Origin of the sequence: Agarivorans sp. Toyoura001 (genome assembly GCF_005405585.1) — a bacterium.
In the GTDB taxonomy this organism is placed as follows: domain Bacteria; phylum Pseudomonadota; class Gammaproteobacteria; order Enterobacterales; family Celerinatantimonadaceae; genus Agarivorans.
Genome location: NZ_BJEQ01000002.1, coordinates 288,357 through 403,699 on the forward strand (window position 1 = coordinate 288,357; position 115,343 = coordinate 403,699).

General features: G+C 44.3%; 99 protein-coding genes and 1 other RNA gene (2 of these 100 cut by a window edge). 40 read left to right on the top strand and 60 right to left on the bottom strand.

Features of this window, described 5'->3' with window-relative positions; all coding sequences use genetic code 11:
• A protein-coding gene (locus FFR00_RS04615) for a rhomboid family intramembrane serine protease (RefSeq protein ID WP_201798693.1) crosses the window boundary here: on the top strand, window positions 1–109 show its 3' portion. The gene continues 458 nt to the left of window position 1, outside the view; only the last 109 of its 567 coding nucleotides appear in the window; its start codon lies beyond the left edge, outside the window; its stop codon occupies window positions 107–109.
• 141 nt (window positions 110–250) lie between these two features.
• Window positions 251–601, top strand: a complete 351-nt coding sequence (locus FFR00_RS04620; protein ID WP_137672194.1) for a DUF2750 domain-containing protein — start codon at window positions 251–253, stop codon at window positions 599–601.
• Window positions 602–717: 116 nt separating this feature from the next.
• Here FFR00_RS04620 and FFR00_RS21750 read toward each other — a convergent pair whose 3' ends face one another.
• Window positions 718–891, bottom strand: a complete 174-nt coding sequence (locus FFR00_RS21750) for a PA3496 family putative envelope integrity protein (protein WP_174235926.1) — start codon at window positions 889–891, stop codon at window positions 718–720.
• Between the two features lie 325 nt (window positions 892–1,216).
• Here FFR00_RS21750 and FFR00_RS04625 point away from each other — a divergent pair, with 325 nt between their 5' ends.
• Window positions 1,217–2,398, top strand: coding sequence for an MFS transporter (locus tag FFR00_RS04625; protein WP_137672195.1), 1,182 nt, complete (start codon window positions 1,217–1,219; stop codon window positions 2,396–2,398).
• A 21-nt stretch (window positions 2,399–2,419) separates the two neighbouring features.
• On the opposite strand, the gene FFR00_RS04630 is transcribed toward FFR00_RS04625, so the two are convergent.
• From FFR00_RS04630 to FFR00_RS04650, 5 genes are all read right to left on the bottom strand, one after another.
• Entirely contained in the window at window positions 2,420–3,112 is a 693-nt protein-coding gene (locus tag FFR00_RS04630; protein ID WP_137672196.1) for an SDR family NAD(P)-dependent oxidoreductase, read from the bottom strand.
• A gap of 268 nt (window positions 3,113–3,380) precedes the next feature.
• Window positions 3,381–4,430 (bottom strand): 3-oxoacyl-ACP synthase III family protein, encoded by a 1,050-nt coding sequence (locus tag FFR00_RS04635; protein WP_137672197.1) that lies wholly within the window; start codon window positions 4,428–4,430, stop codon window positions 3,381–3,383.
• A complete protein-coding gene (locus FFR00_RS04640) occupies window positions 4,421–5,140 on the bottom strand; it encodes a hypothetical protein (protein ID WP_137672198.1) in 720 nt (239 codons plus the stop codon). The genes FFR00_RS04635 and FFR00_RS04640 overlap by 10 nt, the downstream gene beginning before the upstream one ends.
• Window positions 5,140–7,284 carry an RND family transporter gene (locus FFR00_RS04645; RefSeq protein ID WP_137672199.1) on the bottom strand — a complete coding sequence of 715 codons (2,145 nt, stop codon included), beginning with the start codon at window positions 7,282–7,284 and terminating at the stop codon, window positions 5,140–5,142. Before FFR00_RS04645 ends, FFR00_RS04640 begins: the two co-directional genes overlap by 1 nt.
• Before the next feature lie 109 nt (window positions 7,285–7,393).
• Window positions 7,394–9,310, bottom strand: coding sequence for an alkaline phosphatase D family protein (locus tag FFR00_RS04650; protein WP_137672200.1), 1,917 nt, complete (start codon window positions 9,308–9,310; stop codon window positions 7,394–7,396).
• Window positions 9,311–9,766: 456 nt separating this feature from the next.
• On the opposite strand from FFR00_RS04650, the gene FFR00_RS04655 reads away from it, so the two are divergent.
• The 3 genes from FFR00_RS04655 to FFR00_RS04665 all read left to right on the top strand — a co-directional run bounded on the left by FFR00_RS04655 (window position 9,767) and on the right by FFR00_RS04665 (window position 14,661).
• The gene (locus FFR00_RS04655) at window positions 9,767–13,096 is read left to right on the top strand and encodes an alpha-amylase family glycosyl hydrolase (RefSeq protein WP_137672201.1); all 3,330 of its coding nucleotides are present in this window, start codon (window positions 9,767–9,769) and stop codon (window positions 13,094–13,096) included.
• A gap of 412 nt (window positions 13,097–13,508) precedes the next feature.
• Window positions 13,509–14,168, top strand: coding sequence for an NAD(P)H-dependent oxidoreductase (locus FFR00_RS04660; protein ID WP_137672202.1), 660 nt, complete (start codon window positions 13,509–13,511; stop codon window positions 14,166–14,168).
• A gap of 214 nt (window positions 14,169–14,382) precedes the next feature.
• The gene (locus FFR00_RS04665) at window positions 14,383–14,661 is read left to right on the top strand and encodes a peptidylprolyl isomerase (RefSeq protein ID WP_137672203.1); all 279 of its coding nucleotides are present in this window, start codon (window positions 14,383–14,385) and stop codon (window positions 14,659–14,661) included.
• Window positions 14,662–14,697: 36 nt separating this feature from the next.
• Here FFR00_RS04665 and FFR00_RS04670 read toward each other — a convergent pair whose 3' ends face one another.
• Window positions 14,698–14,916: a TIGR02450 family Trp-rich protein gene (locus tag FFR00_RS04670; RefSeq protein WP_137672204.1), complete on the bottom strand. Its 219-nt coding sequence runs from the start codon at window positions 14,914–14,916 to the stop codon at window positions 14,698–14,700.
• Between the two features lie 176 nt (window positions 14,917–15,092).
• On the opposite strand from FFR00_RS04670, the gene FFR00_RS04675 reads away from it, so the two are divergent.
• Complete coding sequence (locus FFR00_RS04675) at window positions 15,093–15,269, top strand: ATPase (RefSeq protein ID WP_235836157.1); 177 nt, start codon at window positions 15,093–15,095, stop codon at window positions 15,267–15,269.
• 43 nt (window positions 15,270–15,312) lie between these two features.
• On the opposite strand, the gene FFR00_RS04680 is transcribed toward FFR00_RS04675, so the two are convergent.
• Entirely contained in the window at window positions 15,313–15,837 is a 525-nt protein-coding gene (locus tag FFR00_RS04680) for a hypothetical protein (protein ID WP_137672205.1), read from the bottom strand.
• A 663-nt stretch (window positions 15,838–16,500) separates the two neighbouring features.
• On the opposite strand from FFR00_RS04680, the gene FFR00_RS04685 reads away from it, so the two are divergent.
• The 6 genes from FFR00_RS04685 to FFR00_RS04710 all read left to right on the top strand — a co-directional run bounded on the left by FFR00_RS04685 (window position 16,501) and on the right by FFR00_RS04710 (window position 24,266).
• Window positions 16,501–17,157 carry a methylamine utilization protein gene (locus tag FFR00_RS04685; protein WP_161985091.1) on the top strand — a complete coding sequence of 219 codons (657 nt, stop codon included), beginning with the start codon at window positions 16,501–16,503 and terminating at the stop codon, window positions 17,155–17,157.
• 15 nt (window positions 17,158–17,172) lie between these two features.
• Window positions 17,173–19,491, top strand: coding sequence for an EAL domain-containing protein (locus FFR00_RS04690; RefSeq protein WP_137672207.1), 2,319 nt, complete (start codon window positions 17,173–17,175; stop codon window positions 19,489–19,491).
• Window positions 19,481–20,731 (top strand): outer membrane beta-barrel protein, encoded by a 1,251-nt coding sequence (locus FFR00_RS04695; protein ID WP_137672208.1) that lies wholly within the window; start codon window positions 19,481–19,483, stop codon window positions 20,729–20,731. Before FFR00_RS04690 ends, FFR00_RS04695 begins: the two co-directional genes overlap by 11 nt.
• 142 nt (window positions 20,732–20,873) lie before the next feature.
• The gene (locus FFR00_RS04700; RefSeq protein ID WP_137672209.1) at window positions 20,874–21,551 is read left to right on the top strand and encodes a hypothetical protein; all 678 of its coding nucleotides are present in this window, start codon (window positions 20,874–20,876) and stop codon (window positions 21,549–21,551) included.
• Between the two features lie 229 nt (window positions 21,552–21,780).
• The gene (locus FFR00_RS04705) at window positions 21,781–22,779 is read left to right on the top strand and encodes a zinc-binding alcohol dehydrogenase family protein (protein ID WP_137672210.1); all 999 of its coding nucleotides are present in this window, start codon (window positions 21,781–21,783) and stop codon (window positions 22,777–22,779) included.
• Window positions 22,780–22,946: 167 nt separating this feature from the next.
• Window positions 22,947–24,266 carry a ferric reductase-like transmembrane domain-containing protein gene (locus FFR00_RS04710; RefSeq protein WP_137672211.1) on the top strand — a complete coding sequence of 440 codons (1,320 nt, stop codon included), beginning with the start codon at window positions 22,947–22,949 and terminating at the stop codon, window positions 24,264–24,266.
• A gap of 153 nt (window positions 24,267–24,419) precedes the next feature.
• Here FFR00_RS04710 and FFR00_RS04715 read toward each other — a convergent pair whose 3' ends face one another.
• Window positions 24,420–25,340, bottom strand: coding sequence for a permease (locus FFR00_RS04715; RefSeq protein WP_137672212.1), 921 nt, complete (start codon window positions 25,338–25,340; stop codon window positions 24,420–24,422).
• A 105-nt stretch (window positions 25,341–25,445) separates the two neighbouring features.
• Here FFR00_RS04715 and FFR00_RS04720 point away from each other — a divergent pair, with 105 nt between their 5' ends.
• Window positions 25,446–25,748 carry a helix-turn-helix transcriptional regulator gene (locus FFR00_RS04720; RefSeq protein ID WP_137672213.1) on the top strand — a complete coding sequence of 101 codons (303 nt, stop codon included), beginning with the start codon at window positions 25,446–25,448 and terminating at the stop codon, window positions 25,746–25,748.
• Window positions 25,749–26,144: 396 nt separating this feature from the next.
• On the top strand, window positions 26,145–27,647 hold the full coding sequence (locus FFR00_RS04725) for a lytic polysaccharide monooxygenase (RefSeq protein WP_137672214.1): 1,503 nt from the start codon (window positions 26,145–26,147) through the stop codon (window positions 27,645–27,647).
• 289 nt (window positions 27,648–27,936) lie between these two features.
• On the opposite strand, the gene FFR00_RS04730 is transcribed toward FFR00_RS04725, so the two are convergent.
• Window positions 27,937–28,527 carry a sugar O-acetyltransferase gene (locus FFR00_RS04730; RefSeq protein ID WP_137672215.1) on the bottom strand — a complete coding sequence of 197 codons (591 nt, stop codon included), beginning with the start codon at window positions 28,525–28,527 and terminating at the stop codon, window positions 27,937–27,939.
• Between the two features lie 106 nt (window positions 28,528–28,633).
• Window positions 28,634–29,320 carry a haloacid dehalogenase type II gene (locus tag FFR00_RS04735; RefSeq protein ID WP_137672216.1) on the bottom strand — a complete coding sequence of 229 codons (687 nt, stop codon included), beginning with the start codon at window positions 29,318–29,320 and terminating at the stop codon, window positions 28,634–28,636.
• Window positions 29,321–29,477: 157 nt separating this feature from the next.
• Here FFR00_RS04735 and FFR00_RS04740 point away from each other — a divergent pair, with 157 nt between their 5' ends.
• The 4 genes from FFR00_RS04740 (at window position 29,478) to FFR00_RS04755 (ending at window position 33,739) form a co-directional block, all read left to right on the top strand.
• On the top strand, window positions 29,478–30,071 hold the full coding sequence (locus FFR00_RS04740; protein ID WP_137672217.1) for a TetR/AcrR family transcriptional regulator: 594 nt from the start codon (window positions 29,478–29,480) through the stop codon (window positions 30,069–30,071).
• Window positions 30,072–30,128: 57 nt separating this feature from the next.
• Window positions 30,129–30,647 carry a disulfide bond formation protein DsbB gene (gene dsbB, locus FFR00_RS04745; protein ID WP_137672218.1) on the top strand — a complete coding sequence of 173 codons (519 nt, stop codon included), beginning with the start codon at window positions 30,129–30,131 and terminating at the stop codon, window positions 30,645–30,647.
• A gap of 530 nt (window positions 30,648–31,177) precedes the next feature.
• Window positions 31,178–32,908, top strand: a complete 1,731-nt coding sequence (locus FFR00_RS04750) for a metallophosphoesterase family protein (protein ID WP_137672219.1) — start codon at window positions 31,178–31,180, stop codon at window positions 32,906–32,908.
• 39 nt (window positions 32,909–32,947) lie between these two features.
• Window positions 32,948–33,739, top strand: coding sequence for a PKD domain-containing protein (locus tag FFR00_RS04755; RefSeq protein WP_137672220.1), 792 nt, complete (start codon window positions 32,948–32,950; stop codon window positions 33,737–33,739).
• Between the two features lie 88 nt (window positions 33,740–33,827).
• Here FFR00_RS04755 and FFR00_RS22010 read toward each other — a convergent pair whose 3' ends face one another.
• The 6 genes from FFR00_RS22010 to FFR00_RS04785 form a co-directional block, all read right to left on the bottom strand.
• A complete protein-coding gene (locus tag FFR00_RS22010; protein ID WP_137672221.1) occupies window positions 33,828–34,487 on the bottom strand; it encodes a CAP domain-containing protein in 660 nt (219 codons plus the stop codon).
• A gap of 502 nt (window positions 34,488–34,989) precedes the next feature.
• Window positions 34,990–35,559 carry a CAP domain-containing protein gene (locus FFR00_RS04765; protein ID WP_137672222.1) on the bottom strand — a complete coding sequence of 190 codons (570 nt, stop codon included), beginning with the start codon at window positions 35,557–35,559 and terminating at the stop codon, window positions 34,990–34,992.
• 290 nt (window positions 35,560–35,849) lie between these two features.
• The gene (locus FFR00_RS04770; RefSeq protein ID WP_137672223.1) at window positions 35,850–36,299 is read right to left on the bottom strand and encodes an NUDIX pyrophosphatase; all 450 of its coding nucleotides are present in this window, start codon (window positions 36,297–36,299) and stop codon (window positions 35,850–35,852) included.
• Window positions 36,300–36,334: 35 nt separating this feature from the next.
• Window positions 36,335–36,940: a GyrI-like domain-containing protein gene (locus FFR00_RS04775; protein WP_137672224.1), complete on the bottom strand. Its 606-nt coding sequence runs from the start codon at window positions 36,938–36,940 to the stop codon at window positions 36,335–36,337.
• Between the two features lie 103 nt (window positions 36,941–37,043).
• Window positions 37,044–37,760, bottom strand: a complete 717-nt coding sequence (locus FFR00_RS04780; protein ID WP_137672225.1) for a hypothetical protein — start codon at window positions 37,758–37,760, stop codon at window positions 37,044–37,046.
• A gap of 181 nt (window positions 37,761–37,941) precedes the next feature.
• The gene (locus FFR00_RS04785) at window positions 37,942–38,355 is read right to left on the bottom strand and encodes a PaaI family thioesterase (RefSeq protein ID WP_201798694.1); all 414 of its coding nucleotides are present in this window, start codon (window positions 38,353–38,355) and stop codon (window positions 37,942–37,944) included.
• 121 nt (window positions 38,356–38,476) lie between these two features.
• Here FFR00_RS04785 and FFR00_RS04790 point away from each other — a divergent pair, with 121 nt between their 5' ends.
• From FFR00_RS04790 to nadN, 6 genes are all read left to right on the top strand, one after another.
• Complete coding sequence (locus tag FFR00_RS04790; protein ID WP_137672226.1) at window positions 38,477–38,764, top strand: DUF134 domain-containing protein; 288 nt, start codon at window positions 38,477–38,479, stop codon at window positions 38,762–38,764.
• A 13-nt stretch (window positions 38,765–38,777) separates the two neighbouring features.
• Window positions 38,778–39,233: a NifB/NifX family molybdenum-iron cluster-binding protein gene (locus tag FFR00_RS04795; protein WP_137672227.1), complete on the top strand. Its 456-nt coding sequence runs from the start codon at window positions 38,778–38,780 to the stop codon at window positions 39,231–39,233.
• Between the two features lie 329 nt (window positions 39,234–39,562).
• Window positions 39,563–40,876 carry a hypothetical protein gene (locus FFR00_RS04800; protein WP_137672228.1) on the top strand — a complete coding sequence of 438 codons (1,314 nt, stop codon included), beginning with the start codon at window positions 39,563–39,565 and terminating at the stop codon, window positions 40,874–40,876.
• Between the two features lie 10 nt (window positions 40,877–40,886).
• Entirely contained in the window at window positions 40,887–41,396 is a 510-nt protein-coding gene (locus FFR00_RS04805; protein ID WP_137672229.1) for a hypothetical protein, read from the top strand.
• A gap of 109 nt (window positions 41,397–41,505) precedes the next feature.
• Window positions 41,506–41,793 carry an immunity protein Tsi6 family protein gene (locus FFR00_RS04810; RefSeq protein ID WP_137672230.1) on the top strand — a complete coding sequence of 96 codons (288 nt, stop codon included), beginning with the start codon at window positions 41,506–41,508 and terminating at the stop codon, window positions 41,791–41,793.
• Between the two features lie 436 nt (window positions 41,794–42,229).
• A complete protein-coding gene (gene nadN, locus FFR00_RS04815; protein ID WP_137672231.1) occupies window positions 42,230–44,077 on the top strand; it encodes an NAD nucleotidase in 1,848 nt (615 codons plus the stop codon).
• An 81-nt stretch (window positions 44,078–44,158) separates the two neighbouring features.
• On the opposite strand, the gene FFR00_RS04820 is transcribed toward nadN, so the two are convergent.
• Together FFR00_RS04820 and FFR00_RS04825 are read right to left on the bottom strand one after the other, a co-directional pair.
• A complete protein-coding gene (locus FFR00_RS04820; protein WP_137672232.1) occupies window positions 44,159–45,259 on the bottom strand; it encodes a DUF3179 domain-containing (seleno)protein in 1,101 nt (366 codons plus the stop codon).
• A gap of 409 nt (window positions 45,260–45,668) precedes the next feature.
• Window positions 45,669–46,544 carry a LysR family transcriptional regulator gene (locus FFR00_RS04825; protein ID WP_137672233.1) on the bottom strand — a complete coding sequence of 292 codons (876 nt, stop codon included), beginning with the start codon at window positions 46,542–46,544 and terminating at the stop codon, window positions 45,669–45,671.
• Between the two features lie 83 nt (window positions 46,545–46,627).
• Here FFR00_RS04825 and FFR00_RS04830 point away from each other — a divergent pair, with 83 nt between their 5' ends.
• The 4 genes from FFR00_RS04830 (at window position 46,628) to yghU (ending at window position 50,401) form a co-directional block, all read left to right on the top strand.
• Window positions 46,628–47,542 carry an NAD-dependent epimerase/dehydratase family protein gene (locus FFR00_RS04830; RefSeq protein ID WP_137672234.1) on the top strand — a complete coding sequence of 305 codons (915 nt, stop codon included), beginning with the start codon at window positions 46,628–46,630 and terminating at the stop codon, window positions 47,540–47,542.
• Between the two features lie 180 nt (window positions 47,543–47,722).
• Window positions 47,723–48,277, top strand: a complete 555-nt coding sequence (locus FFR00_RS04835; protein WP_137672235.1) for a sugar O-acetyltransferase — start codon at window positions 47,723–47,725, stop codon at window positions 48,275–48,277.
• A 328-nt stretch (window positions 48,278–48,605) separates the two neighbouring features.
• Entirely contained in the window at window positions 48,606–49,211 is a 606-nt protein-coding gene (locus FFR00_RS04840; RefSeq protein ID WP_137672236.1) for a hypothetical protein, read from the top strand.
• Between the two features lie 332 nt (window positions 49,212–49,543).
• Window positions 49,544–50,401 (top strand): glutathione-dependent disulfide-bond oxidoreductase, encoded by an 858-nt coding sequence (yghU, locus tag FFR00_RS04845; protein ID WP_137672237.1) that lies wholly within the window; start codon window positions 49,544–49,546, stop codon window positions 50,399–50,401.
• A 54-nt stretch (window positions 50,402–50,455) separates the two neighbouring features.
• On the opposite strand, the gene FFR00_RS04850 is transcribed toward yghU, so the two are convergent.
• The 6 genes from FFR00_RS04850 to FFR00_RS04875 all read right to left on the bottom strand — a co-directional run bounded on the left by FFR00_RS04850 (window position 50,456) and on the right by FFR00_RS04875 (window position 59,392).
• The gene (locus FFR00_RS04850) at window positions 50,456–52,501 is read right to left on the bottom strand and encodes a fibronectin type III domain-containing protein (RefSeq protein ID WP_137672238.1); all 2,046 of its coding nucleotides are present in this window, start codon (window positions 52,499–52,501) and stop codon (window positions 50,456–50,458) included.
• Window positions 52,502–52,568: 67 nt separating this feature from the next.
• A complete protein-coding gene (locus FFR00_RS04855; protein ID WP_137672239.1) occupies window positions 52,569–54,425 on the bottom strand; it encodes a zinc-dependent metalloprotease family protein in 1,857 nt (618 codons plus the stop codon).
• Window positions 54,426–54,476: 51 nt separating this feature from the next.
• Window positions 54,477–55,202: a hypothetical protein gene (locus tag FFR00_RS04860; RefSeq protein WP_137672240.1), complete on the bottom strand. Its 726-nt coding sequence runs from the start codon at window positions 55,200–55,202 to the stop codon at window positions 54,477–54,479.
• A 451-nt stretch (window positions 55,203–55,653) separates the two neighbouring features.
• Window positions 55,654–56,673 carry a hypothetical protein gene (locus FFR00_RS04865; protein ID WP_137672241.1) on the bottom strand — a complete coding sequence of 340 codons (1,020 nt, stop codon included), beginning with the start codon at window positions 56,671–56,673 and terminating at the stop codon, window positions 55,654–55,656.
• Between the two features lie 191 nt (window positions 56,674–56,864).
• The gene (locus FFR00_RS04870) at window positions 56,865–58,073 is read right to left on the bottom strand and encodes a family 43 glycosylhydrolase (protein WP_137672242.1); all 1,209 of its coding nucleotides are present in this window, start codon (window positions 58,071–58,073) and stop codon (window positions 56,865–56,867) included.
• A gap of 743 nt (window positions 58,074–58,816) precedes the next feature.
• Entirely contained in the window at window positions 58,817–59,392 is a 576-nt protein-coding gene (locus FFR00_RS04875; protein WP_161985092.1) for a PEP-CTERM sorting domain-containing protein, read from the bottom strand.
• Between the two features lie 509 nt (window positions 59,393–59,901).
• Here FFR00_RS04875 and norV point away from each other — a divergent pair.
• Genes norV through FFR00_RS04895 form a run of 4 tightly spaced genes read left to right on the top strand, consistent with a single transcriptional unit; the run spans window position 59,902 to window position 63,127 of the window.
• Entirely contained in the window at window positions 59,902–61,383 is a 1,482-nt protein-coding gene (gene norV / locus FFR00_RS04880; protein WP_137672244.1) for an anaerobic nitric oxide reductase flavorubredoxin, read from the top strand.
• Window positions 61,384–61,394: 11 nt separating this feature from the next.
• Window positions 61,395–62,543: an NADH:flavorubredoxin reductase NorW gene (gene norW / locus FFR00_RS04885; protein WP_235836158.1), complete on the top strand. Its 1,149-nt coding sequence runs from the start codon at window positions 61,395–61,397 to the stop codon at window positions 62,541–62,543.
• A gap of 34 nt (window positions 62,544–62,577) precedes the next feature.
• Window positions 62,578–62,760, top strand: a complete 183-nt coding sequence (locus tag FFR00_RS04890) for a hypothetical protein (protein ID WP_137672245.1) — start codon at window positions 62,578–62,580, stop codon at window positions 62,758–62,760.
• 31 nt (window positions 62,761–62,791) lie between these two features.
• On the top strand, window positions 62,792–63,127 hold the full coding sequence (locus tag FFR00_RS04895; RefSeq protein WP_137672246.1) for a DUF1971 domain-containing protein: 336 nt from the start codon (window positions 62,792–62,794) through the stop codon (window positions 63,125–63,127).
• 111 nt (window positions 63,128–63,238) lie between these two features.
• On the opposite strand, the gene FFR00_RS04900 is transcribed toward FFR00_RS04895, so the two are convergent.
• The 12 genes from FFR00_RS04900 to FFR00_RS04955 all read right to left on the bottom strand — a co-directional run bounded on the left by FFR00_RS04900 (window position 63,239) and on the right by FFR00_RS04955 (window position 78,261).
• Window positions 63,239–64,315 (bottom strand): glycerol dehydrogenase, encoded by a 1,077-nt coding sequence (locus FFR00_RS04900; protein WP_137672247.1) that lies wholly within the window; start codon window positions 64,313–64,315, stop codon window positions 63,239–63,241.
• Window positions 64,316–64,325: 10 nt separating this feature from the next.
• Complete coding sequence (locus FFR00_RS04905) at window positions 64,326–65,960, bottom strand: dihydroxyacetone kinase subunit DhaK (protein WP_137672248.1); 1,635 nt, start codon at window positions 65,958–65,960, stop codon at window positions 64,326–64,328.
• A gap of 598 nt (window positions 65,961–66,558) precedes the next feature.
• Window positions 66,559–68,304 carry a flotillin family protein gene (locus FFR00_RS04910; RefSeq protein WP_137672249.1) on the bottom strand — a complete coding sequence of 582 codons (1,746 nt, stop codon included), beginning with the start codon at window positions 68,302–68,304 and terminating at the stop codon, window positions 66,559–66,561.
• Window positions 68,305–68,343: 39 nt separating this feature from the next.
• Complete coding sequence (locus FFR00_RS04915; RefSeq protein ID WP_137672250.1) at window positions 68,344–69,000, bottom strand: OB-fold-containig protein; 657 nt, start codon at window positions 68,998–69,000, stop codon at window positions 68,344–68,346.
• Window positions 69,001–69,143: 143 nt separating this feature from the next.
• Window positions 69,144–69,725 carry a hypothetical protein gene (locus FFR00_RS04920; protein WP_137672251.1) on the bottom strand — a complete coding sequence of 194 codons (582 nt, stop codon included), beginning with the start codon at window positions 69,723–69,725 and terminating at the stop codon, window positions 69,144–69,146.
• Between the two features lie 85 nt (window positions 69,726–69,810).
• Window positions 69,811–71,007 carry a choline ABC transporter ATP-binding protein gene (gene choV, locus FFR00_RS04925; protein WP_137672252.1) on the bottom strand — a complete coding sequence of 399 codons (1,197 nt, stop codon included), beginning with the start codon at window positions 71,005–71,007 and terminating at the stop codon, window positions 69,811–69,813.
• 2 nt (window positions 71,008–71,009) lie between these two features.
• Window positions 71,010–71,858 (bottom strand): choline ABC transporter permease subunit, encoded by an 849-nt coding sequence (gene choW / locus FFR00_RS04930; RefSeq protein ID WP_137672253.1) that lies wholly within the window; start codon window positions 71,856–71,858, stop codon window positions 71,010–71,012.
• A 92-nt stretch (window positions 71,859–71,950) separates the two neighbouring features.
• A complete protein-coding gene (locus FFR00_RS04935; RefSeq protein WP_137672254.1) occupies window positions 71,951–72,898 on the bottom strand; it encodes a choline ABC transporter substrate-binding protein in 948 nt (315 codons plus the stop codon).
• Between the two features lie 132 nt (window positions 72,899–73,030).
• Window positions 73,031–74,725: a choline dehydrogenase gene (gene betA, locus FFR00_RS04940; RefSeq protein ID WP_137672255.1), complete on the bottom strand. Its 1,695-nt coding sequence runs from the start codon at window positions 74,723–74,725 to the stop codon at window positions 73,031–73,033.
• 69 nt (window positions 74,726–74,794) lie between these two features.
• Window positions 74,795–76,249, bottom strand: a complete 1,455-nt coding sequence (gene betB / locus FFR00_RS04945) for a betaine-aldehyde dehydrogenase (RefSeq protein WP_201798700.1) — start codon at window positions 76,247–76,249, stop codon at window positions 74,795–74,797.
• Window positions 76,250–76,296: 47 nt separating this feature from the next.
• Window positions 76,297–76,890 carry a transcriptional regulator BetI gene (gene betI / locus FFR00_RS04950; RefSeq protein ID WP_137672257.1) on the bottom strand — a complete coding sequence of 198 codons (594 nt, stop codon included), beginning with the start codon at window positions 76,888–76,890 and terminating at the stop codon, window positions 76,297–76,299.
• 450 nt (window positions 76,891–77,340) lie between these two features.
• Window positions 77,341–78,261, bottom strand: a complete 921-nt coding sequence (locus tag FFR00_RS04955) for a LysR family transcriptional regulator (protein WP_137672258.1) — start codon at window positions 78,259–78,261, stop codon at window positions 77,341–77,343.
• 249 nt (window positions 78,262–78,510) lie between these two features.
• Here FFR00_RS04955 and FFR00_RS04960 point away from each other — a divergent pair, with 249 nt between their 5' ends.
• The gene (locus FFR00_RS04960) at window positions 78,511–78,801 is read left to right on the top strand and encodes a putative quinol monooxygenase (RefSeq protein ID WP_137672259.1); all 291 of its coding nucleotides are present in this window, start codon (window positions 78,511–78,513) and stop codon (window positions 78,799–78,801) included.
• Window positions 78,802–78,874: 73 nt separating this feature from the next.
• Complete coding sequence (locus tag FFR00_RS04965) at window positions 78,875–79,957, top strand: L-dopachrome tautomerase-related protein (RefSeq protein ID WP_137672260.1); 1,083 nt, start codon at window positions 78,875–78,877, stop codon at window positions 79,955–79,957.
• 119 nt (window positions 79,958–80,076) lie between these two features.
• On the opposite strand, the gene FFR00_RS04970 is transcribed toward FFR00_RS04965, so the two are convergent.
• From FFR00_RS04970 to FFR00_RS04985, 4 genes are all read right to left on the bottom strand, one after another.
• Window positions 80,077–80,511, bottom strand: coding sequence for a hypothetical protein (locus FFR00_RS04970; RefSeq protein WP_137672261.1), 435 nt, complete (start codon window positions 80,509–80,511; stop codon window positions 80,077–80,079).
• A 215-nt stretch (window positions 80,512–80,726) separates the two neighbouring features.
• A complete protein-coding gene (locus tag FFR00_RS04975; RefSeq protein WP_137672262.1) occupies window positions 80,727–81,212 on the bottom strand; it encodes a hypothetical protein in 486 nt (161 codons plus the stop codon).
• 64 nt (window positions 81,213–81,276) lie between these two features.
• Complete coding sequence (locus tag FFR00_RS04980) at window positions 81,277–81,744, bottom strand: hypothetical protein (RefSeq protein ID WP_137672263.1); 468 nt, start codon at window positions 81,742–81,744, stop codon at window positions 81,277–81,279.
• Window positions 81,734–82,660 (bottom strand): hypothetical protein, encoded by a 927-nt coding sequence (locus tag FFR00_RS04985; RefSeq protein WP_137672264.1) that lies wholly within the window; start codon window positions 82,658–82,660, stop codon window positions 81,734–81,736. The genes FFR00_RS04980 and FFR00_RS04985 overlap by 11 nt, the downstream gene beginning before the upstream one ends.
• 239 nt (window positions 82,661–82,899) lie before the next feature.
• Between FFR00_RS04985 and dgt the strand changes: the two genes are divergently transcribed.
• Complete coding sequence (gene dgt / locus FFR00_RS04990) at window positions 82,900–84,411, top strand: dGTPase (RefSeq protein ID WP_137672265.1); 1,512 nt, start codon at window positions 82,900–82,902, stop codon at window positions 84,409–84,411.
• A 265-nt stretch (window positions 84,412–84,676) separates the two neighbouring features.
• On the opposite strand, the gene FFR00_RS05000 is transcribed toward dgt, so the two are convergent.
• From FFR00_RS05000 to gcvT, 6 genes are all read right to left on the bottom strand, one after another.
• On the bottom strand, window positions 84,677–86,494 hold the full coding sequence (locus FFR00_RS05000) for a DUF4365 domain-containing protein (protein WP_137672267.1): 1,818 nt from the start codon (window positions 86,492–86,494) through the stop codon (window positions 84,677–84,679).
• Between the two features lie 299 nt (window positions 86,495–86,793).
• Window positions 86,794–87,195 (bottom strand): hypothetical protein, encoded by a 402-nt coding sequence (locus FFR00_RS05005; protein ID WP_137672268.1) that lies wholly within the window; start codon window positions 87,193–87,195, stop codon window positions 86,794–86,796.
• Window positions 87,192–88,100: a hypothetical protein gene (locus FFR00_RS05010; protein ID WP_137672269.1), complete on the bottom strand. Its 909-nt coding sequence runs from the start codon at window positions 88,098–88,100 to the stop codon at window positions 87,192–87,194. The genes FFR00_RS05005 and FFR00_RS05010 overlap by 4 nt, the downstream gene beginning before the upstream one ends.
• 182 nt (window positions 88,101–88,282) lie before the next feature.
• Window positions 88,283–91,168: an aminomethyl-transferring glycine dehydrogenase gene (gcvP, locus tag FFR00_RS05015; RefSeq protein ID WP_137672270.1), complete on the bottom strand. Its 2,886-nt coding sequence runs from the start codon at window positions 91,166–91,168 to the stop codon at window positions 88,283–88,285.
• Window positions 91,169–91,279: 111 nt separating this feature from the next.
• Window positions 91,280–91,672 (bottom strand): glycine cleavage system protein GcvH, encoded by a 393-nt coding sequence (gene gcvH / locus FFR00_RS05020; protein ID WP_016403167.1) that lies wholly within the window; start codon window positions 91,670–91,672, stop codon window positions 91,280–91,282.
• A 78-nt stretch (window positions 91,673–91,750) separates the two neighbouring features.
• Window positions 91,751–92,842, bottom strand: coding sequence for a glycine cleavage system aminomethyltransferase GcvT (gcvT, locus tag FFR00_RS05025; RefSeq protein WP_137672271.1), 1,092 nt, complete (start codon window positions 92,840–92,842; stop codon window positions 91,751–91,753).
• 768 nt (window positions 92,843–93,610) lie between these two features.
• Here gcvT and FFR00_RS05030 point away from each other — a divergent pair.
• Together FFR00_RS05030 and FFR00_RS05035 are read left to right on the top strand one after the other, a co-directional pair.
• Window positions 93,611–94,342: a hypothetical protein gene (locus FFR00_RS05030; protein ID WP_137672272.1), complete on the top strand. Its 732-nt coding sequence runs from the start codon at window positions 93,611–93,613 to the stop codon at window positions 94,340–94,342.
• Window positions 94,339–94,836, top strand: a complete 498-nt coding sequence (locus FFR00_RS05035) for a GNAT family N-acetyltransferase (RefSeq protein ID WP_137672273.1) — start codon at window positions 94,339–94,341, stop codon at window positions 94,834–94,836. Before FFR00_RS05030 ends, FFR00_RS05035 begins: the two co-directional genes overlap by 4 nt.
• A 53-nt stretch (window positions 94,837–94,889) precedes the next feature.
• Here the strand turns inward: FFR00_RS05035 and FFR00_RS05040 are convergent, their stop codons facing one another.
• The 5 genes from FFR00_RS05040 to FFR00_RS05060 form a co-directional block, all read right to left on the bottom strand.
• Window positions 94,890–96,101 (bottom strand): FAD-dependent monooxygenase, encoded by a 1,212-nt coding sequence (locus FFR00_RS05040; RefSeq protein WP_137672274.1) that lies wholly within the window; start codon window positions 96,099–96,101, stop codon window positions 94,890–94,892.
• Between the two features lie 19 nt (window positions 96,102–96,120).
• Complete coding sequence (gene ubiH / locus FFR00_RS05045; RefSeq protein ID WP_137672275.1) at window positions 96,121–97,326, bottom strand: 2-octaprenyl-6-methoxyphenyl hydroxylase; 1,206 nt, start codon at window positions 97,324–97,326, stop codon at window positions 96,121–96,123.
• 4 nt (window positions 97,327–97,330) lie between these two features.
• Window positions 97,331–98,623, bottom strand: a complete 1,293-nt coding sequence (gene pepP / locus FFR00_RS05050) for a Xaa-Pro aminopeptidase (protein ID WP_137672276.1) — start codon at window positions 98,621–98,623, stop codon at window positions 97,331–97,333.
• Between the two features lie 22 nt (window positions 98,624–98,645).
• Window positions 98,646–99,212, bottom strand: coding sequence for a UPF0149 family protein (locus FFR00_RS05055; protein ID WP_137672277.1), 567 nt, complete (start codon window positions 99,210–99,212; stop codon window positions 98,646–98,648).
• A 91-nt stretch (window positions 99,213–99,303) separates the two neighbouring features.
• Complete coding sequence (locus tag FFR00_RS05060) at window positions 99,304–99,909, bottom strand: hypothetical protein (protein WP_137672278.1); 606 nt, start codon at window positions 99,907–99,909, stop codon at window positions 99,304–99,306.
• A gap of 270 nt (window positions 99,910–100,179) precedes the next feature.
• On the opposite strand from FFR00_RS05060, the gene zapA reads away from it, so the two are divergent.
• Both zapA and ssrS read left to right on the top strand, forming a co-directional pair.
• Window positions 100,180–100,494 carry a cell division protein ZapA gene (gene zapA / locus FFR00_RS05065; RefSeq protein WP_137672279.1) on the top strand — a complete coding sequence of 105 codons (315 nt, stop codon included), beginning with the start codon at window positions 100,180–100,182 and terminating at the stop codon, window positions 100,492–100,494.
• Between the two features lie 47 nt (window positions 100,495–100,541).
• Window positions 100,542–100,722, top strand: a non-coding RNA gene (gene ssrS / locus FFR00_RS05070) — 6S RNA.
• A 533-nt stretch (window positions 100,723–101,255) separates the two neighbouring features.
• Here ssrS and FFR00_RS05075 read toward each other — a convergent pair.
• From FFR00_RS05075 to FFR00_RS05110, 8 genes are all read right to left on the bottom strand, one after another.
• A complete protein-coding gene (locus FFR00_RS05075) occupies window positions 101,256–104,462 on the bottom strand; it encodes an FG-GAP-like repeat-containing protein (protein WP_137672280.1) in 3,207 nt (1,068 codons plus the stop codon).
• A gap of 371 nt (window positions 104,463–104,833) precedes the next feature.
• Window positions 104,834–105,229: a hypothetical protein gene (locus FFR00_RS05080; protein ID WP_201798695.1), complete on the bottom strand. Its 396-nt coding sequence runs from the start codon at window positions 105,227–105,229 to the stop codon at window positions 104,834–104,836.
• A gap of 234 nt (window positions 105,230–105,463) precedes the next feature.
• Window positions 105,464–106,942: a methyl-accepting chemotaxis protein gene (locus FFR00_RS05085; protein ID WP_137672281.1), complete on the bottom strand. Its 1,479-nt coding sequence runs from the start codon at window positions 106,940–106,942 to the stop codon at window positions 105,464–105,466.
• Window positions 106,943–106,960: 18 nt separating this feature from the next.
• Window positions 106,961–107,812: a transporter substrate-binding domain-containing protein gene (locus FFR00_RS05090; RefSeq protein ID WP_137672282.1), complete on the bottom strand. Its 852-nt coding sequence runs from the start codon at window positions 107,810–107,812 to the stop codon at window positions 106,961–106,963.
• 34 nt (window positions 107,813–107,846) lie between these two features.
• Window positions 107,847–108,248, bottom strand: coding sequence for a hypothetical protein (locus FFR00_RS05095; RefSeq protein WP_137672283.1), 402 nt, complete (start codon window positions 108,246–108,248; stop codon window positions 107,847–107,849).
• Between the two features lie 64 nt (window positions 108,249–108,312).
• Window positions 108,313–111,300, bottom strand: a complete 2,988-nt coding sequence (locus FFR00_RS05100) for a GlyGly-CTERM sorting domain-containing protein (RefSeq protein WP_137672284.1) — start codon at window positions 111,298–111,300, stop codon at window positions 108,313–108,315.
• A gap of 74 nt (window positions 111,301–111,374) precedes the next feature.
• Window positions 111,375–114,230: a beta-agarase gene (locus FFR00_RS05105; protein ID WP_137672285.1), complete on the bottom strand. Its 2,856-nt coding sequence runs from the start codon at window positions 114,228–114,230 to the stop codon at window positions 111,375–111,377.
• Between the two features lie 80 nt (window positions 114,231–114,310).
• Window positions 114,311–115,343, bottom strand: partial view of a carbohydrate porin gene (locus FFR00_RS05110; protein ID WP_161985093.1) — the 3' portion only. The gene runs 380 nt beyond the window's last position; only the last 1,033 of its 1,413 coding nucleotides appear in the window; its start codon lies beyond the right edge, outside the window; the stop codon is at window positions 114,311–114,313.

Consider the following 115,343-nt stretch of genomic DNA (forward strand, 5'->3'; position numbering starts at 1 on the left):
GGGCTTATTTCATTTAAAAGCTAATGTAAGTTGGTCGTCACATGCTTTTGGTACAGTTGCAGGCATTGTTATGGCGTGGGGTTTAGTTAAGTTTAAAAAGCTAAAATAGAAGCATTTTAAGGGCTAAACTTCGCTGTAAAATCCACCAAGCAATAAGCCATGCCGGTTCATTTACCGCTTTTGGGTTATATTACTTGCGTATAGGCTCAACTTGCGCAACTATCCCGAGCTAACAACTACGGAGCAAATCATGTCTACATCAGAAACCAACCTTTCAGCCTTTAGTAAAGCGGTTATCGCAGCCGGTGAGCTGTGGGTATTGAGCGCCGATGAGGAATTTGTTGTGGTTGACTCAATTGAGTTTGAAGCCACCGATGTCATGCCGTTATTCTCTAAACAAGCGAACGCTCAGGCTTTATGCATAGAAGACTGGGCTGATTACCAGCCAGTAGCAGTAAAACTTGAAGATTTTTTTGAAGAGTGGCTACCCAGCTTAGACGAAGACAAAGTGCTAGTGGCAATCGATTTAGATGAGAATCTAGTCGGTGAAGAAATCGAAGCCTTTAGTTTAGCCAAGCAACTGGCCGAAGACGACGCTTAAAAGAGCAGTCGTAGAACAAAAAAAAGCCACTGAACTCAGTGGCTTTTTGATTTACGCAGTGTCATTACTAAGGTGACTTACATGGAACTTGTTTGCTCGCTCTTCTAAGCGCTGCTTTAAGAAAAACTCGCCAATTCAGAAAGGCAGTTGTCTAACTGTTTTCTTTCGTTGTATTCATCAATTCTACGCCGCGTACGAGCCCCATTTTTAACTTTTTTATGCTGTTTAACGTGATGGGCTTTATCTTCGTCATCCCATTCATCAATATCGTCAAACCTTGAGAATTTCATACTCTATACCTACTCGACTCAATAATATTACAGACATTTCTTTGCCAGTAACTAAGCTAAAACAGCACTCGACCAGCCCGTTAAATTTGCTATAAATCAGCCATTAGGTCAATCAAAAAAGCAGGCTTTCAAAAAACACACGAAACCAACAATAAACATTTAAAATCAATAATTTAAAGAAAATAAAGCGGCGAATAGATATGTCAAAATATGTTTATCGTTTCGACAAATATACTTTGTTTTACCCTTTCAAAATTTGTTGGCATTATCGCGCGGCTTTAATCAAAGCACATTCTTTTAGTCGCACCTTAATTGTTGGTAAGCCATGCACAATATTGATGTTACACCTTCGCCTACAAACGGAATATTTGCCCCCTTATTAGGTTTGGCTTTGTTTGCTGTAGCCTCTGGTTACTTTATGAGCCTATTACCCCTCGCATTAGCGAGTTTGTCTCTACCTCTAGGCTTAAGCGCATGGTTAGCGAGCGCTTATTACACTGGCCTGCTTGGAGGAGCGTTAACCGCCCAAAAAGTCATTTCTAAAATGGGCCACCGACGCGCCTTAGCATTGTGCCTTGCCGTCATATTCAGCTGCGTGCTGTTAATGTGGCAATTGCCTTATACCATTAGCTGGTTAGCCTTACGGTTTATCGCAGGCGCTGCAACGGCAGATGTATTTATTATTGTTGAATCTTGGTTGTTATTGGTTAACGATGACAAACAGCGCGCAAGCCGCTTGGGAATATACATGGCAACCTTGTATGCGGGAAATGCTTTCGGGCAACTGCTAATAGAGCCTTTTGGTATCAGTGGTTCTGTACCATTTTTAACTGTAATGGTGTTATTAAGCTTGGCTATTTTGGCGCCTCTGCTTAGCCGCAGCAATGCACCAACTCAAACCCAGCATCAAACATTGTCATTTAAGGCGTTTTCGACATTAAGTAAACCCGCCATTATTGGTTGTATTGTTTCCGGCTTAATTCTTGGTCCTATATACGGCTTAATGCCAAGCTATTTAAGTAGCTTAAGTGTTTGGGGTAATAACGTAGGTAAGTTAATGGCTTGTTTGGTGCTTGGCGGCATGTTAATTCAGCCCTTAAGCAGTTACCTTTCTGCGCGATTTAGCAAAACATTGCTGCAAGCTATGATGGCCAGCATTGGTGTGCTAGCCGCAATAGCGGTGGTGTTAGCAAAAAGCTGGCTGGGCTTGTCAGTCGCATTGTTTATATTGGGCGCGAGCACGTTTTCGCTCTATCCAATTGCAATCAGCCAAGCCTGTGTAAATGCCCAGTCAGACAACATTGTGGCCATTACCGAGTTCATGCTTATCAGCTATAGCATAGGCTCCATAGTTGGCCCCTTAATCGCTGATTTTAGCGCAGTATGGGGCCGCCAACTGCCGCTTTACTTAGCGGCTATTTTAGCCAGTACCAGCCTGTACATGTTATTGGTGGCAGTTAAAGAAAAAGATGGCAGAGGCCACTTACCGCCAACCTTTGGCATATAGTGGCCTAGCAAGCATCAAGCGTTATGCGCGATAGTCTTGAGCACAATACAGCAGGCCACTGCCTGCTTCATCGCTCAGTAATACTGGCACTAAAGCACCAGGTATTACTGAGTCAGGATGATCTGGGGCATGCTCGCCACCCAAATCTGTTTGTAACCAGCCAGGATCCATCAAGTTCATCAACACGCTAGTGTTCGCTAAACTCGGTAACATGTCTCGCACATAGCGATCTAAAGCCGCTTTAGAACAGCTATAGGCCATCAACTGCGGCTGGTCGGCAATACCAGAAGTAACATTGACGATCCGTGCTTGTTTTTGTTGTTTCATTTGCGGCAAGAAGGCGTCACACAAGGTGGCGGGGGCAATACAGTTCACTTGAAAGCTTAAGGCGTAATCATTGGCAGGCACTATGCTGTCCTCTCGCCAAGGCGTCATTATTGCTGCGTTGTTGTACAGAACCACCAGCGAGTTATCGGTAATAAGGTTAACCTGTTCAATTAGCTGCGCAATAGCGGCATTATCGCTAAGCTCGGCAGCCACTGCCACAGCGTGGCCCTGCGCTGCGGTAATTTGCTCAACCACTTGCTGCGACGCATCTAAACTCCGGCTATGCACAATCACTTTAGCACCTTGGCTGGCTAAGGCCTTTGCAATTCGCAAGCCCACACCACGACTCGCTCCCGTTACCAGTGCCCATTTACCTTGTATTTGCATCGACTTGCCTCTTCAATTCAATAATTGCAGCCATTAAGCTACAAACAGCTATGGCATATAGTAAACCGAACCAGTCAAAAATAATCGCCAGCTCATCGCCAATTCATGGAAGATTGAAGTAGTTCAAATGCTGATGAAACCCGGTGAAACTGTCCGCTCAGCCTGAGCGTAATTGTGCTTTGTAGCCCTGCTGTTTCACACATGTTCCAAGCAGTAAAGATGACTCGCCTCGCGACTGTATTAGTGCCGCCTTATTGGTGCTGCTTGGCTAGTGCTGGTAGACAAAACCGCCATATAAGTACTTGGTAGCCTCAGCCCCCAGCACCAATACCTGATCGCCACGCTCTAAGGGTTTGCTTTGTAAAAGCTTGGCAAAACTTAACCAAATGGCTGCCGACCCTAAGTTACCTAACTGCTTGGCATCATTAATAATTTGCGACTGTGGGTAGTTAAGTGCCTTACTCAGTAGCTTGTCGATATGGCCATTTGCTTGGTGGGGTAAAATATAGCGAAAGTCACTCAGTTGATAACCGCGATCTAACACGGCCTGTAACCCCAGCTCAAACAGCTGCGCCCCAGTTTCTCGCACACCGTGAATATTGTGATGAAAGCGCGCCATTTGCGCTTCTCCCACGCTATCGGCTCCCGAGTCTAAATAAAACCCTGGCGCTTTTTGGTGGCCAATTTGCCCTAGGTAAATGTCTTTGATTAAACGCTCTGGCTTAGTGGCTGGCGCAACAATTACGCCGCCGCTGCCGTCGCCCATTTGCACAAAATTAACCAGCTGTTGCTGGTCAACAAACTCTGGCGACAAATCAAAATACACCGAGCCGGTTTCACTCCCCACAATAGCGACAGGTTGTTGGTCGGCGGCACACAAAGCACTGGCCATTTGTAAGCCGTTGGCAAACCCTGTACAGGCTTGGCGTAACTCTAAATAGGCGCCATGATAAGCCAATTCATCGGCTAACCACGCAGCATTAGGCGGCACTTGAGTATGTGGCGTACAGGTATGGCTCAGTAAATAATTTAGCTGGTTCACCGACAAACTCGCATCGTTTAAGCACTGCTCAAGTACTTGTTTTGCCATGCTAATACCATTTGGTGAAGCTTGACTGCGAGGCTGGGCAAAACTGCGGCTTAAATAACGCCCTTCAATACCTAAGCGCTTTGCAATTATTTTTGCCTTTCTGGCCATCCGCCACCCACAATGCTCGGCCAAGTGATCGAGTAATTGTTGATTACTCACCGGATGATTAGGCAAAACATAATTTGCCGCCAGTAAATTCAAATTGTTGGATGCAAACTTTACCGCCATTTTAACTCCAGTCTCTGTTGTAACTGATCAAGGTCTACACCAATAATCTCGAACTGCTGAGCTTGGCTACTCAACAAGGTCATGAGTTTTTGCAAGACCAACAAGCGCTCTTCGGCCATGTCTTGCACACTGGCACCAAGGTCTTGAGCAAAGTGTTTACTCACGTAAACATGTTTTGCTTCATCTTTTTTAATCAAACCACACAGCTGCGAAAATGGATGGTTTTTACCGATAGTTCCTCGCTCAATCATTTGCATCAGCTGAGTAACACAGGCATCTAAACTGGCAATACGAATAAACTGTTGTTGCAAACTTAAGCTACGCCCCAAGCCACTATAAAATCGCTGAGCCGAGCGGCGTACTTTGTGTTGTTGTGCCAACTCAGGCAGTTGACTAAATACCCATTGCAGCGCTTCGTCGTGCCAGGCTTCATCGGCTTCAACTTCGTTCAACGCCTTAATAGATAATGCGTTGCTGTGTTGTTCCAAGTTTTTAGCTTGTTGCTGAAACACCAGTTGAGCAGATTGCTCTCCACACAGTAGTAAGGGCATCAACAAGGCTAAGGCCTCGCTGTGTTTATCGCTAAACGATAATCTATCGGGTGAATATTGCTGCGCCCAACGAGCAATAGCATGCTCTGGGCTAAGCACCGCAGCTTGAGTGGCAAAACAACGCCCCATGGCATGGCGTTCATCAGGAAGAAAGCTCATCAATGACCTCCAACCTGTTCAATCGCGGTATTTACTTTAGCGTTAACTTTGCTCTTAAGCGGCAAACATAAGGGCAGCAACACTAAATCAAACAGTAAAGCGATAGCCAAGCTTAAACCCGACAACAAACTCATTTGTTGAATCGGTAAAAAGTCTGACAAGCCACCTAAAGAGAAACCCACAAGTAAAGCGCCAGAGGTAAGCAATAACGCCGGGCTAATACTCTCCATTCGCTGCTGCAAATCGGAAACACTATTAGCAGGGTGCACCTTAAGCAATATATGTAAGCTGTCATCAACAATAATGCCTAACATCATGCCCATCACCACTGCGCTACCTAAACTAAGGTGTTGTCCACTCCACTGCCACAGCGCAAACACCCAAAGTAACGGTAAGCCATTGGCTAACAATGCCAGCAGCATTAAATAAACACTGCGGCGTAATACCAGAACCACCAATGCCACCAACAACAACGCCACAGCAAACGACAGCAACATAGCCTGGCCATTTACCCGGTTGAACTTGGCGAAAATAAGCTGGCTACTGTAAGCAGCAGATAACTGTATTTGCTGGCTGGCTGCCCACTCAGCAACCCGTTGCTCAAAAGCGATCAGTTGCCGGTTACTCAACGGAGCTAACCATACATTCAACAGCGCTTTTTGCTGACTAAGACCATCACTCTGCGGCATGGCCATTAACTTAGCTAAGGCGCTAGGATCCTGCGCGATCCAATCTAGCCAGTCTTGAGCACTATTCACTTGGCGAACTTCGTCTTGTTTAGCCAAATAACTCAGTATTCGACTTAGGTCATCAGCTACTGTTAATGGTTCAGAAGCCTCATCATCGAGAATTTGATAACGTAGGCTGTGCATGCCCAAAAACTGCTGTTGAAGCTGATCACGACTCTGAGAAAATGCATTATCGTCGGAGAAGTAACCCAGAGAGTCATCATCAAAAGCAAGGTTTTTAACACTCAGTAAGGCAACCGAGCTAAGCAGCGTAACCCCAAGCAATAGCACCTTTCTGTGTGCTAATAAGCGCGTATAAAAAGAGCTGTCGTTAGCTTTAGCGGCTTGTTTAATTAAATTCTCAGCACCAATTTTATTCACCCATAAAGGCAAAATAGAATAGCAAGCTAAGGCATTTATCATCACTGCAAAAGCCACTATAACGCCAAAATCTGCAATCGGAGGAGATGGGCTGAAACACAGTAATAAAAATCCTACCGCGGTAGTAACTGCGCCCCAAAACAACGGCGCTAACTTATGCTGTAAAGCTAAAAGCATTGCCTGAGCAGAACTAATAGCCTCTCCACTTTTGGTGCATAAAAGACCCCGCCAAGCAAAAAACAAATGACTAGAATAAGCCATTGCCAAACTGATAATAACCAAAGGCAAAAATGCACTTATTGCCGCTAGTTTCAAACCTAGCCAAGCCGCAACCCCCAAGCTAATTGTAAGACTAAGCACTGCACAACTCACCATGCCTAACAACCAACGAGCTTGGCGAATAACCAATACAAACAGCACAGCAAAACTAAACAGCAAAGCTGGCACAAACCACGCTAAGTCATGGCGTAAAACCGCTAAATACTGCCGACTTAAGGCCAGTTCGCCAGCATACAAATAAGTATATGAATTCTCTGCTTGCTGGCTAAGCCTACTCAATTGGCTATCTAAGGAAGTAAAAAACTGTTGTAGAGCCTTAGCCTTCCCCGCCACATTTGTATCAACATTAATCGCAAGATTTATACTCTTGCCATCTTCGCTGACAAACTGTTTAGCAATAGCAGGCGGAAGCGTGTTGTTCAGCCCCAATAAGGTAAAGGGATTAATCGCCTCTACACCTTCTACTAGGAGAAGCTGGTCTACGGCTTGCTGTGCAGCTAGGTACTGAGCACGATTTTTCCAGGACGTATCGCTAGATAGCAGCAGTAACAGATTTGCGGCTGGGGCGTGCTCATCTTCAAATTGTTGTAGGGCCAATACTTGCGGGTCATCTTTAGCAAAATAAGCTTGAATACTTGGTTGCACTTGCAGCTGAGGCAAGCCTGCTGCGGCAACGAGCAGTAACAATATCCACACACCTTTAAGCCAGGTTTGCTGCAGACTCACTAAAAGCGGTGAGCATTCCCATTTCGCCATCTACTCTACATCCTTTACCCAGCTTATTGATTTCCTTGATTGAGTAGACCCAGTGACTAGCTATTTGCATTCACCTAACCACTATTTTTATTTGAAAAAATTGAAGACGCTAATCCCAGTGTGCGTCTTGCTCGAACATTTCAAAGGCGACAACATTGCCATCTACGGTGAGTTGTTTAACTGATTTTGGAGAACCATCGGTATTCAGTTCAAGTAAACCAATACCAGAAACATTAAGTAAGCGCTCTCCTTTTGAGGCGTTTTCGGGACGATGTGGCACTACCCTCATTCGGCGGCGCTTAGTAAGCCAATTTAACGGTGATTTAGGCGAATATAACCAACGGTTTGCTCTGTCTAAGAAGTTGAGCAAGCTTTCAGGGAACTGGTTTTTGATGCCACTACTGGTAATTTGCCATATATCGGGTCCACCTTGGCGGCCACGCAATTGAATATGGTAGGCAAAAGAGTAATGAACATCGCCAGAAAGAATAACAAAATGCTGCGGCGTTTTGGGGTGACGAAATAGATTGAGCAAAGCATTAGCCGAGCCTGGATGCGCCATCCAGTTTTCTGCATCAACTAATAAGGGTTTGCCAAACCAAGTAAATACGCGTTGCACCACTTCGATTAACTTCACCCCAAAGATGGGGGCTGGAGAGACCAATATCACCGCATCTTTACCTAATAATTGCTGTTGTAAATCGGTGAGTGACTCCCAATCCATTAAGCCTGATGGAGAGTTAAGGTTACGCTCAGAGCGCCAGCGATGAGTACGCGTATCTAGCACCAATAGCGGTGGTTGAGTATCCCAGTGGTAATGCCATTGCGGATAACTCAATAAGGTATCAATCAACTGTTGGTGTTTATCGTTGCCGGGCTGTTGCAAGGCTTGCTGTAATTGCTGAATTAACGCGTTAGAGAAATGCTCAGGCGCATTCCCCCAACCTTGACACAACAAGTAACCAACCAGTGCATTGCCAATAATGCGCTTAGAGAAAGCATGCCCATAAGCGCTTTGCTCCCATGCTGCAGTGAGGTTCCAATCATCGGTCACATCATGATCGTCAAACATCATGGCCGTGGGCAAATGCGCCATTAAACGCTGCACTTTGGCTAAGCCTTTACTAAAACTAATGATGGTTTCACGCTGCTTAAGGTATTCGTCTAGCTCATTTAAGCTAAGCGATTCTGGAGGGCTTAGCTCCAAATTCGTCCAGGCGCTGGGTGACCAAACTAATAGATACATCGCCAATACTTCGGCAAGAGAAATCAGGTGGTTATTAGCGTTGTCTGAGGTAAAAATAGGCTTGCGTATGCTATTAAACAAAGCACTTTGAGCCAGCTCAGCACCTTCCATTGGCAGTAATTCTTGGCGTGACAAATAATGAGCCTGCGCATGCAGCTCATCGCTCCCAGATACCTTTGCATCGACAAAAGGTTCATTGGGTACTCCTAGCTGCTCAACTAAACGGTGAATGGCCACCAGCATTGGCGTAGCAACATCATCGGCATATATTTGATCGCCACTGAGCATTAACAAGCTCGGCCAATCCTCAATTGAGTGTTCGGCTAAATGAGCGTCTGCCCTGACTAAACCATCGGCACTAAGGTGATGAGGTTTTCGACAAGAACCGTGAAGCATTTTTTTCACCGCACCCGGCACGATAAAGCCCGGCAGGTTGCGCGGTGGGTACACCAGTTCTGGCGCCCACTCTTGCCAGCTTAGGTCTTTAGTTTGGTCCGCTAGCCGTAATTTCAAATCATACCCGACCCAAACTGCAGCAGGCAAAGCCTCTTCCAATGGGATATCGATGAGCTGATAAAACAAATGCTCACCTGCAGGTAACTGTTGGGTGTAAAGGCCCATTTTCTGATGGTCAAACTCACGCGCAGCCAATCCTTCTGGCTGCAAACTCAAACTAATATCAACCGCCTGAGAGGTGGCCAGCCAAACAGAAAAACGTTGCGAGCTAATTTTTCGCAAGATAGGACCAGCTAACACTAAGGCTAAATTTGTTCTGCTCATAACAAAAGTATACAAGTGAGCAAACAAATAACCATGTTGAGTTTACAAATAGATAAATTCAGCGACTGGCCACGCTAGGTTGCCCCCAAAACTACCAACACTACTGCAGCGAATTATTTTTAAACAAAAAGCTAAAAGCCGACACCTTATAGGGCATTTAATTCTTCTGCCAAAAATAAACTCTTCAGTGCTTTGTATTAAAAAAAATAAACTTAAGCGCTTTCAGCAACATATAACTTAGACAAAGTCGTACCAGTTAAAATGAAATCCTTTTCAATCACAAAATGAAGATAAATACTTGATATAGCACTCACTTTGCTCATTTTTGCGACTATTTTTTACTCGACTAGATGTAAGGTCGCGCAAGAAATGACCACCAAGAGTCATTTTATGTTGGCTAACACGTTGATAAGCCTAAAGGGCTATCGCAAACAAACATTCGAATAAGGAAATGACATGAACAAGGTAGTATTACTTGGTTTGTTAACGGCCTCGCTTTCTGCGCAAGCAGAATGGGAATTCCGTGGCACACCAAATGGTTGGCAAACCACTGCCATGGAACAGGTAAGCAGTACCCAGTTTCAAACCTGCCAAACTTTTGGAAACGATGACCCACGTTTTAAGATAGACCGTTGGGGAGACTGGCAAGAAGCCTACCCTAATGCAGACTACCGCGTATCGGCCGGTAGTCAGCAAATTACCTTTTACAGCGATAGTAAAAACATCGATGTAGTATCGGTAGCCAGCTGTAATAGCAACCAAGCGCCTACTGCGGTTATCTCGCCCGCTAATGCGCAAACTGTAGATGCTGGTACTAGCATCACATTCTCTGGCAACGGCTCTAGTGACGCAGACGGCAGTATTGCTAGCTACGCGTGGAGCACCGGTGAAACCACTGAATCAATCAGTGTAACCTTCAGCCAAGATCAAACTATCACTTTGCAAGTGACAGATGATCAAGGCGCAGTAAGTAATACCGCCAGCGTAGACATTACCATTGCTGGTGCAGAGCCAGCAGTATGGTGTTTCCGTGGTACCGCAAACGGTTGGGGCCAAACGCCACTAGTACGTAACGCGGCAAGCGGGCTTTACGAATTAACCCAAGCCTTTGCAGGTGAAGAAAGCCCAGCACGCTTTAAAGTAGCGGCTTGTTCAGATAACGGTAGCTGGGGCGAAAACTACCCTAACCAAGATTTCCAAGTGGTTGATAACACCAACTACAACATTAGTTTCAACGCGTCTAGCAAAGAAATTACTGCTGAAGAAGTGATTATTGCCACTAAACCTGAGTTAGCGATTAACCCAGGCAGCAGCGACTTTAGCACCGACACCCTAGCGGTAACCTTGAGCTACAAAGGTGAAAACATCACTTCTAGTAGCTACATGTTAAGCACTACTGGCGGTACTCAAGGCGTTGACTTTAGTAACGGCGACATCATAAACATTGGTGGTGAACTAGCCATTGGTGAGTCTGTTGAGTTACAGGTTTATGTAGCTAACCCTCAAGGCTCGGTTATTCAAACTTTCACTTACAACAAAATTGCCGTTCCAGAGACTGGCTTTATTGTTTACTTAAATGCACCAGCAGATTGGACCCCGTCTATTCATCACTGGGATGCTCTTCCTGCTGGTTCTACACCAGATACAAGTTGGCCTGGCGATAACATGACAGACCTTGGTGAAAACTGGTTTGAGTACAAGTTTATCAACAGTGATTCAAGCAAGCTTATCTTTAGCAACCAAGGCAACAGCCAAACCGAAGACCTGTTCCGCGACAAGAATGGTTGTTACATCATTAGCACTCAAAGCTGGACAGATACTTGTGACATACCATCAAACGATGCAAAAGTGAGTATCGACCCAGCGGTAACTACCTTCTGGACTAACGAAGTAAGCATTACTTTAAACGCTACTGGCGATGACGTTACTGGCGGTTTATATACAACCGACGGCAGTGACGCAGTAAACGGCACAGCATTTACTAGCGGCGCAACAATTTCGGTAGGTAGCAACCTAGCAATAGGTGAGTCTCTTCAAGTATGTTTGTATGCAGAAAACACTAGCAGCAATGCTAATCAGTGTTTCACCATCACTAAAGTTGAGCAGCCTACGGCTTCTGACTTTACTTGGGATAACGCCAACGTTTACTTTGTGATTACCGACCGTTTCAACGACGGTAATTCAAGCAACAACAACTCTTACGGTCGTCCAAGTGTTGATGCAACCGGTAAAAATATTGGTACTTTCCACGGTGGTGACATTGCTGGTTTAACCGCTAAATTAAATCAAGGTTACTTCACTGATTTAGGTATTAACGCCATTTGGTTAACCGCGCCTTACGAACAAGCCCATGGCTTTGTGGGTGGCGGTAACGATGGTGATTTTGCTCACTACGCTTACCACGGTTACTACGTACAAGATTACACTAACCTAGACGCTAACATGGGTACGCCTGCAGAGTTTAAAGCTTTTGTAGACAAAGCGCATAGCCAAGGTATCCGTGTAGTCATGGATGTGGTGATGAACCACGCTGGTTACAACACCCTAAAAGACATGGACGAGTTCAGCTATGGTTCTGACACTGCGGGTCCTAATTGGACACCAAGTGCAGGCCAAAACTGGTTTGGTTACCATGACTTTATCAACTATGACGGTGATGAAAACCTTTGGTTGAAATGGTGGGGTAAAGATTGGGTACGCGTTGGTTTACCTGGTTACGATGCTTGTGGCGGTGACGACTTAACTAAATGTTTGGCTTTCTTGCCAGACTTTAAAACTGAGTCAACTCAACAAGTGGGTATTCCACCGTTCTTAGCCAACAAGTCTACTTTTGGTCAAGCTTACTTAAGCGATTACCAAGCACAAGGCAACAAACGTGTGCGTGATTGGATCACTGAGTGGCTAGTACAATACGTGAAAGACTACGGTATTGATGGCTTCCGTGTTGATACTGCAAAACACGTGACTAACGATAACTGGGCATATTTAATTAGTGAGTCTAAATCAGCCTTAAGTGAATGGCGTCAAAACAATCCAAGTGCGCCAGGCGCAGATTGGAACGACGAGTTCTGGGCAACGGCAGAAGTATTTGGTCACGGTCTTGGACAATCTGATTACCATACTCAAGGTGGTTTTGATTCGGTAATTAACTTCAGCTTCAAAGGTGCGATTGATGGCATGGTAAACAGTGCCGACACCATGCTGAGTGTATTTGCTAGCTACGCAAGCCAAGTAAATGCTTCTAGCGACTGGAACTCACTAAGCTATATTTCTAGCCATGATACTGGTGCAGTATTCTACAACGGTGACGATACTCGTCAAAAACGAGCTGGTACCGCATTGTTGTTGTTACCAGGTGGTGTGCAAGTGTTCTACGGTGATGAGCTAGGTCGCGTAAATGGCGACGGTGGATCTGATGCAGACCAAGGTAGCCGTTCAAGTGTAGATTGGAGTAAGTCTGGCAACAGCGTTCACCAACACTGGCAAAAAGTGGGTCAATTCCGTCGTGATAACCCAGCGGTAGGTGCTGGTCAACACATCAACCTAAGCGGCCAATCTAGCGGTAAAGCGTTTGCCCGTACTTGGACCAACCCAATCTCTGGCGTTAGCAATAATGTAGTCGTGGTTGTAGATGGTTCAGGCCAAGTAAACATCAATGTAGATAGCTACTTTGATGATGGCACTAGCGTGCGCAATGCTTACGATGGCACCATCGCTACAGTAAATGCAGGCAGCGTAAGCTTCTCTGCGGGTAGCGAAGGGTTAATTTTGCTCGAAGCGCTATAGTCCAACAGCCTTTACTTTAAAAGTTTGCCGCTCAAGCGATTGAGCGGCTTTTTTTTGTCTAGGCTAACAAGGCCCAATCAATGGTGATTATTGACCGCTCTCAAACCAATGAATGTTCCACCTACTTAAGCCGTTAAGGCAATTTTTTGATGTGTCTGCTTCTAACCGGAGCCAATGGCTAATTTCAGCCCAATTTTACCAAGCGCTGACTTTTGGAATATCAACACTGCTATAAACCCTTGAGCCTCCTGCTTTCTCAATTTGCACCCTAGCGCCGCTAGGACTTACGACTCAATAAAATCGTGGATTATGGACTTAAAGAACCATAATGAATGGAGAGAACAGGTCTTTTTCTCAGCATGGCAAGCTCGTAAACTGCGCTCATTGAAATTAATCTCTGAGGAAATACCTAATGTCTCATCCAATCATTAACGATCTAAACAGCCGTTACACTGCTAAAAAATACGATTCAACTAAACGCATTTCTGCAGACGATATGACGGTAATTAAACAAGCTATCCGCTTGTCAGCCTCTTCGATTAATTCGCAACCTTGGAAGTTTATTGTTATTGAAAGTGAGCAAGCTAAGCAGCGCTTTCACGATAGCTTTGCCAATATGCATCAGTTTAACCAACCGCACGCTAAAGAAGCCTCACACGTTATTTTGTTTGCACACAACCCTCATTTCAGCAAAGACGATTACCGTAAAGTCGTCGATGCAGAGGTAAGCTCAGGCCATTTGCCAGCAGAAATGTACGACAACATGCTAAACGGTGCATTTGGTTTTGTGGAGGCAAATACCGACGAAAGCGGCTTTAACGGCAACTGGACCAAAGCCCAGACCTACATAGCCGTAGGAAACACTTTGCATGTACTTGCTCGTTTGGGCATAGCCTCCACGCCAATGGAAGGCGTTGATCCTGCATTGCTTGGCGAAATATTTGAGCAAGAGCTAAATGGCTACGTATGTGACTTTGCTTTAGCGATTGGCTACCACCTAGATGGTGAAGACTACAATCACGGCCTACCAAAAGCCCGCCTTGCAGAAGAAGACATCATTACTGTTTTGTAAGCGCCAAAACACTCAAAAAGCTGGCTGTGTTGCCAGCTTTTGTGTTTTCTGTCCCCGCACTTTTTACTCGATACAAACCTTATCTGCTCACAAGACTTTGTGTTTCATTTGACACCAGCCTAGCTAGCCAACTACATTTGCACACAGCAACGGCTCAGTAGCTAGCGTAAGCCGCTAAACCGTAGTTTTATTCATCATATTTAGGAGATTTTCCATGCCAAGAGCAAGTGCACGCCACATCTTAGTAGACACAGAACAGCAATGTTTAGATCTAAAAAAACAAATTGAAGGTGGAGCAGCATTTACCGATATCGCCAAGCAACATTCAAGCTGCCCATCTGGCGCCAATGGCGGAGAATTAGGCGAGTTTAACAAAGGCGATATGGTGCCAGAGTTTGATACCGTAGTATTTAACGAAGCACTAAACACCGTGCACGGCCCAGTGAAAACTCAATTTGGTTATCACTTATTGGAAGTAACTAGCCGTAACTAGCGTGCTTGAATCAAGTGTTGTTTGGCAGCACTTGATTCATTTCCAACCTTGTCGCCACACGCTAAGATCTTTTAACTCTCGCCAATCCAGCTCAAAATCTTGCTTGTTATAAACAGCCTGAATCACGCAACGCTGTACAACTTGAAACTCATCAAGCTCCAATTCCGTTACCATAAAATGCTTCATCTTGTTTATAACTTCACATTTGGTCCACTTACTATGCAGTAAGCGCTTGGGGTTTATTTGATTTTTCATAAGGTTGATTCTTACTCTTAGGCCAGCAAAAAAAGCCTGCTGTTGGCTACTAAAGCTAACTCTTAAGCCCTACAAAGCGATCACTCTTTCACTAAAATGGTGACACAATAAAGCCCTGCTATGAATCCACCATTTGCTGGTATACTTAAGCTAGTGAAGTTTTATAGCGAGAAGCAATGATGTTAGATAACCTAAATATCCCTGAAGGGATCGAAAAAGAGCCTGAGCTACCCGTTCCATCGATGGAAGATCAAAAGAAGATCGTCGCTGAATTAAAACGTTTGGAAGAAGCGGGCGAATTAACACCAGAGATCTTAGAAGAGTTTATGACAGGCAAACGTAAGCCTGAATAGAATTTAGAATCAGTAGAGCGTACTGCTCTACTGATTCATACTACTAAAACCTTCTAAGCTTACCAAAAGGCACGCTAAAGCCAGCCGTAGTAATCCATTCCTCTTTGGTGTACATCACATCAGCAGTTAAAGCAAAGCCCACATATTTGCCATTGAAATACTTAGCGAAACGAACCGGAATACCTAAAGTATTGTTATAAACGGTTTCCGTCCCAGTCGAAACATCCGATTCATAAGGTACAGTCTCGGAATATCGAACCGTTGCAAGCCCCACTTCCAATAGAAACTCATGTTCCCCAGGATAAAAGTACTTCCCAGCCAATAACCGAAAAGTGCTATCTTGTTTTATATCTCCTGAGTCATCAAATCTGCTAATCGCACCTAAAGCAACCGTGTAATCGGAGAAATTATATCTCATGTCTAAACCGCCACTCACCGTGGGCTTTCCATATGACAGCCCTGGCTCTAACCAAAAGTGATCTTCAGACTCAGTCGCGCTTTGCTCTTCTGCTTGTAGTGGGCCTATTACTGCGCAAAGTAATAAAGCCAATAAGCTTATGTTTTTCATCTCTTCCCTTAGCCGTAATACTAATCCTTTATTGGATTTTTATATAAAAACTTGCGAGAGGATTAAAACATAAATAAAACAGGTAGATAAAGACATCTTAAGTGCAAATGTGATGAGATTAATGACAAATAAATCAAACAGCATATGAATAATTGAAATATCGAGTACTTGGCGACCTACTGGGTATATTTAGGGCAACACAATAAACTAACTCTAGATAACAGTTAGTCTATTTATAAAAGAACAATTTGTTTATACCTAGTTACAATTCAATTGAGTGTTCGAATTTTTGTCACTCAACGCAAAAACTAGCTTACCTAAACGGCCTTTCTTAGAGCCACAGATTCATTGGCTAAAGGTTTTATCACTGCTGTTGTCCCAACTGGCTTTTTGGCCTCGTTGCTTAGCAACTCTTTAACTAGCCAACTCAAGCTAGTTATTTTCCTTCATGCTTCTCAAATAAAGCATCAAAGCCTCAATATTTATCAGGTAAGTGGCTAAACTATAAACTGATGGTCAGGGTCACTATTGCGCTGTTTTTTTGTGTCTTAGCTTACTAGACATCTCAGCTGCAATTTTTAGTGGGATTACTAGGTCTTAGTTCTCGGAGAATAAACTCAATTTACCCATTCATCATTCACGACTAAGTGGCAAAGGATGCCGATGAGCAAATATTGTTTTACCCTACTTGTTGTATTTCCTTGCATGCTAAGCCAAGCAGCAGAAACTCTTGATTACGCAGTACAGGTGAATAGTCCGGATAACAACCCAGTACAAGACGTGGTGGTTTACCTTACGCCAATTGGTCACCAACTCCCACATATCAACCAAACAGCAGTCACCATTGGCCAGCGCGACAAAGCCTTCGTTCCCTACATTAGCGTGGCGCAACGTGGCAGTAAGGTTGATTTTAATAATGATGACAATATTACTCACCACATATATTCGGCAGTGGGGGAAAACAAATTTTCATTTCAAATTAAGGCTGGCGAGCAACACAGTAAGAGCGATTTTAATCACAGCGGCGTAGTGCCTATGGGTTGTAACATTCATGATTGGATGGGAGCTTACTTACTGCTGGTTGATACGCCTTTATTTAATAAAACAGACTCTCAAGGCCGGGCTAACTTTGAACAAGTAAGCGCTGGGGACTACCAGCTTACTGTATGGCACCCTGAACTAAAAACGGCAGACAAGCAAATTAGCCAGACCATTAGTATTCATCAAACTGGCACTCACGCATTAAACTTGCCCCATGCCTTGGAAGCTGAATTTGAACAACAAAATCCGGATGATTTTGATTTCCTCTCAGACTACTAATTGGCAGGAGCGCCGATGAAAAGTATTAAAACCAAAATTCTGCTGTTGTTTGTTTCACTGCTACTTTTGCTACAAGCGATTTCATTTTGGTCTACTTACGACTCTTTGCGCACAAAAGAACGCATAGCCATCGACTCGCAATTAAGTAAAGCCAAGGCCTTGTTTGATAGTGAATTTAATCGGCGCGAATTTTACCTCACCAGTTTTGCAGAAACGGTGACCAACGACTATGGCTTAAAAAGTGTGTTTGGCGAAGACCAGCGCAGTGTAGCCATTGCCTTACTTAACCACGGTAAACGCATCAACGCCGACTTAGCCATGGTAGTGACACCTTCAGGTATGATTGAGCTGCAATTGGTCAATAGTTATCAAAACAATCAGAACAAGAAAGTGGTGCGTGGCGCTCAGCAAGGCCAAGCCTTTGGGTTTATGCCAGCCTTAAAACAAAGCCAGTTGCCTCCTTATTACGTAATTGGCGAGCAGCTTTATCAGCTACACCTTTCGCCCTTAAAAAGTGGCCCTGCCATTATTGGCTGGGCAGGTTTTGGTTACGAAATATCTACCCCTTTAGCCGAGAGTTTCTTAACGCTAACGGGCTTGCAGGCCGATTTAATTTTGGAGCAACAAAACCATTGGTCTTTGTTGGGCTCGAGTAACCCTCTTGCACATATTGCCAGTGCTAAAGCTTTAATAAATCCTACTTCCAGCGATGTTATTTCATTAAAACAGCAATATAGCGCTGCGGGTGGCGCGAACTTTTATGTGCTGTTGCACAGCTCTCGTGACAACCTTGTGGCGGTGATTCAGCAAAGCTGGTTACAAATTTTACTCATCACCATACTCACCCTCATCATTTCAATGGTTGCAGCATATTTAATTGCTGATGACATCACTAGGCCTATCAAGTTATTGGTTAAACAAGCTAAACGCCTCGCGGCAGGTGAATACCAAAAGCCGGTGTCGGTTAACGATAAAACCGAGCTAGGCCAGTTAGCTAGCGAATTTAATAGCATGCAAGAGAAGGTGCTAAACCGTGAACAAGCGATTAAACACCGGCTGCAACACGACCCTCTTACCGAGCTGCCTAATCGCCATTGGCTAGCCAGCAAACTGCAAGATTTAACCGAACAAAATAGCGCCCCTTTTGCGCTTTTTCATCTCAATATCTGCCGCTTGAAAGAGGTGAACGATACCCTAGGCCATACAGCCGGAGACCAGCTGATAAAAGAAGCTGGCAAGCGCTTAACGGCCTTACAGAGTGAGCATTTTTTGTGTCACATTGGCGCCGATGAATTTGTATTGGTATTGCCTAACATCACTCGAGACACTGCCCGTGATGAACTCAATAATATTGCCATGCAAATGCATGAGGGCTGCAACTACCAAGACATGCATTTACAGCTACAAATTCGCGTGGGGGTAGCACTGTATCCAGAGCACAGCCAAGACCCACAAATACTAGTTCAAAAGGCCGACGCCGCCTTAAATCATTGCCGCGAGTCTCGTAGCCACTGTTATATTTACGACCCAAGCACCGATACCAATACGGTAGAGCGTTTGAGCCTAATTAACGACTTAAAAAAGGCGATTCAAAGCAATCAGCTCATCTTGCATTACCAGCCCAAGTTCAGCTTTGCCGCGAATAAGATTACCCATGTAGAAGCCTTGGTGCGCTGGCAACATCCAGAGCTGGGGATGATTCCTCCCGATTCGTTCATTGAAATTGCCGAACATACCGGACAAATAAACCCACTCACTCGCTGGGTATTTTTAGAGGCCTTATCACAAAGTTTGGCCTGGAAAGTACAAGGTATCGACATCAACATTGCGATTAATATTTCAGGTGAAAACCTTAAAGATGAAAGCTTTTATAGCTTCATTTGCCAGAATATTGAAAGCAAACAGCTACGCGCTGAATCGTTCACCTTAGAGGTCACTGAAAGTGCCCTGGTCGACGACCCCGAAACCGCAATTGCCTTATTAGCCCGTTTCAAAGAGCGCGGTTTTAAACTCTCTATCGACGATTATGGCACTGGTTATTCATCGCTCGCACAGCTAAAACGCTTGCCGGTTCATGAACTCAAAATAGATAAATCTTTCGTCCAAAAATTGGCGATTGACGCCGATGATGCAATTATAGTGAAATCGACCATTGAACTGGCTCATAACATGGGACTAAGCGTAGTAGCAGAAGGGATAGAAGATTTAGCCAGCCTGCGCTGGTTAGAAAAAGCCAACTGTAACTTAGCGCAAGGTTATTTTATTAGTCGCCCAAAACCAGCCAACGAATTGTACCAATTACTCGCTCAGGAGAGCATAGAGTTTGCCAACTAAGGGATTACTACGCGGCGCTATTGCACTGCTGGCAGTAACGCTACAACAAGCCAGCATGGCCACCGAGTTTACTGCCAATGGCATACTCGACTTACGTGCCAGCCAGGTAAACAGTACCGATAGCTACCTAAAAGGTGGCTTTGGTAAATTTGCTTATTCAAACGGCAGTCATCTGTCTATTGCCCAAGCTGGCTTAGATTTAGGCGCGCACTGGGACAATGGCTTTGCGGCAAAACTGGTGCTAAATGGCTGGTTAGATAACGAAGATAGCGCGCTAGGTTTTAGCGAAGCCTTTGCTAGCTACAAAGGTCTGCCCTCAGAAAACGGCCTGCGCTGGTCCTCTCGTTTAGGCATTATGTACCCCAGTATTTCCTTAGAAAACACTGCTACCGCATGGGCCACACCTTATACTTTAAATGCCTCTAGCTTAAATACTTGGGTGGGTGAAGAGATCCGCACCACCGGCATAGAAGCTAAATTAGAGCGAATAGGTAAGTTTTCGGGCTCAAGCCACAATCTATCCCTAAGTGCCATGCTATTTGTAAACAATGATCCCGCGGGCGCATTACTGGCTTGGCATGGCTGGACAAGCAGTTCTAGACAAACCCTTTATGGAGAAACACGGTCTTTCCCAGAGCTAAAACAGCCCGCACTCTCAGATCAATCACAACGTTCAAATCCGTTTAAAGAGATAGACTACCGACCGGGTTATCACACTAATCTGGATTGGAGCATTCATCGCACTGCTTTATTTCGCCTAGGTTATTACGACAACATGGCCAAACCCTACTTAATTGACGATGGCGATTATGCATGGCGAACCCAGTTTGCTCACTTAGGTGGAAAATGGCGCTTTGCCAAACAATGGCAACTTGTTTGGCAATATATGAATGGATCTACTTTGATGCAGTCGCCCGACCGAGTAGACGCGGTAAATATGGACTTTGCTAACGGCTTTGTCTTGCTCTCCCGCAGCTTCAATAAAAAACACCGAGTTAGTGTTCGCGCCGAGGCCTTTAGGAATACCGACCTAGACAACACCCCACTCGATAACAACAACGAACGTGGCAAAGGGTTTACCTGCGCCTATCAATACCGCGTAAACAAAAACTGGTTTTTAGCTGGCGAGTATCAATGGTTATCTAGCCAGCGACCACAACGGGTTTTGCATGGCTTAGATGAAAACAGTAATGAGCAGCTGTTTCAGCTAGCCGCTCGTTATTTCTTTAGCGCCCTTTAAGCACTTAACTTATAACGTAGAAGTATGCTTGGTACTGACATTTAATGACAAAGCCTTAAGCATACTGACACTCTACACACTGAGATAAATTGCTAACCCTCTATCATGTGATGAATCGCGTTACTGCATTTAAGGACCCCACATGAATGGAATTCTCCGCCTAGCGTCTGTTAGCTTAATCATACTTACTAGCCTTGGTTTAACCGCCTGCAATACCAGCGATAGACTACTCGATCATGTAGATAAACCAAGAACAGCAAAAATTTCTTATATTAACGCCCAGCCCAATGCCACCGGTTTTTATCTTAAAAGTGTGGCTTATAGCAGTGACATATTTGACTCGCGTTTTAGGGTAACCCAGTTAAACTCGGCTAGCGCCAGTAAAGACCTTACCCACCGCTGGATAGAGAGTAACAATGAAAGCCAATTTGCCATTGAAAATAGCAATAGCCGCCTTGAACGAGTAAGAGTAAACAAGCACTTAAATCACCGTGGCAGCTATTGGGCTGTAGCTTGGCACAATAACAATTTGCCACAATTATCCATATTCGAAAAATCGACTATCCATCAACAACACAACTATTATCTGCGAGTATTCAGTAACAGCCAGCAAGTGTTAAAAGACCAAAGTCGCGACATCAACTTGGCGACGACAGAAGTAGGGAAAGTCACCGATAGCTTTGCCTTTGCCCAATGTAACGACGCAATGTTGGGAGAACACACCTTAGATCTTTGCGCTATTGGTGAGCTGGGCGGTGCATATTTAGTGGTAGCCAATACCAATGGCAGCATCGTGATTGTGGAAGAGTCTCAACCCTAAAGCCACTCTCTGTATTTGTTTATTAGCATAGCGGCTTAAGGGTTTACCGCAGTAACAGGCTTCATGTAAACGGATAAGTCAGTACTCATCGCTATGCAGCTAATCTCTTAACGAGTGTCTCGATTATCAAAATTTAATTGAAAGTGATTTAACTACTACCCAGTTTTTCCAACTGCTAGAGTCAACTACACTAAGTTCATCTACATTTTCGCCCTTAATGGAGTAATCAATGAAAGCCGTAGCCTATCAGCAAGCCCTAGCAATTAACGAGACCTTATCTTTACAAGACATAGAGTTAGACAAGCCTAGGGCCAGCGGGAAAGATCTACTGATCAAAGTAGCCGCCGTGTCGGTTAACCCTGTTGATACCAAAATCCGCGCCAATGTCTCTGCCGAGACAGGCCAATGGAAAGTTATTGGTTGGGATGCCGTTGGCACCGTAGAGCAAGTTGGTGACCAAGCCAGCTTTTTCAAGGTGGGTGACAAAGTATGGTATGCCGGCGATTTAACCCGCTCGGGCAGTAATGCAGAATACCAATTGGTTGACGAGCGCATTGTAAGCTTAGCCCCTACCAGCATTCCTGACGCAAAAGCCGCTGCCCTGCCGCTTACCGCCATTACTGCCTGGGAAATGTTGTTCGACCGTTTAAAAGTAAGCCGTGACCAACACAAATCTATTTTAATTATTGGTGCGGCCGGCGGTGTTGGCTCTATTATGGTTCAACTGGTTAAACAGCTCACCAAGCTTAAGCTTATTGCTACCGCATCTCGCCCAGAAACCCAGGCTTGGCTAAAAGAGCTAGGCGCTGACCAAATCATTAACCACCGTAATCCGCTCAGTGAAGAACTGAAACAAGTCAACAACATTGATTATGTAGTGAGCTTAAACAACACCGATCAGCACCTAGCAGAGATTATCAAAGTGATTAAACCACAAGGTAAGTTTGGTTTAATCGACGATCCAAGTAGCTTAGACGTGAAGCTACTTAAGCCTAAAAGCATTTCTCTGCATTGGGAGTTCATGTACACCCGCTCAATGTTTGAAACAGAAGACATGATCAAACAACATCAGCTTCTAGGTGAAATAGCACAACTGATTGACCAAGGTAAAATCAAAAGCACTTTAGGTGATCACTTTGGCCAGATAAATGCCGACAACCTAAAGCAAGCGCATGCCTTTATTGAGTCTCAAAAGGCCAAGGGTAAAATTGTGTTAGAAGGTTTTTAATCTAAAAGATACGCCTTTAATCAACGGCTAAGCTAGGCACTAATCAACCTAGTTTGGTTCGATCCAGATTTACTCAGCACTCGATGTTTACACTTCTTTACCTGCGCTTTACGTAACTAAAAATTGGCTTGTTTATACTTGCTCTAAGGGATAAGTAAGGCCAAATCATGAGTAAAACAACCGCAACAATATCACTGTTCATAGCACTACTAAGTCTTTTGTGGCTTCAAGCAGAACCCATTCTATTGTCCTATGAAAACTTCTTTCAATGGCGATCTGCGCTCATTCAATATAGTGGAATGCTAGCGGTAGGTTTGATGAGCTTAACCATGTTACTGGCTTTGCGCTTGCCCTTTATTGAGCAACTCACCAAAGGTTTAGATAAGTCTTACCGCTTACACAAATACCTTGGCATAGCAGCTGTCGTAACAGGCGCAGTACATTGGCTACTAGCCATCATTCCTAAACAACTGGTAAGAGCCGGAGTGTTAGATAAACCTGTAAGAGGTAGCGGACCAAATAACCCCGACACTTTGTACACGCTAATCAAACCATTAAAAGAGCTAGCTGAGCATGTTGGTGAATGGGCTTTTTATGGCATTGTTGTATTGGTAATAGTGGCTCTACTGGGGGTTATTCGCTACAAAGGCTTTCGCTTTTCTCACAAACTGATGTCGGTAGCCTTTTTAGTCATCGCCTTTCACTCAGCAGTATTAATCAAACACAGTTACTGGCCTTATCCAATCACTTACGCTTGCCTAGCGCTGATTTGGGTAGGCAGCGTAGCAGCAATCTACAGCCTGGTAGGGCGTATAGGTAAAACCAAACAACACATCGCCAAAGTGGCTAACTTTAGGCTCTTACCCAAAGACAAAGTGCTAGATTTGCGCTTAAGCGTTCCTAGCTGGCATGGCCACAATAGTGGGCAATTTGCTTTTGTTGGTTTTCCTGGTGAAGACCCCCACCCTTTTACCATTGCCTCTACGCACACTGGAACTGGTCAATTACGATTTATGATCAAAGAGTTGGGAGACTTTACCACTAATTTAAAAAGCCGCCTCAGCATTGGCCAAGAGCTAAAAATAGAAGGTCCCTATGGTAACTTCGATTTTAGTGACTCTGCACCGCAACTATGGATAGCCGGCGGCATCGGCATTGCCGCTTTTACCGCTATTTTGCAACAGCGCCAAACCATGGATAAACCTCCTCTCGCTAAGTTGTATTATTGCAGCGAAACCATAGAGGCGAAGTTTATCGAGGAGTTACAGCACTTAGCGAACGGCGCTCAAATCGAGTTACAAATTATCGATAACAGCAACCAGGCATTCTTAAACACTGACCAACTATTACGCGAAGTCGATGATTTAATGCAACGAAGCATCTGGTTTTGTGGGCCAAGTAAGTTCTCACAATGTTTACAAAATGATTTAGCCAAGCAAGGTTACAACCTCAATCAATTCCATAACGAGTTATTTGAAATGCGCTAGGGCCGAATAGGCGAAGAATAAACATAAAAAACCGACTAACAAAAGTCGGTTTTTAACGTTCCAGCTTAAGCATTTAGCGTGTTAACGTTGGCTCTCGCATCATGGATCTTTAGCCCCTCATGCAGCCATTTCGCTAACTCATACTTGGGGTACTTAGAACCAATACCCATATAAGTAACCCGCACTAACGGCCATGCCCAAAATCACTACCAAAAACGCGGCAATCATTTGGTTTTTGAAAATAGATTTAAGTAAAATAACTTCGGTTAAGCTGGCACCTGCGCTACCAATAATCAAGGCCATTACCGCCCCTAAGCTCATTCCTTTAGCGGCTAATGCTGCACTTAAAGGAATAACCGCTTCAGCACGAATGTACAAAGGTATACCAATGACAGCCGCAACCGGTACTGCCAATGGGTTATCTTTGCTAGCAAACTGCGCAATTAAATCGCTTGGCATAAAGCCGTAAATCAACGAGCCAATGGCAATACCACCAATCAGATAAGGCAATACTTTTTTAAAATCTTGCCAAGTGCTATCCCACACTTTTAGCCATTTGCTACGCTCTACTGCTGGCTTACCTGAACAAGACGAACCGCATTTTTTGGCTTCTGGCTTTAAATAAGACTCGGCTTTTACATATTTCTCAAAACCCAGTTTTTCTAAGGTGTAGCCCGCCACTACAGAGACCCCCATCGCCATCACAAAGTAAAATACACTGACCTTCCAGCCAAAGGTCACCGCAAACAAACCAATAATAATGGGGTTAAGCAAAGGGCTGGCAAACAAAAATACCATCATGGTGCCAAAACCTGCTTTAGCGCGTAACAAGCCCTTTAAGAAAGGAATGGTTGAGCAAGAACAAAATGGTGTTATTGCCCCTAAAAAGCCAGCCACGATATAACCCGAACCATTTTTGGCACTGAGAATACTTTGAATTTTTTGTGGCGGAATATACAACTGCAGCACTCCCACCAAGTAGCTAATGGCTAAAAAAAGCAAGGTCAGCTCTACAGCCAAAAAACCAAACATATTTAAGGCTTGCCAAGCCATATCACTATTTATGCTAAACATTATATTAATTCCAAATTTCTAGATTATTCGAAATATATACTCAAGCATTGACAAAAACAAGTTATTTCTAATAATATCGAAATATAGATTTAATGGAGAAGCCTCATGAACACAGATAGCATTGCCAAAGCCCTAAAAGAACTCGGCCACCCTACTCGTTTAAGTATCTACCGAAGCGTAGTAAGAGCCGGTTATAGCGGTATTGCTGTAGGTGGCTTACAAGAAAAGTTAGCGATTCCGGGATCAACGCTTTCTCATCATATTTCAAGCTTGGTATCAGCCGGTTTGTTAAGCCAACGACGCGAAGGTCGAACCTTATTTTGCGTAGCCGAGTTTGAGCGGCTGCAAACAGTGATTAGCTTTTTACAAGATGAATGCTGTGCCGATGAACAAACTAAAGCTTGCTAGCGAATAAGCGATTCCCGACCACCCACTGTACAAAAATCATTCAAAATATTTTTGCTAACTGTGATTAGCGTGGGGATGGCACTAAAAAATAATTAATCCAACCATTAAATATTATTCTTATCACTAACGTTAACTCACACAAACGTGACTAATGATTGATTTATTATTTACTGGTGAAACCGCCACTTTCATTTACCAAGCTGTTTCATGGATAAGCTAACATCCCTCAACTAAGTTCCCTTAAATAACTCAAGTAACATTACGGACGTATGTGGTCGTAGTTGCTGAGCTTAATTTGCCACGCCGAGCGTGTTACTCGCTGGTGAAGGCAAAGCCCGGTTCACCAAGCATTTTGGCGAATCAGCGTAAAAATACTAATAATGTTAAGGGAACAACATGACTAACAAACTAATACTCTCACTTTGTATACTTGGCAGTAGCCAAGCCATTGCCCACGGCTTAATCGTAGATCCCCCCTCGCGTAATGCTCTTTGTGGCTTAACCGAAAAACCCGATCAAGCCACTAGCCAACATTGTATCGACGCCTTTGCCAACGATGCGCAAGGTGGTTACAAATTCATGAGTGTACTGACTCATGCCGAAGGGCGTGCAGTGGTATCTCCTTTGCCAGCCAATGTATGTGGTTTTGACAGCGAAACGTGGGAAGGCGGCGCCACACCTTGGGACGTAGCCACGTCTTGGCCGGGTCAACCCGCTCAAGCTGGGCCACTCGATATTACCTGGAACATTAGCTGGGGAAATCACTTCTCCGACACGCGAGAGTTTCACTATTGGATAACCAAACCAGGCTTTGTATTTGACCCGAACAAAGCCCTAAGTTGGGATGACTTTGAAACAGAACCGTTTTGTGTATTGCCATACGATGATAACAACCCCAATGCTAACCCAGCGGTAGTATCTGACAAAGAAGCGGTTACCTTCACCACCACCTGTACCCTGCCAGAACGCAGCGGTCATCAGGTAGTGTACGGTGAATGGGGGCGTAACTCTTGGACCTTTGAGCGTTTTCATGGCTGTATTGATTTAGCCTACGCCGAAGACACCTTAGGTAAACCAATTGCCGATTCGCAGACCTTAGCCACCAATCAAGACACTCCATTAAGCATTACCTTAAGCGGCAGTGATTCAAATGGCCAAATTGCCAGTTACCAAGTGCTTAGTCAGCCTGCAAACGGGACATTAAGTGGCACAGGTGCTGCACTTACTTATACCCCGGTCGCCGGATTTATTGGTGATGACGACTTTAGCTTTAGCGTGACAGACAACGAAGATTTAGAGTCTGCACCTGCGCAAATTAGCATTTCGGTGAAATCTACCGCAAATACCGCGCCTGTCGCAAGCTTTGAGGCAAGCAGCAAAGGTTTAGTCGCCAGCTTTGATGCAAGTGCTTCAAGCGATGCCGAAAACGATGCTCTGAGCTACCAATGGGACTTTGGCGATGGATACAAAGCGAGTGGCGCATTGGCAAGCCACACTTACGATGCAGCAGGCAGCTACTCGGTGTTGCTCAGCGTATCCGATGGATTGTTAGAAACCACCAGCAGCCAAGAACTGGTGCTTAGTGCATTGCCGCCTACCCAAGCGGGTTGTGAATATGTGGTAGTTGATCAGTGGGGATCTGGGTTTAACGCAGAGATCCGTTTAATCAATACTGGTGAGCAGGCAATTAACGGCTGGCAAGTTAGCTGGGCTTACGCCGACGGCAGCAGTGTGAATCAGCTATGGAATGGCGTACTCAGTGGAAATGGCCCTTACACGGTAAGCAACACCACGTGGAACGGCACCATTGAGCCGGGTCAAACTATCAGTGTGGGTTTCCAAGGATCCGGCAATGGGAACTTAGAGGTACCAGTTGTTAGTGGTGATATTTGCCAATAGTCACTACTAATTAAGGTTTAATTATCATTTGAAAATAGCACCGCTAATGCGGTGCTATTTATTTACTTAACGACGCTATCGGCGCTTAACCACTGCTCGCCTTGCCGCTATGCATCCGCTAAGAAGCGCTCTGCGACCGATGATATTGGCCGCAATGTTCGCTTCATCAAGTACCACTGAGTAACAATCGGTAAGTGTTCAACATTGCTGGTTAATCAAGCTTCAATTCAATACTTTTTATAAGCACTATGCTGCCTTTATAGCCCGTTAGCAAGGTTTATGATTGGCCTTAAAAGCGCAGGTTTTTATAATAAAACTGCTTATCGTGTTCACCAATCTCTCGCAGCACTTTACAAGGATTCCCCACCGCTACCACGTTAGCCGGAATATCTTTGGTTACTACACTGCCAGCACCTATCACACTGTTTTCGCCAATGCTAATACCCGGCAATACCACAGTATTTGCGCCTATCCACACATTATTGGCAATATCGATAGCAATGTTAAATTGTGCCGCTTTACGCCTCGGTTCTGGGTCGATAGGGTGACCGGCGGTGGCCAAGGTAACATTTGGCCCTATCATCACCGAATCACCAATATAGATATGGGTATCGTCTACCAAGGTAAGATTAAAATTAGCATAAACATTTTTGCCTAAGTGGGTATGCTTGCCCCAATTAGCCTGCAAGGGCGGCTCTATAAAACAGTTATCGCCCACTTCTGCAAAGATTTGCTTTAGTAAGTCTTCACGCAGCTTTATTTGCGATGGCCGACTTTGGTTATAGTCATAAATAACTTCTTGGCATTGGGTTTGTTCCGCAAAAATATCCTCATTAAAGTAATACACCTGCTGGCTGTGTTTTTGATCTTCACTATCCATGGCACCCTCTCATTCATGAGCTAAATCTAGTTACATAATTTGGCACTGTAACAAGGCTTTACCGTGGATTCTTGGCCTAAGTTCATAGTTACCCAAAAGAGGATAACTAAACAGCGCTTTTATACTTAGGTAAGTTTTCAGCAAGTTCGGTGAGACTGGCCACGACCAACTTGGCTTGTATTTCCCAAGGGTCAAACACCGTTTGTTTTGAGCGCTGAATCCACGCTGCCTGCATGCCCGCAGAAATAGCGCCGGTAACGTCAAAAGGATTGCTCGAAATCAGCCATGCCTTATCCGCAGTCGTATTAGCTTGCTGTAAAAAATACGCATATACCGCGGGATTGGGTTTGAATGATTGAACGTCATCGGCGCTCACCACACTTAGAAATAAGTGGTCTATTCCAGCTGTTTTTAATAACAACTCTACCGCCTCACGTTTGCCATTAGAAAAGGCAAACATTTTAAAACCAAGGCCCTGTAGTTCAGTCAAGCCTTGCTTTACATCGGCATGTGCTGGCAACACCTTATAAACATCCAACAAGCGTTGCTTTTGCTCGGCGGTTAAGGCTATTTGAAAAACTTGGCAACAGTAATCAAGGGCTTGTGCAGTGCATACTGCAAAACTTTGGTAATTTTGCATTAAGCCACGCCGAAACGAGTATTCTAGCTGCTTGTCTCGCCACATTTGAGAAAACGCTGGGGCTTGCTCTCCCATCAGAGCTTGTAACTGTTGCTCTACACCACGGGTATCGATCAACGTACCGTATACGTCAAAGGCTAAAGTCATTGTCATTTTGATTGCCCTTTGGTGTGGCTACTTATCAATTAGCAATAAAACTGTAGCGCAAACAAGCGAGACAGCACTTAAAAACAGCGTCCACTATAACTAGACTTGAACGTTCGCTCAATGTAAATTGAACAATTGTTCAAGGTTTAACTAGGTGAAGCTAATGGCTAACTCCGCTAAATTTAATCGCCAAGACGTAGTACAAAAAGCCACAGAGTTGTATTGGGAAAAAGGCTTCCACGCTACATCTATGCGTAACCTTCAAGAAGTCATAGATATGCGCCCCGGCAGTATTTACGCCAGTTTTGGTAGCAAAGAAGGCTTGTTTAGTGAAGCCTTAGATAACTATGCCAACTCAAGCATAGAACAACTTTACGCCTGTAAAGCCGAGGCAGCCTCTCCTATTGCCGCTTTAAAGTTATTTTTAAAAAAAGCACTAATAGATAGCCGAAAAACAGCGCCTAGTGGTATGTGTATGCTGGTAAAAACCGTAGCAGAATTAACTGACGACAATGCCGAACTGCTCGAACAAACCAAAAAGCTGCTGGCGAAGGTAGAAGCCGAATTTACCAAAGTTCTTAATGAAGCCAAATTGGCTGGCGAGTTACAAAGCGATAAAGATACAGCCCAATTAGCCCGTCACCTGCAAGTGCAAATTATTGGCTTGCGCACATACTCGCGCGCCCACGATGGTAATGCCCCCATCAAACAACTCATAGAAGAGTTATTTGAACACAGCTCATTTACCACCGCGTAAAATTTTTAAACCAGCCCCCACTTAGAATATTTGTTCATTGTTGTACTAGGAAAGTAAATGCAGGCCTTAAATCATTTTTCCCAAACTCGCTTAGCTTGGCTGAGTTTATTGCTATTTATGGTATTTTTTGAAGCATGCGCATTAGCGTTCCAGCATGTTATGAAGCTACCGCCCTGCGTCATGTGTATTTACGAGCGTGTAGCCATGTTAGGCATTGCTGGCGGCGCAATCATTGGTTTGTTAAACCCCAACAATCTATTAGTGCGAATACTTGGCTTTGCCGCTTGGGGAGTGAGCGCAGCATGGGGTTTGCAACTGTCGATAACGCATACTGATTTACAAATGAATCCATCGCCCTTTGCCACGTGTGATTTGTTTGTTAGCTTCCCAGGCTGGGCCCCCTTAGATCAATGGTTGCCATGGATGTTTCAAGCCTATAGCTCCTGTGATGTGGTGGACTGGATATTTCTAAGCCTAAGCATGCCGCAGTGGTTGATCATTATTTTTGCGGCTAATCTTATCGCGCTGGTCGTCATGGTAATGGCTCAGTTTTACGCAAAGCCGACACCCGTTTAGATTCTAAACGACTACGGAAATGTGGCAGAGCAGAGTTGATCAGCTTAGCGTTAGTCTATAGGCCCATTACATAAAGCGGGTCGTCTTTACTTTGTATCACCGCCAGCACTATATATTCAGGTTTGCTCACTTCACTTTCAGCCTGTACCGAGTGAACAACAACACAATCGAAATGACTAGGCTTGTTTTAAGCTTGGTTTCATCCAACTCTCTTCTTTAGAAGGCCAACCGAACCGCTATTAAAAAGTGTAAATATTAGCTCTCACGTAAGCCTACAGTTTCTGTTCTTCTAAATGGAGAGCTCAAACTAACCATAGTGCTAGCCACTCCTGTTGACCTAATACTCATATTCTGTGTGTTTTCGATTTGTGACTTCAGCAATAGGAATCTAGCTATTTTCAAGCAGGGCGAGTGAAGCGCGAACCCTCATAATTAGCAACAAGCCAAGTGAACAAAATTCAACCATGTTAGCATTTTACTGGGAACTAGAAGATCCGTAGAGATCTCAGATAATACATAAGGAATGTAAAATGATAACAGCAAAACAGTCGATGACTTTGCCATGGCGATCAGCCCTTGGCTTAGCCGCACTTTTAAGCATCTCAAGCGTACATGCAGACACCTGGCATTTTAGAGGTACACCCAATAACTGGGCCAGTACAGCAATGAGTGAAGTTAACACCCACCTTCACCAAAGTTGCCAAACATTTTCTGCCACTAATGCCCGTTTTAAAATTGACCATTATGGCGATTGGAATGACAGCTACCCTGCTGATGATTTTTTAATAAGCCAAGCTGGTAGTTATCAAATAAGCTTTAACAGCAGCGATAAAACCATCACCGTTGATTCGGTAAGCCAATGTGAAGACCCTGCAACAAGCACCAGTAATCAGCAAACTAATACGACAGATACTCGCTTCTATTTTGATGCCAGTGACTTTACCAGCACTCCGACTATTTGGGCTTGGATTTCTAATGGCAGTGCCATTTCTCAGTTAGAAGGATACAGCTGGAATAGCCAACAAAGCTTGTTGGTAGATAGTGACAGTGGTTATTACTATTGGCGCTTACCGAGTGCTTATCAAGCAGAGTTAGATGCCGGTTTAAAACTCAACTTTATCATTGATAAGAATGATGAATTTAGCCGAAACAACAGCGGATGCTACAGCGAAAACCGTTGGTACCAAAGTTTAGCTACTTGCTTAGATAAACCCTTTCAACCTTATATAGGGCCTTACCTCACTTTGCTTCAGCCGCAATATTCGGGTGACTACAATACCGCTAGCATCTTAGACCCCAGCGGTAACATGGTGATCAACTACGAGTTAAGCGGCGCTGATAGTAACTTTAGCGCTGCGGTGTTTTACCGCCCAGCTGGCCAAACTAGCTGGATAGAACAAACAGAAGATGAGGTAGCCCCCTTTGGCGAAGGTTGGGGAAAAGTTCACCATATCACTCTCACCAACTTACAAGCCGATACCGAATATCAATACAAGGTAATTGGGCCAACCGGTAAGTTTTCTGCTGAATACGCATTTAAAACCGCGAGTACCAATATGGATTACAGCCGCTTTTTAGTGGTGGGTGACATGCAAGATGAACAAGGCGAACAGCGCTGGCACGATATTGCCCAAGCCATTAGCAGTGAGCACATGGACGACTTTGACTTTATTATTACCGTAGGCGACATGGTAAAAGACGATGTTAGCCATAGCTCTGAACGCTTTTACTGGTGGAAAGTATTTTTTGATAAAGGCCAACAGCTGTTTGCTTCTAAGCCCATCATGCCAGCAATGGGGAATCACGATACACCAGGTAATATCGGGGTCAGTGATTCAGAGCAATACTGGAGCAATGCCGAAGATACCCGTTCATTTAGAAAATACTTTTATCTGTCTCCAGATATGAGCTACCCAGACTATTACAGCTTTAGCTATGGTAATGCTTGTTTCATGAGCGTTAACTCAGAAATCCCGGTTTTTTATGGCCGTCATCCAGAACGAGATAACGGCAACAATGCAGCAACGCAAGCCAACTGGCTACAGCAAGAGGTAAACAAAGCACAGGCCTGCCCTTGGAGTTTTGCTTATTTTCATGTGCCACCTATTAACCCTGCAGGCGGCAAAAGTGAAGTGGCTTTTGTCCGCCCATATACTGATTATTTTAATCACAAATTAGATTGGTCTATTACTGGCCACGTGCACGAATACCAGCGCCTAAAACCAGTACATGCAACCAGTAACACTTTAGATTTTAATTAATCGGGTTATGGCCGAACCGCTGATAAAGGTGTGGGGTATATGATTGCCGCTCCTGCTGGTCAATGGCCTCGAAATACTACCAGTAGCAACATGCACCAATTGGCGTTTTACCCGCATAACAGCAGCGGTACCGCTTACGAAATTGGCTTTAGCATCATCAATGTTTCGGCCAATAATTTTGAGCTGAAAACCTATGGTATGGGTAGCGTGGGCGACAAAGTTCAGCCTTCTGGTTACCGCTCTGGCGACGACAGAAGCAAGCAGCTCATGGATACTCTGAGTTATAGTAAACTGGCCTTAATTGCTAATGCAGGTCCAGATATTAATGTGAATCAAGGCGACACTGTGAGCTTTGATGGCAGCGATTCACAAGCCTTAAGTGGCTCTATTATTAGTTACCAATGGTCAAACGGCTTAACCGGAGTGTCTGCCAGCAAGGTCTACTCAGAACTGGGCAGTTTTCCGGTAACGCTTACCGTTAAAGATAACCAAGGAAATAGAGCTACCGACAGCGTAGTGGTGACGGTGCTTGATCAATCAGCTAACTACAAAAAAGATTTTGAGAGCGTTGATTTTCGTGGAACTGCAAACAGTTGGGGAAAAACCGCGATGAACTTAATCGGCGACAATACCTGGCAACTGATAGTGAACGTTACCGATAGCCAGCCCAGTTTCAAATTTTACGCCAACGGAAAATGGTATGGCGATGACCAAGCTGATGGAGAAACCCACAGTAACGAGCGCGCCAATATTGCCCTTTCTCAAGGACCGGGTTTGTATCAAATTACCCTCACTGACCATACTCGACAATATCGAGTCACAAAGTTGTAAACCCCCTTTACCAATAATCAAAAATCCCAGAGCACAAAGCTCTGGGCTTAAAACTGTTAGCCGTTAACCATTTAGCACTTTTCTTATTTTAGTATTGCGCGCCAAAAACTTGAGTCCAATATTGGCCATAAGTACTGCTGCTGTTTTCGCTCATGCCTGCACCTAGCTCGGTGTAGTTAGCACTCATGATGTTTGAACAGTGACCGCTGCTTTTTAACCAGCTAGACATTGCATCATCTAAGGTACGGTTACCTGCAGCAATATTTTCGCCCACGTAAGACGAGTTGTAACCCTGCCCTCTGGCACGGCTAGAAGGGCTAGAGCCGTCTAATCCGGTATGTGAGAAAAAGTTATAGTTTGCCATGTTAGTTGAGTGCTCTTCGGCAGCCAACTGCAAACTTAAGTTAGAACTTAATGGCTCAACGGCTGGGTAATAAGTACCGCCACAGTTACGCCCTACACTTCGCGCTTCATTTACTGCTTCTAGCATTCTAGCTTGAATAGTATCTTCTACTGGATCACTTGGTTCGATTGGGTCAACGGGATCAACCGGGTCCGTTGGCTCAACAGGGTCCACAGGATCTGTTGGCAACACCGGGTCCTCAGGGTCAATGGGATCAACCGGATCGCTAGGGTCAACCGGATTGGTTGGCTCACTAGGATCTTGGCCGCCAGGATCAGTGGGTTCAACAGGGTCAGCAGGCCCACTAAGGCCAAGTAATAACAATAAAAATTTAAAGAATGACATATATTTCCTTATATCGTCTGGGTAGTGAGGCTCCTAAGCCAAGGGATCATTAACTACACATCAAGCTGGTAACAGCTATACACTGTGCTATACGATCCCTCGGTAACCATAAGCGTTCACTAACTATTTGGTTTTCCTCATAAAAGCTTGCAATAACGCTCTACTTTTACAAGGGATAAAAATATTACATAACTACAAATCAAAAAACATGATCTTGATTATGTTTATAATTAAATTATCAATAACACCTATAAGCCATTAATATTAAGAAGATTATCCTAAGATTCATTGTAGGGAGCGGATGTTAAACATGAAAAGCGCTACGATTTGCTTGGCAATGTAGCTCACCAACAAATGATTAAGCCTCTCGGTACCTTTAAATGCTAATTAGAGTTCTGAGCCTGCTGTGTTTACACACTCAATATGTATCAAACAGACTTTTATAAAGTGAAAGCCCAGCTAGCTAGGCTTTTAATCAGAAACTCATTGCTTATTGCTTTTCTCAGCGTTGCGCTCCAAATACCTGAGTCCAATACCGGCCATAACTACTGCTGCTGTTTTCACTCATAGCGGCACCTAGCTCAGTGTAGTTAGCATTCATAATATTTTTGCAGTGGCCGGTGCTGCTTAACCAACCGGACATCGCGCTTTCTAAAGTGCGTTGCCCCGCAGCAATATTTTCGCCAACGTAAGACCAGCTATAACCGTGCGCCGTAGCGCGAGTGGCTGAGCTAGATCCGTCTAGTCCGGTATGAGAAAAGAAATCGTAATTGGCCATATTGTTTGAGTGCTCTTCAGCGGCGAGTTGCAAACTTAGGTTGGAACTTAGCGAGGCTACCGCAGGGTAATAGTCGCTACCACAGTTACGCCCTATACTTCGTGCTTGGTTTACGGCCTCTAACATACGAGCTTGAAGGGTATTGTCTGTTGGCTCTGTTGGCTCTGTTGGCTCTGCAGGTTCTTCTGGATTAACCGGATCGTTAGGTTGATTTGGTGTGGGCTCGCCAGAGTCAGATGAACCACCACAGCCACTAAGCCCTATTAACAACAATAATAATATAAAACGAGACATGCACATCCTTATCATGCGTAAAGTCAGTGAAAACAAGCCCTTTAGAGACATTAAGTACTCACTAACAATTAAATTAATAAGGCATAAAAACACATTGAGATGGCAAAATCCATGAATTTTTCATCAATAAAAAATATCAAACTATTCGCCCTGTTAGCTTAAATAGACGCTTCTATATAACCTGTAGACCAACGCAGCAACAGCCATTTGAGTAAATATTCGAAGCCACTCAGTAACTGGCGCGATGCTAAAAAGCAATCACAAACTCTCCGCTACTACTTGTAAATAGATTAAATATCTACTGCGTATAAAGGGTGTGGGTGGGCTAATACAAAGTGCTGCCAAACATGCTGATACACTTCGCGTTGATTAGGAAACGGCACCATGGATTGAGCCTCTTCAATTCCCACCCAACGATAGTCGGTATGTTCGTGATTTAATACCACAGCTTGGTTTGGAGGACAGATCACCACAAACACCGGAATAACTTGCATTACATTGCTGTTGGCTTCAAAAAACTGCTCAAGAATCTGCCCGTTGTAAAGCTGAGTGACCTCTATCTGAGTTTCTTCTTTAAACTCGCGCACCATTGCTTGCCACGCCTTCTCGTCGCCCTCTATATGGCCGGCTACATGGCACCAATAATTGCCCTTGCTGCGCTTCATTAACAGCATTTTGGTTTGGCTATTAAATTGCGATAAAGCCACTCCAGAAACAATCGACGTATCTAGCGGAATCATCTTTAACGTCTCCTTAAGTCTTAATGGTAATAACCTTAAACCATGGCTTGGCGAATCACTGTTTTCCAGTTTTCTGGTGCCGCGCGGCGAATGTCAGACAAGTAAATTTCATGATGTTTACCCCGCAGTTGACTGCCACTATCGCTAATAAATTGATGAACCCGCTCTACCGTTGGCCCCTCTTCAGAAAACGGCCCCACATGTAGAGTTTGTGCACATTTACCTTCAGTAAACTCAGCAAAGCGAACTAGATCTATAGCGGCCAAATTTTTCTTGGTGTTGACTTGTTTTATCGCCTCAGCTACCCGCTCCGTGGTCACCCACTCTGGCTGCATAATCATCATCGTCCAAATCCAATTAGCCTTGTTGTCGTTTACAAAGTCACTCATATCTTCCGCCCACCACAGGCCTTCCAGCGGCATTACTGCGTAATCAATTCCCACGCTCTTCTTAATCATAAACTTAAGGGTATAGGCGAGTGAAAACAGCGCCTCTACCGCTGCTTGGTAACGTTCAGAGCCAGGCTCACCCTGCCCATCTACCATTAAAAAATTCATGGTCGGCACATCGACTAGCGCCACTTTTTTAGCTGAAGGGCGATAACACTGCTTTAATTCTTTTTTAAAGTCTATTTTGCTCATGCTTGTACTCTAAGGGTGATAAACCAACAACGATATGAATACCGTCAGCATACCGCAAAACACAGCTCTCGTGCTGTTACTGTAGTTAAGTAGTTACCTTATGTTATGGCTGATAAAAGCCTGAAACAAAACCGGTGGCCTCGCAATTTGGGCTGCTAAGAATGACCAAACTGGTTTCATCTACAAGGTATTCTTGCTCGCAGTCCGTATAGGGGTGATTAAACTTAAGTTGACCATTATCAGCCAATGTGGCCTGCATGCCATCGGTATTGATGAGGGTTAAATCCGCAATTTCTAAGTACTCTCCTGCAGCGCTATATAAACCACTATTGTCGGCAGTCGTCATTGTCAGGGTTTGTTTGCTTGGGCGCTTAGTATAGAACCGGGCATCCCCACAATTAGTACTAAACTGCACGGCTTTATCTTGTATCGGCGTGAAGCTGTAAACATGGCTAGCCAAATAACCAGAAGGATATTGGCAGGCGCTGTCTTCTGTATACTCGGTGTTTGCTTGCACAGAAATACGCACTAAGCCACGCTGTTCCACTTCGCGGTCAGTGTAATAGTCATCCCAAAATAATACTCGTCCATTGCTGCTCACCACAGCAACATGATCGTCGGCAGTGTCACGGTAAATCCCTGCAGTATTCAATGTGTTGTTGGGGTTAATAGGTTGGCCGCCTTTATTGCCGCCGGTATTGTTGCTGTTACACGAACTCGCGTTGGCATTTTTTGAACAAAGGTTAACGCTCCCCTGTTCTTTACAACCGCTAACAATGGCCAGTAACGCTAAGATTGCATATGTGATTAGTTTTTTCATTTTGTTGCCTTTGCTCTCATAACCACTTACACAATAAAAGTAGTGGTGTAGCTCAACGCTGCTTGTCTATAGAAAAGCATAAAACAACGGTATTTTTTTAGGCAACGAGGACCTTAAAGCCAAACTGTTAGCCTAAGTCGATTAGGCACTCCCTCTACTAATTAACGCACTTCAAGTTAGATTAGCGCGGACCAGAGGCAATAAACTTAGCTTGGGCTTTGGCATAAATCAGCTGATCGACACATAACGATGCAGTGAGCGAATAAATGCCTCTGCGCTCGCCAACAAGCTGAGCACTTAAGCGTAAGGTTTGACTCACAGGTATAGGCCTAACAAAGCGAACCTTTAGCTCGGCGGTCATTGCCTCTACTCCTTCAAAGAACAATCGATTCACCATTGCGTCGTCTAATAAAGTGCTGATAACACCGCCATGTAACACCCCACTATAACCTTGATACCTATCCCCAAGCTTTACCGTTGCCCATGCTTCTTTTAGTTGATTTAGTGAGAACGTCACCCCCATGGAATAGGTGTTTAGTTGCGGATCACCACAAGCGATGCAATGTTGGTGGTTCGCGGGTTGTAGCTTATTCACTGATTATTTCCCTAAGCAATATTTAGTCTCCATTAATAGCATATGCCATAAATAAATCACACAAGTAATTGGCATATGCCAATTACTTGTGTATGGTTAACTCATCACATTAGGAGCAAAAATGCCTAGACCAAAGAAATGCCGCCGTATTGGGGGCGCTCCCGCCCACCGTTGCTTTAAACCTAACGGCGTACCGATGAGCAAATTAAACAAAATAAACATTCTGCCCGAAGAGCTAGAAGCACTGCGCCTAGCCGATTACCACAATATGAGCCAACAAGCCGCCGCAGATCAAATGGGTGTATCACGGCAAACCTTTGGCAACATTGTTAATCAGGCGAGATACAAGGTAGCCGCCAGCTTAATAGAAGGCAGCGCACTACTATTTGAAGAAGAGAATATTGAATAAAAGGAAGCAAACCATGATTTATGCCGTAGCAAATGACCAAGCTTTAGTCGCTAATCACTTTTCTAAAGCAGAGCAATTTTCATTTTTTACCCACAACAATAGCTTAATTGCCAACTGGGAGAATCCAGCGGCCAACGCTGAAGCCTCTTGCAGTGATAAAAGCGCCATTATCACTCAATTACAAACCATGAAAACCGAGGTGGTGATTGTGCGTAATATTGGGGAGCGCGCCTTAGCCAAACTATTAAAGGCTGGCATTAAAGTCTTTCAAGTAGGCCAGAAAACCGAAGTAAAAGCAGCCACCACCAGTGACTTGTTAGAACTTAACCACCCTAGCCAAGGGCGCGCTTCTACTCAGTACAATAAAAACCATCATTGCGAAGACCGCCAACAAGCCAATCGCTGTTGTGGCCAATCAAATAAACGCCACCATAGATCCAGTCGCTCAGGAAAGGCCTGCTGTAGCTAAACCATTATTGGCTAACTAGATGAATTAACCCGTTCCAACAAAGTCTGTCACTTTCTTTGCTTAGCAACTCCCCCTTATAAAGTTACAGACTTCCCTTTATCGTCAATAGATTTCCCCCAAACCTATCTATGAGCACTTTGGTAATTCGCACAAATTTTCTTATTCCTCACAGCTACTTTGATGAGTTTCTCAACATCAATATTGACTCATAACTCACTAGACTGATAGCATCCCCACTTTATTGATTTTGCAGTTAATATCGAACAACAAACAGGCAAGGAATCGCATGTTTAAGGTAGACAAACTAATTAGCTATAAAGGAAGCAAGTATGCAGCCACACGCTAATTTCGTTCAGCAATCCAAATTCAACCAAACCTTGTTAGTCGATGCCTTTGGCCAGTCTTACGTTTTTGTTCCTCGGCATAGCAGCGCACGTCATCAAGGTGAACAACTCCACAGCTGCATAGATGCTTATTGGGCTGAATCCTTGCTGCAAAACCATAGCACCATGTGGGGTTACCAGTTTGACGTAAACAAACTCTATTCCAACATAGCTGGCGATTTTATGGCTAACCATAAAACTGAGCAGCAAAAACATGCCTGGTTAAGTAAAGCCATTATCAGTGGCGAAGTAAAAGTGTATAAGGGTGAAAGCTTTGCAGGCAATGCCCCAACAGATACCGAAGGCGGTATTCCTGTAGCGACTTTGCCAGAGAAAAGCGCTGCCCCTCGGGCCACTCCAGCCAAGGAAACTTTAGGCCAAGGTGGTAAGGTTGAGCAACAATCATCTCAGCCTCCAAGTTCTAGCCAGCAGAAACAAGCAAAAACGGCACCTAAGCGGTTAAACCCAGCCCAAACAATCAACGAAGCAAGCACTCGTTTAAAAATAGCTAAAACCGCGATTACCGACGCTAAGGCAGCAAATTCTGCTCTTCCCAAAACGCCTTATACTCTAGAAGACAAATTAGCCATAGTAGAAAACGGTCTTAACGAAAATATTCTTGTTAGGATAATTGAAACCGCTCATTCAGGAGACTCAGGAACCATTGGCCAAGTAAAAGGTGGTCGAGCAGTAACATGGACCGCACCAATGAACCAAGTAGAACATGCCGATAGTGATGCTGAGCTTTTATTAAACGCTTTTGGTACTCGATATAAGCCTGAAAAAACATACACCATGTTGCTTATAGATAAGCAAAAAGTTGCCGATGCTGGTGATGTTGTTTCTGTCATTCCAACATTTGATAACATGAAGCAGATGATTGCAGGTAACCCTGATATGGGGATCGACCCAAACATTGCTAACAAAGTGATGAATGAGGACTTTGCCCCTAAGTATGAAGAGTTTGCTAATAATGCTTGGGATGCAGGAGTCGACATGGATACCCCTGACGACAGAATTGATTATGCCATTAACGAGCTAGGTTACGATGTCGACACTGCCAAGCTTTTGAGCAAGCGGCATGACATCGCGACAAAAATTAGCGCGTGGGAAATTTTCACAGGTAATGGAATGACCCGTGATACCAATGTCACTAGTCATATCGCTTATGGCCCTGTTGAAGTGTTTACTTACGATAAAAACCCACAACAACTAGGCAAGTTAGAGAGCCTAGGGGCAATTAAGCGAATTGATTTATAAGGTAGTTTTAATGAAATTTGAAAACTTACGTGTTGATGAATTAGATAACAACCCAGACACCGTTTTAAACTTTAAATCACTAAGGTCTAACGGTAAATATCGTTTCTTCTACTTGTTATTACAGCACGATTATTTAGTACTGGCATCAAAAGGCATTTTCCCTTCAATAAATGGAAAGCCTGAAAGGGTGACTGGCGGTACCGATATTGAAATACCCAAAAGCGGTCTTCAGTGGTTCATCAATGCTATTGAACAGAAGTTTATGAGAACAGAGGCTGAGGGCGGCTTGAAAAGGGAAGAGCTCACATTTAGTGAAGTAATTGACGGTGAAAAGCTTGTCACTAGTCGCTGGTTTGGTACTTCTGGCTACGCCTTGGCAAATGCAAGCCGAAATCTACATAGTAACTTCGGGGGAGAAGGCCAACAGGAGTTTTGCTTTACCGATAAAATGCTATTTGATGAGGGCTTGCTAGACAACCTTAAGGTAATTGCTGAAAAAATTGATCGCGGCGAGTTATAAACATCCAAGAAACATGTATTGACGTTAATAGAGCAAAATCACAACCGTTGTTCTGAGTTCGAAGACTCAGCTGATGTTAGCTGCATTCCTAAAGCAAAGGGAAGTTCAAATGAATTATTCGAAGCTTTCAGCGTCATCAGGCCTAGCGCTAGTTGAGTTTTCAAAGAAAAACATCTCATCTATTGAGGAAGCCATTTACGACTCGATATTAGCGCAATTAACGTTTATATCGGATGAAGCTAAACAAGGACGCAACCCTAGAACTAGCCTCCCTAAAGGGAAGACATTTACCTATGGGGTTCTTGCTTCAAGAAACTTTGCCTCTCCAGAAGAACTAAAATTAAAAGGGCTTTTAGATGAAGTTACATCGCACCTATACCCCGAGGACTATCAATAAAAACCGCAGCACATAAAATATCATTGTCTATTGCTAAACACTCCACAATGACATGAGCACTCAAAGAGTTAAAGTGGATTATAAAACAGGCCGCTTCATCGATATTGGCCTGAAAAAGCTAACAGGCAGGCTAGTGAGTTAAAAACTCATATTCTAAAAACATATACACCGATTAATGATCAATTTGATGTAACTGGACAAGTGTTGACTTTGTGCGAGCAACTATTGAATGGCACAATAAAAATAGCCATCGACGTAGATGACTTGCCTTTAAAGTATCAAACTCGTGAAGGCTTATTACCCTTCAATGCCAGTAAACATCAAGTGAGTCCATTTTGATTATCACCGCGACATAAAAAAGACAAAAATAGTTCATCTAGTGTTCATCAACTAACACTAAGGTCTAGAGTTTTCCATCTAGAAGGATTTAGTAAAGATGAATTTTCGCAAGGAATGGCTTGCCATAATGCCACTCGGCTTGGTGTTAGCTGCATGTAACGATAATGACAACACCACTACGCCAGCCCAACCGCTTACCATTAATGTTTTGCACATTAACGATCATCATTCTCACCTGCAGGCTGACACAGGTATAGACCTAACCTTAACTGGCGAAGCGACGCGTGTATCGGTAGGTGGTTTCCCTAAAGTAGTCGCAAAAATAAATGAACTCGCCGCCAGCAAAGACAATGTGTTGAAGCTGCATGCGGGTGATGCAATTACTGGCGATCTTTACTACACCTTGTTTAAAGGTGAAGCCGACGCAGCACTGATGAACGAAGTATGTTTTGATGCTTTTGCCCTTGGTAACCACGAGTTTGATGGCGGCGACGCTGGCCTTAAAACATTCTTAGAGTTTCTTTACAGCCCAACTTGTCAAACTCAAGTATTAGCCGCGAATGTAGAGCCTGAAGTTGGCGTATCGCCGCTCGCTCCCGTTACCCGTTGGGACTACTTCCAACCTTATATGATTAAGTCTTTTGGTGATGCCAAGGTAGGTATTATTGGTATCGACATTGCAACTAAAACCAAGAACTCTTCAAGCCCAGACGCCACCACCCTCTTTCATGATGAAACCACTACCGCCCAAATGTACATTGATGAGCTAAAGGGCCAAGGCGTAAACAACATTATTTTGCTTACTCACTACCAGTATAAAAACGATGTAGAGCTAGCCGCTAAGCTTAGCGGCGTAGACGTGATTATTGGTGGTGACTCGCACACACTATTGGGTGACTTTGCCGACCTAGGCCTAAATACCCAAGGCGATTACCCCACCATGCTAACCAACTTAGACGGCGACCCTGTTTGTGTCGCCCAAGCGTGGCAATACTCTGCGGTAGTAGGAGATCTAGCCGTAACATTTGACGGCAACGGCAAATTAGCAAGCTGTACGGGTACGCCACACTTAATGCTGGCCGACAGTTTTAAACGTAAAGACAGCACTGGTACTCGTGTTGAGCTTACAGGCGCAGACCGAGATGCCGTCACTGCGCAAGTAACAGCAAACACTAATCTGTCTATCGTAACGCCAGACGCCAACGCAGCTGCCGTACTAGCCGTATATGCAGAAGAAGTAGACGTACTAAAACAAGCGGTTGTGGGCGATGTAGCGCAAAACCTATGTTTTGAGCGTATCCCAGGCCAAGGCCGTAGCACCCTTTGTGATGTATCAGCCACTAGCGCGAATGGCTCAGACATTTCAAACTTGGTGGCTCAAGCATTTTTAGAGCAAGCGATTCGTGGCGATGTATCGATTCAAAACGCAGGCGGAGTGCGTAACGACGTACCGCAAGGCAATTACACCATTGGTGATGCATACACCTTACTGCCCTTTGCTAATACCCTTGTTTATCTAGAAATGACCGGTGCAGAAATCAAAACAGTACTGAACGAAGCGGTAGATTATGCCCTAGACCCAGACGGCTCTACCGGTGCTTACCCTTACGCAGCAGGCCTGCGCTACAAAGTAGATATGTCACAAGCGGCCGGTTCCCGTTTATACGATATAGAAGTGAAAGCCAAAGGCACAACTGATTGGGTTGTTTTAACTGATGATGCCAGCCTTACCGTCGTCACTAACGACTATATTGCTGGCGGCCGCGACGGTTACTTTAGCTTTGCCGACATAGCAGCAGACGAAAGTAAGTTTGAAGATAGCTTCCTCGATTACGCACAATCATTTGTTGATTATGTAGAACGCCGCAGCACTATCGACAAACTTCCACTTGAAAACTACAGCACTCAAATGTTCTACGATGTAGACGGCAACCTGCAAAACTAGAGCGACTTACTCACACTAAAAAGCCCGCTACAGCGGGCTTTTTTCTATCGATTCATCGGTTTATATTACTCAAATATGCATCTAGCTATTTAAGGTTATCGTTTCAGGAAACCAGTGTGACCATACCATCCAGAACAAACCATTGTGGGTAGGTAATTGCTCGCCATCACCATCTACCAAGTATGCAAAGTCGTGTTCAGCATCATATTCTATTCTTAGTTCTTGGCCTGCAACCTCAAAGGTTTCGCCTCCAAAAGTCCGCGCATCATCAATGCTAAAAGCAAATTGAAAATCTCCGCCGTCGTAACCAAATATCAGTTCTTTCTGGTTATAACGCGCATCGTCTAAACGCAAGGTGGGAAAAGCAGCTTCATCTTCTCGCTCTTTATCAAACTGTACGTCTAACGCATCTTGAAACGCAGTGTTAATCATCTTGTCTAAAGGACGGTCATAGTGATAAATAAATACTTGGCCATTTGGGTAAAGCTCTCGAGCTGCCGACCAAGACATTAAGGTATTAGGCACCTGTGTTGGTTTGTGATCGGTAAACTCTGATTCCATCGTAATTTGCTGTAAAAACACGCCAGTGTTGGTGTCTTTAAAGATTAAATTGTTGTGGGTTTGAATCGATACATTTAGGTCAGATTCACCTAAACCATAATCTGCTTCAATCACTACTGGCAGGTTAGATAAACCACAAAAGGTCATGGTGTAGTCGGTGCCATCTACATTCCAGCCAGCAATATGGGGGATTTGTAAATGCTCGCGAGGGAACATTCGAACGTCGTCACCTACCTGCACCACATACATCACTTGATCGTCTGGTAATACCGTATCTGCATATCTCACATCAAAGTACTCAGCATTGTGCTGCTTTGACGGAAACACCGTTTGGGTAGCGTAATTACTACACCAAATGCCTAGAGCCACTAAGCTTGAGCATGCAAGCATCACCGAACGTGGCCAGAATTTACTTTTTAGGTTAATTAAGCATAAACCTAGCATCATCAATACATTGACTACACCCACCAATACTCGATGCTCGAGCAACCAAATAACAATGCTTCTGTCGGTGCCAAACTTTTGCCCAGGCTCAGTAACACCAATTGCAGAACCTACACTAACCAATACGATTAACACCGCTAAACTATAAAAAATAATCTTTAACTTTGATTTACTCATTCGGATACCCTTTCGTTAAATTCAAATGCTAGGCTTGGTAACACCCATGGTGTTCAGAGCCCAAATACCAAAATCACAAGCTAACCAACGTATCTTCTCTCACCTCTCTGCTTTAACTTTACTGCATAAACACTTGGCTAAAACGTCATCGAGTTGCTTGCGATTGGCCTGCCTCTTCAGCGCATTCAGCAGCTTTAAAGGCAACCTAATTAGCGCGTTGCTAATTCATAAGGCAAGCTTACTCACACTCCGATTATCGAGTAAGTAGGCTGAGCGGAATCGATTATTGCGATAAATGAAACAATAGAAAGACGGCGAGTAAGGAGATAGCAACAAAGCACTAGGAATAAAGAGGAGTAAGGTAAAATTGAAGGACAAACAGCAGAAGCCTTCACCACCTATTCTCCGCTTATTTAAGTTCCAATGTTTCAGCTAGAAAATCCATCAACACTCGAATTTTTTTGTTATGTTGCACGTCTCTGTGGCACACCAAGTAGAGCGGCAATGCGGGGAGTTCTATGCCAACATCAAGCTTGATTAAGCCTGCAGCCTCACACAGTGTTTGGTGGCTAACCACAATACCAGCATGTTGTTTAGCGAGCTCCAATTGCAAAGGTAAACAATCGGTACGCAACAAAAACTGTTCGTTTTTAACTGACATACCTAATTGCCTTGCCCCCTCTTCAAACTGCGGGTCGCGGTCGTAACCGAGTATTCGATGTTGAAACAAGCTCTGCGAGTCGCAAGGTTCACCCTGTTGGGCTAAGTATTCTAGGCTGGCATAAAAGCCGAGAGGAATATCAAACAAACGTCGGCAGTACACATCCAGTTGAGTAGGCGGAAACATGCGAATAGCCACGTCAGCATCACGCTTATCTAGGTTACTGGCGTGATTACTCACCTCAACCTCTAGAGAGATTTGAGGGTAACGTTGCATAAACCTAGACAATAAACCGGGTAAATAATGCAGAGCCATTAGCTCATTGGCAGATAAGCGAACACGACCACTGAGGGTTTGCGCTTGCCCAGTTGCTAAACGCTGCAGCTTTTGGGCGCTACTTTGCATGTGTTGGCACTCTTCTAGCAAACCCTGTCCAAAATCGGTCAGGCTTAAACCTTGGGTACTTCTATCAAATAAAGGCTGGCCAAGTTGCGCCTCCATAGCCTGTAACTGACGGCTTAAGGTAGGTTGTGATACAGCTAATTTATCGGCCGCTCGGCTCAAACTACCTTGCTCAGCGATAGCTAAAAAATACTGCCACCATTGCCAGTTATCGCTATTCATATTTGCATACCCTTTGCTAATTTTTGGCCATTCTCTATTTGATTATGAATCATATAATTAGTTTATCAACTGGAGGAAAGAAAATGAAAACAGCACTTATATTAGGCATAAGCGGTAACTTTGGATCAGAAATGGCACACGCATTAAAACAGCAAGGCTGGCAAATAAAAGCGCTAATGCGTAACCGCGCTAAAGCGCCATCATGGCTAAACGCACAACACATCGTAGAAGGTGATGCCAGCAACTATCAACAGCTAGCCGCTGCGGCAGAAGATGCAGACTTAATCGTATACGCAGTTAATCCTGCCTACCACCGCTGGCAAGAAGAAGCCCTGTCACTATTAGAACCTAGTGTGCAAGTGGCCGAGCAATTGGCAATACGGCTATTGTTTCCCGGTAACGTGTATAACTACAGCCCCACAGAGCACGCCATTGACGAGAGCCACCAGATGCAACCTATCACCACTAAAGGCAAAATAAGGGTGGCAATGGAACAGCGCTTACGCAAAGCCGCTGACAACGGTGCAAAAATTACCATTGTGCGAGCAGGTGATTTTATTGGCCCCAATACCCATTTAAGTTGGCCTAGCATGCTGATTAAATACAAACGCAATCATACTCAAATGGCTTTTCCACATAATGCGCAGCATCAGCACTTTTGGTCTTACTTACCCGATCTATGTGCCAATACCGCTCAAGTACTCCAGCTTACACAAAGTGACTTTGAGGTATGGCATGACCCCGGTTTACGCCTAAGCACCAAAGATTGGCAGCAGGCCTTTGAGAACAACCAACAGCCACTGCTCACCCGAAAATTTGCGTGGTGGAGCTTCGCTCTCCTGTCCCTATTTGTACCCACCATAAAAGAGGTACTAAGAATGCGGTATTTGTGGCGTCAACCGGTTTTGCTAGATGGCAGCAAGATGAAGCAAGCTTTAAGTACTCATTACCAAAGTACCCCACTCACTCAAATACTAAAACAACTGAAACCGGCCTAAAGAATAGGCGGCCGATCCCCAATAAGTCGCCAATTCTTTCTTATACTTAATCACCAAAAACCAGCCACTAAGCAACCCAGGTCAAAGTAAGATGGCGAGTGATTAACGTAATCTATTCACCTAAAAAGCCTTAGCGTTGCTCACTAATAACGCTGATAACCCACAACAAAAGAACAGCCTATGACTGAACGAGACAAAATGCTGCGTGGTGAAGTTTACGACCCTAGCGATAGTGAACTCACAGTAATGCGCACTCAAGCCAGATCTATTTGCCATCAATACAATCAAACAACCCGCCAGCAAGCTGAGCAACGCAACCAGCTGCTACATGAATTATTCGGCAGCATTAAAGGCGCAATTAAAATTGAGCCTCAGTATAATTGTGACTACGGCAAGAATATTTCGGTAGGCGACAACTTTTACATGAACTTTGCTTGCGTGATCCTTGATTGCGGGCCTGTCACCATAGGCGATAACTGCTTTATTGGGCCACAAGTGGGTATATACACAGCTTGCCACCCTATCGACCCAATAGAGCGTAACCAAGGTATTGAATTTGCTAAAGGCATTACCATTGGCGACAACTGCTGGATCGGCGGCCATGCCACTATCAATCCAGGGGTAACATTAGGCGATAACGTGGTCGTGGCCTCTGGCGCAGTAGTAACCAAGAGTTTTGGTAACAATGTGGTGATTGGCGGTAACCCTGCCAAGGTGATAAAAACCGTAGAGTAAATGTAACTAGGCATATTCATCATTTTTAAGCTCATCCCCATTCCGCTCAGCCTAGGTGTGGAACTCTACTTTTTATCTCACAATCAATAGAAATACTGCACGGGATGACTATCTACCTAATTCAACACAAGTTTACTTAGCAGCGGGTGGGTATGCCTAAGACTCATTGGTCTACTATCAAAATGCGAATTTGCGAGAATGTGCTTTAAAAAAACGCGCGACTCCCTTCCTCAATAGCACTTAACTCACTATAAAATAAAAATAATTTAATAGTGGCCTAATACCTGATCTGTTCCCTATGGCATATCACCAACGATAGGGAATACTAATGAAAAAACTGGTTGTTACTTTTGGCATTAGCGTTATCTTGCTGTTTGCAAATTTCGCATCCGCCACGATCATTAGCGATGACATCTACCTGTCCTGCTCACAAGATTCAGGTTCGGCAAGTGCACTTTGCGAAGGCAAAGGTGCTATGGCAGCAACGGTAAGTGATGAAGTCGAGTTCGCAGACTACTTCAACTTCGATAACTCACTCAGTATCGATGTATTAGCCGATTCTATATTTGTGAGTTTTGACAATGGTCCATATTGTGGCTGGTTTACTTGTAGTGGACAGGGATTTCTCAGCTTTGTACTGTCTGATTTAGATTGGATAGGCATGCCTAATGCCGCGTTAAACGGTATTGATGTCATCACTAACATGAGTGGCGTACAAACCGGCTTTACTGCCGACAGTGTATCGTTTGCTTTGCCTGAAACTACCGTAAACAGCTCTATGTACCTGCAAATTGACTTGCTCACAAACAGTGTTCAAAACAAGCCTAGTGTTAGCGTAACAGAACCAGCCAGTGCAGGCGTATTCGCCCTAGTCGTGTTTGGTTTAGCTGCTAGGAGAATAAAACAACAAAAGCTGAGAACCAATACTCAGTAATGTAGGGGGGTATCGGTAGCCTCTGTAGCGGTATCAGCCACACCCGCTAGCGATATAAACCCACCATTTTTCAGCCGAGTAGAGCCCATTCACTCGGCTTTTTTAACTCACCTACCCGCAAACTACCCGCAAAGTATTTGCCACTGCCAATGGTTTACTCTTACAGTATATAAAGCAAACTGAGTCACTCAGCCACATTCAATTGTTTATTGAGCGTTATGTGAATGTTTTTCTAAGGTGAAGCGTTCTAATGAACAAGCAAGATATAAGTTTAAGTCAACAGAACACCCCTATATCCATATAGATAGCACCTAAACAGATAAGGAAAAACGATGACAAAGCAATTCATTCCGCCAAAAGTCTGGACCATGGACAGTGAAAATGGTGGCCAATGGGCCAGTATTAATCGACCGGATTCAGGGGCACGCCACCAGCAAGATCTAGCAGTAGGCTCCAACCCTTTACAACTCTATTCTTTAGCCACACCAAATGGCCAAAAAGTCACTATTATGTTGGAAGAACTGCTTCAGCTAGGTGTTGCAGAAGCCGAATACGACGCCTACTTGATTAACATTGGCGAAAGCGATCAGTTCTCTTCAGGCTTTGTTGAAGTAAATCCAAACTCTAAGATCCCTGCTTTAATAGACAACTCTGGCGGAACACCAATACGGGTTTTTGAATCTGGGGCAATTTTGCTTTATTTGGCTGAAAAGTTTGGCCAGCTATTGCCTAAAGATCACGTCAAACGCACCGAAGTAATGAATTGGTTATTTTGGTTACAAGGTTCAGCGCCTTATTTGGGTGGCGGTTTTGGTCACTTTTATGCCTACGCACCAGAGAAATATGAGTACCCGATTAATCGATTCACCATGGAAGCTAAGCGCCAGTTAGATGTATTAGACAAGCAGTTGGCAAAACACCAATTCCTAGGTGGTGACGAGTATTCGATTGCAGATATCGCCACTTGGCCTTGGTATGGCAACGTAGTGTTAAATACCGTATACGAAGCTGCAGAGTTTTTAGACGCCAGTAGCTACACCAACCTAATGCGCTGGGCCAAAGACATTGAGCAGCGTAAAGGCGTACAGCGTGGTCGTATAGTTAATCGCGCTTGGGGCGAAGAGTGGGAGCAATTAGCCGAGCGCCACAGTGCCGCAGATATTGATGCGATATTAAATAAAAAACCTTAGACCTAAGCCTCTCACACACAAAAAAGCACCCTAAGGTGCTTTTTTCGCTTTCATTTATCTCACTTGGATATAACTGCTGTAGCTGCTTTTACCGCAATCGTTACGCGCACTTACACTGAGATATTGCGGCGTAGTTGATGATATCGTTAAGCTATTATTAGTTGCATTGGTATAAAACTCCCAACTCGACCCGCTCCAGCCCATCACTTTGTAGTAACTAGCTTGGGCAACTTTGGTCCAAGTTAATACCCCTGAATCGACTTTCAGCCCAGTAGGGACAGTCGGTGCGGCACTACAAACGCCACTGTCACTTGCCATACTAATCGTAAGATATTGAGAAGCATTGCTCGCCTTACCACAACTGCTTATTGCAATTACTCTCGCGTAAGCGGTACTGCGCTGTTCACCGCTTACAGTAAGTGAGGTGTTCGTGGTGGTATTGTAATCTTGCCATGCACCGTTACTTTCACTCCAACGCTGTACCTTATAGCTACTTGCTTTAGTGACCGCTGGCCAGCTTAAAGTATAAGTATTGCTGCCAATATTACTGGCGCTAAGCGGTGAGGGCGCACTAGGAGCCTCACACTGCTCAACGCTACTTAGCTTAACTTCTACCCAAGAAGAAGCCACCGCTTGTTCGTTACAGCTATTCACCGCTATAACACGAACAAATTGGGTGCTATTGGCGATTAGTTTGGTGAATGAAACTTGATTAGTGGTTACCGCTGGTTGCGAATGCCAAGCGCTGTTCACCCACAACTGTGAAATATAACTAGTAGCATTTTCAGCCTCTGGCCAATGAGCACTAAATGAGCTTGCAGTAAGATTGCTAGTGCTTATTGAAGTGACTTGCTGCGGCGCCTGACAGCTACCAGTATCCACTAATGTTACAGCAACTTCCTCAGTGTAATCACTTTCACTGCAAAGGTTACTGGCTTTAACCCTCAGCTTTACCGTTGAACCTTCTGGTAAGTTGTTCAAGTTATGTGAGGTTTGCGAGGTGCGAGTCGATACCCAAGAATTGCCGTTAAAATACTCTAATTGATAACCTGAGGCATGGTCAACCGGAGACCAAGTTGCGCTGAGTGAATCACTCATTAAATTACTGACCACCAAATTCTTTGGCGATCCCTCTATAGCTTGACACTCTCCATCACCACTATTTCCAAAACCAGTTTCGGTTAAGCGACCGTTTTCTTCTACAATTTGAATCAGTGAATCATTGGTTATTTTTAGGGCTTGTAATTGACCGCCATAGTAATCAGACATACCAACATCTACACGCCATACTTTACCGTTACAAGCTTGGTTAATGCTGCGTTGCACAGTATGCGCAACCACCATCCGTTTAGCGCCTAATTCCGCCAAGGTTTCTTCTAACTGGTTACATGTCGCGCTAGACATAGTACCGCCATAGTCTCTGTTCCATAGGGGGCCAGATCCGCCAACAGAAGATGGTCGGCTAGCGTAACCTTTCATCCACTGGCTAATTTCATCATTGACTCGCTCTAAACCATAGCGCGCATAAGCTGGGGTAATTCCTCCATGAATAAATACTGTTTGCCCAACCATTACAGTAGCGTTATGGGTAGATAAAATATTGGCATAGGGGCCACCAGGCTTAAACGCTACTGCTCGACCACGCTGCTCACTGGGCAAACGGGTTACTGCAGAGTCGGAAATTCCTGAATGATAGTGGTCACTAAACTGACTAAAGCCTCCGCTCGTAACATAACGAAAATCTAGTTCTACATTCATGGTTTCATGGTTGCCGTTTAACACCAGTACTTGGCCACCAGCTTGTTCTGCTTGCGCAATAAGCTTTTCAAATAGATCCAGAATTTGCTTCTCGCCATTTCCTCGATCGAGTTGATCCCCCACCTGAATAAAGGTACGGCTACCGCCAATCCAGTTATTACTAGAATTAATAAGTCCCGCTGCGCGCAGTATTGTTACCATTGCATTAAAGTCACCATGCAAATCACCAATGGCAAACACTTCTTGCTCGGCAGGTAAAAATGTAGAAGGGCGAGCACTAAGCTCGGCACAACCTAGCAACAACACAATCACGGAAAGTGTTTTAATTAGTTTTCTAAACATTTCAATAAACGTCCTATGTATTTGAAATATAAAAAGCCAAACATATAAAATGTTTGGCTTTTACAATTTAACGCTCAGTGATCGTTACATCATCAAGATAAAAATCACGTTGCGGCTGTGGCCCAAACACAAACAAGCGCACGTATTTCAGCTCACCTTGCAGGTTATCAATAACAAAGCCGCCTTCAACATCGGTCCAAGCAGTTGCCACGGTTTGTTGAATAGGTGCCAGCCAGTGACCACCAGTGTCATCGTAGTACCAAATTTGTAACTTAACATTATCGGTAGCGGCAGCCATTTTCACCTTAGCGCCTAAGGCATAACTGGTATTAGCTTTAATCACACCACCCAACTCTTGCATTGGGCCATCATACCAATTGCTTCGAGCGGCTACTCTCATCGCTTTACCGGTATAACCTAGCTCAGCCTGAGACAGCGAACCTCCCCAATAAGTAGTCCAACCCGCTAAATTAGCGCCATTAAAGTCACCATTTTTAATAAGGTTTTGCTCGCTACCATTGTCAGGATCGGTAGGTTCTTTTATGAGGTTTACAGTCACATAGCTAGACGCTGAACCCGCTTGGTCGCAATTGTTAATAGCAACAACTTGCGCATAAGCCACGTCGCCAGTTTCATCAATAATGGTTGCTTGGGTTTCCTGAGTCACTAGCACCTGCTGCCAAGCCCGCTGACTTTCATTCCAGCGGTTGACTCGATATTTGGCGGCACCATTTACGGCCGACCAATTTAAGGTATAGGAAGAACTAGCAACCTCGCTGGCAATGGGTTTAGCGGGTTTTGCCGGCGTTGTACATACCGGCGTATCATCTAGCATGGTAATTGATACATAGTCGGAGGTTTCACCCAACTGACCACAAGCATTTATCCCCACAACACGAGAGAAATCTGTAGTGCTGGTAACACCAGATACCACTGCTTTATTCACATCTACAATATCGTAACTTTGCCAAGTACTCGTGCTAGCACTCCAGCGTGTTACTTGATATTTAACCGCATGTTCAACCACCGGCCAATCCAAGGTATAAGCGTTGCTGCCTACTTCACTTGCACTCGGTTTGTTAGGCTTACTCGGAATTAAACACTCTGGAGAATTATCACCTGGACCGCCCCCCTCAACCACGGTTGGATACCAGTTAGCGATTTGCTCACTTAAACTATTAATCGAACTCACTGCATCAGCACCAATTGACGCAGCCTTATCTACACCACAGGCATAACCCAAACAATCTGAGCGAGTAGGATCAGAGAAGCGGTCAACTCTAGTACGAGTACCAAAAGCTGAAGGGTAGCCCATAATGGTACTAAACTGACCATTTACCCCATAGCCCAAACCATAGCCAAATACTCCACCAGTATCCCCTTGAGCTCGCGAGTGTGTAAGGCCAATGTTGTGCCCCACTTCATGTGCAAAGGTCATTGAACTACAGCTGGTTCCACCACCAACTAGGTTGTACGCATAATCTTTAGCATAACTTGAAAAACGTCCATTGCTTCCGCTACCTACGTAACCAATACCACAAGCACTATTGGTAGGGTTGGTCAGCAATGTCACTACATCTGCGCCATATTCTGAGCGCAAACTTCTTACAGTTGCATCGCTACGTAAACGACTTAACGCATCACTCGTGACTTGTGTAGTGCCTGCCACATTCATTTCTTGGCTATGTACTAATCGCAGGCGAATATCTACTTTACTATTCGCGTAAAAGGTATTGCTTGAGCTAATGATGTGGTTAATGTACGTCTCTGTTGCTCCACTATGTTCAGCATCAATTTGACTGGTATAAAGAACCATAACGTCTACCGTCTCATTAGCCATCGCTAATTGAGGACTAAATAATAACGTGCTGCCCACACACAGGCCTGCAAGCAATTCCTTTGCTGCTTTTCTGACATTAAACATGTCTATACATCCTTTGTTTTTTAATAGAATTAGAGATTAAACGGTGCGCGTTTATTGGATAGGCGGAGGGTTAAGCTTTGCATCATTAGGAATGGCTACACTATCCTCGTCTATCCAAGTTTTGAGGGAGTCTTGATCTTTACCTGATATCAGCCAACCTTGGCTTTGTTGCCCTTGCATGAAATACACATCAGATGACGTTGCGATAGTCGCAAACATGGCGCTGCTACTTTGCGTAACAGTAATAGAGTAAGCCTTGTCATCATCACCTAAATAACGACCTGAAAGAGTTCTGTCGCCATTAGCATGCACCTCTACAGCCATCACTTTCGGCGTATATTCGGTATTTAATTGGGGTAATGCTATCTCAAAGGAATCGCCTAAAGCTAAACCAACAAACGCGTTATTGTTATATTCCACAAAGCGTCGATCTATATTATGAGATTCTAATTTGGCGTATTGCGCAGGTGTTTGTTCAATATTCTTCCATAGCTTAATAGAAACATGACCTAGCGGGGGTGCACTGTATGTCGAGGGCTTATTTGGCGCATCAATTGAAGCAAGCACTTCAACATTTTTATCCATTACCTCTTGTTGTAAATCAGAGTTTGTTAGGCTTAGAATTGGCGATAACTCTGGTTTATTTTCTACAGAACTCTCTCGCTCAACCTTAGTGATAGTGGAATGAGGATTGCTTCTGGATATCGTCATATCACTGATAAGCCACCCTACAGATAGACTCAGCCCCCCAAGCACCAACCAATACTTGTAATTCACGCTTCCCTTCCCTGTTAACACTCTCTTCCCGAGAGCCTACTAATACAATAATACACAAATATTATCTTTAGATATTTTTGTCAATTAAAATAAAAACATAATCGTCTGATTATTAAGTAAATTTCTACAAAATGAAGCGGGAAAAGCTAATGACAAAAAAATAATTAACAAGCTGTCAGCACTACTTACTACGATAAAGTTGCTTGGAAAAATGACAGACCGGTTGAAATTTCCCTAGAGTTAGCAGACTGCTTTTGTAGTTTCGCAGAGAGTAGCTGATAGCGATTAAGGCGGGGAGATGGAGCGCCATGGTGCCGTAGATATTGATGCGGTATTAAGTAACAAACCTTAAGTACTCGCAACCTGCTTTTAGCTAAATATACGACCTAGCAAATTAATAAAGCCTCTTTTGAGGCTTTATTAATGTTTCAACCACAGCAACTAAATTGGCTTACTTATTGGCGACTAAAACCCATAAGGTTTCAAATAAGTCATTATCTTCCACTTCCAAGATTAACGCTCTCAATGCATTGGGCTCTATGTAATCTGCTTGGTGTTGAATATATTCTCGCAATGAAGCATCTTTAATCGGGCCTCTTACTTGCTCTTCTATCCACTGCTTTGCCAGCTTTGGTTGGCGCGCTAACATAGCCCTCACAAGCGCCCCGCTGATACTTAACTGTAAGTCTTCTGGATAGCGGTACAACTTTTCAATTTGCTGAGTAAGCTCATCATTGTTCAGTGCTGAGGAGGCATTAATTACCATTTGATGAGTGAGTGATGATGAGAGTTCAGGCTGTTCTAATAAAAACTCTAACGCGAGGTTTGGCTGCACTTGAGCCCATTGCGTTAATACACTTGTTGTTGCATGGGTAGCCGAACTTTGTAGTTCAACAGTTTCTAGCCACTCCAAAGCTAAATTAATATTTTGCTCAGCCAAATCATTAGCAAAAGCGCTAATCAACAAACTGTGATTGGTTAAGCCTTCAGGTAACTTGGCAATGAGCTCTGCTAACTGTTGTTTGTCTGCTAGCGGGTTCAACATAGCGCTTAATACTATGGCTTGGTAAAAACTGCCCATTTCTGGGCTACTTTGTCGCTCCAACCATTCCAAAACGGCTATCAAATCATATTTAGCCCATTCTTCTAACAAAGCCATTGATCGGACGAAGTTTTCTTTAGACGCCGCACTACCAATTTGCATCGCTAATTGACCAGCAAAATCTTCACCGCTATTTTGAGATTGCTGATACTGAGGTGCATCTCCCATCGATGATGTAGCCCCTAAGGAAATTGCTTCAACGACAGTGTTATTAAAAGGCTTTAGCTTAACCGGCGCTAGCTGGTTCTGTTGAACAGTCACCCACTCAGATAATGGCTCGCCTTTACCATCAAATATCTTTAGTGAAAATGCGCCATATATCAGCAGGCATAAAATTGAGACCATAATTAAACGTCTGACTTTCAACATTAATTGGCTCCACCACTGAGTATTAATAGTTAACCCGTCTAAGCCACAGCAAGAATCTATTTACCATCAAGCTGTGGCCATATTCATTATAAAAGATCTTTTTCCCATCAGGACGAATAAAACATGTATCAGTAATTAAGATTACACACTTCACTTTAAACCGTTTGGAAAAGAAACCTCAAGATCAAACATCAATTAGATAAGCTGGGTTGGCTTACTATATTGTCGGGTCTAAAAGGTTTAACTTCTCCTCGTTTAGACGCATCTATTTCCACTAGGCTATACATCGCTCGACGGTAGTTATGTATCTGGTTAGGTGCAGTGGGTGTATAACCTGAGTTTTTACCGTTTAAATGATCGTGATAAAACGCCCAGTAATTATTTGCCCAAGATACCACCGAGCCATGGTTAGTGCCTGGATTACCAAATGGGTGAACCATAATGCCCCGCTGGTCAAAGTTCGATAAGGGATTATTGTTGTTCCATGCCACTGCCTGCTTAATTTGGTACCCGCCAGGATAAGGCCATTGAGCTGGCGCAGTAACACTTGCCCATTGTAACCACAGGTCATTACCAATCATGTAAGCATGAGGTCCTTCCAGATAACTGCCCGGCTCTAACATTAAGTCGAGCGGGTTATAAATGTAATTGAAGTTAGCATCAATTTTAGCGGCCCAAATTGCTTTGTTACCACCACTGCCATTTTTAGCATAAAAAATGTACCACTGGTTCCCCACCTTGATAACCGACGGGTCAAAAACATGATCAAAATTATTAGTGGTAGCGATAGGTGCGGGCCTCGCAACAAATGGGCCTGCCGGAGAATCGGCTACCGCAACACCAATGGTTTGATGGTTATTGTCACCCCTTACACTTGGGAAAAACATGTAATACTTGCCGTCGTCTCCTTCTACTACGTCAGCCGCCCACATAGTGGCACTATTGCCCCAGCCTTCAGCAGACTTTCTAGCCCAAGGCACATCTTTCTGGCGTAATACCAAGCCGTGCTTCTGCCATGTACTTTGATTCAGTGAGGCATCTGCAGAAGAAAAGACTTGATAGCCCGGCATACAAAATCCGGTATTTGCCCAAGGCGCATAAGCATGTTTTTGTAGTTTGTCACTGCGTATTTGGCAAAGCTCTTTACTGTCTGTTGAGGTGTATACGTACAGGGTACCGTTAAAAACTTTAGCGGTAGGATCTGCAGAACCTACTGGTTGCCATTTATTAAAATGTGGATTATTACCTCCATCCCAAATTAAATTTGGCGCCCACACTTCAGGCAATAACGTTCTATTTCTTAATGTTTCAGCATATGAATTTACGACTAGCATTGGTGTAAGCATCACACCAATCACAATTTTATTAAAGTTCGTGAAATTATTTTTATTTATATTCATTACTTCACTTCTCCTTGTAGAGCAATTGCATTTAGAATTATATTTCTTCAGTAATAGCTAATTAATTCCGACAACCACGCCGATTAAAAAACCATCAACCCGAGTAAAGCTCACCTTCCGCTAAAAACCATAATCCTTTATTAGATAAATAAAGAGTCATTCACAAATACAAAAAAACGTAAAAGAGTTGGAAAATTAAACACTAAAAAAAAATACATTTGGTGGTTATATTTTGTTCAGTTAATTTTCCGTTTTTAATTACACAGCAGAAAAAAGAGCGGTATGAAATTGTCGAAAAGCTTTGCTTGCAGAGAAGATGGTGCCTCTAGTTACACCTAAAAGTGAGCTAACTAGCATTAGCTGAAATGGAGCGAAGAAACAGTATGAGTAAGGCAAGCGGAATGACTATGACACCTTTAGGCTAATAGCCATGTTAGCAAGGTGCTTAGAGAAGTTGATTGACGGTTTTTAGGCTGTACAAAATAGTAAGCATTGCCTGAACTCATTTGCTCAGAGTTTGGCGAGATTAAGCGACCCGCTCAACCTTTAGGCAAAGATGTTCAAACAGTTACAAGCTTAGAGGCAAGCAACTTCTGAAAAATATAGAAGAGTTCTACTGCATTGTGCGCTGAATAAACACATCAAATTTTCAGTAATAGTTAGCACAAAAAAGCCCAAGGATTTTGCAATGCTTGGGCTACTTCATGTTTCAAAAAATGTCTCGCGAGTAAAGCTACACGCTATTAGGCATTTTTCTTCTTACGCGATACACCAAGACCACATAAGCTCAAACCTAGCAATAACACTGTTGCTGGCTCAGGAACGGTTACCGCATCAACAATAGAAACCTCAGAACCGAAACCCACAACATTTGTTGGTGCATAAGTACCAAAACGCTGACTTCCATCAGAGAATATGGCTAATGCAGTGGCACCAAAGAACTGGTTTCCGTTTAAGCCAACGGCGTCTGGCGCACTTAAGAAGTCAATGTCCACACCAAAACGGAAAAATTCACCCGCATCAAAATCACTAAAGCTAATCGTTAAAATACCCGAGCCATTTAGTGCATCATTAGCAGGAAAAACATGACCTACAGATGAAGAAGAGCCTAAAGTAATAGGGCTGCTGCTGTTACCAGGGCTAGTATCAGTTGAATCAAAAAATGTGCCAATTGAGGTTAAGTCCCAAGTAATAGATGTAATTTGCTCGCCATCTGTTGAATTGTTAAAAAACTGCAAAGCGTTGTTGCTACCAAAAGTGGTGCCTTCAATAATTAAACCACTAGAGATTGGGGTGGCTTGTACAGCCGCACTCAGCAATAAAGTACTTAGTAATCCGATAATCTTTTACAAAGTCATTCCTTAAGTCTTGAAATAAATATTTGTTGATAGTGTTATTAACGTGGCGACATAGGGCATAATTCAAGCCAGTTACTAAGCCACTGATATTATTAATGTAATTCATCGCCTTACCCGTACTATTAGCTAAAGTGTAAATAAACTTGACGATTTAGCGCCGTATATTTTTAGGAGAATATGGAGGCAGTAATTAGCCACAACGTAAACTAGCCAACCAACAACAAACGCTGAATCGCCCCCAGAGCGGCTCAACCAAAAAACGATTAACGCGCTTAAGCCTTTCAAAAAAAAAAAAAAATACCAAAGAGTCATATAGACACCACGCCGCACACCAAACAAAGAGTCACAAAGACTCCAAAAAATATAAATTTAAAAATAAATACAATTAAAACAAGTGCTTAACATACTGGCACACGCTATGCAATAACCTGAATAGCAAATTAAATTAATAGTTATTTAGGTAGTAAGCTATGACCATTCATGTAAAAAACAACATTCACTGGGTAGGCCAACGCGACTGGGAAGTACAAGACTTTCACGGTACAGAATATAAAATGACTCGCGGAACAAGCTATAACAGCTACCTCATCCGCGAAGAGAAAACAGTATTAATCGACACCGTAGATCACCGATTCAGCCTGCAATTTATTCAAAACCTAGAAATGGAAATCGACCTGCAAAGCATCGATTTCATTGTGATCAATCACGCGGAAGAAGATCACTCTGGCGCGCTCTCTGCGTTAATGGAAAAAATTCCTAATACGCCAATTTATTGCACCGAGGCGGCGATTGATTCAATCGTAGGACACCACCATCATCCAGAATGGAACTTTAAGACCATAAAAACCGGTGACAGCCTTGATATCGGTAATGGTAAGCAGTTAATTTTTGTAGAAGCACCCATGCTACATTGGCCAGACAGCATGATGACCTACCTAACAGAAGACGCCGTGCTATTTAGTAACGACGCCTTTGGTCAGCACTATTGTGACGAGCACTTGTTTAACGACGAAGTCGATCAAAATGAGTTAAAAGAACAGTGCCTTCGCTACTACGCAAACATTCTTACACCGTTTAGCAGCTTGGTGACAGCCAAAATCAATGAAGTACTCAGCTTCAACTTGCCGGTTGATATGATTGCCACCTCACACGGCGTAGTGTGGCGTGACAACCCAGCTCAAATCATTCATCAATACCTTGAATGGGCCAACAACTACCAAGAAGACAAGATCACTATTTTTTACGATTCTATGTCTAACAATACACGCATGATGGCAGATGCTATTGCCCAAGGTATTCATGATGTTGATCCCGGTGTTGCGGTAAAAGTGTTTAACGTATCCAAGCACGACAAAAACGAAATCCTCTCTCACACCTTCCGCTCTAAAGGCTTATTGGTAGGCTCATCCACCATGAATAACGTAATGATGCCTAAAATTGCAGGCATGTTAGAAGAGATTACTGGATTGCGTTTTAAAGAAAAGAAAGCGGCCGCTTTTGGTAGTTATGGCTGGAATGGCGGTGCGGTAGACCGTATCCATACTCGCCTAAGCGATGCGGGCTTTGAAACAGCAATAAGCTTAAAAACCAAATGGCGACCAGATGGCAAAGCCATGCGCGAATGCCGTGAACATGGTCGCCAGATAGCCAAGCAATGGGCGCTACATTCCTTAGATAGTGTATCGGCCCAAGTACAAAAATCAGGCACAACAGCGGCTGTAAATCAAACCGCTCCTGCTAGCCATGCCATCAGCGAAACCAACACCACCACCGCCCACCCTGCAGATTGCCAGTGCATGATCTGCACCGTATGTAACTGGGTTTACGACCCGGCAATAGGTGAGCCAAACCAAGGTGTAGCAGCTAATACGCCCTGGGCCAACGTGCCTGAATACTTCCTCTGCCCCGAGTGTAACTTGGGCAAAGATGTATTTGTTGAGCATAACGGATAATAAGAGGAGCAATGATGCCTGCACCTATCATCATTATTGGCAGTGGCTTTGCTGCTTACCAGTTAGTAAAAACACTACGTAGAACAGACTCTCAGTTGAGTATTCAGGTCTTCACCTCAGACGAGGGCAATGAATATAACAAGCCTGACCTTAGTCATGCCTTTAGCAAACAACAAAGTGTTGAAGCCTTAATTCAACTACCTGCAGCAGAATTTGCCAAGCGTTATCAGCTTGAGTTGTTTGCCAATACTAAAGTAGAGAGCGTTGATACCATCACGCAAACCATTGCGGCCAATGGTCAGCTTTATCCTTACTCAAAGCTTGTTTTCGCCACTGGCGCCAACACCTTTGTGCCTGAGATCAAAGGTAATAATGCAACCAGCATTATTACTTTAAATAGCTTGGTGGAATACCGCCAAGCTCAAGCAAGCATTAACGCAAGCTCTAGCGTGTTAATAATGGGCGGCGGCTTAATAGGTGTAGAGCTCGCGATGGACTTACGCGCCAACGGTAAAGAAGTCATTATAGTGGAGCCCAACAGCCGCTTACTTGCCAATGTTGCTCCCGATTTTGTTGCCCTACGTTTAGAGCAACAACTGCATGAAGCGGGCATAACCCTCGCCCTGTATGACAGCGTAATGTCTTTAAATACAACCGAGGGTGAAGCAACAACAACCGTGACCAGCAAACAAGGAAAAACCTTTAAGGTAGATACAGTAATTTCTGCCGCTGGTTTACGTGCCAACAGCCTCCTAGCAACTCAAGCAGGTATTGCTGTAAACCGTGGAATAGTCGTTAACAAGCAGTTAGCAACGTCGGCCAAAAACGTTTATGCCATTGGGGACTGTGCAGAAATAGACGGCAAGGTTACGGCTTACCTACAACCGATTATTTTGAGTGCCAATGTGTTAGCCAAGCAATTACGCGATCAGCCAGCACAATTAGCACTCACCCCAATGATGGTGAAGGTAAAAACGCCCGCTTATCCTATTCAAGTAGGTGGCAGCTTTGATGCTGATTCAACATGGAAAGTAGGCTTTGAGAAGCAAGGCCTAGTCGCAGAGGCATACAACGCTCAACATCAAATGACTGGTTTTGTCGTCACCGACCAACAGCTTAATCAAGCCTTCCCACTTTTACGCAAAATATCGGGTCAATAGCCTTACTTAGCGGCAACAAAGAGGAGTAAATACTATGTACCAATTGTTTTTAGAGAACCAAACGGCAGAGCACCATCTAGAAGAAAGCCGACATAGTTACCAGCAACTTGGCATAACTAAGCAAGCAAGATTGCGCTTATTAATGCCTGTTGTCTTATCTCTGGTTGCCGCTTTGCGACAGCAAACCAACAGATTAGTAACAACAACTAAGCCCTAGACTAATTATTCACTACCAAGAGGAAATGATTATGAGCCATCAGCGAATTCCAGCCACCTGGACGATTCAACGCTCTACGCCATTTTTCACCAAAAACAACGTACCTGCAGCATTACTGAGCCACCATAATACGGCGGAAGGTGTATTTGGCCAGCTCTGCGTAATGGAAGGTACGGTAACCTATTACGGCTTTGCTGATGCAGAAGCCACTGAGCCAGAGGTAAAAGTAGTAATAAACGCCGGAAGTTTTGCCACTAGCCCACCACAATACTGGCACCGTATTGAGTTGAGTAACGATGCCCAATTCAATATCAACTTCTGGTCGGCTACCGATAAAACAGGTGAGAAGATGTTTAATAGTAAGTAAATAAGCAAAGTACTAATAAGTACTAACTTACGTGCTTAAACCCAATAATACCGAAGGCATTAATGCCTTCGGTATTTTATTCAAGCTTTAACTCAAGCAACAGTTGTCAGCTTAACTCCCTAGCTGATGCGCGGTAAGCATCGCAGACAACACTGCCTGAGCGCTTACCGGGAATGGCATGTTGTGAATGGTTTCACCATCGGCACAAGAAGCCTCTGCCACACTCAACAGTTTATCTCGGTTAATTTCTTTTACGCCCATGTCCGTGAGGTTGGTTGGTAAACCAATCGACTTACAAAAATCTATCACTTGGGTAATTTCTTCCAGTGGTGCATTTTCTAACACGAGCTGAGTCAGTGTGCCAAAGGCGACTTTCTCACCGTGGAGTAAATGATGACACTCTTCCAGCTTGGTTAAGCCATTATGAATCGCATGCGCAGCGGCTAAACCAGAGCTCTCAAATCCAAGACCACTTAAGTAAGTATTGGCTTCAATAATGTTCTCTACCGCTTTAGTGCTGACTTTGTTTTCAACCGCTACTTTGGCTTTAAGGCCATCGGCCAATAAGGTTTCAAAACACAATTTAGCCAAAGCTTGGGCGGCGCGAGTGGGTGCACCACCCGCCATGGTGGCTTTGCCAGAGTGCATATTCGCGCGCGCTTCAAACCAAGTAGACAGGGCATCTCCCATGCCGGCAACAATTAAGCGAACTGGCGCCGCAGCAATAATGGCGGTGTCCATAATCACCATGTTAGGGTTTGAAGGGAACATCAAGTACTCGCTAAACTCGCCTTCAGGGGTGTAAATCACCGCCAACGCGCTGGTTGGCGCATCGGTAGACGCAATCGTTGGCACAATCACCACGGGCAACTTAGAGTAAAAAGCAACGGCCTTGGCGGTATCTAAGGTTTTTCCGCCGCCAATGCCAATAATGACATCGGCATTAACTGAGCCTGTTTTATCGATTAAGCGGTTAATTTCGTCGCGTGAACATTCGCCATTAAAAACATCAAAATCTACTGCCTGATCATTGAAGCTAGCTTCAACAGTAGCTTGAGTTAAACCCATGACAAAATCATCGGCAATCACTAACGGTTGCTTACCGTAAGTGGAAACATACTGGCCAATGTTATGCAGAGCGCCTTCACCTTGAATGTATTTGCTGGGTGAAATTATAATCTTATCCATGTTGTTCTCCTTACTTGTTCAATGATTCAAATACTTGCTCAACGGCAAATGCACCAGGGTCTTTAACCCCATTCAAGGTATCGCTGTTTAAATAAGAAGAGCGACCGGCATTGGCTTTAGTCATATCTAAAGTGCTATTTGCGCCAGCTTTAGCAGCTTCAACCGCAGCGGCAAAGCCGTTAGCCCCCCAAGCCTCAAAAGCAGGGTAAAGTGCATCAATCATGGTGCGATCACCTACCGCGGCACCGCCGTACTCCATCATTCGCGCTAAGCCAGACTGGAAAGCAGCAACTAAGTTATTTGTCGCGGTGAACTCGCGACCGGCAGCAGTGAAGAAAATGGATAACAATACCCCTGAAGATCCGCCCATTACCGTGGTTAACTGTTGGCCAATCACGGTCATTAACAGTCCCGGCTCATTTAGCGGTAGTTGATTAGCGTCTAACTCAGCCAGCACTTTACGTGCTCCAGAAGCAAAGGTAGAACCGGTATCACCGTCACCTACAATGGTATCCAAGTGATTGAGCGCTGCTTCGTTGTCGATAATGGTGCTGCACACGGTGCGTAATGCGTTTGCAACGGCCTCATTTTGCGAAGGGCTAAATGTAATCTGCGAAGATTGAGATTCACATTGGGTCACCACCACGGTTTGTTTTTTACTTACGCCAGGCCACGCAGCCGTTACGGTATCGCTAAGCAATGCTTGGCGCTTAAGCTCATCAAGCTTCAAGATAGAGATCGAAAACCCCTTCATATCAATGGCGGTCATTAAGGGCGCAGGGCCAATAAATAACTCAGCGTTTTTCCCAAGGTTTGATTCAACAACATCTTTAGTCACCACGTTCATTTCAATCGGTGACAAGCCGCCTAAATTATTAATTAACACCGCATGGCATTCACTTGGACAAGCAGTGAGTAGCTTGTCAGACATAATGCTCACTAGCTCTTTGCACTGGCGTAACTCAATGGTTTCAATGCCCGCTTCACCATGAATCCCTAAACCTAACTCTGCTTTGCCAGCCGCAATGCGGTCTGCACTATCATCACCCGGCAATGTACAACTACTTAAAGCGATGCCAATACTGGCGATAGAATCAATGGTATCTTGCGCAGCTTTTGTCACCGTCGCTAAGTCTTCGCCTTGCTCGGCTACATAACCGGCCACCTTATGAACAAATAGGGTACCGGCAATGCCACGTGGTTTAGGGTTTTCGGGAATAGAGATATCGTCACTCACTATCACCATCTCTACGTTGCGGCCCATTTCTTTGGCTTTCTCACAAGCCAAGCCGAAATTAAGGCGATCTCCGGTGTAGTTCTTAATCACCACTAAACAACCGGCATCGCCAGTCACATGCAAAATAGCGTTTAGTACAGCGTCTACACTGGGAGCCGCAAATAAGTCACCGCATACTGCTGCGGTTAACATACCTTTACCCACAAAACCTGCATGGGCTGGCTCATGCCCAGAGCCACCGCCACAAATAATGGCTACTTTGTCTTTTTGCCAATCAGTTCGAGCAATCACCTTAATGTCATTACCAAAATCTAAGCGAGTTAAGTTGTTGTGCTGCTGCGTATACAAGGTGCCGTCAATCGAGTCATTTACCCACGATTCTCGTTCGTTAATCACTAAATCAGCCATCTAAAATCTCCGTAATATGCTGCTATTCTAAATCTCACAAAAACTGTTTAACTGTATTGCTAACCGTTTCACCGCAAAGATAAGCGCTTGATAAGGCTGTATTGCTTGCCTACCCCAACATGCCATGAGCAGCGCCTATTTGGTGGCAAGCCCAAAAATGGAAACGTTTACATTTAAATGTAAAAAAACAACTGATATAAGCTAACTAGTGGTTTTCTTCCAATCGAGCAGTAAAGCCCGCTTCCAGTACCGAAGCGCTGATAGAAAGCCCAAAAAAGCAAAGCATATGCTTTAATATTGGTACATCAATCAACCAAAGGCCTAAATACAAGGTCTGCAATAATTAGGAACATAATGTGTTCCTGCTCGGCCTTTAAAGCAAACAGTTTAATGTAAACGTTTACAAAAATGTGAGGTTTGGCAAGAATATGTGATGCTAGGGCCATGCCCCAAGGTAAAATATGAAACCAAAACTGGCGTCAAGAAGTGGCGTATCGGTGGCCTGAGCCACTAAAGATTAGCGGTGGGATTCACTGCAGCTCGTTTACATTACTGCTAAAAAAAGGAGGGCACAGAAGCCCTCCTCATTCGCTAAGGTCTAGTAAACAGCTTCTGGTTTCTCTGGCAAAGCAGAAGGTTTTTCAGATACTTGAGCAGGCGTACTTTCTTGCTCTGTCACGCTTAAGGCATCTTGAATAATATTCGAATGGCCTGTCAGTAAATCTTCCAAACAGCCATTGTTTTTATCCACTAACCCCACCTCTTTAAGCATTGCGTCTACCAATGGCGCATTAGCGCGGTAACCTAAAGCGGCTTCAGTCACTTGCTCAGCAAGGCCTTTATTGCCGCCTCCCGAACCACCATCCACTGCTCCACCCTTGCCAGCACCATAACCCTGTAAGATTTTAATGCCCTCTATATTCTCTAAAGGCTTAACCGCACTGGCGACTAGCTCTGGCAGAATTTTTAAAATGGCCAGAGATTTTTGCAACTCTACCTGCTCGTCACGCAAAGTATTCTCAGCTTCGTACATGGCTTGCTTACCGGCAGCCTCTACTGCATAAACTTTCTCATCAGCATCGGCCAGTAGTTTCTTAGCATCGGCTTCGGCTTTAGCTTCAATTAAAATAGCTGATGACTTATCTTGTGCTACTTGCTTCTCAGCTTCTGCTTGAACGGTGATACCCACCGCGTCACGCTCTGCTTCTTTAAGTGCGTCAATTACCTCAATCTCTTTACGACGATTGGCTTCGGCAATTTGGCGCGCAGTGGTTACCGCTTCACTCTTTTCAACCATCAGTTTTTCAGCTTCGGCAGCTTTAGCACGAGCCGCTGATTCTTCTTCTGATTTTTGCGCAACCGCAATTTGTTTGTCTTGCTCAGCCACTTCTAAATCGCGTTCACGCTGAATCGAAGCCTGCTCTAACGCCTTACTCTTATCAATTTCACGGGTTTCAATATCGCGTGATTTTTCGATTTCGGCAGACTCTAGCGCGCGCTCTTTAGCAATCTCGGCTTCACGCTCTTCTTGCTCTTTCATTTCGCGGCTTTTGGCAATCTCGGCTTTTTGCTCAGCACGTTTAAACGCCAACACTTGCTCTTGGTTTAGCTTGGCTTCTTCTTCTTGCTTATTCACTTCAAGAGATTGTTTCTCAGCTTCTAGGTTACGCTGCTCAATCTTGATGCGGTTCTCTTGTTGAATGTCGTTAGTTTCTTTGCGTTTCTCTTCAATGATTTTAGTTAATCGAGCGCGGCCTTCGGCATCAAAAGCGTTGTTTTCATTAAAAAACTGCAAGTCGGTTTGGTCAAAACCCGTTAACGAAACAGATTCCAGTTCTAGACCGTTTTTCTCCAAATCGTTCATCACGTTCTGTTGTACTTTTTGCACAAAATCAGAACGCTGCTCATGCATCTCTGTCATCGACATTTCTGCCGCTACCGAGCGCAACACGTCAACAAACTTAGATTCCATCAGCTTTTTCAGCTCCTCTACTCGCATGGTGCGCGTACCCAATGTTTGCGCCGCCATCGAGATACCTTCGCTGTTAGGCGCTACTCGTAAGTAAAAGTCAGCTTTAACATCTACCCGCATTCTGTCTTTAGTAATCAAGGCGTCTTTCTGAGTCTTTTCTACTTCAATGCGCAGGGTATTCATATTCACCGGAATGGTTTCGTGTACCACTGGCAACACAATAGCACCGCCATCTTTCACCACTTTTTCGCCGCCTAAACCGGTACGTACAAAAGCGGTTTCTTTGGTCGCTCGGGTATACAATTTGGCTAAAATCAAACCAATGGTGAAAAAGGCAATAAGCCCCACACCGACCCAAATTAAGTAAAACATTATGCTATTGCTACTTCCTAAAAAATCCACACTTTATCCTTAATGATCGTTTAATAATTCGTTGAGTTTGCTGGCGGTCCAATATTTTTTATGGCGCTCTAGTAGAACAATGGCGGTGCCCATAGGAAACGAATCATCGCTATCTATAGGTTGCACCATTAAATAGTGTTTTTGCCCATGTTGGTCTACACACACCGCTTCGGCTGGGCTGCCGATGGTAGCGGTACCAATAGTTATTCTGGCTTGTAGACCTTTAAAACCGTGTTTAGATACCGCGCTAGATTGACTTTTAGGGAACACCTTGGCGATGCCTCGTCCTAAAAACCGAGTACTTAGAATCGCAAACACCAGTGCTGCTAGATGGCTAACAAAAGAGGGAAATAACCAATTCCCATTGGAAAGGCTTAAATAGTTCACCGTGAGACCGGCCAAGCCAAAACTGCTTAAAAACAGAATAAGCCACACCAACAATGGCAACTGATGTAGATACAACCAACCCAACACACCTGAGAGCGCGCCGCTATTTACGTCGGCATCCATATCAATATCTATATCAATGGGCAGTAAGTCATCCAGTGTATTTAATAAACTTAAGCCTATTAAAGAACCCAGTATTTCAAATAAGGCCAAGCCCAGTACAAAGGCTAAACAAATTGTAAAACTGGTATTAATATCAGCAACTAAAAAATCGTACATTCAGCATCCTTTCTGCCGTAAACCTACATGTTAAAAAGTGGCACTTTACGAAACAAGATTAACCGCCAGCCATTAATAAATTATTATGGCCACTGTTAACCTTGGTTTTTAATGCTCATATTTTCCCAAAAGAAACATCATGGTTAAATATTCCACAACGCATTTGAGCGATATACATAACGATAAGGGGGAATTAAGGTAAGCGGACAAACTAACAATATAAGTACTGAACCTAACAAGGCGACTGAAACACCACCTTCACCCGCTAAATAAGCCACTTGGCCAATCACTGCAAATAGCAGAACAAAGGCCATTAGCAAGGCTTCTAACCATAGCAGTATCTTCCAAAGCGTTACTGTTGGCAGCGCTTTTTGATAAGCATAACCGTAATAGGGAACTAACAGTACCGCTGTTATGAGCGTTGATAGCAACACCCCAATAGCTGGTTTATCTTGATATACGCTAAGCAAAATATTAGCGATGGTGGCAATTACACCAAGCCAAAAAAATACTTTCCATTTAAGCAACGCACCGACTCCCTTCGAATGTTTTACCTTAAGATTAGTAACATTTAAATCACTAACCTTTATTGACCAAGATTCTACTAAGATAAGCACGGCCTTAATAGACTTTTTTGCTGTTAAGGCCATTTTTGCAATGCAGCGCTTACCCAGTGAGTCGTACGTAATTTTTATAAACTGATGAATACAAAAAAGGCGAATCATATTGATCCGCCTTTATGGCTTGTTTTAAATACTTATCGTCATCAGTAAAGGGTTATTACCATCACCAACAATATTGAGAAAATATTTAGGCGCTCGCTTCATAAGAAAAGTGTTTACCTAGCAGCGCATGGTAGAAATCATTATCAGCTAATACTCCCACCAGCACACCCTCATCAGCCAGTAACACCGGTAACCCTGTTCTATAGCGAATTTCTAAACCTTCACGCATAGACACATCAGCCGGAGCAATCACTTGGCTATCTTTACTTAGGGATTCTATGTTGTCGCCCTCTTGCCACCTATGCAGAGGCAAAAGTTTGTTTCCGCGTGTTACCGATACCACCTGCTTTAAATGATTCACTTCAATGTAGCTTTGATCATACTCGCTCAATACCAGCTTATCGTTTTGGGTTTTAAGCTCACTGGTTTCGGTCATTAAAGAACGACCACACAGCACATTTAGCGGATTAGTATGCGCAACAAACTCTCTTACGTATTCTGTTTTGGGGTTAAGCACTATGTCTTCTGGTCTACCGTGCTGTATTACACGGCCCGATTCCATAATGGCAATTTTGTTGCCCAGCTTTAGCGCTTCGTCTAAATCATGGCTTACAAATACGATGGTTTTGTTTAGCTTACGTTGTAGCTCTAACAGTTCATCTTGTAGCTGGGTTCTTATCAAAGGATCCAGCGCCGAGAACGGTTCATCCATTAATAAAACATCGCTATCCATGGTAAATGCTCGCGCCAGCCCAACCCTTTGTTGCATGCCACCCGATAGCTCATGCGGGAAGTTATCTTTCCACTCGGCTAAGCCAACGAGCTCGAGAGTTTCTTCGGCCAAGCGTCTGCGCTCGGCTTTGGCGATGCCTTGCATCTCTAAGCCAAATGCAGCGTTATCTAACACGCTTAACCAAGGCATGAGGGCAAACTTTTGAAACACCATTGAAATGCGATTGGTACGCAAGTGGCGCAAGGCGGCTTTATCACAACTAGCCAAATCAATCGGCTGGTCACCATCTTCAATAGTGAGTGAACCACGAGTAACCGTATTCAGCCCATTAATCGCCCGTAACAAGCTCGATTTCCCCGAACCAGACAAGCCCATTAATACGCAAATCTCGCCCTTTTTAATATCAAGGCTAACATCGTGAACCCCTACCACGTCGCCAGTGGCATCGATAATCTCTTGGCGACTAGCGCCTTGATCCAGCAAAGCTAAAGATTTGGCGGTTTGAAAACCAAACAGCACATCTAAGTTTTTAATACTAATTGCACTCATGCCTATCCCTCTTTGCTTTGGCTAGCGGGGCTTTTACATAAGCGATCTAAAATAATCGCCACCAATACAATCGCTAATCCAGCTTCAAACCCCTGGGCAATGTTCACCGTGTTTAACGCGCGAACCACTGGTTTACCTAGGCCATCGGCCCCTACTAGCGCGGCAATTACCACCATCGATAAAGACAACATAATGCACTGAGTTACCCCTGCCATAATATTTGGCATTGCCGCCGGAAGCTCAACCTTAAGCAGTAATTTCAGTCGGCTAGCGCCGAATGCTTTACCAGCTTCAACCAGTTCAGCTGGTACCCGGCTAACGCCTAAATAAGTGAGACGTATTGGAGCAGCAATGGCAAAAATAATGGTAGAAATAAGACCCGGAACCACCCCTAAACCAAATAGCACTAAGGTGGGAATTAAATAAACAAAGGTGGGAATGGTTTGCATCAAATCGAGAATGGGCCTGAGTATGGTGTATAACCAAGGTTTATGTGCGGCAACAATGCCGATTGGCACGCCTACCAACAACGAAATAGTGGTAGCACTTAGCACCAATACCAGCGTTTCAAGCATCTCTTCCCAGTACCCTAGGTTCATAATCAGTAGCAAGGCAGCTACGATAAATACCACGAGGGAAATACTGCGGTGCAAAAACCACGCTAATAAGGCGGTAACCACAATGGGCACCGAAGGCGGAAACCATTTAAATAGCTCCACCAAAAACATAATTACTGATTCGAGGGTATACGACACTGAGTCAAAAAATCCGGCAGCGCTGTAGGTTAGCCAATCCACGAAGATGGCCATCCATTCACCTAATGGGATTTTATGCTCTGTAATAAAGTCCACTGTTACTCCTTAATGGTCTGTATTGTGTTGATTAAATTAATAAAATAACGCTAACTCGCTGTGGCAGTTTGCCGCAGCGAGCTAAACGCGAACTAGATGTTTAAGTAAGTTTGTAGCGCTTTGCTAGCATCACTACCGTCACGCGCAGTTACTTGCTTAAGCCATTCAGCAAAGGCTTCAGGATTAGCTTTTAACCAGGCTTTGGCTGCTGCATCAGGCTGTTGTTTGTCATCTAAAATGCTCGCCATCAGTTGGTTTTCCATTTCCAAATTAAAGCTTAAATTTTTAAGCAACTGACCTACGTTTGAACAGGTTTCTAGGTAGCCTTTACGCACGTTAGTGTAAACATTAGCGCCACCGTAGTTAGGGCCAAAGAAGTCGTCGCCACCGTCGAGGTAAGCCATATCAAAATTGCTGTTCATTGGATGCGGCGCCCAGCCTAAAAAGGCCACCCATTGCTCGCGGTCAACGGCGCGTTTTACTTGCGACACCATGCCCGCTTCGCTTGATTCAATCAGTTTGAAACCTTTTAGATCAAAAGCATTTTTGTCGATCATATCTTGAATAAGGCGGTTACCATCATTACCTGGCTCAATGCCATAAATACGACCTCGAAGCTGTTCTTTATGCTTGGCCAAATCGGCAAAGCTATGTACGCCCGCATCGTAAACATATTTAGGTACCGCCAGGGTGTACTTAGCACCTTCTAAATTGGCGCGCACCGTTTCAACGGTTCCTTGCTCGCGATACTTGGCAATGTCGGCTTCCATGGTAGGCATCCAGTTACCTAAGAACACGTCGATGTCGTTGTTGGCCATAGACGAGTAAGTCACAGGCACAGACAACAACTGAGTCGTGGTTTGGTAACCCAAGCCTTTAAGTAGTTCACTGGTAATTGCGGTTGTGGCAGTAATATCTGTCCAACCTACATCAGAAAAACGCACTGTGTCACATTGCGCGGCAGCAACGGTTGAGGCTGAAAAACTCAGTAGTAAAGCGGTACTACCAATAATGGCGCGTTTAATCGGTGTATTGTTCATGACTCTTCCTTTTTAGTCCGTAGTGAGCGTTAGCAGGGCGTACATTCAGCCCCTAACAAATTCTTGCGTGTAGCAAACTACTGGAGCGATCTTCGTCTCCAGTAAACTGTTATGTGTTTTAAGTGTTCTTTGTCAGCGAAAGGCGGGGCGTTGTGCACTACCTGTGCGTTGCTCGGTGTCCCAATTGGGAGCAATCCATGTTGCTGCATCTGAGGCAGCAAGCGGTGAATTACCTAAAATAGCGTCTGCGACTTTCTCGGCGACCATAATGGTAGGAGCGTTAAGGTTACCGTTAGGGATGGTTGGGAATACTGAAGAATCGACCACCCGTAAACCAGCAATCCCCCTAACCTGACAATGCTGATTAAGCACCGCCATTGGGTCGTTATCAGCGCCCATTTTGCAGCTACAAGAAGGGTGATAGGCACTTTCTACATTTTGCCTTACCCAAGCATCTATCTCTTCATCGCTATCAATATCTACGCCCGGTTGAATCTCTTCACCGCGGTAGTCATCCATGGCTGGCTGTGCCAAAATCTCGCGGCTTAAACGGATACAATCGCGCCAATCTTGTTTATCTTGCGCGGTACTCATGTAGTTAAATTCGATGTTTGGTTTGCCATGTGGATCGGCAGATTTCACCCTAATGCGGCCACGACTTTGCGGTTTGTTTGGTCCAACATGTAACTGAAATCCATGTCCGTCAAACGCTGCTTGGCCGTCGTAACGCATCGCGGCAGGCAAAAAGTGATACTGAATATTCGGCCATTTTAAGCCTGCTCGCGAACGAATAAAGGCGCAGGACTCAAAGTGATTAGTCGCCCCTAAGCCATCTTTTAATAGTATCCAGCGAGTGCCAATCAAACCTTTGCTAATTAGCCCTAGTTTACTGTTAAGGGTAATCGCTTGGCGACAAGCATACTGAAAATACACTTCTAGATGATCTTGCAAATTCTCACCCACGCCGGGTAAATCATGCTCTAGGGCAATACCAGCATCTTTTAGCACTGCTTTGGGGCCAATGCCAGACAGCTGCAATAGCTGCGGCGAGCCAACAGAACCCGCCGACAATATCACCTCGTTGTTGGCATAAATCGATTGAATTTTTCCACCGACTTCAATTTCAACACCTACCGCACGCTTGTCTTTTAACAGCACTTTGCGAGTCACCACACCTTGTTTTACGCTAAGGTTTTTACGCTTATTGGCGCTACGTAAATAAGCGTTAGAACTTGAGGCGCGTACGCCTTTGTCTACAGTCATATGCATTGGGCCAAAACCCTCTTGCTGATAACCGTTGTAGTCGCTGGTTTTTGGGTAGCCTGCTTGCTGCCCAGCATCAATAAAGGCTTGGTAAAGCGGGTTTAGTGTCATGTTATTGCCATTACACGTGGCTAGTGGGCCATCGCCACCTCGGTAGGCATCTTCGCCGCCGATCCACGATTCCGCACGACGAAAATATGGCAAGCACTCTTGGTAACTCCAGCCAGCAGCGCCTTGCTCTACCCACTCATCAAAATCGCAAGCATGGCCACGCACATATACCATGCCATTAATCGATGAGCTGCCGCCCAGCACTCGCCCTCTAGGGCAATGTAAGCGGCGATTATCTATGCCAGCTTCTGGCAGGCTTTCAAACTGCCAGGCATATTTATCACTGTTCATGGGGTAAGACAGCGCCGTAGGCATTTGAATGAAAATACTGCTATCACTGCCACCAGCTTCTAGCAGCAAAACCGAGTGCTTGCCCGAGGCACTTAAGCGGTTAGCTAATACACAGCCCGCAGAACCCGCGCCAACAATAATGTAATCATACTTGGTGTTCATTTCTTTCCCTTACGTTCCAACCAATAAGGTGTGCAATTTCCTAGACCCAACATAACCACTGTATCTGGCTTACTCGTAAGGACACTCAAGATCACCCAGTTCAATCAACACACTCTTGTTTTGAGTGTAATGATTAAGTGTTTCAATACCGTTTTCTCTGCCAATGCCCGATTGCTTGTAACCGCCCACAGGCATTTCTGCTGGCGAGCCACCCCAAGTATTTACCCAACAAATGCCCGCTTCTATTTGCGCAATCACCCGATGAGCACGTGATAAGTTTTGGGTAAACAAACCCGCGGCTAAGCCATATTGGGTAGCATTGGCACGCTTAATCACTTCATCTTCATCACTAAAACGTAGAATCGACATTACTGGGCCAAAGATCTCTTCCTGCACTTGTGGCATATCGTCACTGCAATCGGCAAAAATGGTGGGCTGCACAAAATAGCCTTTATCTAAGCCATTGGCGGTTTCGCGTTCGCCACCGCATATCAGGCGTGCACCAGATCGTTTACCCGCCTCAATAAAGCCCAGCACTTTGTGCAGGTGATCTTCAGAGATAAGCGCGCCAATTTGCGTCGCCATATTGCTGGGGTCGCCAATCTGCAACTTGCTTGTTCGGTGAGCAATCTGCTCAACAAATTGATCATAAATAGCATCATGTACGAATACCCGCGTACCGTTAGTACATACTTCACCTTGGGTATAAAAATTGGCGAGCATGGCAGCCGATACCGCGTTATCTAACTTAGCATCGTCAAACACAATCAATGGCGATTTACCGCCCAGCTCCATGGTGATGTCTTTAAGGGTGCCGGCTGCATCGGCCATCACTTTTTTGCCGGTGCCAGATTCACCCGTGAAAGACACCTTGGCAATATCGGCATGGCGAGAGAGCATTTGGCCAACGCGGTAGTCACCTTGCACCACGTTAAATACGCCGTCTGGTAGGCCTGCTTCGGTAAAGATCTCAGCTAATTTTAATACTGATAAAGGGGTTTCTTCAGAGGGTTTAAACACCATGGCGTTGCCGGCGGCTAATGCTGGGGCAGATTTCCACATGGCAATTTGAATAGGGTAATTCCATGCACCAATACCAGCGCATACACCTAAAGGTTCGCGACGCGTATAAAAAAATTGGCCATGGCCTAAGTCTTGTTGCTGGCCTTGAATAGCCGCCGCTAGCCCCGCGTAATATTCAATCACATCGGCACCAGTCACTATATCCACTTCAATAGCTTCTTGAATGGGCTTGCCGGTATCTTTTACTTCTAGCTCAGCTAGCTCGTCGTTGCGTTCACGCAATATAGCAACTGCACGCATCATAATGCGGCCTCGCTCCATACCGCTCATCGCCGACCACACTTTAAAGCCCTGTTGCGCCGAGGCAACGGCACGGTCTAAATCGTTAGCCGATGCTTGGCCAACTTCCGCTAATGGCTCGCCAGTGGCGGGATTAGCAGTAATAAACGTGTCAACTGATGTGGCATCAATTGCCTGACCATGGATGTAAAGAGACTTCATTTTCATCAAAATGCCTTGATAATTAATAATGATTGCATAGATAAACGTCAGCTCAAATAAGGCGCGAGCTGCTTTTCGAGATAATCGGAAATGATTTTTTGCGCATTCTCTGGAGAAATACCATCGGGATTTAGCGCGCCCCGTAGCCAAATGCCGTCAATTAAGGCAGCAATACCCTGTGCCACAAACAGCGCTTGCTCGGCGGGTAAGGCTTGTTTTAGTTCATAACGAAGATGCGACAACAAGCGGCGCTCGTTAACCCGCTGTAATCGGTGTAAATCGCTGTCGTGCATCGCCTGCGCCCAAAAGGCCAACCAGGTTTTTACCACTTTGCTTTCTACTTGGTAGCCATCAAAATTAGCTGCCACAATCGCCATAACCCTAGCGGTAACGTTATTAGGGTCTGCGGCTTGTAAGTGCGCGATAGACGTAGCAGATAACCGACGTAACACGGTGCGCATGGTTTCTTCTAATAAACCATGTTTGCCACCAAAGTAGTGATGAATGATCCCTGAAGATACGCCCGCTTTTTTACTGATTAAGGTAACGCTAGCGCCCGATAATCCCACCTCGTCAATCACCGCCATAGTGGCTTCTACAAGTTGCGGTCGGCGTATTTCGGGCATTCCTACTTTTGGCATGTTGTTACTTAAATGTTTCTTAATTGAACGTGCAATTAAAAATAAATTTACAGCAATTCAAATAAAAGTCAAAGTTTGCTCAGTGCGTACAAGGGCAGGCGGGATGGCTTTCAAGGCTTATTTACCGCGAATCTGGCAGCGGCTTTTACTCGTGGCTAAACAAGCCAAAAACAGAGGTTTAAAGCGCCAAAATAAGAAGTGGGAATGATTTCTATTTAGTTATTTCAAGTAGATAGCGAAGTAATTATCGAATGAGAGACCGGCGCCAAAAAGCGGCACACAACAGAAAAACACCAGCAACTAGCCACGCTTAGCCCAGCTAAAAAATGAATACATCTTCACAAAAAAATAATTTGAAATAAGCGCCTAAAAGATCAAAACCTACGTAACAAGGGCTGAGCTTGCTTGCTAAAACAACAGCCCAAGCGCCAGTAAAGGAACCGTAACCACTCAGTTCAAAATACCCTTTTTATGCATCTCATTAAGAATGGTCTCGGTTTTCTCTCTAAAAAGATCGCGCAATAAACGCACCGTAGGTGTAATAGATTGACGACTAGGGCAGACTAACCATAGCTCGGTAGGGGTGGCTTGGTATTGCGGCATTACGCTTAGTACTCGGCCGGCTAATAAGTCGCGCGACATATCAAGACAAGACTTAACGGCAATGCCCTTGCCTGCCACGCACCAGCGCCTGACTAAGTCCCCGTCATTAGATGCTCGATTGCCTTCTAGCTTCACTTTGTGCTTTTGCTGGCCATCGTCAAACTGCCATTCGTCTTGCAAAATATCGTGTAGTTGATACAGCAGAACATTGTGTTCAATTAGCTTAGCTGGCCCGCTAGGCGTGCCATGTTCAGCTATGTATTCGGGACTTGCACATACCAACCTGGGTACATCACAAATCTTAAAGCCATACATGTTGGCATCATTCGGTGAGCCATAACGCAGCGCCATATCTACCGAGTCACGATAAAAATCAATGTTGCTGTCACTAATGCTGCTGCGCAACTCCACCTTGGGGTACTCAAGTAAAAACTCATCTAGCCAAGGGGTAATTAAGTTTCGCCCTAAATCAGACGACAGAGAAATTCGAATTTCGCCATCAATAATGCCTAAGTCTTCGCGCATATTTAACTTGGCCTGCTCAAGCATTTTTAAAGCTTGCTGGCACTGTGGCAAATAACGCTCCCCCGCAGACGATAAACGAAGGTGGCGAGTGGTGCGTATAAATAATTCTGCGCCCAGTGAGGCTTCTACTCTTTTTACTGCCGCACTGGCCGTGGCGGTACGCATATCTAAATTAGTGGCCGCAGCAGTAATACTACGAAACTCCGCCACTTTTAAAATCACCTGTAAATCTTCAAGAAGCATACTGTCTACCAAAATTTGATAATCAACTATTTATTGTATCGATATTAGCAGCTAATCAAGTAAATACAGCAAACAAGAGCCAAGGCAATAAGCCTGCTTAGCAGAGTAAGTCATCATTATTATCAAAAATTATTTGATAATAATTCAAACTAAAGCCTGTTTTTCATTGTCAATTTCGCCACTACTATACATCCATACCAACAAGGCACTGCAACAGCAGCGCAAAATTAAACAACTGAGGAAGACCCTATGACTACATTAACTATCGTTGCAAACATTGTTGCCAATGCAGACAAAATTGAATTGGTAAAGGCAGAGCTACTAAAACTGATTGAGATTACCCGCGCCGAAGAAGGCTGCATTAACTACGACCTTCACCAAGACAACGAAAACCCAGCGCACTTCACTTTTTACGAAAACTGGACCTCGCGTGAACTTTGGCAAGCACACATGGGCAACCAACATTTAGCCGATTACATGGCAGCCACCGACGGAGCAGTAGCTAGCTTCACCCTAAACGAAATGACAAAAATCGCTTAACTAGGCACACCAAAACTTACACACGACACACCAAGCCCTGTATTAGTGGGGCTTAAAAGGAAAGAGGCTTCACATGAAAAAGCTAAGCACATTATTGGCACTAAGCATCGTATGGCTCATTAACACCGCTCAAGCAGCCGACATAGAAGTGATTGCGCAGCTAGAAGGCACTCGCCCAGGTAACATTACCGTTACTCCGCAAGGCCGCACCTTTTTATCTATGCAGCCCCTAGATACGCCAGAATTTAGAGTGGTTGAGCTAATGAAAGACGGCTCAACCCAGCCCTACCCCACTCAAGATTGGGCAAACGGCCCCGAGAAGGGCGAAGTTGGCTTTTCGTCGGTGATTGGCATCGACAGCACCAAAGATGGCGTAGTGTGGATTTTGGATATGGGCAGCGCCGACGCCCCCGCCCAAATTGTTGCTTGGGACAGCGTAAACAATACCCTGTTCAAACGTATCGAGATAAGCAAAGACGTAATGGTAGGCAACTCTTTCCTACAAGACTTCGCCTTAGATACCCTGCGCCAGCAAATGTACATTGCTGATACCAGCTTAGGAAACCTATACGGTGAAGCGGCTCCAGCCTTTGTGGTAGTTGATTTGGTAACAGGCGAATCTCGCCGAGTACTGCAATCACATAAAGCCTTATTGTCTCCAGAACATGAAGTGCGAATAGATAACGCGCCAATGGCCACCAAACGTGAAAACGGTAATTTAGATGCGCTGTACCTAGGCTTAAACCCAATCACTATTGATGCCAACAACCAGTGGCTATATTTTGGCTCGGTAAACGGTAGTGCTATTTACCGCATTCCCGCTCAAGCCTTAGCGAATGAAAAGCTAAGTGCTGACAAGCTTGGCCAGAGTATCGAGTTCTTTAGTGAAAAGCGCCCAAGCGATGGCATGATTATCTCTGACAACGGTAATATTTATGTGGGCGACATTGAGAAAAATGCCATTGGCATTGCCAACCAAAATGGTTACAAGCTCTTTGCACAAGACGACAAACTATTGTCTTGGGCCGATGGTTTCTCGATTCAGAATGGCTATTTGTACGTGACTCAAAACTCACTGCATCTTCACCCTGCTTTCAACCAAGGTGAAGAAGGTTCAAGCAAGCCTTACCATGTGTTGCGCATCAAGTTAGATTAGAAGAATGAATAGACAAGATATGAAGTGGTCTTCATATCTTGTCGCTTATAGAGAGTTCGAATCATACTAGTGGAGAAAGAGTACCGCTGCCTAGTACTAGTTGTTACGTGGGTACATTCTTATTTTTCTAGCGTTGAAATGGATAAACGACTTGGCATGAATTTACTTAAGTAATAACAACCAGCCTCAGAAAATAGATGAGAGAAACGTAACTTTTTATCTTTCCCTACTGCTACCTGATGAGTTTCCTCAGCCCAAAACTCAAATTGAATACTGCTATCACCCACAACGACCTCGTTTAAAATTCCCGGCGTATAAGGCTTAAAAAGCTCAAGCTTATCTACCACTAAGTTTTTAGAGTTAACAAGGCTTACGAACAAAGTTTCTTCATAGGGAGAGTCATTGTTGGTTAGCCAAAGACTCTCACCATTAGCGAGCTTAAACCCCTTCTCTACCAGCACACCCGGTAAAAACAATTGCTGCTTAGAATCTTCCAAACTAAGTACTAAACCGCTCTCTTCTTCTCGTACCAGGTAATCATGTATTTCTTGCATATTCCATTCTCACCCTTCTTGCTAAGGTACGAGGCTTAACGACTCAGATTGCTTTTAATAAATGGGTAATTCAACTTTGAACGATTACGTTGAAATCACCTGACTAAGGCCTTTGGATAAGGGTGATTTAGGTTTGTTTTTAATAGCGGGATAGCAAATGCCTAAGAACAAAAAAGACCCATAAACTATGAGCCTTTTTCACTAAGCTAATGCAACTACTTACCTTGTTGCATACTCTTCAGTATTTCCTGTATCTCTTGCTCAACTTCCAGCTTTGCTGCTTTCAGGCTTAGTTGAGCGTCGTGCTGAAACTGAATAAATGCCAAGTATGTTTTAGAAAATGTGAGTTTTAGAACAAGTAGCCCACAAACTAGAGTAAATACCTGCAATAAAGCTCGTACCTTGTCCGCAAAGGGGTCGTAAGTTAACCACAAGAGCTGTGACAATATAATCACAGTTAAAACATACAGTTGTAATAACCTTTTACACCTAAAAGAGCCTCGGGTAATTCGAAAGTTAATCACACAAAATATAACCATAAGTATCACTCCGGCTCCCCAAACAAGCTCAGGAGCAATGTCTAACATCCCCCAATTTCCCATGCTTGAACCCAAAAAGACCAAGGAAAGTAAAGTTACAAGCAAGAAACAAAACGTCGAAGCTAAAGGAGGAAACCAGCTAATAACTTCTTCTCTATCCATATTTGCTTATGCCACTCTATAACCGCCAATTCTTGATGTATTCCAATTATTAAGCCTTTAAAAATCACCTTTCCAACAGCTTTTCTCTGAAGCCAACGGGGTCTTTACGCAGCGCCTCATAAAAACTAACAAAAGCCTTATATTTCGTAGTTAACATCAACCAATAGGCAAGCAAAGGAAAGGAAACAAAGCTGAGAAAAAGCCACTTGTATTCGTGCTTAAACAGCAAAAGAAGCAAAGAGTAACAGGCTAGCTGAAAGTATATATTCCAAAGATTGATTTTGGCCGCAATAGGCTTGCCACGAACAATCAGTATATTTGGCACTACAATGCACAAAGTCATTACTAATATGCATACAAGAAAAAAGGTTCCAAACTCCTTTGGAGTGAACTCCCCAACAAATTGTTGTGCTAATAGAATCAACAGTGGGCATAGAACCCCCGCGCCAAACATAATGAACATGATTACCGTTATACCAACAACAAAGTTGAGTAAAGAGTTTTCATATTTATCAAAAAAGCTATCTGACATCAGGACCCAACTCCTCATAGATACCTATTGCCAAATTCTTCAATGTTCCACCGTAAGCACTTCCTGTAACACTTAAGCTAGCACCTACAGCATCTTTAACATTCAGAGATACTGCATTTACAAGCGCCTGACTACTATAGCGTTTCGTCAACTTCCCAGAATTGGTTAATGCTTTAAGTGCGCTTTTACTTACACCAGGCAAATTGAGCCGCTGAATTTCCATCGTTAAGCGCTTTCTTTCTGATCGGGTTAATCCTTTTAAAATTTCTAATAAGGATTTCGAAGTTGTTAAACGAAGTGTTTGTACCATTTTGATTGTTGTTGCGCCCGCAGCTACCGCGCCTCCTAACGAGATTACATCAAGAGTAGTATTCGCTGCTGCATACCACTCTTGACTATCCAGCCAATCTAGCGATTCAGGAGAGGCTACTTCTGTAACTGAACGCCCTAAGCCATTCAAACACTGCGCACCTGAAGCAATACCAGCAGCATACCCTAAATACGTAACCGCACTGCTAGTTCCTCCACTAATCGGGATAGCAGCAGTAGAGCCCAGAACAACTACCCAGCTCAAAACCGCAGCACCACAGCTTAAGCCAGTATTGATCAACTCACCTGTTAGCTTACTTTCTCGCCTTGATGTTTTTAGCTCACTGGCAAAGTTAGTTGCAGAAGTGAGTTTAGGAGGCTCTCTTAAAATCAACTTTATAGGGTGGATGCGACAATTGGGCTCAAATTTTCTTAATGTTACGATCGTAAACTCACTATCTATAAAAACCACTCCGGCACCAGTGGTGTTAGGGTCTGAATCAAGCGCTTTGAAGATACGCTGACTATTAAGCTCAGTTTTAAGCCTTTGCCTAAGTAACTCTTCTTTGTGTTGTTGAAGCGGAGATTTTAGTAAAGCACTAGCCATATTTGTTTCCGTACTCGTTTAAACGAAATCCTTAGTTTTAGGAAAAACATTCTACCCGCAAAACAACACTAATGACAACGTAGTCACTAAAATCCTAGAACAGAAACTTAAGGTTACACCTCCACAAAAATTCCCCATGAATGATTTATCAAACCCAACTATCAAAAACCTCATTAATTGATTTTCTATTGATAATACAGCAGTATAAATACTCTAATTGATAGAGAGCGGTTTAGAGTATGACGGTAAATTTCGCTAGCAAAATTCTCGGTACTCGGCCCTACCCACCTAAGCCAGATCTTAATGCCGACTTAAAGAAGTTTGAAAGCGACCGAGGCCGAATCATTAACAGCGCTGCGGTTAGGCGATTGCAGCAAAAGACCCAAGTATTCCCCTTAGAACGCAACGCTGCAGTGCGCAGTCGCCTTACCCACTCTTTAGAAGTTCAGCAAGTGGGTCGCTATATTTCTCAGCTTATTTGCGAAGCCTTAGTTGACGAACAAGATCGCTACCAACTTAAGGGACTAGAGCGGCAATTAGAAAGCATTGTTGAAATGTCCTGTTTAATGCACGACATAGGCAACCCGCCTTTTGGTCACTTTGGTGAAGAAGCCTTAATCGATTGGTTAAGTGAAAACCTCAATAGCCTTTACCAAAGCTCTCAAGCAACAGAGTTAGATGAAGACCAGAACAAAAAACCGAAACAAACTCTGCCAGAAGCGATTCACCGAGATCTAGTCAGCTTTGAGGGCAACGCCCAAGGCATTCGGCTTATTCACTCATTATTAAAGCTCAACCTCACCTACTCGCAAGCCTCTGGCATACTCAAATACACTCGCTGCGGAACAGAAGCCAAGCCAGATAAAAGCGCACCGTTTAGTTACTTAAAAAAGAAAGTGGGCTATTACCTTAGCGAGCAAAGTTATGTTGAGGAACTTCGCAACAGCCTAGACATAGACCAATACTGTCGCTCGCCCTTCTCTTACATTATGGAAGCGGCCGATGATGTGTCTTACGGCATCGCCGATTTAGAAGACGCCATAGAAAAAGGCGTGCTGAGCATTAAAGAACTAAAGCACGCCCTATTAGCCACTTTTGCCAAGCTAAGCAGTGAACATGGCTGCAGCAAACCAAAAGAAATGGAAACCATTCTCGACTTTGCTCACCAAAGTAAAAAACCACAGCTAAGTGATGAAGAAAGAGACTCGATGTTTTTTGTTTACCTGCGCGTAGCAGTAAACCAACGCTTGCCCGAACATGCAAAAAACCAGTTTGTAGAAAACTTAGAAGCGGTTTATCAAGGCAACTTAAACCGCGCGCTTATCGAAGATGGCAGCGTAAACCACCTGATTGTAGAAACCTTTAAAAGTGTTGCGCTAGAGCGTTGCTTTTGCCACCCAGAGGTAGAAGCCCGCGAGCTACAAGGCTACCAAATTATCTCTGGCTTAATGGCCTGCTACCAACCACTACTAGCGCTAAGCCAAGGCCAGTTTGAATACTTAGTAGATAACACTAAACCCAAAGAGAAAAGCTCTGCTTACATTCAGCGCCTATTCAAAAAGCTGCCGGCTAAACATTTAGCAGCCTATCAAAAAGCCATGACGGAAGAGCCCATAAGCGATGAGTTTGGCAACGAACGATGTCGCGAGTTTTACTACCGCACAAGGCTGATTATTGACTACATCAGCGGCATGACCGACCAATACGCCTACGACGAATTTAGAGCGTTTAATGTGATAAGTGATTTTTAGCTCTTAGGTTAAACAACTAAACGGAGTTGATGTTTAAAGTGACTTTAACACCTTTTATTCTTATTACGATTAAGCATCGCAACGTTCTCTCTAACCAAACGGTTGGTTTAAGAGCTTACCGAGATAGGAGTCTAACATTGAAGAAAGAGCATTGGCAGCAAGCTATTGATATTCTTGAAATACTAATAACTAGCCTCCTTGAAAGCGAGGCTAGTAAAGTATGAATAACTTCGTGGGAATCCCTCAGACTCTGCCTCCATTTGTTTTAAAAGAACTTAAATCGTTCTAGAAGTTCCTGATGCTTAGTTACCTCTTCAGACTGCCACTTTAAACTCCATTTCCAAGATTCATTTCTTGTTGAACAATCATTGCAAGAATCACAGTGACGCTGCTTGAAACCCTGTAATGGTTCTGGTGCATTGGGTCTGCTGTAACTTTCAGCCAGTGAGCCACCAGTTCCAGAGGCATGACCATGCTTCAAACAGATAATAAGGCCACCACCAAGTGAATGCATTCTGAGCTGCTGGGCAATCATACCCGCTGGCTTATAGTGAACGAAAATGTGCTCACAGGTTTTTACAATCTCTCCTGGATCATAATTCTCCAGCCCCATCTTAACAAAGCGACCAAACTCATTTTCTGGGTCATCAGGGTCCATTCCCAGATTTTTTGCCATATCAATGAAGAATTTCTTCTGCTCTTGAACGCTCAGTTCATAGAAGTCCTGTTGCTCGTTCATCTCTTCAACTCTGGAATCAATGAAATCTAAGAGGTCTTTTGAATCAGGTAAGGCATCAAGAGTAACCTTTCTAGCATGAGCTTGTTTTTCTTTGTCTGTGAGTCCCATGTGAGCAAACATGAAATACAGTCTCTCTACTTTGTAATAGTCTTCATTGTTCGAAACATAAATAAGAGTTAATAGGAGTATTTGTTCAAACCATCGCTCAAGGAATTCTATTGACTCTTCCGATGCTCTAGCATTGTGTACTGTTTTGAACAGCAAGACTAATGAGCCAAGCTCAACAAACAAGCCAGCGAGCACATCGAGCTGCCCCTGCCTGACCAATCTATTGCACAAAAAGATTAGCTTCTGAAGAGTGATACATACATCTAAGTAAAGCTTGTTTGTCTCTGAATTCAGGTAATAAAACTCAAAGCTCTCGCTATCAAAATGTTGATTTGAAATATGTAGCGCATGTAGGTGGTCGAGCTGTGTTCTAAAGAGCTCAATCCTCGCCATGCCAATCGATGTTAGACGATAGATTTTGTTTCTTTTTTCTCGCGCAATTCGCACCAGCATTTCACGTAAAGCTAAGCGCTCTCTTACTTCCTCATGCTTAAGGTCAGTGTAAGGCGATACACTAAAAGCTTGCGAGTAGTACATTACAGCTATAAATCTATCTTTAGCAGGAACTAACGGCGAACCAAATATCTGACTGGCTTGCTGATAAAGCTCTGGATAGTTTCGATTAACTAGCAGTTGGTCTAGCTTAGCGTGGTACGCTTTAAATAGTGCATCACCGACATCGCTAATTATGTCGTCAATTTTGTCTGACTTAATTACTGTGTAGTTCTCTACTGCCTGCTTAACCCCTCTCAACGAAAGGTAGTCCCAGCACTGAGTTACAGCTCCAAGCAGACTGTTAAATGAAGCTTCGTTTCTTCTAATGAGTTCGTTTTCAACAGGTAGATGGACTGACTTGCTCGCATCTTCAGTGTCTAAAACTTGGTCTTTAATCTTGTCGCTATCTGTAACTGACACCCAAAAAACTCTTTCAAGTGTCACATCTACTACAACCAAGATAACAGGTATATTGAAGCTCAAATAATACTTAAGTCGATCAACCTTAATACTGTGTGAGACAGTTCCACCGTCGTTAATAAAAGAGCAGTTTTCTTCACCTTTTACCTGCACTTTAAATACGCTGTCTTTGCCAAGAGCTTTACCATCTGAATTCTTGATTTCTATCTCATAATCAATACCATGATCATCTTGGTCTTCCTGGCTTCGAGCAATCCAGTTAGAAGGCAGCTTATACTCGAAAATTCTGCCTGCTTCTTTTCCAATTTCGCCTGCATTCATGCGCTATCCTCATATATATGCAGGCATTATAACAGGCTGTTTCTTTGTAAACTGAGTAAAAAATCAAGAACCAAGCTGATATTCTGCACCTTCTTCCGAAGCTCTTATATGAGCTTCCTCGATAATAGTTTCGAGCACAGTTTGTAGAGCTGCTGACATGCCAGATCCGTCAATGTTAATCATTGCATCACCGCTTCTGAATCGATCTATAAAAGGGGGGAATTAACTTTAAACTAAACCGATTGAGCTCTATATACGCACACACAAAAAAGCGAAGCATCGCTGCTTCACCTTTCCTTTTAGTCCATATCCTTAAAGGTGCAAACAGGCTCACCAATTGTTGTTTCGCTAATCGGTATACGACAATCCAAGTAATAAGAGATTAAATCCAAGGTCACTTCTAAACCATCTGCTGTAAATACTGGAGAAAGGTAATCTACCGCCGCAACGTCTGTTGTTACATCTACGGTATTACCTTGTTGATCGGTGTACTTACATAGCGTTTTAGAAACATCTGCATTCTCTAGTCGCAGAGTGATACATGGCTGCTCTTCTGTGTTGTATCTCATGTAAGTGACGGTTTCGTTCCCTACAATACCAACCACTTCGTCCCTTGCTTGCAAAGGCATGTTGTCTTGGGTGCAAGCCGCGCCAGAAAGCAATACGGAGCTAAGCGTTATAGTCTTTAATAGATGTTTCATGGTGTAACCTGAACTGGTGAAATACTAGAAATTGAATTGGCGAATTTACTTCTGGCTTTAAATCGCTCGTGAGGTACTGAAGCCCATTTAGAACGGTCACTAAATATCAACTTCAAGGCTGGTATGTCTCCTTGAGCTAAAGGTTTTTGTAAAAACTTTCTTGTTGTACCCGAATAATCGCCCCGATACGTTAAATCAATAAATAACTCTAACAAAGAACCAGGCAAAGCTCCCCAATTAACAGAACCATAAGCCGCGACCGTATCTGCTTTTTTGCATATGCGCAGCACTGTTTTTTCTTTCTCACCATATGCAGTGTTAAACAGTGCCAATTGAACTTTGGGTCTGACTTCAAAATCTAGAAGGTCGTTGGTGATGATGAAGTCCTTCGCTGCCTTTCCTTTTAACCTAGCACCTGCTGCTACTTTCATAGCCACTGGAGAGCTAATACCGGCTTTCATTAGCTGGGAAGCGACCAAACTAGACGACTTATCTTTCATGTCATACCCTCGACCTATTGTTAAGCCAGAGTTGGTGCTAGGAACATGAAGTAATCGGCTATGGAATAGCCCCCCTTCGTGTCCCTCTGCCGCCCAAGTTAATAAACCTTTTTTAGGTGCTGTAAGCGATTGAACGGTAAAACCAGCTTTAAGGTGCTCTACCAATTTCTTAAAAGTACCGCCACCTACAGAAACCAATCTATCGGGCTTAGCCATTCGTACAACTTTTTTCTGAAATTCTTCCAATAATCCCAAAGTTGCAGCATCAATACTGCTATTCATAGGCAAAACAGCTTGTTTAGTTTTTCGTGCGTACGGATTTAACAATGCTTTGATCAGGTAAACATCAGAGGAAGAATTTTTACCTCTTTCTCCCACAGAGCCATTCATTAGTAATGAAATCAAGAGTTAGTCCTAAGTATCTTATTAATAACAGTTATTCTGACAAACTACTCATTATTATTGATACGGTCAATAATAATTTAACCAAGCCACAAAAAAACATCTAACGAGACCAAATAAACACAAAAAAAGCGAAGCATTACGGCTTCGCTTTTAATCATAACACACTGAAAAGGTGTTGGTTTTTACTCTTGATAAGCTTCCATTGGAAGGCACGCACAGAATAAATTTCTATCCCCATACACATCATCAATGCGATTTACTGTAGGCCAGAATTTGTTTTGCTTAACTGCGTCACATGGGAACACGGCTAGCTCGCGGCTGTAGTTGTGGGTCCATTGGGCGTCGGTTAAGTCGTCTAGGGTATGCGGGGCAAACACGAGCGGGTTGTCTTGCAAGGTCCACTCGCCGGTTTCTACTTTAGCTATTTCGGCGCGTATCGATAACATCGCATCAATAAAGCGGTCGATTTCAGCTAGTGATTCCGACTCGGTCGGTTCTACCATTAAGGTGCCCGCTACCGGGAAGCTCATGGTTGGCGCGTGGAAGCCGTAGTCGTTTAAGCGCTTGGCGACGTCCATTTCGGTAATGCCGGTGGCCTCTTTAAGTGGGCGCATATCAATAATACATTCGTGGGCGACTCGGCCGTTTTGTCCGCTATATAAAATAGGGAAGCCTTGGCTTAAACGGCTGGCTAGGTAGTTGGCGTTTAGAATGGCAATCTCTGATGATTGGCGTAGCCCTTCGTTCCCTAACATGGCTACGTACATCCAACTAATAGGCAAGATAGAGGCACTGCCGTAAGGGGCTGCCGATACCGCCGCGTTAGCATGGCTGGCTTTGCCATTGCTTACTACGCTGTGGCCAGCTACAAAAGGTGCCAAATGGGCTTTAACGCCGATTGGTCCCATGCCTGGGCCACCGCCACCGTGTGGAATAGCAAAGGTTTTGTGTAGGTTTAAGTGGCTTACGTCTGAGCCAATAAAGCCCGGTGAAGTAATGCCTACTTGGGCGTTCATGTTGGCACCATCCATGTACACTTGGCCACCGTTGTCATGAACAATGTCGCAAATCTCTTTAATGGTTTCTTCGTATACGCCGTGCGTACTTGGGTAGGTAATCATCACACATGAAAGCTGCTCGGCTAGCTCTTCAGCTTTGCTGCGCATGTCGGCCATGTCTACGTTGCCCTCTTTGTCACAGGCAACAACCACGACTTTTAAGTTAGTCATTTGCGCCGAGGCAGGGTTAGTACCGTGCGCCGAGCTAGGGATTAGACAAATGTTGCGGTGATGGTCGCCACGGCTAGCGTGGTATTTTTGAATCGCTAACAAACCCGCATATTCACCTTGCGCGCCAGAATTAGGCTGCATACAAATTGAATCGTAACCAGTGATGTTTACTAGCCAGTCTTCTAGCTGGCTAATCATGGCGTGGTAACCCTGCGCTTGGTCACTTGGGCAGAACGGGTGCATGCTTGAAAACTCTGGCCAAGTTACTGGGATCATCTCGGCGGTGGCGTTTAGCTTCATGGTGCACGAGCCTAGCGAGATCATCGAGTGGTTTAGCGCTAAGTCTTTACCTTCTAGTTTGCGAATGTAACGCAATACATCGGTTTCGCTGCGGTAGCGGTTAAATACTTCGTGCTCCAAAATTGGCGTATCACGTAGTAGCGTTTCCGGAATGCATGTTTCGCCTTTCACAATGTCATCTAAACGCGCGGCATCTAAGCCGTGATCATCACCCAGCAATACCGTGAATAAGTCATTTACGTCGCTTGCTGTGGTGGTTTCATCTAGGCTAAGCGCTACGCTACCGTCTAAATCCATACGCAGGTTAATGCCTAGCGCTTCGCTGCGCGCTTTAATCGCGTCTTTATCGCTTACTTTAATGCTTAGAGTATCGAAGTATTGGGCGTGTTCTGGACTTAGGCCTTTGGCCTCTAGGCCGTGAGCAAGAATAGCGGTTAAACGGTGAATGCGTTGGGCAATAGTGCGCAGGCCGTCTGGGCCATGAAATACTGCATAAAACGAGGCCATGTTGGCTAGCAATACTTGGGCAGTACAAATGTTTGAATTAGCTTTTTCGCGGCGAATATGTTGCTCGCGGGTTTGCAGTGCCATACGCAAGGCAGGCTTGCCGCGTCTGTCTTTAGAGACACCAATAATACGACCCGGTAGCGAGCGCTTGTAAGCGTCCCGGGTGGCAAAAAATGCCGCATGTGGCCCGCCGTAACCCATTGGCACACCAAAGCGTTGGGCACAGCCTAGCACTACGTCGGCACCCATGGCACCTGGCGATTTAAGCATCACCAAGGCCATAATATCGGCCGCTACCGCCACAATGCCTTTGTTGCTATGCACTTGTTCAATTAGCTCGCTTAAATCGCGCACTCGGCCAGTAGTCCCGGGATATTGCAGCAGCGCGCCAAACACATTGTGCTCAACCACACTTTCGGCTGGGCCTACTTCAACGTCGAAACCGAAGAAATCGGCACGCTCTTTTACTACGTCGATGGTTTGTGGGTGAACATCGTCGGCAATAAAGTAGAGGTTACATTTTTTGTTTTTAGACACACGCTTGGCTAGTGCCATAGCCTCGGCTGCGGCAGTAGCTTCATCCAATAACGAAGCACTAGCTAGCTCTAAGCCAGTTAAATCTAGCGTTAACTGTTGGAAGTTAAGCAGTGCTTCTAAGCGGCCTTGGGCAATCTCTGGCTGGTAAGGCGTGTAGGCGGTGTACCAGCCTGGGTTTTCAAATACATTACGTAATATAACGTGCGGTACATGGGTATTGTGGTAGCCCATACCAATGTAGCTACGGTAAACCTTGTTTTGCTTAGCTAGCTTACGTAATGCAGCAAGCGCTTGTTGCTCTGTGAGGCTATCGCCAATACTTAGGTCTTGGTTTAAACGAATTTGCTGAGGCACCGTTTGCTCAATAAGTTGCTCTACAGAGCTTAAGCCAAGCTGTTTAAGCATGGTGTTAACTTCGGCTTGATCGGGGCCAATATGGCGGCGAATAAAGTCTTGGTTTTGCTCTAGTTCGGTTAACGGCAAAGACGGGTTCATTAAACTATTCCTGTATTACTGAAACAAAATGCGTTGCGTTTAGTCGGGTTTATTATTGTGTTGCGGATAAAAAAAGCGCCCCGACTAGCGGAGCGCATTTTTGATCAAAGCTTATTCATCTTCTTCAATAGTGGCGGCGTAATCTTCGGCCGAGAGTAAGTTCTCTAGCTCGCTTTCGTCGCTCACTTTAACTTTAAACATCCAACCGTCGCCGTAAGCATCGCTGTTTACTTGCTCGGGTGAATCTTCTAGTTCTTCATTAATTTCTACTACTTCGCCGCTTAGTGGCGCGTAGATGTCTGAGGCAGCTTTAACCGACTCCGCCACTGCGCAGTCATCGCCAGCGTCAATATCGTCGCCTACGTCTGGTAAGTCAATAAACACCATGTCGCCAAGTAGCTCTTGCGCGTGCTCACTAATGCCAACGGTGTATACGCCATCGCCTTCTGAACGTACCCATTCGTGAGTACTGGCATAACGCAGTTCGGCAGGGATATTAGCCATAATTCCTTTCCTCTATAAGTTCTTACTTAAGGTTTTAATTTAAAGTTAAATCTACAAACAAAATTCGATTATTGGGGCTTACACTTTGGCGCCATTACGCACAAATACAGGTTTTACTACTTTCACTTTAACCTGTTTTTTGCGCATTTCCACTAAGGCTTCTTCTACGTCGCAATTGGCGATACGAGCCAAGGCAATACTTTGACCCAAAGTAGGAGAAAAAGTGCCACTGGTGACAACGCCAGGTAAGGCTTCACCATATTCATTCACAACGGTAACCGCTTGGCCTGCACGCATTACGCCTTTGGTTTCCATGACTAAACCAACTAGTTTGTCGGTGCCTTCGGCTTTTTGCTCCTCAAGTGCTTTACGACCAATAAAGTCGCGCTCTTGCGGCTCCCATGCAATGGTCCAGCCCATGTTGGCCGCTAGCGGTGATACGCTCTCGTCCATGTCTTGACCATATAAATTCATGCCAGCTTCTAAACGCAGTGTATCGCGCGCGCCTAAGCCACAAGGTTGTACACCTTGTGCTTCTAGCGCTTTCCAAAGCGCTACCGCTTTATCTTGAGGAACGACAATTTCGTAGCCTTGCTCGCCGGTGTAACCAGTGGTCGCAATAAATAAGTCGCCAGCTTGTACACCAAAGAACGGCTTCATGCCTTCTATCGCGAGGTTTTGGTCGTTGTCTAATACTGCAGAAGTCAGCTTTTTAGCCTGTGGGCCTTGTACCGCAATCATCGCTAGCTCTGGGCGCTCGGTAATACTTACTGCAAAATCGCTGGCTTGTTGGTTGATCCACGCTAGATCTTTTTCGCGCGTTGCCGAGTTAACCACTAAGCGGTAATCGGTTTCGCTAAAGTAATAGGTAATAAGATCGTCAATCACGCCGCCTTCATGGTTTAACATGCCGCCGTAAAGCGCTTTACCTTTAACGGTAAGTTTGGCTACATCGTTAGCGAGTAGTTTGCGAAGAAAGGCTTGGGCTTGTTCGCCCTGTACATCAACAATGGTCATGTGGGACACATCAAACATGCCAGCGGCTTGGCGAACAGCGTGATGCTCTTCGATTTGCGAGCCGTAGTTAATCGGCATTTTCCAGCCGTGAAAATCCACTAACTTTGCGCCTGCGTCGAGGTGTGCTTGATGAAGTACCGTTTGCTGTGTCATGTGCTGATCCCTTTATTATGAGGACGCGAAGGGTAAACTCCCTCTGCCAATGCTGAACAATTATAGCGAGATGTGCGCAACAAGAAAGCACCAATCACAAGCTGAGCTAATCTATAAGCTGCACAATTTACTTACATTTGCTCAACAGCACAATGACAAGAATCGCTTAGTAAAACCAAAAATCAGCAAAAAACACCAATAAACGTACAACACAACGCGCATTTTCGCTAGCTTAGACCAAGAAACTCGACTTTAGCCACTAATCACAAGGTAAGTAAAAAACAAGCATTCATTAGTTAAACTAATCCACATTAAAAAAATCAATAAAAATAAATCACTCGTTTGAGTGAATCACTTATACAGCAATAACAAGCCTAGCAAGGTTTAAACACCAGCGTTTTATGTAATATGCTCCTGCAGACGTTTGTGTTACAACTGCACGAAAAGACTCCCTCATGATTGCCCGTCAACGCTGCAATCCACAGTACTTATCTATAAGCACAACGCTGGCCAGCCCCAAAAAGGCATATTGACCACACTATACAAAACCTCTCTCAATAAACGCTGCTGCACCAAACATATTGCCACTACCAAAAACACATTAGCGAAAACGGACGGATTTAACGCGTTGTTTAACTGTAGATATTCAGGTGGCACAGCTGCTTATAAGGCCCTTTATAAACATCACCTTTTTATGATTTAGATCAATAATAAAAATCGAATTTATTAACTAGATTTAAAACAAGGAAATTATTAAAGGGAATTAAATTGATTTCGTTGAATAAGCTAAAAAGCAAAACAGGATTAATATTCACATCCCCCAAGCTAGACATCTCCTTAAAATATAATTTGGCAAAGAATGAAGGACCATTTTTTGCCAGATTCACGCTCTCATTTTTTAAAGAAGTAACAAGACGGCATCCTAGAATGCCTATATTTGGCCGAATGACCAGAGGAGTCGCAGTGTGTAAATTAGATGCTGATTACGACTCATACTTTAGCTCTCTTGAAAGCTCAGCGCGTAGAAACGTAAGAAAAGCACTGCGCAAGGGCTACTCATTCGAATCCATTAACTACAATGATCACCTTGATGACATCTATGAGATTCGCTGCTCAACCAGCATTCGTCAAGGCGTGATGGACGCCAATTATGTTAATGAAAAACCCAAACCTAACGCCGATCCCAAGCCAAGCAATGGCTCACATAACTATCCCTATTTCGGCGTTTTTGATAGCAACAGAAAGTTAGTCGCTTATGCAGGCTGCATAGTTGCGGGAGAGTTATTAGAGCTGTCGCATTATTTTGGACACAGAGATTACCAAAATGATGGCATTGTACCTTTACTGATTACCGAGATTGCAAAAAGAAGCATCGAAGGCTATTCAGGGGTTAAATATTTTGTATACGGTTCGTATGTAAATTCATCAGAAACATTGGCTCGGTTTAAAAAGAAATTAATGTTCAAGCCTTATCATGTTCACTGGATACTAAATGAATGAAGCAATTTGTATATTCACTCGATACCAATAACGTCACACCTGATGAAATAAATACCTCATTCAAGAGCAACATGGTGATGATTGATAGTTTTGGGTCATTTATTAAAAATGCCAACATGTTGAGTAGTCATTTTGGCGCAGGCAAGGAACTGTTTAAACTTCTGTTAAAGATCTCTTTAAAAAGAAGTTCGATGTATTGCTCTGGTACACCTAAAACGCTGCATAGCCATGGAGTGATTACTTATGGTCGATGCAAACACTACCCGGTGGACGTTACCGATGCGGTTATTGGGCCGGTATTTACTCACCCAAATATGCGCGGGCAAGGGCTTGCCACTCAGGCATTGGTTTTTGCAACGCACCACATCAACGCTAACAGCCAATCAAGAAGGATTATTATAGACACCAGTGAAGACAATTATGGGATGCAAACCGCGATTAAAAGAGCCGGGTTTACTGGCCCTATAAAGGAGTTTCAACGTCACGATAGTTAAGCTGCTACTTAGCAACTAAAAAACGACTTATTGGTAGTTTTTTAGTTTCTGTATTATTGAGCGCTAACCTTTGCAATATGCGGTAAATCCCCCTCTAAACCCAAAGCTCTGCGCATCGCTTGTTGCTTGAGCGGTTCGGCCTTATCTACCAAACTCATGCCCACCCCACGCAGTAACTTAAGTGCGGGGTTGGTATTGCCAAACAAACGCTTAAAAAACTCCATTGAGGCGATCATTTGGCTGGCCTCGCTTTTACGCCAGCGCTCAAAGTGACGCAGGTTGTTATAATCACCAATGCTTTTGCCCGCTTGCTGTAAGGCTATTAACTCTTGAGCTAAAGCTGCAGCGTCCATCAAACCAAGGTTTACGCCTTGGCCCGCTAATGGGTGAATGGTATGTGCCGCGTCGCCAATTAAGGCATAACCCTTTCCAGCAAAGTCACGTGCATAACGCATTCGAAGTGGGAAACCAGCAATGTCACCTACTCGCTCACACAAGCCTAAGCGGTTATCAAAGGCCATGGTAAGTTGCTTATTGAACTCCACATCTGGCAATGCTTCTAGCTCGGCAGCTCTGTCGGGGGATACCGACCAAACAATAGAGCACATATGGCTATCGCTAAGCGGCAAAAAGGCTAAAGGCCCTTCGGGAGTAAAAATTTGTCTGGCACAATCTTGATGCGGCTCGCTGGTTTTAATGCTGGCGACAATGGCAGTGTGCTGGTAATCCCAGTAGGTGAGTGGCACATCTAATTGCTGACGCAGCCAAGAGTTAGCGCCATCGGCGGCCACCAGCAGTTTACAACTTACACCTTGGCCATTTGCAAAACTTAACCATGATTCGCTATCACCGCGATGTAACTTATCTACCGCTTGCTCAACAATGGTAACATTGCTTTGCTGGCTGACTTGCTGCCACAAAGCATGGCGAATAATGTCGTTTTCTACAATGTGACCAATGTTTGGCACCATCATTTTTTCTGCCTGAAAACGAATGTTAGCGAAGCTGTCGTGCTCCCATACTTGCATGTCGCTGTAGGGTGCAACACGCTGCTGCAGGATACTGCTCCAAACGCCTAAAGACTCTAAAAACTGTTGCGACGACAGGCTAATTGCACTTACCCGTAAACTGTATTGGTTTAACTCAGGTTGTTGTGAGGGTTTAGGCTCTACAATGGCAATACGCAAGGGGCTGTCGGCCAATGCACTCGCTAACGCCAAGCCAACCATTCCACCACCAATAATTGCTATATCTACTGCTTGCATATGCCTGCCTTTACGCCAATTAACGAGAGAATAAACCTAAGCTTTGTTTGGCTAACAAAGACTTAAAGCTTGGGAAGAGTTGCATGGCCATTAAGCCCACATTACGTGGAACAACCGAGCTTTTATCGCTACTGGCGAATAAGCTGGCGAGGCTTGAGGTCATTGAAATGGTACGTTCTATATCAGCTTGGCGCTGCTGCTGATAAGTATCGAGCATAGCGTGTTCGCCTAAATCTTGCCCTTGATGCCACTGTTCTAAAATCAACGGTGCTAAAGCGGCTACGTCGCGCAAACCTAGGTTAAAACCTTGCCCTGCGATGGGGTGTAAGCTGTGGGCGGCGTTGCCTAAAATTAACATCCGATGGGAAAAGAAACGCTGGTAGTAACGCAGCACCAGTGGGTAAGTAACACGAGCGCCGACGCCAACAAAACGCCCTGCGCGGTAACCAAAAGCCTGCTGTAGCTCGGCTAAAAAGGCATCTTGGTCAAGGTTTTGTAGCTGCTTGGCTTGCTCAGCATCAACCGACCATACCACCGACCAACGCTGGTTAGTCATGGGCAACAACGCTAGTGGGCCATTATCGGTAAAACGCTCAAAGGCACGACCAGCCAGCGCTTGCTCTGCTTGCACATTGGCTATCAGTGCAAACTTAGCAAAATCATGTTGCTGCTGAATACCTATCTTCTTACCCACTAAGGAATCGGCACCGTCGGCACCAACCAGCAAGCTTGCAGTGATGCTCTGCTGATTATCTAGCTCAACAATCACCTGCTGTTGTTGTTGCTCAATGCGTTGTACTTTATGCGGGCAAAATAGCGTTATTTGTTCGCGTTCGGCCAACAGTTGATGAAACTCTCGCCCGGCGTGCTCAAGCTCTATCACTTGGCCTAAGGCTCGTAATTGGTATTCATCAGCGTTGAGGGTTGTCCAGCCGCAATGGCCACGATCAGAGACATGAATATGTTCAATAGCGCAGCTATGGGGAGCCAGCGAATGCCATAGGTTTTGCTGCTTAAGCCAACGCTCTGAGCCCGCTGACAAGGCAATGGCTCGTCCATCAAAACCAGGGTGTTGGCCAAAGTTGAGCTCGGCGGCCTCTATCACTGCTATTCGCAGAGGCTTAACGCCGCTCTCTTGATTGCTGAGTGCTAAAGCTAAGCTGGCACCAGCCATGCCAGCGCCAACAATCGCAATGTCGAAATGCTCAAGCTTGGATTGCGGCATTACACTAACTCGCCATTAATGCTTCGATCTCGGCGATCGTTTTTGGCACATCAGCAGTTAATACTTCACTGCCATTGGCGGTAATAACCACATCATCTTCGATGCGAATACCCACGCCTTTATAAGCTGCTGGAACATCGGCATCTGCCGGAATATATAAACCAGGCTCAATGGTGATGACCATACCCTCTGCTAATGGGCGAGTGCGTTTTACATCGTAGTAGTTACCTACATCATGCACATCTAAGCCAATCCAATGACCAAGTCCGTGCATGTAGTATTCTTTGTAAGCTTCTTCTTCAATTAAAGTGGCAACATCACCCTGCATAATGTCTAGCTCAACCAAACCACTTACCATAATGTTCAGTACAACTTGGTTGGCCTCAAAAATAGAAACGCCGGGTTTAAGCATTTCAATCGCCGCCACTTGGGCTGCCAACACTACGTTATACAACTTGGCTTGTTCGGGGCCAAACTTGCCGTTTACTGGAAAGGTGCGAGTAATGTCACCAGCGTACATTTGGTATTCTGCGCCAGCGTCAATTAAGACTAAATCGCCATTTTGCATTACGCTTTGGTTTTCGGTGTAATGCAAAATACAAGCATTGTCTCCCGCACCAACAATGGTGCCATAAGCGGGCGAACGCGCCCCCGCCATTAAAAACTCATGATGAATTTCAGCTTCAAGTTGATATTCGAACATACCCCCTTTGCTGCTACGCATGGCTCGTACATGGCCAGCCGCAGATATCTCTCCGGCTTTGCGCATTAAGGCCACTTCATCGGCAGATTTAATTAGGCGCATCTCGTCAACAATCGGTCGCCAATCTTCAATTTGGCTAGGCGCTTTAAAGCCTTGGCGTAAACCATTACGCAGGTATTCAATGGCAGCAAAAATTTGTTGGTCGTAAGCGGGGTAACGCCCTTGCGCTAAATACACTTTATCTAAACCATCTAGTTCTAGATGCAGTAGCTCGGCAAGATCTTCAACCGCTAAAGCTTTATCTATGCCTAAGCTCTCAACGGCCTGTTCTTGACCCACACGTCGGCCTTGCCAAATTTCAGCTAGCTTATCTTTGCTGCGATTAAACAATACAGTGCGGGTTTCGCCGGCTTGTTTAATCAGCAATAACAGTGCCTTGGGTTCGTTAAAACCTGAGAAGTAATAAAAGTCGCTATCTTGGCGAAACGGGAACTCGGTATCACGACTACGGGTTTGTTCTTCTGCTGCGCAGAAAATCGCAACACTGTTGTCTGACATAGCAGTAAATAACTGCTGACGACGCGATAAAAACACAGCAACTCCTTAGCGTGTGATATTAGTGCAATGTAGGTTGTTGTTCGTCACTATCACTAGCAGTGAGGTGAGCAAAAATGGTAATTGCACCAATCCGCACATACTCCACTACTTGGAATAGTGCTTGTTCATTCTCTTCTTCATCGTCATCTAAATCTGACGATAATTGGCTAATTTCGGTAAAATCTTTAACCAGCTCCTGCACGTCTTCGGCAAGCTTTTTCAAATCGCTTTGCACTACACCAAAGCCTACTAAAAAGCTTTGTACCCATTGCGCTAGGGCTTCGGTGCGTTCTTCTACAACCACTTCGTCATCAGGCAACATCAATTGAAAGCCCAATAAGCTATCGCTCATGCCGCTATGGGTGGCTTCCATCAATACTTTAAGCTGATTTTTAATCTCTATGGGTAAGCCTTGGCCGTCGTTGATTAACAGGTTTAGTTGTCCCATCCAATCGCCATCACTTGGCAAACCAGCGGCCAACAAGCCACTTAATAAACCGTGTACTTCTGCTGGGCTTACTAGGATTTTAGAACCGATCAACAGTTCACCCAGATCTTCGTAATCTGGATATGCAATTTTAGTCACGTTGAATACCTACCTACTTTAATTGGGCTAATCCTAACACTGCTTAAGTTTAGCAGCCATGTTAAACACACAATTAGCTGGAGCATTAGGGCTATTTTTGCTGGGCGTCTTTCAATTGTTTGCGGCGCAATCTCACCCGCTCAATATATTGGTCGCGGAACAGCTTAATCAGAGTACTTTCTTGCTGGCGAATAAAGCGCGCTGAGATATGGGTGTTCTTAGTAAACTGCAAACATAGTTGAGGATAAGGGTCACGTTTGTTTTCAATTTTGCGACAAATCCGCGCTTCAAACTGGTGTTCGTAACCTTCGGTGCTGTAAAGCAAGCTTAAGTCTTCAAACTCTTCTTGAACGTCTTTAGGTAAGTAATCAACAATTTTGCTGAGATCTTGATGGAAGATAAGTCGACCAATCAAAATCTTACTAGAAATAGGCAAAGGTTCGGCAGAAGAGCGCCATTGAATACGGCATCCGCCTTCGGAGACATCTAATACAGGAAAAACGTGATCGCCCAAATACATCATCGGCATGAACTGCGCAGCAAAGGCATCTTTCACTTCCGATTTATGGCGGCCTTGAGGGGCAACATTGGCAATTTTAGTGTTGACCATTTTTATGAGGAGCTGAATCAAGCGCACTGGGTAAACAATGCGATAAAATCTGCGACGTTCATCGGCAAAACTGCCTGCTTGCGTCATTAAATATTCTTTCCTGTTACGTAAAAACTTCGCTACAACCTGAGTTAGCTTAACAAACCTAGTGATTATTGGCCGCTATGGTGGACAATAAACTTATGATATTCAAGCATGACAAGCAGGTTTTATGAGCCAGATAGCGCAGATTTGCTTAGCTTTACAACAAACTGCTCGTTAATGCCGCAGCTTGCACAATACCGCCCCAACAATGGTTGCAAGTTAAGGCGCTGCGCTATATATTCAGTTCGTAATAGAGTTTAGCTAAGGCGAACCATGGCGCAGGGCGTAGACATAATACTGTTAGGCAAAAACTACCGAGTAGCTTGCCCGGAAGGTGAAGAAGATAAACTTCGCCAAGCCGCAGATGAATTATCTCAACGCTTAGAAACGCTGAAACAAAAAAGCAGTGTAAACAGCACCGAGCATTTAGCCATTATGGTGGGTTTGCATCTCTCTTATGAGCTGCATGGTGAACAAGCTAAAAACCAGAATTATGCTGATAATATGAATCAGCGCATAGTAGAGCTTCAACACACTATTGAGCGTGCCTTGCTAGAGCAAAGCCAACCTATAGGCAATATTGAATAGAGCCCTCGCACAGGCCTCGATGTTTTACTACAGTGTATAAAGAGTTTAGTTTCCTGGGGTGTTCGCCAGTTGGTGATGTCCCTGAGCCGATAATTGTATCTTTAGGGTAATTTTTCTTTGCTATTGAGCATGCTCAGCCCGACTGAGAAGCCTACGGTAGAGACTTGTTTCCCGCCTTGAACCTCATGGTTCAAGGGCTAAAATCAACAGCGGCACTCTGGGTACTTCTTTACTTTTTAAACAAAAGCGTTCCCCCTCTCCATACCAACCTCATCGCTCAACCGTTAAAATCAACACATGCTGTCTGTTACTTCTTTATTTTTAAACAACAGCCTTTTCCCCTCTCCATACGAACCTCATCGCTCAACCGCTATAATCAACACATGCTGTCTGTTACTTCTTTATTTTTACACAAAAGCGTTTCCCCCTCTCCATACGAACCCCATCGCTCAACAGCCAAAATCAACACTAGCAACTTAGGCCTGTCTTTACTCGATTCAAAGCCTCCCCTGCTCTTCATAAATAAACACTCATGCACGACTAATTACTAACTGGAATACCTTGTTTCTAGATTTAAAAATGAAGTAATAAAGCAAGTGTTTTTGCTCGCTTAAGTTGCGCTTTGCGATAATACTTTTGAAGATTGGAGGCATAGAGGTATGGGTATTCAGCCTTAACCCCCCTTAGAGAGGAAAACACCAGAAGTCCATCTTGCACTTCTGGTGTTATAGCTACACAGATTTATTTAACAAACGGATTCATTAAGGTGCGGCTACAATGGTTATGTCTCCTGGTGCAAAACCAATCATTACATCAACGTGCTTACCGCTGGTCGTATTAAACTCGATAAACAAGAAGTGGAAGTAACCATCAGCTAACTCTGCGGTTGGGGTAACGTCATTTAAAGGAATAGACACTGAACTGGTGCCTGACACCTTACCGGCTGCAGCGCTATCTGTATCCATATGATCCTGAACAACGCCCCAGTCACCGGTCATTTCGCGTAAACGATAAATAACACCATTACTGTCTATAGTGTCTCCCGAGCCCGAATGGTAGTTAACTTGAACATCCATGGTGCCATCGGTTTTATATTCTGTTGAAGTGTAAATATTACCGTCATCAAAACTCATTGCCGAAGCATAGAAGGTTTCGATATTTAAGCTAACGTGGTCAGAGACACCGTTAGCCACTTCTGAGCCATTAGCAATCGCCGTAATATCTACCGAACCGTCTGCAATACCAGTCACCGCGCCAGCCCCATCTACTGTGGCAATTGCAGTATTGCTGCTTTGCCAAGTAATGCTTTGATCATCAGGCAGTTCCAGAGAATCTGAAGACACTAGCTCCGCTGTTAAAGTGGCTGTTTGTCCCACATAAAAGGCTTGCTCATCATCGGCAATTGTAATGTCAGTGGCATAGATAGGCTCAAAGTCTCCAACGCTAATGACTATCGTGGTTGTTACATTCTCAGCAATTAACGAGCTAACGGTAATGGTGGTATCACCATCGGCAACTGCCGTCACCACGCCCTCTTCATTCACCGTGGCTACACTAGGATCAGAAGAGTTATAGCTCACGCCAGCTTGAGCGTTTAGCGGGGTAAAGCTTGGCATTAAGCTATAGGTCTCGGCCACTGCAAGCTTTTTCTCTTGTCGCTCCAGAGCAATCCCTATTGGAGCTGGGTTAGTGGCATCTTTAGTCAAGTACTTTGCATTGGCATTAACATCACTAAGGTACACGGTTTCGCCGTTACGCCAGTGTACAGCAACTTGCTTAATCTCGGTTTCGTTAGCCAAACCGAAGTGCAGCATATTAATAGAGCCTTGCGAAAATACTTCACCTGCTGATCCCACACGTTTACGATAAGTTTTACCACTTTCGGTAGTTACCACAACGTGTGCTGATAAGGGGTCAATACCATTTAGCGGGCTATACCCCACTTCAACTAACACATAATTCCCTAAGTCTTGGGTATCATTTTTGTACATGTACCAACGGCCTTCTTCGTTGCTGCCGTTAAGTAAATCTACGCGACCGTTTTGGTCAAAATCAAAGCCTTGCCCCATATCGCCATGACCGTGGTCTGTCACACTGTGAGCACCGTGCAAAGTAGTTGGAATAAACTGTCCTTTGCCAGAGTTCACCAATAACAGGTCTGTTACTCGCTCTTTTAAAAAGCCAAAGCGATGAATAAAGATGTCATTGAATCCATTGTTATTGAAGTCACCATGGGTAACCCCCCAGTGGTTGCCGCCTTTGGGCAAGTTCCACTCGCTCGAGGCATCAACAAATTTATCGCCTTGGTTAATCAACAAGATATCTTGCTCATTACGGTTATTGGGCTGCCAATCTAGGGCAATGTCATTTAATCCATCTAATGTGAAACTCACATTCCAATAAACATCTTGATCACGAACCCACTCGGCTTTCCAATTACCATCACCTAGGTAGCCAATGTAAATGCCGTTAGCCTCACGTGCGCTAGGCCAACCATTCGCCACCTCTGTTGTGATTTCCAAAGTATTTGGCGCCCCACTCATTTCTGGTGGAAGCTGGTCAGGCTGGAAGCCTGTTGCATGCACATCTTTACGCTCTTTGGCTTCACCAAGATAGATAGGGTAGCCGCCATCATACTGGCGATAAACCAAATCTAAGCCAGATAAAGTAACGCTTTCATAAGCGATGAAGCTAATCTCTGTTGTGCCCGTTTCACCGTTATCACGGATATCGAGCTTTTTAGTCGACGGGTTAAAATCATAAGACTTATCAGACAACTGATACTCTGGTTTGCCTCGAGCAATATACAAATCAAATAAACCATTACCGTTTACATCAACGTCTGCTACTGCTTGCACTTGCCAAGCATTAGCTGCGCCTTCCGGTAACCATTGGGTTGTAACATCGGTAAAGCTTAGGTTGCCGTTGCCCTGCCAAAGCGTTAGTGGCGAGAACAGCAATATGTCGTCAATACCGTCATTATTAAAATCGAGAACCAGCGCGCGCTCAGCCTCGGCGCTCTCAATACCTGGGATGCGTATTTCTTCAAACGTACCATCACCTTTATTGCGGTAAAACAGCTGCTGTGGACCATCATAGTTTGGCGTTTTAGCATTAATTAAGGCTAAATCTAAATGGCCATCTAAATCCATATCTAACCAACGAGGTGCTCGACCACGCGCAGGTGTAGTGATACCAGTATCGGTGGCTTGAGTGAAGGTGCCTTCTTCATTTTTGAGTAATACATAAGATGAAGGATTGGTACCATTAGCCCCACCTAAGGCCACCATAATGTCTAACTCACCATTGCCAGTGTAGTCACCGAGGGCTGAGCCGTGAAAATCCTGAACATTGGGGAACAGGTCAGTTAAGGTCACCGTACCATCGCCATTGTTCATCGCTAGTTGGGTAGAAATATAGTTGTGGTTATTGAGCACGAAGTCGTAGTGACCGTCGTTGTTAATATCGCCTACCGATGGCCCCCCATATTTGTAAGTATCTTCGGTCACTAAGCCAATTTCTTCGGAGGCATCGCGAAACTTAGGCATACTCAAGTCACTAATATCTTGAAATATCATGTTGTTAATCAAGATATCGCCATTTCGTCCTACAAGGCGTAACTGCTTGTCACCTAAAGAGCCAAAATCAACAATAGCGTTTAACTGATTTACGCCTTGGTGAGGAATATCAATGTTATCCAATAGCAATTGATCATCGGCATACAAACTTAAGTTGGCATAGGGAACGGTTATAGAAAATTCAAAATTGACTTGCTTGAGGCTAGATCCGCTAACGCTGTAAGGCATTTCTACTGGCTGCGTATTGGTTACTGTAATAGGTGTAAACCCACCACTGTTTCCTCCATTGCCATCATCACTGCTGCTATTACACCCGGTAATGGCGACAACCAGTGCACCGATCAAGCTTCGCGTAAATATTCTTTGTTTGGAACTATTGCTAGATATCATCAAAAATCCTTTTGTTGATTGGCTTAAATGTCTTTGAACTGAAAAAGTACAACAACATATCATCCAATCTAAGCAACAGTTCAACCAATATACAATTGGTTAACCTTACAAATAAGACCTATATCATATTTCGTTCACGATAATGAGATAGCCATCAAGTCTTTATATAACAACAACTAAATACATATTCTTTAAATTTCTTATAACTACCTATTCGAAACGAAATAGTAATAACGATAAAAAACAAACAAAAAAGTAATATAACCAAGAGAGAAAAAGACTTAACCAACACGTAAGCCACGCATTGGTAAACCAATAAAAAAAGGAGACCGAAGCCCCCTTTTTTACTTTAAGTTAACTATCCAAACACGCTACTTTTTCGCCTTATTAAAACGGCGCTGATATATGCAGCCAATTACCGGCTTAGTAGTGTCAACCATTGGCTGATATGGCACATCGGTTATGCCCACAAAACCCTCATTGTAGTTTTTACCGTCAAAGGAGCGCCCGGTAACTGGTGAATCAATGTATTGGAACCAATGTGCGCCGACAAAATATGGGTTATCGATTACCGAGTTTAAGTAATCTTCAAACATCTTGCCGCGCTCGGTTTGATCGTTAGTCACCACCAAACCTGCGTGGAAGAAACCTTCTTTAACGCCAATATGAAACTCACCAATAATGCTTGGTATATCTACTTCTGCCAAAAACTTCCAAGGTTCTGGGTGTAGCCCTTCTTTGTAGTAGTTGTAACTTACAACATCCACATGTTTTGCTGCGGCCCTTACCAAGTCGGGATTACAGCCCCAACCAGCAAATCTAGCTCCCAAATACAAATACTCTGTCGCCAGAAAGCTCTTATCTACTGTCTTCTTCCTCAGCAGCCAAAGCCATCGCTTCAACAATCCAAGTAACAAAGGATGAATTTACATATTTACTAAAGAGGGCTTATTCGCGTTTCCAAATAACATTGATTACTTCCTACTGCTTTAGCTTATTTATCACACTTTAAAACGTTTAATATTTACGACAAGTTCATTGTTGTGTTCTTCGAGTGAGACCACTTGTCCGTTCACATTTTTTGCGTTGTTGGCAATTGAGCTGGCTAGGCCATTTAACACCGTTACGTTTTCTGCAATGGTCTGGGTAACACTATTTTGTTGTTTAGCGGCTACCGCAACGTGCGTGTTCATTTGGTTAATGTTTTCAATGTGTTCGGCTATATCCCCTAAGGCTTGAGATAAGGACTCAGCCGCGTCGTCCACTTCTTTGCTCGATTGCAAACTAGCGCCCATAGAGCTGGCCGCATTAGAGGCATTGTCTTGTAAGGCTGCGACTATCGATTCGATCTCTTGGGTTGATTCTTGAGTCTTCTGAGCCAATGCCCTGACCTCATCAGCCACTACCGCAAAACCTCTGCCTTGCTCACCGGCTCTAGCGGCCTCAATCGCGGCGTTCAATGCCAGCAAGTTTGTTTGCTCGGCAATATTGCGAATCACCTCCACCACAGAGCCAATCGCAGAACTCGATTCAATCAGCGTATCGATGCGCAGCGAGGTATCACTGATACTGCTAGATAACTTGGCAATGAGCTTACTATTTTCATCAACTAAGCCAACACCAGCAATGGTTCTCTCTCTGGCATTTTGCGACTTCTCAGCGGTACTTTCGGCGTTAACAAACACCTCTTCTGCTGAGGCGCTCATTTGTTGTAGCGAGGTAGCCGCCTGTTCCATTTGGTCTTGCTGAGAAAGAGAATCACGCTGCGACTCACTGGAAGATGAGCTCAAGGAGTGCGACACCGAACTTACCTGCTCACTCACCGAACGTATGCTGTTCAGCAGGTTTGATAAGTTATCCATGAGCAGATTGAAATTGCCGCTCAATACGCCAATTTCATTACTGTTGTGTACTGGAATACGACGGGTAAGGTCACCATCGCCGGTGGCAATTTGGTGCAGAGAATTTGCCACATCGTTAATCGGAATCACCACCAGTTTTCTTACATAAAAGAACACCGCCCCCACCACTACCGCCAACACCAAAATAATGTTGAGCATTACATTGGTTATTTCGCTATTGAGTGTGGCGACCACCGTAGAGTCGTCAAACTGCAGCTTTAAGCTACCAATTAAATCTTCGCCGCGTTGCAGCTCTAACTGTCTAAGCTCTTGCTTACTGCTGGCAATACTTGCTTGAGCAATCGCTTTACCCCGTTGATCGACAACAGTGACCGCGTTAAGAATAGGTGACTGCACTAGGGCATCTACAATGGCTTGGGCTTGCTCGAAGTCATACACAAACACGGCTTCAATTAAAGCGGCTTTGGCCATTTCGGTCACTGCTTCTTGCTCTACTTGGTAAGCCTTAGCCAATTTGCTTTTAGTGTTGATGTAACTCACACCACCACCTAACAAAAGGCCTAACAAGCCAAACAACAACAATATAATTATCAGAGATTTACTTAAACTTGCTTTCACGTTTAGTCTCACTTATGTCTATCTATCTTGAATGTCTAACCACAGCTCTTTACGGTGCAAAGGCGCGTCGGCAGGCAACAAAGGATTATTTATTTTTATTATTTGGCGCTCATTTAGGCGCGCTGTTTTGAAGGTGTTAGAAATGAGAGGAGATTGATAAAATAGTTGGTCGTAACTGCCGTCTGCTATTGCGGCTTCTAAACCATTATTAATTGCGTCGTATAGTTCTCGATTTTGTGGATCCACGTAGAGATACATCGCCATGGGGTATATCAACAAAATGTTGTCTTCTACGGCTAGGTTTACTTCATTTTGGGTTTCAACCACTTCCCAGGCTTCGTGAACCGCTAAAGGTAGGTAGTCAAAGCGACCACCATCTACCATATGAAATAAACTCTGGGCTTTAACTGGCTTTACCACTTCAAGACCCGCATTTTCCAAAATTTCAGTATCCCCCCAAAAACGCCCTAAACCAGCTTTTAAGCGCTTTAGGCTTTCTAGGCTCGATACTCCTTCAAAGGCCGCTTGATTACTTTGTTCTATCACAAATACCCGGTGACCTAACAAGCCCTTAAAAATAGGGATCTTGATGGCTTTAAGCTGTTGCTGCATCGAGTTTGACGCACCTGCCCAAATCACACTCACCTGATCTTGTTTTACTTCTTCAACTAATCGAGCCTCACTGTAATAGGTATCAATGGGTTGAATTTTTTGCGAATAGTTACTTTTTTCAAATGCTAATTTAATCAAATCAACGATTAAGCGGTCGCGTTCGCCCAAAACCATGGGCGTTGTTACCTGCGCTAGAACGCTATTAGATAAGGTTAAACCGCAAAACAAAAAGAAGCTGGCAATGTTTTTTTTTTTCATACTTTTTCTCTTACCAAAACGCTGTCAATTGCTGTTAAAAACCTTGGTGGAATACCACGCTATTTTTTAAGTTGATAATCTGTTTGAGCACCACATCTTCTGGCGCGTCACGTTTGTATTCTTCGCTATTTTGATTTTCCATCACCAGGGTGAATACTTTGTATTGATGCTGCTTGGCGGCTTCAAGGTAAAAATCTAAGTCACTAGATTTAGAGAATGAGTTGGTTACTGCAATCGTATTCGCACCCTGCTCCATAAATTCCGATACGCTACTTCGGCAGTATTCATCAGCATGGGGTTTTAACTCTTCATTCCACTTATTTTGGCCGTACTGAGCATAGTAATCCCAGCATGACACAACGTTTTCGGTGATGGTTTTAGCAAACTCGGTTTTACCGCTGCCAAATGGCCCGCGAACGATATATAAATACTTCATACTTTTTCCTGAAAATAAAAAGGCCGCCTCGAAATACAACTTCATTTACGAGGCGGCACAGGTCTTACACTTTGCGGCGTCTCATAAAGAACACACCCACTAAACCAAGTAGAGATAACCAGCCTGCGCTACCGCCACCGCCTGTTACGCCACCCGTTGGTGGTGTTGGCGGGTCAATAGGTGGATCAACTGGCTCACCTGGCTCTGGCGCTTCTGGACCAGAGTGGCTTACGCCAATGTTAGTACCGGTATATAGCGCACCTGCACGAGACGCAGCCTCGGTAGCATTACCTAGGCTTGAACAGTCAGCACCGTATATGCCACAGTTAAACTCACGCGCAGCATCAGTCATCAATGTATATGGCGTGTCAGTATTGCTAACAAAACCCACGTTGTAGTTTTCGCCATCCCATGCACGACCCGTTAATGGTGAGTCGATGTATTGGAACCAATGCGCTCCCACAAAGTTTTTATGGGCATTTACTGACTCGTAAAAGCTAACCATTTTGTCGGCGCGATCTTGTTGTGATGTGGCATTTACTACGCCCTCCGCAAAAGAACCGCTATCTAACGCTCCGAAGTGGAACTCACCAATAATTACCGGCTTATCAATGGCTTCGATTTGACTTAAGGCATCGGCATCCCAATCGGCCGCAACAATACTGTCTTTGTAGATGTTGTAACTCATTACATCAACAACAGCAGAAGCCGCGCTTACTACATCAGGAGTACGTCCCCAATCTGCAAAACGCGAACCTAAGTACAAGTGGTTTGGTAACTCAGCTTTCAATGCCGTGTTTACGGTATTGAAGTATTTGAAAGCAAACTGCCATGACAAGTACTGTAGGTCTGCAGCCATTGCAGCGCTATAAACTAGCTCTTGCGCTGGGCGCATTGCATCCCAAGAAGCATAATCTGTACCCCAAGCCGCGTTTAAGTCTGCAATGCCATCTGGGTAGCGATCGTTTGATAAGAAGTAAATGAAGCTGTTTTTAGCTGGGCTAGTTGTAGCATCAGTACCGTCAGTATTAAATACTGCTAATGTCTGCTCATAACGAGAGCTTTCTTCTGCTGTAACGTTGCCCCAGCTCATTTCATTATCAACAAAGATACCGATTAAGTACTCTTCATTACCTGCTACTTGCGCTTTAATCTCACCAACCATTGTGGCGACGTTGGTTTCAAAGTTAGCATCCCACGGATCAGGAAGTGGTCCCCAGTAGCCGCTGCCAATTTGTTTAACTGGAAGACGATCGGCACCAGAGGTTGACCAACCATTTGCCACGTAAGGAACACTACCGTTTGCATACAACGCAGGATCGGTCCAGTTACCTAAGGTGTTAAAACCCCAGTCTTTCATACGCTTAACAGTAATGTCTCGCCATACATCTTCGCTAGCGTGGCGGGTAATCAAGTTGTTAGCGTAAAAACTTACAGCTTGGCCTTGAGAAACAGGTCCACTATGCACAGGGCCATAGTTTTCATTTACATAATCACTTGGAATTTCTGTAAACATCGACTGGCGAAGTGCAGACTCAGATTCGGCATCACTCGACACGCCAGTCATGGTGTAAGTATCTTGCAAACGAATGTTATCAACACCGGTTGAGAAGAACGCATTACCAGCAGGGTCTACCAATTGCCAGTTACCATCAGCATCTTTACAAGCGTTAAACGAGGCAGGCGTAGCTAGTACACAGTCTGTAGCTGGCGACGAATCTGGGTTACCGCCGTAAGTATTGCGATTGGTCAACTCGCCCAAAGCCGCCATTTCTGGATCACTTAACTTAGCTAACTCTTCTTTGCTGGCAACTTTACCTGCGTAAGTGACTAGGTTGTTCTGACCCATAGCGTCAGCCATCTCTGCGTAAGCAGATTCGTGATTAAGATCTTTAATAACACGCATGTTATCAAACACGATCGTTTGGCTTGTCTCGCCACTGGCTAATTCCCCGATGAAGTAACGAATAGCAGTAATCTGTGACTTATCTAATGCAACAAACTCACCCCAACCGTTTTGAGCACTCATTGGGTCTGCGGGAATATCGCGTAAACCTAAGGTTGAAACACGCTCATCTTGGGTAAGTAGCGATAGGTTGTCGTTTAAGCTGGTGTAAATGGTTTTCGATTCGCCAGCTTTAACTAATACGCCGCGAGTAGCCGTTTCGCCCTGGCTATTTACATCTTCAATACGTGAATACAACCAAATATTACTATCACTGGTATTTGAAACGTCAATGGCTACAGCGGTGTGTTCACCAAGTTCAGCCCAATTCCAAGTTCCCGCAAATACTAAACCGTTCCAACCAGCCGTAAACTCTGCAGCCATTGCTGCGGCGCCTTTAGTTACAATCTCAGTAGTGGTTGAAACGTTTACACCACCATCAGGCCTTAAGTAATCAGGGATAGTTTCAAAGTCTTCAATTTGCGCTAAAGTGGCAACAGGTGCGGTTTGAGTATTAACAGCACCATCACTAGGTGGCGGTGTTACTGCTTCGCCATCAACCATGATGTTATCAAAATACAGCACTTTAGTTTCTTCGGTGCTAAGCATGAACTGCACGCCGATAACTTTATCTTTACTAAAGTTTTCACCGTGTGTTTGGAACTCGTTCCCACCATTCAAATTGAAGCTAAAAGTCTGCGTGGTATTAGCTGGAACGGTAAAGTAGTCTAATGAGGTTTGAGACTCATCAACCCAATCAGGAAGAATATCACTATCAATTAGCTTAATGGCAAAAGTAACATCGGTGTCGTTAGGGTTAACGACATCTACTGACATAAGATCTTCAGCACCCCAGTTCCAACTTCCCCAGTTCCAAACAACCATTGGTTTGAAAGGCGCATCAAAAGACGCTTTAATCGACTGATTACCATCAGTAGCTTGTTCTGTTGAAACTTCAGAAGTGGCATCTCCAGACACCTCCAAAAATTCACCATTGTTCTCTGAGCTGCTGTAGTCAGCTTCTTCAAACGAAGTCACTAAACTTGCAGCACTTAGCGGTAACGCTAAGCTTGCAGCTATTGCTGCGGTTAATAATTTAATCTTCATATTTCCTGCCCAATCCTTGTACCTAGCAGTGGGCACTCCTTAACGAGCTAAGGAGTGCTAAATCGTAATTGCGATTATTTTTTGTAACGAAGTTTATAAACGTCTTGGTTGAAAGTTTTAGCGGCATCAACCAATGGGACGTATGGGGTATCGGTCACTGATACAAAACCAACGTTGTAGTTTTCACCATCCCAAGCTCGACCCGTAGTTGGAGAGTCGATGTATTGGAACCAGTGAGCACCTACAAAGTAAGGGTTGTCAGCAATACTCTTCATGTAGTTGGTGTACTTAACAGCGCGATCTTTCTGACTAGCTGCCGATACGATTCCGCCATGGAATAAGCCCGAATCAGTAGAACCGAAGTGGAACTCACCAATAATGCTTGGCTTGTCTAGCTCGGCCAACTTGCTCCAATCACCTTTAGAAGTAAGGTCTTCGGCGTACAAGTTGTAACTCATCACATCTACATATGGCGCAGCGCCTTTAGCGATTTCAGGTGTTACTCCCCAATCGGCAAAACGTGCTCCTAGATAAAGGTGATTAGGCAATACTTTCTTAAGCTCGGCGCGAACTGTTGAGAAGTATTTAGCAGAAAGCATTTCCAGCATTTCGGCATAATCTTTCTTCATGTTTTTGCTTAAGCGTGAGCGGTGGTCGAATGATTTCTCAAAATCGGCCCACGACGCCACTTTCACGCCCCAGCTTGAATTAAGATCTTCTACTGCCCAGTACTTGGTTTTTAGATGCTCTGTAAACGCAGCTTTAGCAGGGCTTTTCTTAATGTCGTAACTTAAAGCATTTACCACTAAGCCATAGTGGTTAGCATCGTTTTTGGTATTACCCCAGCTGATTTCGTTGTCGACAAATACGCCCATCATCCACGGGTCATTTTTGTCTACTTCAGTCATTAGCTTTTTGGTCATGGCTTTCACGCTAACCACAAACTCTGGGTCAAATGGGTCGTGAATTGGGCCCCAGTAATCGTTACCGGTGCTAATACGAGCGTGGTCACCAAAGATCCAACCGTTTGCTGAGTACGCAACTTTTTTGTTGTCGTAGAACATTGGGTCAGCCCAGTTACCTAACGTGGTGAAGCCCCAATCAAGCATGCGGTCAATGGTAATTTCTTCCCACACTTTTTCGGCTTCGGCAAAGCTGCCACCATATTTACGCTGTAAGTTAGCGCCGTAGAAGCTAAACACTTCACCTTTTTTCAACGCACCAGAGTGCACCCAGTTGGCGTAGTCATAGTTATCTGCAAGGGTGTCACCGTCTTCTGGTAACCAAGTAAACATTGAACGTCTCACTTCAGACGCTACCTCTTTACCACTGCGCTTGTCTTTATCTGCAAAGTCGTGACCGGTAATGGTTACCGTATCGTCCATGCGAATATTGTCTAAACCAGTAGCAAAGAACAGGTTACCTTGAGGGTCTACCAACGACCATTTACCGTCTACTTTTTCAGTACGGAAGAAGCCCGTTGCTTTTAGTTTTGGACCATCGGCCCAACCACCATAAATGCTACGGCCTGGCATTTGGCTGCTTGATTTAAGTGACATCAACGACAACTTACCCATTACAGCAAGTTCTTCATCTTCTGTTACTTTCTTCGGCCAATCTGCACCCGTAAATTGACCGTATTGGTCAATCAAACCTTCATAGCGAGTGGTGTCTGCGTCAATGTTAGGAATTAAACGGACACTTTTAATGGTAAATTCAGCGTCTTTAGTCGGGTTTTGTAAATACAGCTGGAACGACACAATATTAGATAAGTTCAGGTTTTTCTCACCCCACCCGTAACTAATAGCCTGTGCGTTATAAGACTTTTTAGGTGGCTCAGCACGCATCCCTGATACGATTTGATCACCGGTTTGCCCCAATGGTAAATAGAAGGTCCCGTCGTCACCTGGGGCTAAAGTGACATAGCTAGACATACTGTCGACTACGCCGTTTGCTGTGCCACCCCAGTTCTCGTTTTCGGCGTCATCAACACGCACAAACAACTGCAAAGGTTCATCAGTTTGGCTTTCTAAATCAAAGGCTAAACTAAAATCACCATGCTCACTCCAATCCCAAGGTTGGGGTGCTTTAAACGTAATGTTTGGGTAGGCATTCGATGCCGATAGCTTAACGGCTAACTCGCCGCCCATGTCAGTTTTAAGCTCTGTTACGGTTGCTGCAGCACTGCGGTCGAAGGCTACAAAAGTAGGTTGTCCTTCATCAAAACTGGTGATTGAAGCGACCGTTGGAATAGGTCCCGTCACCATTACAGCTTGCCCAGAGGCTTCAATAAAGTCCCCTGTAGCATCCACTAAATCAAAGTTATCAATAATTACACTTTGTGCATCCATAGGGCCCTGCACAAAAATTTGGAACTCAACAATGTTGCGTAAGTTAAGCTTCTCACCGCCCCAATAACCATCTAACTTACGCTTGGTACCGTTAAATAACATTTCTACCGGAACCGTTTCACCAGCAGGTACATTTACCGCATAGTTTAATTGATTGTCACCCGAGCCCATTACGCCCACGTTGTCAGCCAATTTTAGAATAATATTGGCTGGGCTATCTGTTGGGTTAGTTAAGTCTAAGCTTAAGCTGCCTTTGGCATTCCAATTCCAAAAACCTGCATCAGGATGCACTTTAACATTCGGCCAATACTTAAATTTGTTGGCCTCAGAAACTGAATCAAAGTCGACTTTAAGTGCGCTTTCACCATGGGTAACACCTTCGTCGGTGACCACTTGGGTTTTAGCATGGTCTTTCTTTATTTTTTTGAAAAAAGAGGCTGATTCAAAATCAGGCACTGTACCGCCGACATCTTCAACGCCACCTTCGGCGTCGACAGAACTTGGGGTTGAACCACATCCGTACACACCCAGCATAGCGAGCGATAACAGAGCAGCAATTTTATTTTTTGTAAATTTCATAAGTTCTACCATTACGAGTGAGAGGCTCGCAGGCCTATACCTGCGAGCTCTAGTGCTAAGTGGGTATTACTGTGGTTGGCTTACCACCAAGTTTCGAATTGAGCACCCACTGTGGTCGCTGAGTTTTTACCTTTCTCAGTAACATATGGGTTATGACGCCATTCCCAACTTGGGTTATCTACACCTTCACCGTGGCGGTTGTTATAAACCGTGGTGTCAGTATCAGATTGACCGTAGGTCACAAAGAAGCGCAATACAGGACGGTCCCAGAAAGTGCCACCAATATGCACGTTTTGCGATAAGGTCACTTTGTACGAGGAGTTAGTACCACTCTCACCGTAGCCTTCGCGAGCATCAAGTTTGATTTGGTCGTAGCTTAACTCTAGGTCTGTTGAAAAACGGTCATCCCAAATGTAGGTAGGACGAACAGTAATGTTGCCCCAATCAGACTTTGTGATAGAAACGAGATTGCGTTTTAAAGCTTCGTCATCAAATTTTTGACCTTCGTATACCACGGCATACTGTACGCGGAACGAATCACCTAGCTCTTGCATACCTTGGAAGAAAGCACCAATCTGCGTAGATGGAGTGTCTAGCCAGTCTTGGGTCATCGACTTACCAATATCACTGCTGTAACGCACAACAAATTCGTTGTAGTCAGCCCATTGGCCTTGTTTGATGCTAAAGCCCGTTTGGTAGCTATTTGGCTTCATATCTTTGGCAGTCATACTGCCACCTTCGCTCAGTGTCGTATCAGAACCCGCGTAGAAGCCGTAGTTAAAGAATACTGAAGCCGCAATATTGTCGGTCACTTTCATGTCATGCAAGCGGGTATTTACCGAGTGGTAACCACCACGGTAGCCCGAGCGACCGCTGGTATCACATTCGTAAGTTGGATCTGTGGTTGAACAGAAGTCTGATCCATACGTATCACCATTTTCTTGTTTAGTAATACCAAAGTTAAACTTGGCAAAACCAAAATCCCAATCGTCGATACCCGCGCCCACGCCATCGTTTTGTAGCATGTGATAATCAAGAATTTCTGCTTTATAACGTTGGTAGTAACGCTTACCTACCCAAATAACCGCACCAGGGCTTGATTTAAACACGCCT

What these genes read in the sequence shown, in the direction of transcription:
- FFR00_RS04985 (WP_137672264.1), bottom strand. Translation starts at nt 82,660, where the DNA reads ATGGCTAGTGCTTTACTAAAATCTCCGCTTCAACAACACAAAGAAGAG.
- FFR00_RS04710 (WP_137672211.1), top strand. Translation starts at nt 22,947, where the DNA reads ATGAGTAAAACAACCGCAACAATATCACTGTTCATAGCACTACTAAGT.
- FFR00_RS04870 (WP_137672242.1), bottom strand. Translation starts at nt 58,073, where the DNA reads ATGAATATAAATAAAAATAATTTCACGAACTTTAATAAAATTGTGATT.
- FFR00_RS04850 (WP_137672238.1), bottom strand. Translation starts at nt 52,501, where the DNA reads ATGTTTAGAAAACTAATTAAAACACTTTCCGTGATTGTGTTGTTGCTA.
- FFR00_RS04935 (WP_137672254.1), bottom strand. Translation starts at nt 72,898, where the DNA reads ATGAACAATACACCGATTAAACGCGCCATTATTGGTAGTACCGCTTTA.
- FFR00_RS04895 (WP_137672246.1), top strand. Translation starts at nt 62,792, where the DNA reads ATGAGCCATCAGCGAATTCCAGCCACCTGGACGATTCAACGCTCTACG.
- FFR00_RS04890 (WP_137672245.1), top strand. Translation starts at nt 62,578, where the DNA reads ATGTACCAATTGTTTTTAGAGAACCAAACGGCAGAGCACCATCTAGAA.
- FFR00_RS22010 (WP_137672221.1), bottom strand. Translation starts at nt 34,487, where the DNA reads ATGTCATTCTTTAAATTTTTATTGTTATTACTTGGCCTTAGTGGGCCT.
- FFR00_RS05105 (WP_137672285.1), bottom strand. Translation starts at nt 114,230, where the DNA reads ATGAAATTTACAAAAAATAAAATTGCTGCTCTGTTATCGCTCGCTATG.
- FFR00_RS04780 (WP_137672225.1), bottom strand. Translation starts at nt 37,760, where the DNA reads ATGAAAAAACTAATCACATATGCAATCTTAGCGTTACTGGCCATTGTT.
- FFR00_RS04715 (WP_137672212.1), bottom strand. Translation starts at nt 25,340, where the DNA reads ATGTTTAGCATAAATAGTGATATGGCTTGGCAAGCCTTAAATATGTTT.
- FFR00_RS04655 (WP_137672201.1), top strand. Translation starts at nt 9,767, where the DNA reads ATGAACAAGGTAGTATTACTTGGTTTGTTAACGGCCTCGCTTTCTGCG.
- FFR00_RS04915 (WP_137672250.1), bottom strand. Translation starts at nt 69,000, where the DNA reads ATGTACGATTTTTTAGTTGCTGATATTAATACCAGTTTTACAATTTGT.
- FFR00_RS04730 (WP_137672215.1), bottom strand. Translation starts at nt 28,527, where the DNA reads ATGGATAGTGAAGATCAAAAACACAGCCAGCAGGTGTATTACTTTAAT.
- FFR00_RS05090 (WP_137672282.1), bottom strand. Translation starts at nt 107,812, where the DNA reads ATGAAAAAAAAAAACATTGCCAGCTTCTTTTTGTTTTGCGGTTTAACC.
- FFR00_RS04645 (WP_137672199.1), bottom strand. Translation starts at nt 7,284, where the DNA reads ATGGCGAAATGGGAATGCTCACCGCTTTTAGTGAGTCTGCAGCAAACC.
- FFR00_RS04910 (WP_137672249.1), bottom strand. Translation starts at nt 68,304, where the DNA reads ATGTTTTACTTAATTTGGGTCGGTGTGGGGCTTATTGCCTTTTTCACC.
- nadN (WP_137672231.1), top strand. Translation starts at nt 42,230, where the DNA reads ATGAATTTTCGCAAGGAATGGCTTGCCATAATGCCACTCGGCTTGGTG.
- FFR00_RS04750 (WP_137672219.1), top strand. Translation starts at nt 31,178, where the DNA reads ATGATAACAGCAAAACAGTCGATGACTTTGCCATGGCGATCAGCCCTT.
- FFR00_RS04720 (WP_137672213.1), top strand. Translation starts at nt 25,446, where the DNA reads ATGAACACAGATAGCATTGCCAAAGCCCTAAAAGAACTCGGCCACCCT.
- FFR00_RS04980 (WP_137672263.1), bottom strand. Translation starts at nt 81,744, where the DNA reads ATGTCAGATAGCTTTTTTGATAAATATGAAAACTCTTTACTCAACTTT.
- FFR00_RS04775 (WP_137672224.1), bottom strand. Translation starts at nt 36,940, where the DNA reads ATGAGCAAAATAGACTTTAAAAAAGAATTAAAGCAGTGTTATCGCCCT.
- FFR00_RS04800 (WP_137672228.1), top strand. Translation starts at nt 39,563, where the DNA reads ATGCAGCCACACGCTAATTTCGTTCAGCAATCCAAATTCAACCAAACC.
- FFR00_RS05075 (WP_137672280.1), bottom strand. Translation starts at nt 104,462, where the DNA reads ATGATATCTAGCAATAGTTCCAAACAAAGAATATTTACGCGAAGCTTG.
- FFR00_RS04805 (WP_137672229.1), top strand. Translation starts at nt 40,887, where the DNA reads ATGAAATTTGAAAACTTACGTGTTGATGAATTAGATAACAACCCAGAC.
- FFR00_RS05100 (WP_137672284.1), bottom strand. Translation starts at nt 111,300, where the DNA reads ATGAAGATTAAATTATTAACCGCAGCAATAGCTGCAAGCTTAGCGTTA.
- FFR00_RS04960 (WP_137672259.1), top strand. Translation starts at nt 78,511, where the DNA reads ATGACTACATTAACTATCGTTGCAAACATTGTTGCCAATGCAGACAAA.
- betI (WP_137672257.1), bottom strand. Translation starts at nt 76,890, where the DNA reads ATGCCAAAAGTAGGAATGCCCGAAATACGCCGACCGCAACTTGTAGAA.
- FFR00_RS04900 (WP_137672247.1), bottom strand. Translation starts at nt 64,315, where the DNA reads ATGGATAAGATTATAATTTCACCCAGCAAATACATTCAAGGTGAAGGC.
- FFR00_RS21750 (WP_174235926.1), bottom strand. Translation starts at nt 891, where the DNA reads ATGAAATTCTCAAGGTTTGACGATATTGATGAATGGGATGACGAAGAT.
- zapA (WP_137672279.1), top strand. Translation starts at nt 100,180, where the DNA reads ATGGCGCAGGGCGTAGACATAATACTGTTAGGCAAAAACTACCGAGTA.
- FFR00_RS04665 (WP_137672203.1), top strand. Translation starts at nt 14,383, where the DNA reads ATGCCAAGAGCAAGTGCACGCCACATCTTAGTAGACACAGAACAGCAA.
- ubiH (WP_137672275.1), bottom strand. Translation starts at nt 97,326, where the DNA reads ATGCCGCAATCCAAGCTTGAGCATTTCGACATTGCGATTGTTGGCGCT.
- FFR00_RS04865 (WP_137672241.1), bottom strand. Translation starts at nt 56,673, where the DNA reads ATGTTGAAAGTCAGACGTTTAATTATGGTCTCAATTTTATGCCTGCTG.
- FFR00_RS04795 (WP_137672227.1), top strand. Translation starts at nt 38,778, where the DNA reads ATGATTTATGCCGTAGCAAATGACCAAGCTTTAGTCGCTAATCACTTT.
- FFR00_RS04625 (WP_137672195.1), top strand. Translation starts at nt 1,217, where the DNA reads ATGCACAATATTGATGTTACACCTTCGCCTACAAACGGAATATTTGCC.
- FFR00_RS04755 (WP_137672220.1), top strand. Translation starts at nt 32,948, where the DNA reads ATGATTGCCGCTCCTGCTGGTCAATGGCCTCGAAATACTACCAGTAGC.
- FFR00_RS04675 (WP_235836157.1), top strand. Translation starts at nt 15,093, where the DNA reads ATGATGTTAGATAACCTAAATATCCCTGAAGGGATCGAAAAAGAGCCT.
- dsbB (WP_137672218.1), top strand. Translation starts at nt 30,129, where the DNA reads ATGCAGGCCTTAAATCATTTTTCCCAAACTCGCTTAGCTTGGCTGAGT.
- FFR00_RS04700 (WP_137672209.1), top strand. Translation starts at nt 20,874, where the DNA reads ATGAATGGAATTCTCCGCCTAGCGTCTGTTAGCTTAATCATACTTACT.
- FFR00_RS05095 (WP_137672283.1), bottom strand. Translation starts at nt 108,248, where the DNA reads ATGAAGTATTTATATATCGTTCGCGGGCCATTTGGCAGCGGTAAAACC.
- FFR00_RS04855 (WP_137672239.1), bottom strand. Translation starts at nt 54,425, where the DNA reads ATGTTTAATGTCAGAAAAGCAGCAAAGGAATTGCTTGCAGGCCTGTGT.
- FFR00_RS04905 (WP_137672248.1), bottom strand. Translation starts at nt 65,960, where the DNA reads ATGGCTGATTTAGTGATTAACGAACGAGAATCGTGGGTAAATGACTCG.
- FFR00_RS04825 (WP_137672233.1), bottom strand. Translation starts at nt 46,544, where the DNA reads ATGAATAGCGATAACTGGCAATGGTGGCAGTATTTTTTAGCTATCGCT.
- FFR00_RS04770 (WP_137672223.1), bottom strand. Translation starts at nt 36,299, where the DNA reads ATGATTCCGCTAGATACGTCGATTGTTTCTGGAGTGGCTTTATCGCAA.
- norV (WP_137672244.1), top strand. Translation starts at nt 59,902, where the DNA reads ATGACCATTCATGTAAAAAACAACATTCACTGGGTAGGCCAACGCGAC.
- betA (WP_137672255.1), bottom strand. Translation starts at nt 74,725, where the DNA reads ATGAACACCAAGTATGATTACATTATTGTTGGCGCGGGTTCTGCGGGC.
- FFR00_RS04640 (WP_137672198.1), bottom strand. Translation starts at nt 5,140, where the DNA reads ATGAGCTTTCTTCCTGATGAACGCCATGCCATGGGGCGTTGTTTTGCC.
- FFR00_RS04705 (WP_137672210.1), top strand. Translation starts at nt 21,781, where the DNA reads ATGAAAGCCGTAGCCTATCAGCAAGCCCTAGCAATTAACGAGACCTTA.
- FFR00_RS04620 (WP_137672194.1), top strand. Translation starts at nt 251, where the DNA reads ATGTCTACATCAGAAACCAACCTTTCAGCCTTTAGTAAAGCGGTTATC.
- FFR00_RS04820 (WP_137672232.1), bottom strand. Translation starts at nt 45,259, where the DNA reads ATGAGTAAATCAAAGTTAAAGATTATTTTTTATAGTTTAGCGGTGTTA.
- FFR00_RS05040 (WP_137672274.1), bottom strand. Translation starts at nt 96,101, where the DNA reads ATGCAAGCAGTAGATATAGCAATTATTGGTGGTGGAATGGTTGGCTTG.
- FFR00_RS05005 (WP_137672268.1), bottom strand. Translation starts at nt 87,195, where the DNA reads ATGAAACATCTATTAAAGACTATAACGCTTAGCTCCGTATTGCTTTCT.
- FFR00_RS05035 (WP_137672273.1), top strand. Translation starts at nt 94,339, where the DNA reads ATGAAGCAATTTGTATATTCACTCGATACCAATAACGTCACACCTGAT.
- gcvT (WP_137672271.1), bottom strand. Translation starts at nt 92,842, where the DNA reads ATGACACAGCAAACGGTACTTCATCAAGCACACCTCGACGCAGGCGCA.
- FFR00_RS04740 (WP_137672217.1), top strand. Translation starts at nt 29,478, where the DNA reads ATGGCTAACTCCGCTAAATTTAATCGCCAAGACGTAGTACAAAAAGCC.
- FFR00_RS04835 (WP_137672235.1), top strand. Translation starts at nt 47,723, where the DNA reads ATGACTGAACGAGACAAAATGCTGCGTGGTGAAGTTTACGACCCTAGC.
- FFR00_RS04635 (WP_137672197.1), bottom strand. Translation starts at nt 4,430, where the DNA reads ATGGCGGTAAAGTTTGCATCCAACAATTTGAATTTACTGGCGGCAAAT.
- FFR00_RS04830 (WP_137672234.1), top strand. Translation starts at nt 46,628, where the DNA reads ATGAAAACAGCACTTATATTAGGCATAAGCGGTAACTTTGGATCAGAA.
- FFR00_RS04790 (WP_137672226.1), top strand. Translation starts at nt 38,477, where the DNA reads ATGCCTAGACCAAAGAAATGCCGCCGTATTGGGGGCGCTCCCGCCCAC.
- FFR00_RS04970 (WP_137672261.1), bottom strand. Translation starts at nt 80,511, where the DNA reads ATGCAAGAAATACATGATTACCTGGTACGAGAAGAAGAGAGCGGTTTA.
- FFR00_RS05000 (WP_137672267.1), bottom strand. Translation starts at nt 86,494, where the DNA reads ATGAATGCAGGCGAAATTGGAAAAGAAGCAGGCAGAATTTTCGAGTAT.
- FFR00_RS04765 (WP_137672222.1), bottom strand. Translation starts at nt 35,559, where the DNA reads ATGTCTCGTTTTATATTATTATTGTTGTTAATAGGGCTTAGTGGCTGT.
- FFR00_RS04685 (WP_161985091.1), top strand. Translation starts at nt 16,501, where the DNA reads ATGAGCAAATATTGTTTTACCCTACTTGTTGTATTTCCTTGCATGCTA.
- FFR00_RS04955 (WP_137672258.1), bottom strand. Translation starts at nt 78,261, where the DNA reads ATGCTTCTTGAAGATTTACAGGTGATTTTAAAAGTGGCGGAGTTTCGT.
- FFR00_RS04680 (WP_137672205.1), bottom strand. Translation starts at nt 15,837, where the DNA reads ATGAAAAACATAAGCTTATTGGCTTTATTACTTTGCGCAGTAATAGGC.
- choV (WP_137672252.1), bottom strand. Translation starts at nt 71,007, where the DNA reads ATGAGTGCAATTAGTATTAAAAACTTAGATGTGCTGTTTGGTTTTCAA.
- FFR00_RS04810 (WP_137672230.1), top strand. Translation starts at nt 41,506, where the DNA reads ATGAATTATTCGAAGCTTTCAGCGTCATCAGGCCTAGCGCTAGTTGAG.
- dgt (WP_137672265.1), top strand. Translation starts at nt 82,900, where the DNA reads ATGACGGTAAATTTCGCTAGCAAAATTCTCGGTACTCGGCCCTACCCA.
- FFR00_RS04650 (WP_137672200.1), bottom strand. Translation starts at nt 9,310, where the DNA reads ATGAGCAGAACAAATTTAGCCTTAGTGTTAGCTGGTCCTATCTTGCGA.
- FFR00_RS04965 (WP_137672260.1), top strand. Translation starts at nt 78,875, where the DNA reads ATGAAAAAGCTAAGCACATTATTGGCACTAAGCATCGTATGGCTCATT.
- FFR00_RS04630 (WP_137672196.1), bottom strand. Translation starts at nt 3,112, where the DNA reads ATGCAAATACAAGGTAAATGGGCACTGGTAACGGGAGCGAGTCGTGGT.
- gcvH (WP_016403167.1), bottom strand. Translation starts at nt 91,672, where the DNA reads ATGGCTAATATCCCTGCCGAACTGCGTTATGCCAGTACTCACGAATGG.
- yghU (WP_137672237.1), top strand. Translation starts at nt 49,544, where the DNA reads ATGACAAAGCAATTCATTCCGCCAAAAGTCTGGACCATGGACAGTGAA.
- FFR00_RS04660 (WP_137672202.1), top strand. Translation starts at nt 13,509, where the DNA reads ATGTCTCATCCAATCATTAACGATCTAAACAGCCGTTACACTGCTAAA.
- gcvP (WP_137672270.1), bottom strand. Translation starts at nt 91,168, where the DNA reads ATGAACCCGTCTTTGCCGTTAACCGAACTAGAGCAAAACCAAGACTTT.
- betB (WP_201798700.1), bottom strand. Translation starts at nt 76,249, where the DNA reads ATGAAGTCTCTTTACATCCATGGTCAGGCAATTGATGCCACATCAGTT.
- FFR00_RS04975 (WP_137672262.1), bottom strand. Translation starts at nt 81,212, where the DNA reads ATGGATAGAGAAGAAGTTATTAGCTGGTTTCCTCCTTTAGCTTCGACG.
- FFR00_RS04920 (WP_137672251.1), bottom strand. Translation starts at nt 69,725, where the DNA reads ATGATTCGCCTTTTTTGTATTCATCAGTTTATAAAAATTACGTACGAC.
- FFR00_RS04670 (WP_137672204.1), bottom strand. Translation starts at nt 14,916, where the DNA reads ATGAAAAATCAAATAAACCCCAAGCGCTTACTGCATAGTAAGTGGACC.
- FFR00_RS04725 (WP_137672214.1), top strand. Translation starts at nt 26,145, where the DNA reads ATGACTAACAAACTAATACTCTCACTTTGTATACTTGGCAGTAGCCAA.
- FFR00_RS04840 (WP_137672236.1), top strand. Translation starts at nt 48,606, where the DNA reads ATGAAAAAACTGGTTGTTACTTTTGGCATTAGCGTTATCTTGCTGTTT.
- FFR00_RS04690 (WP_137672207.1), top strand. Translation starts at nt 17,173, where the DNA reads ATGAAAAGTATTAAAACCAAAATTCTGCTGTTGTTTGTTTCACTGCTA.
- norW (WP_235836158.1), top strand. Translation starts at nt 61,395, where the DNA reads ATGATGCCTGCACCTATCATCATTATTGGCAGTGGCTTTGCTGCTTAC.
- FFR00_RS05060 (WP_137672278.1), bottom strand. Translation starts at nt 99,909, where the DNA reads ATGACGCAAGCAGGCAGTTTTGCCGATGAACGTCGCAGATTTTATCGC.
- FFR00_RS04735 (WP_137672216.1), bottom strand. Translation starts at nt 29,320, where the DNA reads ATGACAATGACTTTAGCCTTTGACGTATACGGTACGTTGATCGATACC.